Genomic DNA, 115102 nt, shown 5'->3' with positions numbered 1-115102 from the left:
CGCGAGCCCACCGAGGCGGTCGAGCGACGTGGTGCCCCCGAGCCGCTCGACGAGACCGGTGATGAGGAAGAGTGCCGTCTGGATGGTGATGTGGTGCGCCACGTAGAAGATCGCCCCGGCCGTGCCCTCTGGGGTGGCGAGGGCGATGCCGAAGATCATGTAGCCGATGTGGCTGACGAGGGTGAACGACAGGATCCTCTTGAGACCCGACTGCGACACCGCGCCGAGGATGCCGATGACCATCGTGAGCAGCGCCGCCCACATGAGAAGGCCCTGCAGGGGGGAGTCGGGGAAGAGCAGCGTCTGCACCCGGATGATCGCGTAGACGCCGACCTTGGTGAGGAGTCCGGCGAACACGGCCGTCACCGGAGCGGGAGCGGTGGGGTAGCTGTCGGGCAGCCACGCCGACATGGGGAAGATCGCCGCCTTGATCGCGAAGGCCGTGAGCAGGCAGAGCTGCAGCACGAGGGCGACGCCCGGCGCGAGGTCGCCGACGCGGATCGCCAGCTGGGCGAGGTTGACGGTGCCCGTGGCGGCGTACACGGCGGCGATGCCCACGAGGAAGAGCGCCGAGCTGAGCAGGCTGACGACGACGTACGTGGTGCCCGCGTGGATGCGGGACGCGGCTCCGCCCACCGTGATGAGCACGTAGGAGCTGAAGAGCAGGATCTCGAAGCCGACGAACAGGTTGAACAGGTCGCCGGCGAGGAACGCGTTGGAGACACCTGCCGACAGCACGAGGTAGGTCGGGTGGAAGATCGTGAGCGGCGTCTCGCTCTCGTTCTCCTCCTCGCTGTCGGCCTGCCCCTGACCGATGGCGAAGACGAGCACGAGCAGCGTGACGATGCCCGACACGAGCAGCATGAGGGCGCTGAGCCGGTCGGCGACGAGCGAGATGCCGAGTGGCTCCTGCCACGCGCCCAGCCACAGCACCTGGGGCCCGCGCACGTCGGTCTGCCGGACGAGCACGCCTGCGACCGCGACCACCGCGGCGAGCACGGCGATGCTCACGCTGCGCTGGAGCCGCGGGGAGCGCCGGAACGCGAGGGTCAGCGCCGCGCCGAGCAGCGGCAGCAGCACCGGGAGGGGCACGAGGTTCGACACCGGGAAGTCCGTCATGTCCGCTCGCCCCCGTCGGCCGTCGTCTCGCCTGCCAGCTCGTCGGAGGTGGTCGTCGACGTCTCGGACGGGTCGTAGGTCGACGACGTCTGGTCCTCGAGGGCCAGGCGCTGGATGCGGGCGTCCTCGGCGTCGTCGGGCACGTCGTCGGTGCCGGAGATCTGCCAGAGCCGGTAGGAGAGCGCGAGGAGGAAGCCGATCGTGGCCAGCGAGATGACGATCGCGGTGAGCACCATCGCCTGGGGGAGCGGGTCGCTGATCGCCGCGGGGTCCTCGTCGACGAACGGGGCGCGGCCGGCGCGCCCGCTGATGACGAGATAGAGCACGGCGACGCCGTTGCCGATGAGCACCATGCCGAGCAGCACGCGCACGAGGCTGCGGTCGAGCGCCAGTGCGGTGCCGGCGGCGACGAGGAAGACGGTGACGAGCACCAGCGTGAGGTTGGGCTGGAGGGTCGACTCGATGAGGGCCGGGGCGATGGTCGGAGTCATGCCCTGGCCACCTCGGACTCGCGCTCGGACTCCTCGTCGGCGATCTGCCGGTCGATGCCGGTGCCGAGGCTGCGCACGATGTCGAGCATCATCCCGACGACGATGAGGTAGACACCGATGTCGAAGAAGAGCGAGGTGACGAGGTGCACCTCGCCCCACGGGGGCAGCGTGAAGTCGACCGCGGTCGTCTCGAGGATCGTGCCGCCGAAGGCGAGCGGCGCGAGGGCCGAGCCGACGACGACGAGCAGGCCGAGACCGACGAGGAGGCCGGCGTCGAAGGGTGCCGCCTCGTCGAGCTCGTAGCGGCCCCCCGCGAGGTAGCGCACCACGAGCGCGAGCCCGGCGACGAGGCCGCCGGCGAAACCGCCGCCCGGCTGGTTGTGGCCGGCGAAGAGCAGGTAGAGCGACGCGGCCAGCATGACGTGGAAGACGAGGCGGGTGACGACCTCGAAGATGACCGAGCGCTTCTCCTTGCGCATGGTGCGTCCGCCGTGCAGCCAGGTGCCGCGCGACGGGTTGCTCGAGGGCAGCGCCTTGGCCGTCACCCGCGAGAGCCGCGTGTTGCGGGTGCGCACGAAGATGAGGCTCGCGATGCCGGTCGCCGCGGCGACGAGGACCGACACCTCGCCGAGGGTGTCCCAGGCGCGGATGTCGACGAGCGTCACGTTGACGATGTTCTTGCCGTGGCCGAACGCGTACGCCTCCCTCGGGAAGTCGACCGACACCGGGTCGACCGTGCGGCCGCCCGACGCGACGAGCGCGATGAGGCCGACCGAGGCGCCCACGGCGATGCCCAGGGCGATGCGCCAGGTGCGCGACGGTGAGTGCGGGTGACGGGTGAACTTCGTCGGAAGGCGGCGAAGGGCCAGCACGAAGACGACGAGCGACACGGTCTCGACGAGCATCTGCGTGATCGCGAGGTCGGGGGCGCCGTGGAGGATGAAGAGGAGCGAGACGCCGTAGCCGGTGGCGCCGACGAGCATGACCGCGGTGAGGCGGCGACGCGTGACGAGGACGAGAAGCGCCGCGACGACCATGAAGGCCCCGACGACGACCTGGCCAGCGTTGTCCCACAAGCGGATCGGCGGCAGCGACCCGCGGGTCGCCGCGGCGCCCCCGGGCAGCGCGACGAAGACGATGAGGATCGCCGCCAGGTAGATGGGCAGGGAGCCGCGCTGGGTGACCGCCGTGGTCTCGACGGCGCCGCGGTCGACCCATCGCAGCGTGTGCGCGAAACCCCGCTCGCCGTCGACCAGGGCGGGCACCCTGGCCTGCGCCCGCCCGACGACGTCGCGACGGGCGAAGAGCAGCAGGCCGGTCGCGACCGAGACGACGGACAGCACGAGCGGCACGGTGATGCCGTGCCAGAGCGCGAGCGTCGGCGGGGCATCGCCGAGGGGGAACGACACGGCGTACGGCAGCAGCCACGGGGACTCGAGCGGGGAGAGCAGGCCGAGCAGCAGGCATCCGACGCCGAGCAGCAGGGGGGAGAGGACGAAGCCCGGGTGGGCCGCCTTGACCGCGGTGGGCTCGAGGCCGGGCTTCGTCGCGAAGGCGCCCCAGAGGAAGCGCGCCGTGTAGGCGACGGTGAGCGCAGAGCCCGCGACGACGCCGGCGATCGAGAGCCAGCTCCACGGGGCGGGCAGGGGGGTCGACGTCTGGACGTCCTGCCACAGCGCCTCGAGTGCGCTCTCCTTCGACACGAAGCCCGCGAGCGGGACGATGCCCGCCATCGACAGCGCCGCGAGGGTGGCGGGGACCGAGACCGGCAGCAGCCGCCGGCCGACGCCCGACAGCTCGCGCAGGTCACGGGTGCCCGTGAGCTTGTCGACGACGCCCACGGTGAGGAAGAGAGTCGACTTGAAGAGGCCGTGCGCGATGACGAGGGCGAGGGCCGACAGCGCTGACGTCTTCGTCCCGAGGCCCGCGATGGCCACGATGAAGCCGAGCTGGCTCACGGTGCCGTAGGCGAGGAGCAGCTTGATGTCGTGCTGTCGCAGCGCTCGCCAGCCGCCGACGAGCATCGTGAAGACGCCCAGCCCTACGGTCAGCGCGTGCCAGGCGGGCGCCCCGGCGAAGCCCGGTGCGAGCAGCGCGACGAGGTAGATGCCGGCCTTGACCATCGCGGCCGCATGGAGGTAGGCGCTCACGGGGGTCGGCGCCGCCATGGCGCCCGGCAGCCAGAAGTGGAACGGCACCAGTGCCGACTTCGACAGGGCGCCGACGAGGAGCAGCACGAGCGCCGTCACGGTGACGGCGTCGAGCGCCGGAGGATGGGCGAGCAGCTCGCTGATGGAGTACGTGTGGTGCACGCCCACGGCGATGATGCCGATGAGCATCGCCAGTCCGCCGAAGGTGGTGACGACGAGAGCCTGCATCGCGGCGCGACGGTTCGTCGAGCTGGCCGGGTTGTGGCCGATGAGCAGGTAGGAGAAGACGGTCGTCAGCTCCCAGAAGACGTAGAGCAGGAGCAGGTTGTCGGTGAGGACGAGCCCGAGCATCGCCCCGGCGAAGGCGGTGAACACCGACGTGAAGCGCCACAGGGTCGGGTCGCGGTCGGCGAAGTACCAGGTGCAGTAGAGCAGCACGAGGGCCCCGACGCCGGTGACGAGCAGGGCGAGCACCCAGGAGAGGGTGGTGAGGCGGAAGTCGAGGTCGATGCCGAGGCCGGGAACCCACGAGATGCGTTGTGTCGGAAGGTTGCCCGCGCGAACGTCACCAGAGACGGAGACGAGCCAGGCGAACGAGACTGCCGGTGTGACGGCGAGGACGGGAAAGGCCTTGGTGCGGAGCACCTTCGCCAGCCACGGCGCGACGACGGCGGCAAGCAGGTGCAGGAGCAACAGTTGCGCCACGGCGGCCCCTCGGTCGTCGGGTGTGCGGATCGGTCCACGTCAGGTCGTGGTCCCAATCCTAGGTGCACCGAGTCGGCCCGCTGACCGCGGGCCGACCCGGTCAGAACGTGACGAAGGTGCCGCGGGCGAGGAAGAAGCCGCGGCGGGACGAGCTGTCGACGCACGTGACCCCCGACTCCTCGCTGACGCACGCGACAGGGTCGAGGGCGGCGGTGCGTGAGCCGTAGGAGAGCTTCGGCTCTCCACCGTCGCGGATCGTGTCGGCGTTGCACACGGGTCGCGCGCCCGACGCCCGGAGCTCGACGCGACCGATGTCCGTGGGTCCGCCGGGCGGGCAGATCGACGTCGTGGGCAGGCCGACGCGCCCCGACCTGACCTCGCAGGCGGCGAGGCCCCGCGCACCCCCGAGGTGGCAGACGATGTTGCCGCTCGGGCTCTGGAAGGTGCTGGTCACCGGCGAGGCGGGCGAGGCGGACTCTATGCGCGCCCGCGCCTCGGCGTACGAGTGCGGTGCGTTGCGCTGACGCCCGACCGCGAGGGCGGTCGGCACGGCCGCGGTGGTCGGCTGGGCGGCGACCGTGGGCACGGACGTCCTGGCAGGAGCGGGCGTGGTGGCCGCGGCCTTCGCCGGCGGGTCGACGAAGACCGTCACGGTCGGCCGGCTCGAGGGGGTGTCCGTTCCGCACGCCGCGACGAGCGCGGCGGCGGCGAGCAGGACCGCGGGCGCGACGACGACCGCGCGGGACGGCATACGGCCCGGGCGGGCACGGAACGTGGGCATGGCGCAGCAGTCTGGCACGGACGGCCGGCCCGGGGCAGGTCGGCGCCAGGGAGGTGACCTACCCTTGGGGCGTGTTCCGGCAGCTGCTCACCCCTCGCTGGGTCGGCATGCTCGCGGCCCTCCTGGTGGTCGTCGCCGCCTGCACCTGGCTCGGCCTGTGGCAGCTCGGCGTCGCCCGTGACTCGGGCCGCCAGGACGTTGTCGCCGCCGCGTCGACACTCGAGCGGGCCCCGCTCCAGCAGGTCACCGCCCCCCACAGCGACTTCCGCGCCGAGCTGTCCAACCGCCCCGTCACCGTCACGGGCAGGTATGCCGCCGAGCGCAGTCTGCTCGTCGTCGACCGTCGTCTGGGTGGCCGCGTCGGCTCGTGGGTGGTCACGCCCCTCGAGACCGACGGCGGCACCGTGCCCGTGCTGCGCGGCTTCGTCGACGGCACGCCCGTCAGGGCGCCCGCGCCGCCGACGGGGGTCGTCACCGTGAGCGGGACCCTCGGGCCCGGCGAGTCGCCACGCCCCGGCGACCCGCTGCCGCCGCCGCGAGTGCGCTCCATCGACCTCGCGACCCTCGTCAACGAGTGGCCCGGCGACCTCTACAACGCGGTCGTCCTCGCCTCCGCGGAGACGTCAGGCCCGTCGGCGGGCGCCGACGTGCTGCCGTCCGGCCTCACCCGGGTGCCACCGCCACCGCTCGACGCGCCCCTGAACCTGCGCAACGCGGCCTACGCCGTCCAGTGGTGGGTCTTCGGGATCTTCGCGATCTGGATGTGGTGGAAGATGTTCCGAGCAGAACAGCAGGCGGAGGACCCCGTCGCTGCACCGACAGACGCACCGAGAGAAGGCGCGACGACGTGAGCACGTACCCCCACACCCTGGCCAAGCCGCAGCAGATCCGGTCGGCCCTGTCGATCTACCGCGTCCTCGCGACCGTGGCCGGCATCGCGCTGTTCGTGCTGATCCTCGAGATGGTCATGAAGTACGTCTTCAAGCAGACCAACGTGCTCACCGAGTACTGGAGCCCGATCCACGGCGTCATCTACATGGCGTATGCCGCGTCGGTCGCGAACCTGGGCCTCAAGTCCGCGTGGGGCGTGGTGCGCATCGTGAAGAACCTGCTCGCGGGGTTCGTCCCCGTCGTGCCGTGGATCGCCGAACGGCGCAACACGGTCGCCACCGAGGCGCTGCTCTCGCGGGCCTACGCCGTGGGCGGCCCCGACCGCGCCTGAGGGGTGGCGCCGGGCTGAGCCGAGCCCCCGAACGGCTCCCGGACGGCTCCCGAACGGCTCCCGAACCGGGCTCCCTGCCCACGTCGGCCATGTCGCGATCTGCCGAGCTTCCCTTCCTGGGTCCGGCGACGCGGGGGAGGCCCGCGCCGAGGCGCTGCGTCTCGACCGGCGTGCCCGCGACGTCTCGAAGGACCACCGGGCGACCGGCCCGCACGGGTGGTCCGCTGACGGGGCGGACGCCGTCCGGGGGTCGCCCTCCGGGCCGATAGGCTGGCGCCCGTGACCGAAGCGCACGCGACCGACCTGCAGAGCCACCCCGTCCTCGTCGTCGACTTCGGCGCGCAGTACGCCCAGCTGATCGCCCGGCGGGTGCGCGAGGCCCAGGTCTACAGCGAGGTCGTCCCGCACTCGATGAGCGTCGGCGACATGCTCGCCAAGGAGCCCGCGGCGATCATCCTCTCCGGAGGGCCGAGCTCGGTCTACGAGGACGGTGCTCCCCGCCTCGACCCGGCGCTGCTCGAGGCAGGCGTGCCCGTTTTCGGCATGTGCTACGGCTTCCAGTCCATGGCCCAGGCCCTCGGTGGCACCGTCGCCCGCACGGGTGCCCGCGAGTACGGCAAGACGGACGCGGCCATCAGCGACGTCGAGTCCACGCTCTTCGCCGGCCAGCCCCCGAGCCAGACCGTGTGGATGTCGCACGGCGACTCCGTGAGCGCAGCGCCCGACGGCTTCGCCGTCACCGCGACCACGGCAGGTACGCCGGTGGCCGCGTTCGAGGACGACGAGCGCCGCCTCTACGGCGTGCAGTGGCACCCCGAGGTGCTGCACTCCGAGCAGGGCCAGCGCGTGCTCGAGAACTTCCTCTGGAAGGGCGCGCGCATCACGCCCGACTGGACTCCCGGACACGTCGTCGACGAGCTCGTCGTGGCGATCCGCGAGCAGGTCGGCGAGGACCGCGTGCTCTGCGCGCTGTCCGGCGGGGTCGACTCCTCCGTCGCGGCAGCCTTGGTGCAGAAGGCCGTCGGTGACCAGCTGACCTGCGTCTTCGTCGACCACGGCCTGCTCCGCGAGGGAGAGGCCGAGCAGGTCGAGAAGGACTTCGTCGAGGCCACGGGCGTCGACCTCGTCGTCGTCGACGCGCGCGAGCGCTTCCTCGACGCACTGGCCGGCGTCACCGACCCCGAGACCAAGCGCAAGATCATCGGCGAGCACTTCATCCGCGTCTTCGAGCAGGCCGCCCGCGACGTCGTCCACGACCGCGGCGACGAGGAGCATCCCGTCAAGTGGCTCGTCCAGGGCACGCTCTACCCCGACGTCGTCGAGTCCGGCGGCGGTGAGGGCGCGGCCAACATCAAGAGCCACCACAACGTCGGCGGGCTGCCGGACGACCTGCAGTTCTCGCTCATCGAGCCGCTGCGCACGCTCTTCAAGGACGAGGTGCGCCAGGTCGGGCTCGAGCTCGGCGTGCCCGAGGTCATCGTCTGGCGCCAGCCGTTCCCGGGGCCCGGTCTCGGCATCCGTATCATCGGCGCGGTCGACGCCGAGCGCCTCGCGGTCCTGCGCCGAGCCGACGCCATCGCCCGCGAGGAGCTGACCAGGGCCGGCCTCGACCGCGACATCTGGCAGTGCCCTGTCGTGCTGCTCGCCGACGTCCGCTCGGTCGGCGTCCAGGGCGACGGCCGCACCTACGGCCACCCGGTGGTGCTACGGCCCGTCGCCTCCGAGGACGCGATGACCGCCGACTGGGCGCGCGTCCCCTACGACGTGCTCGCGACCATCTCGACGCGCATCACCAACGAGGTGGAAGAGGTCAACCGGGTCGTGCTCGACGTCACGAGCAAGCCGCCGGGCACCATCGAGTGGGAGTGACGGCCGCCACGTGTGGCCGCCGAAGCCGCGGCTGCCGCACCCGCTGACCGACCCTGACCAACCCTGACGAGGCGATGGATTCGTCCGCTTTGTCAACGGAGTAACACGTCGCGGGTGGCGCCCGAGGCGAAACAGGCACCCAATTTTCGGCGCGCTGCGGCACCGATGCTGGCGCGTGCCCGCCTGCCGGACCGCTCCCATCATGGACTCACGTCCTTGAGGGGGGATCGTGATGAGGCGACCTGATGAACGTCTGACCATCAGGCTCTGTGGGGGTCTGACGCTGAGCGGCGGAGGGGCCGCGCTCGGCCCGCGACAGCTGGGTGGCGCGAAGGTGCGCCAGGTGCTGCTCGCGCTGTGTCTGCACCATGAGACCGGGGTCTCGAAGGCTCGGCTCGTCGAGCTGCTGTGGGGGGTCGCTCCTCCGCACGGCGCCATGGCGACGCTCGAGTCGTACGTGAGTCTCCTGCGCCGGCGCCTGGAGGTCCTGGTCGGCGGCACGGCGGGCCCGGTGCTGACGATGCCCGGCGGCTACCGGCTCGACGTCGACCGGGTGGACCTCGACATCCGACGGTTCCGGCGCCTGCGGGTCGCCGCCCGCGACGGCGGGGCGACCTCGGCCGGGGCCCTGCGCCGCTACGCCTCGGCCCTAGCCGCCGTCCAGGCCGCGCTGCTGCCCGAGGAGGACTCGGTGTGGATCAGCGAGGCGCGGCGCGACCACGACGACGAGGTCCTGCAGGCCACGCTGGACGCGGCCGAGCTGGCCCTCGCGGCGGGCGCCCACGGGCAGGCAGAGCGCTGGGCCGCGCAGGCCCTCCAGCGCGACCAGTTCTCCGAGTCGGCGTGGCTCGTGCTCCTCAGGTCGTTCGAGCTGCGCGGCCAGCACGCCGACGGGCTGCGCGCGTACGAGTCCTGTCGGTCGCTCTTCGCGGCCGAGCTCGGCTGCCAGCCGGGAGCCCGGGTGCGTGAGGTGTTCCGCGGTTGCTCGGGGTGAACGAGAGCCACGACGACGACGCGCTCGACGAGCTGGTCGAGGCCGTCTTCCGGCTCCACCTCGCCCTCGTCGCGGACCCCGCGCGCAACGGCGTGGGTATGCCGCGTGGCCCCGGCGGCACCGGATCCCTAAGGCGGGCGTTCGAGGACGACTCCACGCGCCTCAGGCACCTGCTCGAGGACGTGACGAGGCACCACCCGGGCACCCCCGCGTCGGCGTGACCGACACGCCCACCGACATACCGACAGATCCACCGACACCCAGAAGCACCAACGCAGAAGAAAGCAAGGAGGAGGACGGCCATGTCCAGTCAACTGGGAGGTGCGCTCATGAGGCGCACCGCCGGCGGACCCCGTGAGGGGGTTGGCTCGCCCCGTCGACGCCGACTCCTCTCGGCGGTGGCCGCCATCGCTCTCGCCGGCAGCCTGGCACCGGTGGCGAACAACGCCGCCAACGGTGCCGTGGCCCCACTGGTCGCGCCGGCGATCAACCCCGTGGTGGCCTCGAGCACGCAGTTCGACATCACCGGGTTCATCCAGACCGCCACGGTGGACACACCCGGCGACCCGCACTCCGGCGGCGTGCTGACCGTCAACGGGCACACCATCGTGATCCCCAAGGAGACGGTGGTCATCCTGCCGGCGAGCGCGCTCACGTGGCAGGAGCTGTTCACGCACGCACCGGCGCCCTATGCGGGGTCGACCCCGCCGCAGACGGGCATGGCGCTGGCCGACACGCCCAAGCCGCTGACGACGTACGAGGTGCACGTCGTCGGCAACCGGGTCATCAACGCGAGCGGTGACCGCTACATCGCGGGCCTGGTCCACATCGCCCAGCAGGACCTCAACAACGGCGCCGGCTACGTGAACTTCATCGACTACACCACCGGCGAGCTCGAGGTCGGCGGCAAGTCCGGCGTCGCCGGCACCGGCACCCGGGTCCGGATCAACGACCCCGCCATCGCGGGTTCGACGACCTCCGGCCGCTACGGCCGCGCCGCGACGCCCGACGACCGCTTCCAGGTCGACCAGGACAACCCGACCATCCTCGCCGAGACCGGCTTCCCGATGTGCATCCCGCGCTCGGCGCCGACCACGACGAACGACGACGCGCTGTGCCCGCAGTCGAACCGTCCCGTCTACACGGGCACGGACACCTCGGGCATCACCCCGCAGCCCGCGCTGCCGGCGCTCGGTGCGGCATACACGATGTTCCGGATGGACTCGCCGGCCGACGTCGACGCCAACCCGAGCACGTGCCCGCGCGGCACCTGCGCCGACCCGCGCAAGCAGGCACCGTTCGAGATCGGTGACTACGTCACGTTCGCCGGCAACCTCATCCAGGACGGCGGCGCCAACGGCGGGCAGTACATCTCGGCCCACACGATCGTGGCGAGCCTCGGCATCTACACCCAGCCGGGCGTCGACCCCGCCTACGTGTCGGTCGACGTGTCGCTCATCGGCACCGGGGGCCTCACGGTCTTCGGCGCAGGAGAGGCAGCGGTCCGCACCCGCTTCGAGGGCATGAGCACCGACGAGACCCGCCTGGTGCGCCTCTACGGCATCGACATCAACCCGATCACCGGCGCCACCAGCGACCGCGAGTGGGGCACGGTCATGCCCGACCCCGGTCCTCCCGGCGGTGCGGTGCGCGGACGCTGGCGGTTCCGTCCGCCGTGCACCGCGACGGTCGCGACCCAGAAGGCATGCACGCCACCCCCGGCCGGACAGTTCATCCCACCCACGCGTGAGGTGCGGGCAGTGGTCGACGGTGACTCGCAGTTCAAGCCGGGCACGATCGAGGCCAACCCGAACAGCCAGGTCCCCGGCACACCGGGCGCCAGGACTGCGGCCAACGGCATCTACTACGGCCAGTACCACGCCCCCATCGGCGAGTACATCTTCCCGGAGAACGTGCCCGGAACCCCGGTCCCCGAGAACAACTTCAACACGATCGGGTTCCTCGCGTACGGCGGCTACCAGTCGCTGACCGGAACGCCGGCCGGCGTGCTCGACCCGTGGCCGAGCGACGTCGCCCCGCCAGCGGTGGTGTGCGCGACCCCGACGCTCAACGGCGCACCGTTCTCGGTCGCCAACGGCGGCACCGTGAAGCTCTCGGGCAGCATCCCTGCCGGCTCCTCTGCGCCGGTCACGCTCCAGTGGACCGCGGGGACGAGCGTCGGTGGCACCAACCTCAACGGTGCCCTCACCGGGGCCAGCACGACGACGCCGACGTTCAACGCCTCGACGGTTGCGCCGGGTACGTACAACGTGCGGTTCGCCGCGTCGAACCCCTGCGGTGTCGCCACCGTCGACACGACGATCCAGGTGACAGCCACGCCCGCGCCGACCATCGCGCCGATCCAGAACCAGACGGTGACGGCCGGCAACCTGGTGACCATCTCGGCCACGAGCAACGCTCTGCCCGCGCCGACGTGGGCCTGGGCGAAGGTGTCCGGGCCGGCCAGCCCGGCCCTGTCGCAGACGCCGGCAGCGGCGACCCCGAGCGCCACCTCGCAGCTGAAGTTCACGCCCACCGTCGCAGGGACGTACGTCTACAGCGTGGCTGCGACGAACTCCAACGGCACGTCGTCGACCACCAACATGACCGTCACCGTCACGGCCGCGGTGCCGACGAACATCACCCTGACGCCGGTCGAGTACCGCACCAGCAAGCAGCGGCTCGTCATCACCGCGACGTCCACGGACGCCACCGTCAGCTCGATGCGGCTCCTGCCGTACCTGACGGAGTCCGGCACGACGTTCGACCCGGCAACGCTGGGGGCGGCGAACCTCACGGTCTCGCTGGTGGCACCCGGTTCGTTCACCGTCACCGCGGTCGGCGCCCCGCCGCCGGCCTGCAACCTCGGTGGCACCTACGCGACGCCGTGTGCGCAGTCGCCGATCACGGTCAAGGCGCTCAACGCCGCCGGCACGGTGATCGGGACGAGCCCGCCGTCGAAGCTCGACAAGATCAGGCAGTGACCCAGGCCTGACCGACGGTGGCTGCTGGGGCCGAAGGGCTCTGGCAGCCACCCGAGCGCTCGCCGTCGGCGCGGCAGACCGCCCGGCGGCCACCAGGACGTTGTCGTCGGGTCACGACCCCGGGCCCCGACGGCAACCCCCAGACCACCCGCCCGCACCGTCCCGGGCGGGGCCCAGTCCGTGAGGAGGTCCTGCGATGTCCGTTGCCACCCCGACACGGCGCACCTGGTGCGCCGCGGCGGCGGCCGTCGTGACCGCGGTCCTCCTCACGGCCTGCGGGGTCGACACCGCCCCACCGACCGAGGCGCCGATCGGGGCACAGACTTCCGCACAGACCTCCGCGTCGACCACGGCACCCCCTGCGCCGGCTGCGGTGGCGAGCGGACCGACGGGTGCGGCCGACCGCGCACAGGGCGTCCCACCCGCCGCCCGGGCTGGCGCAGACCGCGTCGAGGTCGACAAGTGCTGGACCAACGCGACCGCAACCACCGGCGGGCAGCTGCTGGTGCGCGCTCGCAGCTCCGACCGGGGGGCGCGCCTGGTCGCGTACCGGGCTGACGGCAAGCTCATCGGCGAGGTCCACAACGGTGGCGGCCAGCGCTATGGCGGCACCGTGTTTCCCTGGCAGGCAACGGATCCCGTGACCGTGACCGTTCGTAGCAGCTCGGGCGGGAGCGTCACCGTACCGACGACGCCCTTCCGGCCCGAGAGCTGAGTACGTCGGTCACCGCACGCAGACGTACGTATGCCGCCCGGGGGGCCGGGCGGCATACGCAGTCTTCTCGACGGGCCCGGTCAGAGGCCGGTGGCGGCGATGTAGGCGCCGGCGTTGCCGTTCGGGTTCACCAGGACCATGGGCATGTCGCACATCTTCGGCAGCCACACCATGCCGTCGAGCCGGGCGTCACCCTCCATGTCGAGCGGAGCCGTCATGGTCGTGCCGACGACCATGCCGTTGCAGACGACCGAGGCGCTGATCGACGTCACCGGTCCTGGGGTGCCGCGATCGGGGATGACGAGGCCCTCCACGCGTACCCGGACCCGGCCGTCCGAGCGGACGCGGGCCGTGCCTTCGTCGACTACCCACGGAAGCTGACCCGGCTTGACCATGGCGATGGTCGGTCCGTCCGGCATGCTGCCCGTGAGGTCGGCGCGCAGGATCGTGTGGCCCGAGCGGTGATGGCCCGAAGAGCCGTCGCTCGCAGAGGCCGCGGGGGCCACGAGGGTGGTGAGGCCGAGGACGGCGCCTGCGACGAGGGCTGCGGTGCGGGTCGGTCTGTGCATGACGTGCTCCTTCTCCGTTGAGGGATGCTCCCCAATGAACGACGCTCACCAGAGGTGGTCCGGTTCACGCCCCCGGAAGGTTTCGTGCGACCGCGCGGACCGCGGCGCGCGGCGGGGGTGGGTCTGGGCTGGTCCGCCCCCGTCTAGGGTTGACCCCATGTGCGGAATCGCCGGACACCTGGGTGTCCACGCCGACGAGGCCCTGCTCGACCGACTGCTCGCGACGCATCCGGGCGCGGGCCCGGCGTCGACCGCGCGTGACGAGGACGCGGGCCTGGCCGCCCGCCCGTCGCACGACGACACGGGCCTCGACCGGCTGGCCACGAGCCGGGGAGGTCGCTTCACGCTCGCGCTCGACGGCGAGCTCCACAACCGCGCCGAGCTGCGCGGCGACCTCGAGACGCTCGGTCACGACTTCGGCGTCGGGAGTGACGCCGAGGTCGTGCTCACTGCGTTCACGGAGTGGGGCACGGACGGTCTCGACCGTCTCGACGGCGCCTTCGCGCTCGCCGTGTGGGACCGCGACACCCGCACCATGACCCTGGCGCGCGACCACTTCGGGGTGCGGCCGCTCTACGTCGCCGCTTCGGGCTCCGGCTGGCTCTTCGCGAGCGAGATCCGCGGCATCCTCGACAGCGGCCTCCACGAGCGCCGCCCCGACGACCGCACCATCTACCGCTACCTGCGTTTCCGCGTCCACGACGACGGCCCGGCGACGTTCTTCGCCGGCATCGAGCACGTCGGAGCCGGCGAGGTCGTGACACTCGGCCCGCAGGGCCTCGAGCGCCGCCGCTACACCCGCCTGCGCGAGGAGCTCGCCGCGCTCGCCCGGTCACCACGCCCCTACACGCCCGAGGCCGCGGCGGAGTTCCGTTCCCTGCTGACCGCGTCCGTACGCCGTCGGTCGGCTTCCCCGGGCCGCGTCGGCACCGCCCTGTCGGGCGGCATCGACTCCGCGGCCATCGCGTCGCTGCTCGAGACCGTCGAGCACGGGACCGGAGGCGCAGGCGCGTCAGATGTGGCCGGCGGTTCGGGCGTGCAGCGCACGTGGTCGGCGGTCTACCCCGGCTCACCCATCGACGAGCAGGCCCAGGTCGACGCCGTCACGGCCGGCCTCGGCGCCCGCGTCGAGGCCCACCGCGTCGAGCCGACCCCGTCCGAGTTCAAGAAGGACATGCGCGACCTCGTGCGCACCCAGGAGGAGCCCCTCGGGTCGACCGGCCCGTACACGCAGTACCGGGTGCTGCAGGAGGCCGCCCAGCGTGACGCTGTCGTGCTCGACGGCCACGGCGGGGACGAGCTGCTCGGCGGGTTCGGGGCCCACCACCTGATCCACCTGCGTCGGCTGCGGGGCCGCAGCGCGGCGCTCGCCGCCTCCGAGCTCGGCCGCTCGCTCGACGTGCTCGTGCGTCGCGGCCGCCCGCGGGTCGGCGACCGGCTGCGCGGGCGCAAGGCGGTCGCCGTCACCTCGCTGCTCGGGGCCGAGTTCGCGCGGGCCCACGCGGCCGAGACCCACGACGTCGAGAGCTCCGACCTGCGCAAGCGCCTCGTCGACGACCTCTTCGTCGACTCGCTGCCGTCGCAGCTGCGCTCGACCGACAAGAACGCCCGACGCTTCGGCGTCTCCGTGCGGCTGCCCTTCGTCGACCGCGACCTCGCGCGCTTCGTGTTCGGTCTCGACGACGACGCCCTCATCAAGGACGGCCTCGGCAAGCGCGTGCTGCGCGACGCGATGCGTGGCCTGCTTCCCGACTCGGTCGTCGACCGCCGCGACAAGGTCGGTTCGACCACCCCGCAGGCCGACTGGTTCATGCGACTGAAGAACCACATCTACGGTGAGTTCCTCTCCGAGTCGTTCGCGAACCGGCCCTACTTCGACCAGACGGCGGTGCTGCACGCGTTCGAGGGCTGGATCAAGGGCACCAACGCCGTCGACTCGTCGACGATCTGGCGCATCCTCAACGTGGAGCTGTGGCTGCAGGAGTTCTTCGACGAGCGTGAGCCCGAGGCCGCGGACGTCGTCGAGGCGGTCAAGACCGACTACGAGCCCAACGCCCGCAAGCAGCTCGACCTCGTCACGGCCGACGGCACGTCGGTGCGTCGCTACCCGCTGCGCACCGACCTCTACGCGCGCGAGGACGACCTCGAGGCGAAGACCATGGGCTACATCGACCGGTTCTTCTCGGGTCTGCTCGAGGCCGGCGACGAGCACGTCGCGGCGACGACCGGCCGCTGGTACTTCTTCATCTCCGAGAAGATCGTCGCCATCACCCAGGGTCGCTCCTACTTCATCTGGGACATCAAGGTCGGTCGTCCGGCCCGGCTGCTGAGCCGTTACGTGACCCGCACCCCGGCCGGCATCGGGCTCGGCTCGCCCTTCACGATGCAGCTGGCGATCGAGGAGGCCGGGCTGCCGCGGGTGCTCTTCGCGTCAGCGGGCGGCGCCATCGGCAAGGTGCTCGGCAAGCGAGGCCTGTTCTACGACCTCGTCGGCGGCGACATCCGCGCCATCGACGGCCCCACCGAGTACTCCGTCTACCCGGCCAACGTCTCGGCCAAGCTCGGCCCCAAGGACCCCGACGACGTCGCGGCACGCCTGTCGGCGGCCATCCGCGAGAGGGTCCCCGCGGCGTACCGCGACACGTTCGGCGGCACCGTCGTCATGGACGCCAACGACATCGGCCGCAACGTGCTCGGCAAGGACGCGCCGGGCTCGAAGGAGCACTACGAGCTGATGTTCGCCGACAACCCGCTGGGCCAGGGCTCGGAGCAGACCCCCATGGCCATCGTCTTCGAGCAGCCCGCCACCGCCTGACCCGGCCCGGCCTGCCGCACTCCCGCCGCCCTGCCCTCTCGACGGGTCAGGGGAGGTCGGCGAAGACGTCGCGGCGGATCGCCGACCCTGCGGGCAGGGACCGGTCGACGAACCACTCGCGACCGAAGACCACGTCGTAGAGGGGGCGGGGGATCCGCAGGAAGGCGGCGAGGGTGCGGTCCGCGCCACCGTCGGCGCTCGCCTGCGAGGTGTGCGCCCGCATCGAGGCCCGCTTGGCCGCGATGTGGCGCCGCACACCGATGCGGTGGGTGATCTCGCTGCGCGCCGAGAAGGCCCGGTCGAAGCTCGAACGGTCGAACTCGGGCGGGAATCGGTAGACCTTCGCGGCGAGGTCGATGGCGCGACAGATCGTGTCTCGCGGCGCCGTGGCCTCGAGGACCCGCGGGGTGCCGGCGAGCTCGGCGGCCAGGGCGCCGACGACGTGCACCTGCTTGTGGTCGGGATGGCCGTAGCCGCCGTTGGGCTCGTAGCTGAGCAGGACGTCGACCTGCTCCTCGCGGAGGATGTCGGCGAGCCGGGTCGCGGCCTCGTCGACGTCGGCCCGCACGAACCGGGTGGTGCCGGGCGGGTCGGGCGCGACCTCCGGCCCGAGACCGCTGTCGGCGTAGCCCAGGTGCTCGACGCGTGCGACACCCAGCGCCCGCGCGCTCGCCCGCAGCTCGTCCATGCGGGTCGCGGCGAGGGCGCCGTCGCCGGTGTACTCGCTCGCAGCGAGACCGAGCTCACCGTCCGTGGCCACCACCACGACCACCCGGTGCCCCTCGGCAGCGGCGCGGGCCATCGTGCCCGACGTCAGCAGCGCCTCGTCGTCGGGATGCGCGTGGAAGGCGAGCAGGGTGTGGGGCACAGTCACCCATCCTGACGCATGACACAGTGTTCCCCGTGAAGGTGGCCCTCCTGTCCGACTGCTACCTGCCCCGACTGGGCGGGATCGAGGTGCAGACCCACGACCTCGCCCGGCACCTGCAGGCCGCCGGCCACGAGGTGGAGGTCTTCACCGCGACCCGTGGCGCCGAGGGCGAGATGCGCGGCGCCGTCACGGTCGTCGACGGCGTTCCCGTCCACCGCCTCGCCGCCCGGATGCCGTGGGAGCTGCCGGTCAACCCGTGGGCGCCGCCCGAGCTGCGGCGGCGGTTGGTCGGCGGAGGGTTCGACGTGGCGCACGTGCAGACCGGCGTGGTCTCGCCGTTCGCGTGGGACTGCACCCGGGTCACCGTCGGTCTCGGGCTGCCGACGGCGATGACGTGGCACTGCATGCTGGCCGGGGTGGCGCCCGTGTTCGACCTCGCCCGCTTCGTGCGCCGGTGGGCCTCGCAGGGCGTGGCCATGTCAGCGGTGTCCGAGGTGGCCGCGCAGCCGCTGCGCCGGCTCGTCGGCCCGGGCCGCTCCGTCGGTGTGCTCCCGAACGGCATCGACGTCGCCCGGTGGGTCACCACCCCGGCCGAGCGCGAGCCGGGGCCGCTGCGACTCGTGACGGCGATGCGGCTCGCAGCCCGCAAGCGGCCGGCTGCGCTCGTCGGGCTCGTCGCGGAGGCAGAGCGCCTCGCCGGCTCGGGCTCCGTGTCGCTGACCGTGCTGGGCGAGGGACCTGACCGCCGCAAGGTCGAGTCGCTCGTGCGCGAGCAGGCCCTCGACTGGGTCACGCTGCCCGGCCGGGTCTCCCGCGACGAGCTGCGCGAGAGGTATGCCGCCTCCGACGTCTACCTGTCGCCCGCCCGTCTCGAGTCCTTCGGGATCGCCGCTCTGGAGGCGCGCACGGTCGGCCTGCCGGTGATCGGCCGATCTGGCTCCGGCGTGGGCGAGTTCGTCGACCATGGCGTGAACGGGCTTGTGGTGTCGAGCGACTCGCAGATGGCCGAGGCGATTGCGCGTCTGGCCAAGGCTCCTGATGAAGTTGCACGGATGCGGGCCTGGAACATCGCGAACCCGCCGGCGCAGGACTGGTCGCACGTCGCCGCCCTGGCCGTCGCTGAGTACGAGCGGGCCGTCGGCCTGGTCCGCCGATGAGGACGAACCAGCCGGGGGGCATCCGAGTGGTCGCGGTCGGCGACGACGACACGCGGCTCGGCGAGGCGAGGCTCGGTCACGGCGAGCACCCCGAGGTGGTCCTGGGCGACCTGGGCTGGGCGCTCGGTCCGCCGTCGTGGGCCACCGTGCACGTCGACGGCGCCCTGGAGCTCGCCTTTCGCGTGAGCCCGCTGGACGGCATACGCCCTCGGCCGGTGGCGGCGGTGCCGCGCGACGCCGGTGTGGGCGCCGACGAGGTGGGGGAGCCGTACCAGCGAGTGGCGGCCTATGCCGTCGTGACGAGCGCGCGTGGCGTGCTGCTCACGCAGTTCAACAGCCAGACCCACGTCGCCGGGGACTGGGGCCTGCCCGGCGGCGGCCTCGACGACGGCGAGTCGCCCGTCGACGGCGTGCACCGCGAGGTGTGGGAGGAGACGGGGCAGCTGATCGAGCTGGGCGACCTCGTCGCCGTGCAGTCGGACCACTGGGTCGGGCGTGCGCCCGGGGGTCGTCTCGAGGACTTTCACGCAGTCCGGATCGTCTATGCCGCAACGTGTCCCGAACCGACCGAGGTCGTGATCCACGACGTCGGCGGCACGACGTCCGACGCCCGGTGGGTGTCGCTGGACGAGCTGGACGACTACCCGCTGAGCTCGTCGTGGCGCCGGCTCGCCGCGCTCGCCGACCTGTCTGTGCCCCGTGCGGCCGGCGAGTACGACGCTCCGTAGGATGACGGCCATGGACTTCGTCTACAACCTCCTCGTCGCCCTGCACCTGCTCGGCATGGCGGCTGTCGTCGGCGGCTGGATCGCCGTGCGCTCGGGTCGCACGGTCACCGCACCGATCGTGTGGGGAGCCCGCGCCCAGATCATCACCGGTCTGGTGCTCGTCGGCATCGCGTCGGCCATCAAGGACGACAGCCACGAGGTGAACAACGCGAAGATCGCCGTCAAGCTCGTCATCGCCCTCGGGGTCGTGGCGGCGGCCGAGATCGGTGCGGCGCGGGCGCGCAAGGGCCGCGACACCGGACCGCTGCTCGACGTCGCCGGCGGTGGGGCTGTCGCCAACGTGCTCGTCGCAGCACTCTGGTGATGGTCCCTCCAGGCCACGGGGGTCATTGAGATGCGCTGGAACGCAGGCGTTCTCGCCGGTCTCCTCATCGGCCTGGTGTGGCTTGCCATCGGCGTGGTGCTCGTCGTGGTCGGCCGGCGCCGCGCGCGCGCATCCCGCGCCGAGGGCGCCGGCAACGTCGCGGTCATCGGCTGGTTCCTGCTCGCCGTGGGCGGGCTGACCTGGTTCGCCACGCTCCTTCTCGCCGTCGTGCCCGGTGGGCCCTGACTCGTCCCCCTGCCCTCGCGACCGCTAGCTCACCGTGAACCGCGCGCCCAGGGCGATGAGCGGCGGCACCGAGTCCGAGGTGAGGAACTGCGAGACCCGGTGGACGACGCCGGTCTCGACGTCCCACGCCATGATCCACGTGCCGCTGGGGGCTGCCGAGAGGTAGAGGAGCTCACCGCGGACGGTCCAGCCCAGCACCGAGCAGCAGTCGGTGGACCGCGGCTGCTCCTCGCCGAAGACGAGCATGCGGTCGCGTCCCAGGCCGTTGGTCGCCACGATGACCTGACGAGGACCCACGGCGTCGATGTCTCGGGAGTCACCCGCCAGGCGGAAGACGGACGCGTACTGCCGTGCGTTCGAGACGGTGTCACCGACCGGGTGCGTGCGTGGCCAGACGACGGCGAGCGGGCGCGTGGAGGCGTCGGGGGCGTGCTCGTCGAGGACGGTGCGGCCCGCCTCGACGCGGAACTCGCGTGCCCCCGGTCGTCGGGGCGGCTCCGGGCGGGGCCAGGTCGCCGACAGCCCCGGCGACCACAGCCCCTCCGCCGATCCCGCCAGCAGGTGGTTGCCGCGCCAGGCCGCCCAGTCGAGCGTGCGTGACGGAATCGCGACGCTGCTCACCCGTCGCGTCTCCATGTCGAAGAGGACGACCTTGCCCGGCTGGGCGAAGGCCAGCACGGTCTTGTCGCCGGAGAAGGCCCACAGCCCCAGGGGTGGTCGAGGCGGCCCCGATGCGGGACGGACGTCCGTCAGCTCGACCGTGTCGAGCGTGAGCAGCTCCCCGTCGCCGTAGAGGAGCACGGGCACCCAGCGCCCCGGTGCCCGGCGCTCGAGGTAGACGGCGTCGCCGAAGGCGCCGTGGCCGTCCGGGGACGGCCGGCTGGCCAGCTCGTGCTCACGCTGGGGGTCGATGACCGCGGGCAGGCCGAGCGACAGGACCGGCTGCTCGGCCTCGGTGCCGGCGGTGGGCGCGACGACGTACCTCAGACCGCCGGCCGTGGCGTGCCACGTCGCCTCCTCGAGCAGGGGCACCTGCGTCAGGCCCGCCGGCGACGGCGGGGGCGGGCTCCTCGTGACCACGGGGTCGCGGCCGGCGAGTGTCGCGCCCCCGACGACGAGAGCGGCGGCGGCGACGGCCGAGGCCGCCCGGCGGCGCGTGGTCGTCCGGTGCAGAAGGGCGTCGTGCCAGGCACGGTCGGCCAGGTCGACCTCGCGGATGCTCGCGCCAGCGGCCTCGAGTGCGGCGGTGACCTCGTCGTCCGTCATCGGCCGAGCAGAGTCCGCCGCGAAGCTGTCGCGCGCGCGACGCTCCTCCCGGCGCACCTTCTCGGGCGAGACGCCGATGAGCTCGGCCGTGTCGTCGACGGACCGGCCGACGTACCGGCGCAGCACGAGCACGGCGCGCTGCCGGGGCGTGAGGGTGCGCAGCCGGAGCGGCAGCTCGCGGGCCACCACCCCCTCGTGCACGTCGCCCTCGGCGGTCGCCAGGGCGGCGTGGTGCACGCGGGCGCGGACGTACGCGTCGGGGTCGCCGCCTCGCACGTGGTGCCAGTGCAGGGCCAGACGCGTCAGGGCCGAGAGGGCGATCCGCTCCGCGCGTTTGTGGTCGCCGTCGACGAGCCAGGTGGCACGGAGCAGTCGCAGCTGCCGGGCCCGTGCCCAGGCGGCGAAGTCGGCGTCGATCTCGCGCATGCGCCCTCCTCTCCCAAGGATGGACGCAACGCGACCACGGCGACAGACCCGGTGTCAGCGGTGCAGGTGATGCATCGCGACCCGGCGCGACGGCATACCTCGACCCGGCCGCGGCCGGTCAGCTCCGGTCGTGCGCGAGGGCGCCGCCGACCCACGTCTGCAGCACCACGGTGTCGCGGATCGCAGCCGGCGCCGACTCCTCGAGCGCCCAGACGTCGCGGTCGACCGCGACCAGGTCGGCGAGCTGACCGGGCACCAGCCGACCGACGTCGGTGCGCCCCACGGACTCGTGCGCCACCACCGTGTGAGCGTGGACGGCCTCGGCCAGCGTGATGCGCTCGTCGGGACGCCAGCCGCCGGCGGGGTGTCCGTCGGCCCGCTGCCGGGTGACCGCCGCGTGCAGCCCGTAGAAGGGGTTCGGGTCCTCGACGGGGGCGTCGGAGCCGAAGGCGATCCGCACCCCGGCGTCGAGAAAGCTCCGCCAGGCGTACGAGGCGAGGCGTCGCGGACCGATGATCTCGTCGGCGAGCTCGAGGTCGGCGGTGCAGTGGCTGGGCTGCATCGAGGCCACGACGTCGAGTGCGCGGAAGCGGGGGATGTCGACGGGTAGCACGTGCTGGGCGTGCTCGATGCGTAGCAACCTCTCGAGCGCCTCCGCCCGAACCGCCTCGAAGGAGTCGAGCACGAGGCGGTTCGCCTCGTCGCCGATGGCGTGCGTGATGACGTCGAGACCCGACCGGGCGGCGAGCAGGGTGCGCTGGAGCAGCACCTCGTAGGGCATGGCCGCGATGCCGCAGCCCTCGTGCCCGACGAACGGCTCGGTCATGTGCGCCGTGTGCGAGCCGAGGGCCCCGTCGCTGAAGAACTTGACCGGGCCCACGCGGAAGACGTCGTCGCCCTGCCCGGAGCGTCGCCCCTCGGAGATCGCGAGCTCGAGGTCGGGGTCGCGTGTGCACTTGGTGACGCGCATCCGCAGCGCACCGTCGGCGTGGAGCTCGGCGTATGCCGCCCGGGCGTCCTCGCCGTCGATGTCGGTGATGCTCGTGAGGCCGACGGAGAGCAGCCACTCCTGGCAGCCCTCGAGCCACGGGCGCAGCGGCGTCTGCACACGCGGGATCGTGTCGAGCAGCTCCTGTGCCGACTCCCGCAGGATGCCGGTGGGCTCGCCCGAGGCGTCGCGCACGATCTCGCCGCCGACCGGGTCGGGGGTGTCGCGGGTGATGCCGGCCCGTTGCAGCGCAAGGGAGTTCGCCCAGATCGTGTGCCCGTCGACACTCGCGAGCGCGGCCACCCGGTCGCCCGTCACGGTGTCGAGCGCGTGGCGGTCGGGCTGCACCGGGAGGGCCCACCGGTTGTGGTTCCAGCGGCCACTGTGCAGCCACTCACCGTCGGGCAGCCCGGCGGCATGCGCTCGCACGAGCTCGAGCGTCTCGTCGAGCGAGCGCGCCTCGCGCAGGTCGACCGACGACAGGTCGCGCGAGAGCCACTCGGTGTGGATGTGGGCGTCGTGCAGGCCCGGCATCACGACGGCGCCGGGGAGGTCGACGGTCGACGTGCCGTTCGCGGCTACGCCGTCGCGGGCGTCGGCACCCACCGCGACGACCCGCCCGTCCTCGACGAGCAGCGCGTCGGTCCACGGGGCCTTGTCGTGACCCGTCCAGATGCGGTCGTGTCGGAACAGCGTGCGGCTCATGCCCCGGGCACCAGGACGAGCTTGCCCGTGGTCTTCCTGCCCTCGAGGGCCTCGTATGCCGCAGCCGCCTCGGTGAGCGGGTAGCGGCCGCCGATGGCGATCTCGAGCGAGCCGTCTGCGACCGCGCCCAGCACCTCGTCGGCCCGCCACTCGTACTCCTCACGCTCGGCGATGTAGTGCGCGAGCGTCGGCCGGGTGAGGAAGAGCGAACCGCCCCTGTTGAGGCGCTGGATGTCGAAGGGCGGCACCTGGCCGCTCGCCCCGCCGAAGAGAACCATCATGCCGCGCGGCCGTAGCGAGGCCAGCGAGGCGTCGAAGGTCGCCTTGCCGACCCCGTCGTACGCGACGTCGACGCCCCGCCCGGCAGCCTCCCGGACGGCGCCGGCGAGGTCGTCGACGGTCTCGTAGTTGATGAGGTGCTGGGCGCCGCGCTCCCTCGCGAGCTCGAGCTTCTCGTCCGAGCCGGCCGTCGCGACGACCGTCGCGCCGCGGGCCGTGACCATCTGGACGAGCAGCTGCCCCACCCCGCCGGCAGCGGCGTGCACGAGGGCGATGTCGCCTTCCCTGACGGCATACGTGCTCGTGACGAGGTAGTGCGCGGTGAGCCCCTGGAGCATGGCGGCCGCGGCGACCTCGAGGTCGACTCCGTCGGGAACGGGAACAAGCACCTGGGCCGGCTTGTTGACCACGGTCGATGCGCTGCCGCTCGACTGGCACCAGGCGACGCGTTCGCCGACGGCGAAGTCCGAGACGCCCGGACCGACGGCGGTCACGGTGCCGGCGCCTTCCTCGCCGAGCACGAACGGCGTGGGCACGGGGTAGACGCCCTGGCGCTTGTAGACGTCGATGAAGTTGACGCCGGCAGCCGCGACCTCGACCTGAACCTCGCCCGGGCCGGGGTCGGGCACGTCGTGGGTGCGCACCTGCAGGACGCTGCGGTCGCCGGGCTCGGAGACGAAGACGCTGGTCGCTCGGGTCATGCTCGCCACCATACGACCGCTCGATCAGCCCCGGGCGAGCCGGTCCAGGGCCTCGCCGTCGAGGCGGAAGGTCGTCCAGTCGTCGAGCGGGCGGGCGCCACGTGCCCGGTAGAACTCGATCGACGGGGTGTTCCAGTCGAGCACCGCCCACTCGAGCCGGGTCCAGCCGCGCTCGACGCACAGTGCGGCGAGCCGGCCGAGCAGCGCCTGCCCGAGGCCGCTGCCGCGCCGGTCGGGCTGGACGAAGAGGTCCTCGAGCCAGATGCCGGCCTCGCCCGTCCAGGTGGAGAAGCTGCGGAACCACAGCGCCATGCCGACCACCGCGCCACCGGCCACGCCGACGAAGGCGTATGCCGTCGGGTCGCCGTGCTCGGGAAACAGCGCGGCCTCGAACTGGGCCGGGGTCGCGGTCGCCGCCTCGGGCTCCTTCTCGTAGTCGGCGAGCGCCCGCACGAGGCGGAGCAGGTCGGGCACGTCGTCGGCCGTCGCCGGGCGGATCTCGAAATCGCTCACCTCGCCCATCCTGCCCGGTCCCGCAGGTCCCGCGGCGGGTGCGTCCACGACGCCGCGCCGGGGTGGTGGCGCCGGTGAGGTGGTCCGGTGGTGTGGGTGGTCCGACGTAGGCTTGGGCCATCATGAGCACGCTCTTCGACGACCTCCCCATCCCCGGTTTCGAGCACGGTCAGGGCGCGCCCTCCGGCGGGTCCGCGCGCCCGCGGCGCGGTGGTGACGTCACCGAGCAGGGCGTGCCGACCTGGGCCGAGGCCGCTGCGCGTGGTGGCGTCGAGGTGGCGCCCCAGGCTCCGGCCGACCTCGACCCCGCGGTGCTGCTCGCGGGGCTCAACCCGCAGCAGCGCGAGGCCGTGGTCCACGAGGGCACCCCGCTGCTCATCGTCGCCGGCGCGGGCTCGGGCAAGACCCGCGTCCTGACGCACCGCATCGCGTGGCTCCTCGGCGAGCGGCACGCCCAGCCGGGCCAGATCCTCGCCATCACGTTCACCAACAAGGCCGCCGCCGAGATGCGTGAGCGCGTCGAAGCCCTCGTCGGGCCCCGCGCGCGGGCCATGTGGGTCATGACGTTCCACTCGGCGTGCGTGCGCATCCTGCGCCGCGAGGCCGCCAAGGTCGGCATGAAGTCGACGTTCTCGATCTACGACGCCGCCGACAGCCAGCGGCTCATGAGCCTCGTGCTGCGCGACCTCGACCTCGACCCCAAGCGCTACCCACCGCGCGGCTTCTCGGCGCAGGTCAGCAACCTCAAGAACGAGCTCATCGACGAGGAGACCTACGCGAGCCAGGTCACCGAGGGCAACCACTACGAGCGCACCGTCTCCGACGCCTACACGCAGTACCAACGCCGCCTGCGCCAGGCCAACGCCCTCGACTTCGACGACATCATCATGATGACCGTCAACATCCTGCAGGCCTTTCCCGACGTCGCGGAGTACTACCGCCGCCGGTTCCGCCATGTCCTCGTCGACGAGTACCAGGACACCAACCAGGCCCAGTACCAGCTCATCAAGGAGCTCGTCGGCGAGGTCAAGGGCCCCGAGGGGGATGGAGCCGGCGCTCAGCGCCGGAATGCCGTCCCGCCGGCCGAGCTGTGCGTGGTCGGCGACTCCGACCAGTCGATCTACGCCTTCCGTGGCGCCACCATCCGCAACATCCTCGAGTTCGAGCAGGACTACCCCGACGCCCGCACGATCCTGCTCGAGCAGAACTACCGCTCGACGCAGCGCATCCTGCGCGCCGCCAACTCCGTCATCGCCCGCAACGAGGGGCGCCGGGCGAAGAACCTCTGGACCGACTCGGGTGACGGCGCGATGATCGTCGGCTACGTCGCCGACAACGAGCACGACGAGGCCGCCTTCGTCGCCAAGCAGATCGACGACCTCGCGGCCGAGGGCGACGTCAAGCCCGGCGACGTCGCCGTCTTCTACCGCACCAACGCGCAGAGCCGTGCCATCGAGGAGGTGCTGGTGCGGGTCGGCCTGCCCTACAAGGTGGTCGGGGGCACGCGCTTCTACGAGCGGCGCGAGATCAAGGACGCCCTCGCGTACCTCCGCGTCATCTCCAACCCCACCGACACCGTCAACCTGCGCCGCATCCTCAACGTGCCCAAGCGCGGCATCGGTGACCGCGCCGAGGCCTGTGTCGCGGCGCTCGCCGAGCGCGAGCGCATCCCGTTCGTCGCGGCGCTGGGCCGCGCCGAGGACGCCCCCGGCATCGCCACCCGGTCCGTGGCGGCGATCAAGGGCTTCACCGAGATGCTCGAGGCGCTGCGGGTGGTGCGTGAGGGCGGCGGCGGCATCGCGATCCTGCTCGAGGCGGTGCTCGAGCAGAGCGGCTACCTCGCCGAGCTGCGCGCGAGCCACGACCCGCAGGACGAGACGCGCGTCGAGAACCTCGCCGAGCTCGTCGCGGTCGCCCAGGAGTTCGACGACCGCAAGGCCCAGGAGACTGCCGACATCGAGGCCGGCGTCGTGCCCGCGAGCCAGGAGCCGGAGGACGTCGCCCCGGCGACCGACCTCGAGGAGTTCCTCGAGCAGGTCTCGCTCGTCGCCGACGCCGACGAGATCCCCGACGAGCCCGAGGCCAAGGCGCAGGGCGTCGTCACCCTCATGACGCTGCACACCGCCAAGGGCCTGGAGTTCCCCGTGGTCTTCCTCACCGGCATGGAGGACGGCACGTTCCCGCACATGCGCGCGCTCGGCGACCCGAAGGAGCTCGAGGAGGAGCGGCGTCTCGCGTACGTCGGCATCACCCGCGCCCGCGAGCGGCTCTACCTCTCACGGGCAGCGGTGCGGTCGGCCTGGGGCGCGCCGCAGTACAACCCGCCGTCGCGCTTCCTCGACGAGATCCCGGGCGACCTGCTCGACTGGCAGCGGCTGGGGCCGTCGTTCAGCGGCGCCCGTGGCGCCGGGCAGCCGGCCGTGGCGACGCTCGCCGCCCGCCCCGGCGTGCGCAGCGCGGGCAAGCGCCCCGTCATCGCCCTGCAGTCCGGTGACCGCGTCAGCCACGACGCGTTCGGGCTCGGCACGGTCGTGCGCGTCGAGGGCGACGGCGACAAGTCGATGGCCCACGTCGACTTCGGGGCCGACACCGGCACCAAGCGGCTGCTCCTGCGCTACGCCCCGCTCGTCAAGCTCTGACCCCGACCCAGCCGGCGACCATCCGCTCCGAGTGACGGCGCCCGGCGGTCCCGGTCGCAGGAGGCGGACAAGCGACGAGGCCCGCCCCCGAGAGGGGGACGGGCCTCGTGGTGCGCGCCGGGCCGTGGGTCAGAGGTTGACTCCGTGGTCGGCGAGCCAGGTGCGGGGGGCGACGGCCGCGCCGTCGTCGGGGTGGATCTCGAGGTGCACGTGCGGCCCGGTCGAGTTGCCGGTGCTGCCGCTGTAGGCGACCAGCTGGCCCGGTGCGACCTCTTCGCCCACCGAGACGAGCAGGCGGCTGTTGTGCGCCATCCACGAGACGGTGCCGTCCCAGTGGCGGATCTTGACGAAGTTGCCGTAGCCCTCGTTGGACCAGCCGGCGAAGATGACCGTGCCGCTCGAGAGGGCGCGGACGGACGTGCCCACGGGGCAGGCGAGGTCCTGGGCGGGGTGCATCTTGCCCCAGCGCCAGCCGAACCCGGAGGTCAGCGTGTAGCCGGAGACGGGGGAGACCCAGCGGTGTGCCCGGGCGAGTGCGCGCTCGGCGGCCTCGCGCTTGGCCTTGGCCGCTGCCTCGGCCTTCGCCTTGACGGCCGCGGCCTGGGCGGCGGCCGCCTTGTCGGCCGCGGCCTGCGCCTGCGCGGCGGCGCTCGAGGCCGACGCGGTCGCGTCGACGATGAGGTTCTTGGCGTCGCGGGCCATGTCGCGCGACGAGCGGGCGCCCGCGCGGTTGGCGGTGGCGGCGGCGAGCGCGTCGGGGTCGGCGGTGAGGCCGAGTCCGGCAACCGAGTTGGAGACGTTCTTCATGGCCGCTGCCTCGGGGCTCAGCTCGCTGGCGCCGGCGTCACGGATGACGAGGCCGGCGGTCACGGTGGAGCTGAGCAGAGCAACGGGGACGACGAACCGTCGACCCCGTGATGGCTTGGCGGCCGGCCGATGACGGCCGACGTAACTGGCGTTGGGCACGAAAGACTTACCTATCGGTCACAGATTGCGAGCCGCCAGACTAACGTGACCGTTTCGTTACGCGAAATCGAGTCTCGTCACAGGGGGACGTCTCACCGCCGCGGTGGAGGGTCGCGACTGGGCTCGACACTAGGGCATCCGGCCGGGGCGCCAACAGGTTTTGCACAGACCGATCTGTCCACATTTGTCGGGCGGAACCCTCGGCAGCGAAAGATTCAGCGCGGCACGACGACACGAGCGGGATGACCGCCGCCGGTGACGGTGCCTGTGCTGGTGCGTCGGCTCTGGAGGGAGCTCACGCCGGGGGTGACCGTGGCGCCCGTCGTGTCGAGGTGCGCCAGCGCCGTCGAGATGCCGTGCACGACGCTGCTCGTGATGGGCAGGCTCATGTGGCCGACACCGTGCAGGCCGACGTTGTGCACGTTGAGGTCGTCGTGGTGCAGCGCGGCGTTGCGCTGGGGGACGACGACCTGGTCGAGGTCGGACCAGTACACGAGGAAGCGTGTCTGGCAGTCCCTGACCGGGCCCGCGAGCTCCTTCATCAGCGCACTACCGGGCCGCAGCTGGCGGGTCAGCCCGTTGTTCCAGGTGAAGGCGAGGTAGCTGCCCTGGTGGGGCGTGCCGAGGGTGACCAACGTGTGCACGTGCTCGTCACCACCGAGCCGGGTCACGTAGTAGCGCGCGATCAGCCCACCCATCGAGTGGCCGATGACGTGGATGCGCTCGTAGCCGGTCTCCTCGACGATGCGCTCGACCTCGGCGCCGAGCTCGGCGGCGGCCGCGCGGATGTCGCCGGTGAAGATGGAGTAGTTGATGGTCTCGATGCGACCGAACCCGCGCCGCACCAGGCCACGACGCAGCACGGTGAAGATCGACCGGTTGTCGACCATGCCGTGCACGAGCAGGATCGGCGTCTCGGCGGCCTCGACGTTCTGGATGGCGAGCCCGCGCTGGCTCGGTGGCAGGTGCCCGAGGCGGTAGCCCTGGCGCCGGTCGCTCGCGCGCGACCCCAGCAGGCCGAGGGGGTAGAGCCCGAGGTGCAGCCCCATCCATGTCGCCTCGAGGGCCGCGCCCGCGAGACCGGTGGGCGTCAGGAGCGCGCCGGCCACCTCCCCGACGGCCGCGAGGAAGCCCTTGGGTCCGCTCGCGCGCTGCTTCGGGGTGCTGCTCTGGCGGGGCGTCGTCGCCGCGCGTGCTGCCACTGCCACGATGCGACCGTACCCCGACGGGTGGGCGTTGCATCACTATTGCGCGCCGCGTCCGGCGGGGCTGGCTAGAGTGCCCGCCATGAGCGAGACCCCCGGCGCCGAGGCCGTTCCCGTGACCGACGCACAGTCCGCAGACGAGACGGCCGGTGAGGTCATCCGCGTGGTCGTGGCCAAGCCGGGGCTCGACGGCCACGACCGTGGCGCCAAGGTGGTGGCCCGCGCGCTGCGCGACGCCGGCATGGAGGTCATCTACACCGGACTGCACCAGACTCCGGAGCAGATCGTCGAGGCAGCCATCCAGGAGGACGCCGACGTCGTCGGGCTCTCCGTGCTCTCCGGGGCGCACATGACCCTCTTCGCCCGGGTCGTCGAGCTGCTGGCCGAGCGTGACGCCAGCGACATCGTCGTCTTCGGCGGCGGCATCATCCCCGACGACGACATCCCCGAGCTCGAGCGCCTCGGTGTCGCGAAGGTCTTCACCCCGGGCGCCACGACGACCGACATCGTCGGCTGGGTGCGCGAGAACGTCCACCCCGGCTGACGCTGCGGACACCGTGCGCGCTGGCGGTCGGTGAGCGCCCGGGTCCCGGCGCCGCCGTGCCGCGAGCGCGCACGGCGGCCGCGTCCACACCCCTCGGCCGTCCGAACCCGGCCGTCCACAGGTACCCGGCGCAGCCTTCCGCGCGGCCCCCACCGGGCTGCACGGTCGGGCGGTGAACCTCCGTCTCCTCGGCGCCGACGGCGTCTTCTCCGCGGCCGCCGCCGTGCGTCACGGGATCGACTCGCACGAGCTCGATCGGCTCGTCCGCGCCGGACGCTGCGAACGGGTCTCCCGCGGCTGGTACGCCGTCCGCGACGACCCGAGCCAGCCGCTCGGTGCCGAGCATCGCCACACCAGGACCGCGATCGCCCTCGGGCGCCAGTTCGCCGCAAGGGCGGCCGTCAGCCACCACTCGCTGCTGCTCCTGCACGACCTGCCGACGTGGCGGGCCGACCTCGGCACCGTGCACCTGACGTCGACTCGTCCGGCTTCCGCCACCGACGTCGGCATCGCCTCCCGGCGCGAGGGACTCGTCATCCACCGCCACGTGCCCGGGCTCGTCGTACCGACCTCGTCCCAGCCCACCTCCGAGAGCACGCTGCCGTATGCCGTCCCCCTCGGTCATGCGGTCGTGCAGGCGGGTCTGCTCGCCGGCCCGGAGGCGGCGCTGGTCCCGGCGGATGCAGCGCTCGCGCGTCGCCTCGTCACCCGCGAGCAGCTGTCGGCGGCCGTCGCAGCCCTCGCGGGTCGCCGCGGCATCGGCGTGGTCCGCGCCGCGGTCGAGCACGCGGACGCTCGCCACGAGTCCCCCGGAGAGAGCCGGACGGCATACCTGCTGCGTGCTCTCGGCCACGAGGCCGACCCCCAGATCGAGGTGGCGGCGGAGGGGCGTCGCTACCGTGCCGACTTCCGCATCCGCGGCACCCGGGTCCTCGTCGAGTTCGACGGTCAGGTCAAGTACACCGACCGCGCAGCCCTCTTCGACGAGAAGCGGCGTGAGGACGCGCTGCGCCGCACCGGCTGGGTCGTGGTGCGCCTCGTCTGGTCGGACCTCGCGCAGCCCGACCTGGTGCGGCGCCGCCTGCGCGACGCGCTCCGGGCTGCGGTCGCCTGAGGGGCCCTCGTCCGATCGTGCGCGCTGCCGGTCAGCGCCGCCTCGCGTGCCGGCGCACGCCGCCCCGACGCGCGCACGGTGGCCGCGAGCACGCACGGCGGGCCTACCGAGCGGTACGTGAGACGCGGGTGTGATCTTCGTCCGGTCCGCCGCCACCCGCTGGCGTCGCCACAGGTCAGAGCCACTAGAGTCCGAGGGACAGCCTGATTCGGTTGCGCCTCGGCGCAGGGCCCCTCTCCGCGCGTCAGCGTGAGCACAGCGGGCCCGAGGACGCCGCAGTGGCGCAGTCGACGACGATACGAATCGACGACGAGGACGGACCCCCCGTGGATCTCTTCGAGTACCAAGCCCGCGACATGTTCGAGAAGCACGGGGTGCCCGTGCTGGCCGGCGCCATCGCCACCACCCCCGAGGAGGCTCGCGCGGCCGCCGAGCAGATCGGGCCGAAGTCGGGCGGTGTCACCGTCGTCAAGGCGCAGGTGAAGACCGGCGGCCGCGGCAAGGCCGGCGGTGTCAAGGTCACCAAGAGCCCCGACGAGGCGCAGGCCGCCGCCGAGGCGATCCTCGGCATGGACATCAAGGGTCACACCGTCGGCACCGTGATGGTGGCCCAGGGCGCCCGCATCGCCGAGGAGTACTACTTCTCGATCCTGCTCGACCGTGCCAACCGCACGTACCTCGCCATGTGCTCCAAGGAGGGCGGCATGGAGATCGAGCAGCTCGCCGTCGAGCGTCCCGACGCCCTCGCCCGCATCGCGGTCGACCCCAACACGGGCATCGACGAGGCGAAGGCGAAGGAGATCGTCGACGCGGCCGGCTTCGACGAGGCCGACAAGCCCGCCATCGCCGACGTCGTCCAGAAGCTGTGGACCGTCTACCGCGACGAGGACGCGACACTCGTCGAGGTGAACCCGCTCGTCAAGACCGAGGACGGCGACATCGTGGCCCTCGACGGCAAGGTCAGCCTCGACACCAACGCGGACTTCCGCCACCCCGACCACGCGGCGCTCGAGGACAAGGCCGCCGCCGACCCGCTCGAGGCCGCCGCCAAGGAGAAGGACCTCAACTACGTCAAGCTCGACGGCTCGGTCGGCATCATCGGCAACGGCGCCGGGCTCGTCATGAGCACGCTCGACGTCGTGGCGTACGCCGGTGAGGAGTTCGGTGGCCAGAAGCCGGCGAACTTCCTCGACATCGGCGGTGGCGCGAGCGCCGAGGTGATGGCGAACGGCCTGCACATCATCCTGTCCGACCCGCAGGTCAAGAGCGTGTTCGTCAACGTCTTCGGCGGCATCACCTCCTGCGACGCGGTCGCGAACGGCATCGTGGGTGCCCTCGACGCGCTCGGCGACGAGGAGAACCGCCCGCTGGTCGTGCGCCTCGACGGCAACAACGTCGAGGAGGGCCGCCGCATCCTCCAGGAGCGCAACCACCCGCTGGTGACGATCGAGCCGACGATGGACGGCGCCGCGCGCCGTGCCGCCGAGCTGGCCTCGCAGGCCTGAACCCAGAGTCCGAGAGAGAGAACGATCAACCATGGCAATCTTCCTCAACGCTGACTCCAAGGTCATCGTCCAGGGCATGACCGGCTCCGAGGGCATGAAGCACACGCAGCGCATGCTCAAGTCCGGCACCGACATCGTCGGCGGCGTCAACCCGCGCAAGGCCGGCACGACGGTCGACTTCGAGGGCGGCGTCTCCGTGCCCGTCTACGGCTCGGTCAAGGAGGCCATCGAGGCCACCGGCGCCAACGTGTCGGTCATCTTCGTGCCCGCCCAGTTCACGAAGGCCGCTGCCGTCGAGGCGATCGACGCCGAGATCCCGCTCGCCGTCGTCATCACCGAGGGCGTCGCGGTCAAGGACACCGCCGAGTTCTACAACTACGCGAAGGAGAAGGGCACGACGCGCCTCGTCGGCCCGAACTGCCCCGGCCTCATCACGCCGGGCGTCTCCAACGCGGGCATCATCCCGGCCGACATCTCCGGCGCGGGCCGCATCGGCCTGGTCTCCAAGTCGGGCACGCTCACCTACCAGATGATGTACGAGCTGCGTGACTTCGGCTTCAGCTCGGCCGTCGGCATCGGTGGCGACCCGATCATCGGCACGACGCACATCGACTGCCTCGAGGCGTTCCAGAACGACCCCGACACCGACGCGATCGTCATGATCGGCGAGATCGGCGGCGACGCCGAGGAGCGGGCCGCGGCCTACATCAAGGAGAACGTGACGAAGCCGGTCGTCGGCTACGTCGCCGGCTTCACCGCTCCCGAGGGCAAGACGATGGGCCACGCCGGCGCCATCGTGTCCGGCTCGTCGGGCACGGCGCAGGCCAAGAAGGAGGCCCTCGAGGCCGCCGGTGTCAAGGTCGGCAAGACGCCGTCCGAGACGGCCGAGCTCATGCGCGAGATCATGCAGGGCATCGCGAAGTAGTCTCTGCCACAACCGATCCCGTATGCCGCCGAGTCGGCTGGGTGCCCACGTAGGCGCCCGGCGCGGCTCGGCGGCATACGTCGTTCGGGGCGCTTTGCGTGAGTGTCAGCAGGCCATCAGGCCGAGGACGAATCCGCGGGCCCGTAGCTGCGGGACGAGCAGGTCGAGCGCCGCGACGGTCTGCGACCGGTCGCCGCCGCCGTCGTGGAGCAGGACCCGGGCGCCGTCGCGTACTCCCGCCAGCACGCGGTTGACGATCGTCGTCGTGCCGGGACGGGACCAGTCGCGCGGGTCCACCGTCCAGAGGATGTGGCGCTGGCTGCGGGCGGCGATGATCGCCTGGATCCGGCTGTTCGTCGCGCCGTACGGCGGGCGCACGCAACGTGGCCGGTAGCCCAGCGCCGACTCCATCCGGTTCAGCTCGGTCGTCACCGACGCGCTCGAGAGCAGCGTCAGGTCGGGGTGGCTCCATGTGTGGTTGCCGATGAGCATCCCGGAGCTGCGCAGGCTCCGGGTCACGGCCGGCGCGGCCGCGACGTTCCGGCCGATCTCGAAGAACACGGCCCTGACGGCGTACTTGCGCAGGATCGCCAGCACCTTCGGCGTCCACGTCGCGTGCGGCCCGTCGTCGAAGGTGAGGTAGACGGTGCCGGCGAACGCCACCGGCTGCGCGAGCACCACCCCGGGCCGCGTGGGCGGCGCCTGTCCCCGGTCGCTCCGGGCCTGCGAGCCCACGCCCAGCAGGGCTACGGTCGCCACGGCCACGATGGCGGCCAGCGCGGTCAGCAGCTGTCGACGGATCTTCTTCATGTCGGGACCCCCCAGTCCCTCGGTCCAACACCCTCAAGGACCACCCCTACTTCAAGTGTGCGTCAACTATCGGTCCACGACCGAGTTATTGCGCTGTGAAGAACGGCAGCGTCGGCGTGGGTGCTCGCGCCCGCGGCGGCTGCGCGTGACCATGGACGGAGAGTCACGGCATCCGGGTCGCTCAGGCCGGGGTCGACGAGCACCGACTGCACCAGGAGTGAGACCACTGCCCCGCGAGACAGCAGCCACGAGCCCCTCGAGCGCCTTCCCGTCGGCCCTGCGCGCAGGTGCGCTCGCGGCGGTCGGAACGTGGACGGTCGTCGTGCTGCCCGCCCTGGTCGGCTGGGTCGCGGCTCCGGAGAGCTCGGTCGGCTGGTTCTCGGCGGTGTCGCTGGCCAGCGCCATCTGGTTCGTCGGCCACGGACAGTCGGTCGGGGCCGGGGGAGTCGCGATCTCGATGACCCCGCTGCTGCTCCTTGCCGTCTTCGTCCACATCGCGTTCCGGTGGGCCCGGCGCCTCGCCGAGACCGAGCGGCTGCGAGTGGGTGCCGACGACTGGAGCCGCGTGGCCAAGTGGGGCGTCGTGCCCGGCTTCGTCGTCGGCTACGGCGTCTCCTCTGCCGTCTTCGCGCTCTTCACCCTCGGCGGCCCCGCGACACCGGGCGCCGCCGCGGTGCTCGGGTCGCTGCTCGTCCCGTTGGCCGCGCTCGGGTTCGTCATGGTGCGGCCCGACGACGGCTCGTCCCCGGCCTTCGTGCGCACGTGGTTCCGGCGCGGGCCGACGTGGCTGCCGTCCGTCTGGCGCATCGGCTGGCGTGGCGCGGCGGCGCTGTTCGGGCTGGGCCTGGCCCTCGTACTGGTCAGGGTGGTGGTGTCGTGGCCGGAGGTCGCCGACATCCAGGGCCAGTACGGCGCGAACCTCGGGGCGCTCGCCGTCACCGTGCTCGCGCAGGTGGCCCTCCTCGGCAACGCTGCGACATGGGCCCTGTCGTTCCTCGCGGGTCCGGGCTTCCAGATCGCGCTCGGCTCGACGGTCTCACCGGCCGCTGCGCAGCCGGGGCTGCTGCCGCTCGTCCCCTTGTTCGGGGCGCTGCCCGGGGCCACGGAGTTTCCCCCGACGATGTATGCCGTCCTGCTCGCTCCCGTGGTCCTCGGCGCCTGGCTGGGCAGCCGGGTCGATGCAGCCCTCGAGTTCTTCGGCAACGTGCGGTCGCGGCTCGCGGCCACCGTGACGGCGGCGTTGCTCGCCGTCCTGGTCGTCGTCGGGCTGACGGCGCTCGGCAACGGTGCTGTCGGTGTCGACCGTCTGGCCGCGGTCGGACCCCACCTCTGGACCTTCGCGGCCGCGTTGCTGGCCGAGGTCGTCGGAGGTGCCCTGCTCTGGCTCGGCGTGCTGCTGCTGCGTGAGCGGCTGGCTTCCGGCGGCGGCGGCGGCTCAACGGCCGAGGAGTTGGGAGACTCTGCGACCGACGACGCCGACGAAGGGGCCTCGACGTCGGTCTGAGAGGCGTCCTCAGCGGACGACGAGGCCGAGCATCCCGGCGTTCTTGAGCTGCTCGCAGCTTGCCGTGGCCTGCTGGGTCTGGGCCCCCGAGAGGCAGCTCTCGTAGGCGCTCCACGAGTCGTAGAAGGCGACCTGCAGCACCAGGGTCGAGAGCAGCATGCCGACGATGACGAGGGTGAAGGCGGGCCAGATCTTCTCGCGGCCGGCCCGCATCGACAGGAAGCGCAGCAGGCGGATCGTCAGCACGACGGCGATGAGCAACGGCAGGAACGCGATGAACCGCTTCGGGAGCGGCAGGTACATCGCGATGAGGGCGAGCAGCACGAGCAGGGCGAGCGGCAGGGTGCGCTTGGCCTTCTCCCGCGCGAACGCGATCTCCTGCTCCAGCTCCGGCTCCGTCATGCGCCCCATCCTCTCCCATGGGTCGGCCGTGGATCGACCCGGTCGGCACCGGGCCGCGGCGCTACACTCCGGCGCGTGACGACCGACGCCCCCGCCAGCCCTGCCGGAGCGACCGAGGGACCGGTGCCGGTCGTCGTCCTCGTCTCGGGCTCGGGCACGCTGCTGCAGGCGCTGATCGACGCCGCCGTCGACCCGGCCTACGGGGTGCACATCGCAGCAGTCGGCGCCGACCGGCCGTGCACGGGGCTCGAGCGCGCCGAGCGGGCCGGCATACCGACGTTCGTCTGCCGGGTGTCCGACTTCGCCGACCGCGCCGCGTGGGACGTCGGGCTCGCCGCCCAGCTCGCTGCCCTCGCCCCGCGCTTCGTCGTGACGGCCGGGTTCATGCGCATCCTCGGGCCGCTCGCGCTCGGTGCGCAGCCCGTCGTCAACACCCACCCCGCGCTGTTGCCGAGCTTCCCCGGCGCCCATGGCGTACGCGATGCGCTGGCCTACGGGGTCAAGGTGACCGGCACCACCTGCCACATCGTCGACTCGGGCGTCGACACCGGCCCGATCATCGAGCAGCGGGTCGTCGCCGTCGACGACGACGACACCGAGGAGAGCCTGCACGAGCGGATCAAGGTGCAGGAGCGCGACCTGCTCGTCGACGTCGTCGGCCGGATGGCCCGTGACGGCTTCGCCGTCGACGGCCGCCGCGTCCGCCTCGGCTGACTCGTGCGGCCCCGGTCGAGGATTCGGCCGGTGAGGCCTTGGCCGCTACGCTGGCTGCACACGACTGGCGCAGGTGGGGAACCACCAGGGAGTGAACGGTCGGAGCATCGCCCGCCTGGGTGTTCCGGAGTCATCCACACCGCTACCCACCGCCAGGAGTTCTGATGTCCGACGGCCGCCGTCCGATCAAGCGCGCGCTCATCTCCGTCTACGACAAGACCGGCCTCGAGGACCTCGCCCGCGGGCTCGACGGCGCCGGAGTCCGCATCGTGTCGACCGGCTCGACGGCCAGGACGATCGCCGCGCTCGGTATCGAGGTGACCCCCGTCGAGCAGCTCACCGGCTTCCCCGAGTGCCTCGAGGGCCGGGTCAAGACCCTGCACCCGAAGGTGCACGCGGGCATTCTCGCCGACACGCGCAAGCCCGACCACGTGCAGCAGCTGGCCGACCTCGAGGTCGAGCCGTTCGAGCTCGTCGTCGTCAACCTCTACCCCTTCCGCGAGACCGTCGCATCGGGCGCGACCCCTGACGAGTGCATCGAGCAGATCGACATCGGTGGCCCCTCGATGGTGCGCGCCGCGGCCAAGAACCACCCCAGCGTCGCGATCGTGACCAGCCCGGCGGCATACGGCGAGGTCGTCGACGCGCTCGGCACCGGCGGTTTCACGCTGGCCCAGCGTCAGCGGCTCGCAGCGGAGGCGTTCGTGCACACGGCGTCCTACGACGTCGCGGTGGCGAGCTGGATGGGCAACGCGTACGCCGACACGACCGACGGCACCGGCTTCCCCGCCTGGACGGGCGCGACCTTCGACCGTGCTGCGGCGCTGCGCTACGGCGAGAACCCGCACCAGCAGGCGGCGCTCTACCGTCACTGGCGCCCGGGGGTGGCCTCCGCCGAGCAGCTGCACGGCAAGGAGATGTCGTACAACAACTACGTCGACACCGACGCCGCGGTGCGCGCCGCGCACGACCACGGCGACCAGCCGACGGTGGCGATCATCAAGCACGCCAACCCGTGCGGCATCGCCGTGGGCGGGACGATCGAGGAGGCCTACGAGCGGGCGCACGCGACCGACCCGGTGAGCGCGTACGGCGGCATCATCGCCGCGAACCGCACGGTGACCGCCGCGATGGCCCGCGCGGCCAAGCCGGTCTTCACCGAGGTCATCATCGCGCCGGACTACGAGCCCGAGGCGCTCGAGATCCTCACGGCCAAGAAGAACCTCCGCGTGCTGCGCCTGCCGGCGGGCATGGCCGAGGCCGCCGACCCGATCGAGACGCGACCCATCAGCGGCGGCCTGCTCGTGCAGTCGGTCGACCGGGTGGATGCCGTCGTCCATGGCGACGGTGACTCGGTGACCGGCGGCGACGACGCCGCGAACTGGCGGCTCGTCGCGGGTGAGTCGGCCGACGACGCGACGCTCGCAGACCTGCAGTTCGCCTGGCGCGCGATCCGGGCCGTGAAGTCGAACGCGATCCTGCTCGCCAAGGACGGCGCTGCGGTCGGTGTCGGCATGGGCCAGGTCAACCGCGTCGACTCCTGCTACCTGGCGGCGCGTCGTGCCGGTGAGGAGCGCGCCCAGGGTGCGGTCGCTGCGTCCGACGCGTTCTTCCCCTTCGCCGACGGGCTGCAGATCCTGCTCGAGGCCGGGGTCCGCGCGGTCGTCGCGCCCGGTGGGTCGATCCGTGACGACGAGGTCATCGAGGCGGCGAAGGCGGCCGGCGTGACCATGTACTTCACCGGCACCCGCCACTTCGCCCACTGACCCACCCTCTCTCGCCACCGAAAGAGCACTCCGTCACGAGTTTCGATCCTCTGGGGTGACGGAGTGCTCTCTCGGCTGGTCGGTCAGCGGGTCCAGCGGTAGCCGGTGGGCTCTCCCTCGCCGAGGTCGACGATCGCGGCGACGGGACCGCCGCCGTCGGGGCCCTGGTGCGCGGCCGACACCGACACGAACACGGCCGGGTCGCCGGTCACCGACGCTGTGACGCCGCCCACGCACGACTTGATCTGGCGGTGCCAGTGCACGTCGGAGTCGTCGAGCATCGCGTTGCGCCGGCCGTGGACCTGGCCGTCCTGGCTCACCTCGCACTTGAGGAAGACGTTGACGAGCCGGCCCTGGATGTCGCTGGTGTGCGGGCGCTCAGGCAGGTCGAGGCCGGCGTCCTTGATGGCGGACCAGATGCCGTCGGCGTCGAGGGCGTCCTGCATGACCGAGTGGCCGATGCGGTAGCGGCCACCCACGCCGCGGGCGTTGCCCACGACGACGACCTGCGCCTGGTCGAGCTCGACGCCCGAGCTGCACGAGGCGACGGACGAGAAGAGCGAGCGGTTGTGCATGACGTCGGCATCGGTCGGCATCTCGATCTCACCGAGGGCGACGGCGATACCGAGGCCGGTGGTGCCGTTGGAGAGGTCCATCGACTCGTGGGTGTGCTCGGTCCAGACCTCGTGGCCGCGGGACTTCGCGTCACGGATCGTGTGGATCGTCAGCAGCGGCGTCTTGGTCTGGACGTAGTGCACGTCGGCAGGGTCGGTGATGCCGGCCCGCTCCATCGCGACCTTCACGGCGTCCGCGACCTTCTGCACCATGGCGACGTAGCCGATCTCCTCGGGCTTGATCGGCTCGCTCATCGCGAAACCGACCGTCAGCCGGAGGTCGTCGGACGGCTCGGCCTTGTCGGCCGGCACGGTGGCGAAGATCGTCGCGTGCGGGCTGATGACGCCGTCGGTGCCGCCGGACCACACGATCGGGACCTGCTTGACCTGGTCGGCCGGGGCGCCCTTCTCGACGAGCACCTCACGGAAGGCGCGGTCGGCGATGATGCGCGTGTAGTCGTTGACGCCGCCGTTGCCCTCGGTCTTGCCGATGATGGCGATGACGCGGCTCGCCTCCATGACACCGTCGTCGATGAGCTTCGCGAGCTCTGACGCGTCGGCGACCGAGTGGATGGGAACCTTGCGCACCTCAATGGCTTCGGGCACGTGAATCACCTTTCTCTTTCAGGGTTTTCGATGACGGTCCCGATCTGGCCGTCGATGGCGGTTGCGAGCTGGTCCAGTGCCGTCACGATGGAGCGGCGGCCGCCGGCGCGCACGAAACGCATGGCGGCCTCGACCTTCGGGCCCATGGAACCCGACGCGAAGTGGCCGGCGGCGGCATACGCCTCCATCTCGGCGAGGGTGACGCGCCCGATGTCGTGCGCGTCGGGCGTGCCCCAACCGGCGACGGCGTGGGCGACGTCGGTGGCGATGACGAGCACGTCGGCGCCGACCTGGCGGGCGAGCAGCGCCGCCGTGAGGTCCTTGTCGATGACGGCCTCGACGCCGTGCACCATGCCGCTCGCAGTGCGCACGACGGGGATGCCGCCACCGCCGGCCGCGACGACGACGTAGCCCGCGCCGAGGAGCGTGAGGAGCGTGTGCGTCTCGAGGACCTCGATGGGCTCTGGGGAGGCGACGACTCGTCGCCAGCCCTTCTCGCCCCGGTCCTCCCAGCGCTCGCCGTGGTCGATGAGCGTCTGCGCCTGCTCGCGGGGGAGGAAACGGCCGATCGGCTTGGTCGGGTGGGTGAAGCCGGGGTCGTCGGCGGCCACGAGCGTACGCGTGACGAGCGCGGCGACGGGACGCTCGACCCCCCGAGCGGCGAGGGACGCCTCGAGCGTGTCGAGCAGGGTGAAGCCGATGGTGCCCTGCGTCTGTGCGCCGCACCAGTCGAGCGGCACGGGAGGCACGACGTGCGCGGCGAGCTCGTTCTTGACGAGGAGGTTGCCGACCTGTGGTCCGTTGCCGTGGGTCACGACCACCTCGTGGCCGGCCGCGACGAGGTCGGCGAGGTGCTGGCTGGCGACCGTGATGGCGGCGCGCTGGGCCTTCGGGGTCGCGCTGCCGTCGGGGCCGGTCATGGCGTTGCCGCCCAGCGCCACGAGCACCCTCATGGGGTGTCCTTGCTTGTAGGGGCCGTCGTCATGGCGTGAGCCTAGGGAGCGTGCGCGAGCGTGCGCGTTGTCACCTCCTGCCCAACGCCGGCCTCGACATTGGCAGATGTATGCCGTCGGGCCCGGGCGACGGGCGCCGCTCCGGACGCACGGGCGGGTAGGGGAAGATAATGTCGAGAGGCGCGGCCGCTGAGGCGGTCGGCCTCGCCGGTCCAAACCAGGAGGTGGAGGCACTGTGGGTGTCGGAGTCCTGCTCGCCGTCGTCGGCGCGATCCTGACCTTCGCGGTCCGGGCCAACACGTCGGTCATCAGCCTGCCGATCGTCGGCATCATCCTCATGGTCGCCGGGGGCCTGCTCATCTGGCACGGCCGCAAGGGCACCCAGCGCAAGCGCGTCGTCACCCGCGAGGAGCGCCCGAGCGGCGCGACGACGCCGACGAACACGGTTCGTCAGACCATCGAGGAACGCGACATCGACTGACGCCCGGGCACAACGGACCGCGGGTTGAGCCGATGTTGCTCCGGCTCACGCGCGTGCGACGCCGGCACCCAGGGCGCGGTAGCGGGCGAGCCGGGCAGCGAGGCGCTCAGCCGGGTGCTCACGGGCGAGAACCGCCAGCTCGTGCTGGATCGTCTGGCTCATCCGGCGACAGAACTCCTCCGGCTCGTCGGCTGCGTCGGGATGCTCGGCGACGATGCGGTCGACGATGCCGTCGGCGAGCAGGTCGACGGAGCGGACCCGCTGCGCCTGTGCCAGCTCGGGTGCGTGCTCGGTGTCGCGGTGCAGGATGGCCGACGCTCCCTCGGGCGGCAGCGGCGACAGCCACGAGTGCTGCGCGCAGATGACCCGGTCCGCGGGCATGACGGCGAGTGCGCCGCCGCCCGTGCCCTGACCGAGAAGCACGCACAACGTGGGCGCATCGAGCGTCACGAGGTCGGCAAGGCACCGCGCGATCTCACCGGCCATGCCGCCCTCCTCGGCCTCCTTGGACAGGGCCGCTCCCGCCGTGTCGATGATGCTGACGAGCGGGAGGCTCAGCTCGCGGGCGAGGGCCATCCCGCGCCGGGCCACGCGAAGTCCCTTGGGCGACAGTGGAGTGTCCAACGTCTGACCCCGACGGTCCTGACCGAGCACGATGCACGGCGCGCCACCGAACCGGGCCAGGGCCATCAGCAGGCCGGGGTCGTACTCGCCCTGGCCTGTGCCGTGCAGGGGCAGCACGTCGGTCGCCCCGAGCTTGAGCAGCGCTCGCACGCCGGGCCGGTCGCTGCGCCGGGAGCGGACGATCGAGTCCCACGCCGGGATGTCGTCGAGCGGCTCCCGGACGAGCTCAGGGACGTCGGGGACGTCCTCGCGTGGGCCCATCAGCACGTTGAGGGCACGGTCGGCGGTCTCGGCGAGGGCCTCGACGGGCAGGATCGCGTCGATGAGGCCGTGCTCGAAGAGGTTCTCGGCGGTCTGGACACCCTCCGGGAAAGGCTGGCCGTAGAGCGCCTCGTAGACACGAGCACCGAGGAAGCCGATCATCGCGCCGGGCTCGGCGACGGTGACCTGGCCCAGCGAGCCCCACGACGCGAAGACGCCTCCGGTCGTGGGGTGACGCAGGTAGACGAGGTAGGGCAGGCCGGCCGCCTTGAGCTGGGCGCAGGCGGCACTGATCTTGACCATGCCGACGAACGCGGGTGTGCCCTCCTGCATCCGCGTGCCGCCGGAGCTCGGGGCCGCGAAGACCGGCAGCTCCTCGCGCACGGCCCGCTCGAAGGCCAGGACGATCCGCTCAGCGGCCACGGCACCGATGGACCCGGCGAGGAACGTGAACTCGCCGGCGATGACCGCCACGCGCCGCCCCCGGATGCGTCCTTCTCCGGTGATGATCGACTCGTCGCAGCCACTGCGCTCGGCGGCGGCAGCGAGCTCGGCGGCATACGCGCTGTTCGGCTCGGCGGGCTCGGACGGCGCCTCGTCCCAACCCTGCCAGCTGTCGTCGTCGAGGACGGCGGCCAGCAGCTCCCGGACGCCGAGCCGTCGTGGCCTGCTCATGCCAGTCCCCTTGTCATCGTGCATCGTTCGGCCTTGCCTCAGTGCGAGGTTCGGCTCTCGCGGTCGTAGTTGCGTCCGAGGAAGGCCGGGATGCGTGCGAAGCGCAGCGCGAACATCATGACGAGCAGGGTCGCGACGTAGGGCAGCATCGAGATGAACTGGTGTGGCACGTCGAGCCCACCGACCTGCACGCGCAGCGCCAGGACCTCCATGCCCGCGAAGAACGCCGCGCCGGCGAGGATGTACAGCGGCCGCCAGCCCCCGAAGAAGGCGAGCGCGATGGCGAGCCACCCGCGACCCGCGACCATGCCCTCGGTGTAGGTGCCCGTGTAGGTCATCGGCAGGTAGGCACCGGCGAGCGCCATGAGGGCTGCACCCGCCGCGCTGCACCAGATGCGCGTGCGAGCGACGTTGACGCCGAGGCTGTCTGCGGCCTTGGGGTTCTCGCCGACGGACCGCAGCTTCAGGCCGTGGTTCGTGCGGTAGAGGAGCCAGTAGAGCAGCCCCGAGACGACGAAGGCGAGGTAGACCATGCCCGACTGCTGGAAGAGCACGGGACCGAGCACCGGGATCGACGACAGCACAGGGATGCTCACGTCGTCGAGGGTCGGGATGAGCGGCGGCTGGAGCGTCACGCCGATGACCACCTTGTAGAGCAACGACGCGATGCCGGTGGCGGCGAAGAAGAGCGCGAGCCCGATGACGAACTGGTCGAGCCGGAACCGCGTCGTGACCCAGCCGAGGAACCAGCCGAAGAAGCCGCCGACTAGCGCGGCCGCGACCAGCCCGACGAGATTGCCGCCGAACTTCAGCGAGACGAGGAACCCGATGCTGGCACCGAGCATCATCAGGCCCTCCTGGGCCACGTTGAAGACCCCGGCGCGCCCGGCCAGCATGGTGCCCTGGGCGGCGAGGATGAACGGCACCATGGCGGTGACGACGAGCTGCAGGAACGAGGTGACCTCGGTCATCGCGACGACCTCCCCAGACGGGCCCCGACGACGTCGGAGAAGAGCAGGAACAACAGGATCAGGGCCTCGACGATGAGCACCATCTCGCTCGGCACGCCGGCAGTGCGCTGCATCGCGCTGGAGCCGACCTCGAGGACTGCGATACCGAGGGCGACGAACGGCACGGCGAGGGCGTTGCCGCGGGCGATGAGCCCGATGATGATGCCGAGCAGCAGGTAGTTCGACTGCATGCCCTCGATGAGCTTTCCGTGCACACCCGCGACCTCGATGGCTCCGGCGAGGCCCGCAAGTGCGCCGCCGACGACGAGCGATCCGACGGCCACCCGGCCGATGCGGATGCCGTGGACCTGGGCGGCACGGGAGTTGGCGCCGACGGCGCGCAGCTCGTAGCCCGGCACGCTGCGCCGCATGACGACGACGACCGCGACCGTGACGAGCACGGCGAGCAGCACCCCGAGGTGCATGGCGGGGCGACCGACCTGGGGGAGCAGGCCGCCCTGGCCGATGGGGATGGTCGTCGGGTGCCCCGCGGCCGGGTCGCTCCACACCTCGGACGCGACGTAGTCGACGATCCCGAAGCTGACGAAGTTGAGGAGCACCGTGCTGAGGATCTCGTTGATGCCGAACCGGTCCATCAGCCAGGCCGCGACCCACGCGAAGACCGCTCCGGCGAGCACGCCGCAGACGAGGACCAGAGGCAGCAGGACGGGCAGGGGCAGGTCGGCGAGGAGTATGCCGGCCGCCGTGCTCGCGGTGGCACCGACGAGCAGCTGCCCCTCGCCGCCGATGTTGTACTTCCCGGCCGCGAGCGGGATCGTGAACGCGAGTGCCAGCAGCACCAGCGGTACCCACTTGTGCACTGTCTCGACGAGCCCGAAGCCGGACTTGAACGACGTGGTGACGATGGCGCGGTAGGCGCTCAGCGGGTTGTGCCCGAGCACCGCGATCACGATGCCGGCGACGACGAACGCCAGGAACACTGCCACGACGTAGGAGACGACCTGCCGGGCCACGGCGGGGCCGCGGCCCGGGGCGGCCCCGGTCTGCGGAGGGGTCTGGACGGGGGCTGTGGTCGTCGTCATGCCGACTCCTCGAGTCCGGCCATCATATGGCCCATTTCGTACTGGTCGTACTCGCCCCGGCGCCGCTCGCCGACGATGCGGCCGGAGTAGACGACGAGGATGCGGTCGCACAGGTTGGTCAGCTCGTCGAGGTCCTCGGAGATGAGAAGCACGGCCGTGCCGTGCGTGGCGGCCTCGCGGGTGCGGTCGTACACGAACTGGGTCGACGGGATGTCGAGCCCGCGCGTCGGGTTGTGCAGGATGAGGAACCCGGGCTCGTGGGAGAAGGCGCGCGCCAGGATGATCCGCTGGATGTTGCCGCCCGACAGCTGCGCGGCCGGAGTGGAGGCAGACGGTGCCTTGATCGAGAAGGTAGTGATGGAGTCCTCGGCGTGCTGCCGGGCCCGGCGCCAGTCGAGGAGCGGCCCCGTGCGGAACCGGCGACCGCGCTGTGCGCCGAGCACGAGGTTCTCGACGATGCTCTCCGAGGGCAGGATGCCGTCGCGGTGCCGGTCCTCCGGCACGTACGCGACACCCCGGTCCAGCCAGGCAGCCGTCGGGGCCCCCGCGAGGTCGTGGTCGTCGAGCGAGACCGAGCCGGCGACCATGGGGCGCACGCCCGACAGTGCCTCGGCGAGCTCGACCTGGCCGTTGCCGGCGACGCCCGCGATCCCGACGACCTCACCGCCGCGGACCGACAGGCTGACGTCGTGCGTCGCCGGCACACCCTGGTCGTTGTGCGCCACCACCCCCGAGACGACGACCCGCTCGGGACCGTGGCTGACGGCATACGTGCTTGGTCCGCTGCTGCCCGAGACGGGGGCGGCCATGCCGGCCGTCACCACCTCGGTGACCCGGCTGACCATCGCGTCGTCGCCGACCATGAGCCCGGCCAGCTCGGTGGGCGAGGTCTCGCGACGGGCGACGGTGCCGACCCGGTGGCCGTCGCGCATCACGGTCAACGTGTCGCAGACCGCCATCGTCTCGCGGATCTTGTGGGTGATGAAGACGACACTCATCCCCTCGTCCACGATCGCGCGCAGCGAGCCGAAGAGCGAGTCCACCTCCTGCGGCGTGAGATTCGTCGTCGGTTCGTCGAGGACGAGCACCTTGGCGCCGCGGTAGAGCGCCTTGAGGATCTCGACCCGCTGGCGCAGGCCGACCGAGAGGTCGGCGACCGTCGCGCCCGGGTCGACGGTGAGGCCGAAACGCGTCGAGAGCTCCGCGATGCGCTCGGCCTCGCCGCGCAGGTTCATCGACGGCCACGACGGCAGGTGGGTGCCCAGGACGATGTTCTCAGTGACGCTGTAGGTGTCGACCTGGAGGAAGTTCTGGTGGACCATGCCGATGCCGTGGGCGATCGCGGCCCTCGGGTCGCGGATGACGACGTCGGCCCCGTCGAGGGTGACGGTGCCGGCGTCAGGGCGGTAGAGCCCGTAGAGGACGTTCATGAGGGTCGTCTTGCCGGCGCCGTTGCCGCCGAGCAGCCCGTGCACCTCGCTCTGCCCGACCGTGAGGTCGACGCCGTCGAGGGCCACGACCGGCCCGAACGTCTTGCGTATGCCGTCCATGTGCAGGAGCGGTCTGGGGCTCTGCGGCCCCCGTGCGGTGTCGTCGGTCATGTGCGCGTCACTTGATCGGCGTGAGGTTCTTCTCGACCATGACCTTGCCCGACGTGATGTCGGTGACGGCCTGCTCGACCTTCGCGGCGACGGCCGGGTCGATGTTCTTCGGGGTCTGGATCGAGACGCCCGTCTTGAAGCCGAGGGGGTAGTAGCCGTTGCGCTCGCCGGCCTCGATCTTCGTCAGCATGTCGCCGAGGGGCTTGGTGAAGTCGTAGATCGCGGAGGTCGCGTAGTGCTGCGGGTCGAACTGCGACTTGTCCGTGTACTTCGCGGTGACGACGACGTTGTCGGCCTTCCCCTTGAGGGCCTGGAAGGCGCCGACCATACCGAGGTTGAGCGAGCCGATGATGACGTCGTTGCCCTGGCCGACGAGCTGGGAGGTGATCTGCTGCGCCTTGGTCGGGTCGTTGAAGTCGCCGGTCCAGACGGGCGTGACGGTGGCGCTCGAGCCGTTGTCCTTGAGCGCCTGGTTGATCGCGTGGACCTCGGAGTAGGAGAACGGGAGCGACAGGCCGCCGACGTAGCCGATCTTGCCGGACTTGGTCTGCGCGGCCGCGAGGACGCCGAGGGGGTAGAAGGCAGTGTGGAAGTTGCGGTCGAGCACCCACAGGTTGGGGATCGACTCCTTCGGCTTGTCGTCGAACTCGCCGATGAAGGTGACGTCGGGGTTCTGCTTGGCGAGCTTGCTCGTCGCCTCGAAGTACTGGCTGCCATGGCTCCAGATCACGGTGTAGCCGTCGGCGAGGTACTCCTTCATGACGCGCTCGGCGTCGGGCACCGGAACGCTCTCGGAGTGGGCGGTCTCGGCGCCCTGGGACTTCTCGGCGGCCTGAAGGGCGAGCAGGCCGAGTGCGTTGTAGTCGGCGTCGGTGGCGGATCCGGAGAAGATCGCGGCGATGCGCGGGGCGTCCCCGCCTGCACGGCCGGTCGTGCTGGTGCCGGGCTCGCTCGAGCCGCACGCTGCGGCGAGCAGCGCGACACCGAGGGCGGGGACAACGATCCGGAAGACGGAGTGACGTGCCATGGGACCTCCAAGGGGTGCTCCGGCGTCGCTGAGGAGCCGGTGTGTGAGTGCGGCCCTGTGCCGTTGCGGAGGACTGTGCCAGCCGTGAAGAACGTCACTCTTCGGCAACATGTGACAGCCGGAGAGCGGTTTGGTTGTGTCTGTACTGCGGCGTGCCGGCGCGCCGAGGCAGCACGGGTCGGTCTCGGCGGGCCAGGGGCGCGGGTCGAATCGACCTGTCGCGGCGTCTGTTTCGGGCGAGGAACGTGCGAGGCGGTCAGGGCCGGCGGTCAGGGGGGCCGGGGCCAAGGCGGGTCGGGGAGGCGGGTCAGGGCGCGGCGGCTCGCAGGAGGTCCGCCCAGGTGCGTGGCTCGCGGCCGAGAAGCCGGTGCAGGGTGTCGCCTTCGCCGACGAGGCCGTGCCGGTCGTATGCCGTGAACATCGCGAGCAGGTGGGCGCGGGCCTGCTCTGGCAGGTTCGAGCCCGGGCCGGTGGCCCAGGACTCGAGGGACACGTGCTCCGCGGTCACGCGGTGCCCGAGGACATCGGTGGCGACCACTGCCTGGTCGCGGACGCTGAGCGCCTCGGGACCGGCCAGCTCGTAGGTGACGCCCTCGTGCCCGTGACGGGTCAGGACGAGCGCAGCGACCTCTGCGACGTCGTCGAGGTCGACGTTGGTGAAGGGGGAGTCGAGCGAGTAGGGCACGGCGAGCCGCCCGGAGCGGGCGGCGTCGACGAGGTTCTGGTGGTAGGCGGCCGGGCGCAGCACCGTCGCTCCCGGCAGTGCGGCCCGCACCTGCCGCTCGGCCTCGGCCTTGCGAAGATGGTGCGGCATCGAGGCGTCGTCGGGGTGCAGCACGGAGTGGAACACGAAGCGGCGCACCCCGGCCGAGGCAGCAGCGGTGGCGACGCGGTCGGCGATCGCAGCCTCGTCAGGGTGCACGTTCGGGGCGACGTGGTAGACGCCGTCGACCCCGTCGACGCCCTCGGCCAACCCGGCCCCGCTCTCGAGGTCAACGACCGAGATCGACTGGGCCCCAGCGGCATACGCCGTGTTCTGTCGGTCGGCGGACCGCACGGCAGCGCGGACGGCGATGCCGTGCGAGGCCAGGGCACGCGTGACGGCGCGCCCGGTCTTGCCGGTCGCGCCGATCACGAGGACGATCATCGCTCACACCCAGTCGACGTCCGCTGCGTGCTGGCCCGCGGCGAGCGTGGCGTAGCCGGGCCCCCGGTCGAAGAAGGGCTGCTCGACCGCGCGCTCGGCCCGCAGCTCGGCGCGCAGTGCGTCGGAGGCCGCGGTGTCGATGCTCGGCTCGTCCTTCGAGCCGTCGGCGACGACGCCGTAGTCGCGGCGTGCTCCCTCGAACGACACCTTGCCCCAGCGCAGGTCGCGCTCGACCTCGTCGTAGGGACGCTCGAGCGGGTCGCCCCAGCCGCCACCGCCGGTCGTGCGGATGCGGATCACCTGGCCGGCCTTGACGACCTCGGCGTCGGCGAGGGCGTCGACGGTGCGCTCGTCGGGGCCGCCCACGTCGACCGTCACCTCGAAGGGACGACCGGCCTTGCCGCCCTTGACTCCCCAGCACGCGAGGATCGACCGGTCGGCGATCGACATGAAGTTCGCGTCCTTGAGCATCCGGATGTGCTTCTCGTAGCCGAGGCCACCCCGGTGGCGTCCGGCTCCGCCCGAGTCGACGGCGAGCCCGAGGCGCTCGACGATGAAGGGGAAGCGGCTCTCGGTGAACTCGGTCGGCAGGTTGCGGCTGTCGGGCACGACGTGGATCGTGTCCTCGCCGTCGGCGTAGTAGCGCCCGCCCGAGCCGCCGCCGAGCACCTCGCGCATGAGGTAGTCGTTGCCGTCGCGGTCCTTGCCGTAGACGCCGGTGTAGCGGATCGTCTCCTGGTCGGCGGGCATCTTGCCGTCGACGGCCTTGGCGACGACGCCGGCGAGCACGCCAAGCAGGCGCAGGATGACGAAGGTGCGGGCGTTGGTCGGGGCCGGGTAGATCGGCGTGAGCAGCGTGCCCTTCTCTGGGAACTTCATCTCGATGAGCGGCACGATGCCCTCGTTGACGTCGAGCTCCGCCATCCGCTCCGGGGTGTCGGCGAGGTTGCGCAGGATCGGCGCGAGCCACTTCTTGAGGAAGTTGCCGCCGACGTAGTCGCCGCAGTGGTTGATCGGACCCTTTGCCTGCGGAGCCGTGCCGGTGAAGTCGATGACCAGCTTGGGGCCGCCGTCTCCCGGGCCGGGTCCGCCGGTGGACTGCTTCGTCAGCGTGATGCGCTGGGTGTGCAGCTTCGGCTCGTCGACGCCGTCGTGCTCGGCGTAGTCCTCCCAGACGTAGGTGCCGTCGGGGATCTTGCTGAGGATCTCACGGCGGTACGTCTCCGTCGTCTTGTCGAGGATCGCGTCGAAGGCGGCCTCGATGGTGCCGCGGCCGTAGCGCTCGAAGAGCTCGCCGAGCCGCCGCGCGCCCATGAGGCAGGCGGAGCACTCGGCGTCGAGGTCGGCGGCGAGGCTGTCGGGCATGCGGCTGTTGCGCGTCATGATGCGCAGCGCTGCCTGGTTGGGAACTCCCTTGTCCCACAGCTTGATCGGTGGGACCGAGAGGCCCTCCTCGAAGACGGTCTGCGCGTTGCTCGGCATCGAGCCCGGCACGGCCCCGCCGATGTCGTCGTGGTGGCCGAACGCCTGGACGAACGCGACGACCTCTCCGCCGGAGAAGACCGGCACGGTGACGCAGAGGTCGGGCAGGTGGCCGATGCCGCCCTCGGACTCGTAGACGTCGTTGTGGAAGAAGACGTCGCCCTCGCTCATCTCCGAGAGCGGGAAGTCGCGCGCGATGGGGTGCACGAGCGCGCTGTAGGAGCGGCCGGTCAGCTTGCGCAGCTGGCGGTCGTGGATGCCGGCGCGGAAGTCGTGCGCGTCACGGATCATGGGGGAGCGCGACGTGCGGGCGATCGCCGTCTCGACCTCCATCTCGACGCTCGCGAGGGTGCCCTCGACGATCTCGACGAGGATCGGGTCGACCGTGGTGCCCTCGGGGGTGAGGCGGTTGCCGTGCTCGTACGCCGTGGGGAGTCCCGCGGGGTTCGGCGCGGGAGCGTCGTGGCCGGGTGTGCCGACGGCGGACCCGTGGGAGCCGGTGGCGGCGTCGACGGGTGCGAGGCGGGTGGCGGCGGTCTGGCAGGAGAAGCACATCTCAGGCCTCCTTGGTGATGACGAGGTTGCCGAGCGTGTCGACGCGGACGACGAAGCCGGGGTGGACGGGGACCGTCGAGCCGAACTCCTCGACGATGGCAGGGCCGTGCACGCTGTCGCCGGCGAGAAGGTCGGGGCGCCACCACACGTCGGTGTCTACGTAGCCGGCGTCGGCGTCGAAGCAGACGGGTCGCACGCTGCGGTGCGCGCGCTCGCGGACGTCGGCGACGCCCGCCTCGTCGGCGCTCGCAAGGTCGCGCAGCTCCGGGCGGGTGATGGGGCCGACGCCGGTGACACGGAGGTTGACCCACTCGACCTGCTGCGTGGGGTCGTTGCGGAAGTCGTAGCCGTACAGCGCGCGGTGCTCGTCATGGAAGCGCGAGGCCACGTCGGCGGCATACGCCTCGTCGACGTCTCCTTCAGGGGCGGCGACGCGGACCTCGTAGGCCTGGCCGAAGTAGCGCAGGTCGACGGTGCGCGTGTAGCGGTGCTCCCCGGCCGGGAAGCCCTCTGCGTCAAGGGCGCTCGCAGCCTTGGCGGTGAGGTCGTCGAAGGTCTTCTGCACGGCGGCGTGGTCGAGCGACGAGTGACGCGCGACGGCGGTCTGGACGTAGTCGTTCTTGACGTCGACGGTGAGCAGGCCGAACGCCGAGACGTTGCCCGGGTTCTGCGGGACGACGACCCCGGCGAGGCCGAGGATGTCGACGAGGCGGCAGGCGAGGAGCGAGCCGGAGCCGCCGAACGTGGCGAGCATGAAGTCGCGCACGTCGAGGCCGCGCTTGACGCTCACCTGGCGCAGGGCGTTGGCCTGGTTCCACGCCGAGATCTCGAGGATGCCGGTCGCGCAGCGCTCGAAGTCGAGCCCGAGACGCGTGGCCAGGGCCTCGATGCCGGCCCGGGCCGCATCGACGTCGAGCGGGATCTCGCCGCCGAGCAGGTGCGGGGGGATGCGGCCGAGCGTCACGTGGGCGTCGGTGATCGTCGGCTCCGTGCCGCCCTTGCCGTAGCAGAGCGGGCCGGGGTCGGCGCCGGCGGACTGCGGGCCCACCTTGAGCGAGCCCTCGGGGGAGACCCAGGCGATGGAGCCGCCGCCGGCACCGACCGTGACGACGTCGATCATCGGGATCTTGCTCGGGTAGGCACCGACGCTGCCCTCGGTCGTGAGGGTGGGCTCGCCGCCGAGGACGACCGAGACGTCGGTGGACGTGCCGCCGCCGTCGCAGGTGAGCACCTTGTCGAAGCCGGCGCGGCTGGCGATGAGTCCGGCACCGAGCGCGCCGGCGGCGGGGCCGGAGAGCACCGTCGTGATCGGCTGGTGCACGACCTCGTCGGCCGAGAGCACGCCCCCGTTGGACTTCATGATGTAGAAGGGCAGCTTCTCGCTGCTGCTCACGAAGTCGTCGAGCCGCTGGTGGATGTTCGCGACGTACCGCGACACGTTGGGCTTGACGGCCGCGTCGACGAGGGTCGTCATGGAGCGCTCGTACTCGCGGTACTCGCGCAGCACCTCCGAGCTGATCGAGACGATCGCGTCGGGGTGCTCGCGGCGAAGGACCTCGCGCATGGCGAGCTCGTGGCTGTCGTCGGCGTAGGAGTGCAGCAGGCAGACGCCGATCGTGGTGATGCCGCGGTCCTTGAACCACCGGGCGACGGCCACGGCGCCGTCCTCGTCGAACGGGCGGATCTCGTTGCCCTCGAAGTCCATCCGGCCGCCGACCGTCTTGACGTAGTCAGCGGGGACGATGCGGGGCGGCTTGACCCAGAAGTAGGAGTTGCCGTAGCCGTCGGGCACCGCCTGACGGGCGATCTCGAGGATGAACTCGTAGCCCTCGGTGGTGATGAACCCGAGCGCCTCGACCTTGCCCTCGAGCAGCTTGTTCGTCGCGACGGTCGTGCCGTGCGAGACCGCCGAGATGTCGTCGCCGCTCGCGCCCATGAGGTCGAGGACCTTGCGGACGCCGGCGAGGAAGCCGTCGGCGGGGTTGCTCGGGGTCGACGGCGTCTTCGTCGTGACGAGCTCGCCGGAGTCCTCGTCGAGCGCGACGACGTCGGTGAACGTGCCGCCGGTGTCGATCCCGATGCGGATGCGTCGGCCGGGGGAGATGCTCGCTGTCATGGTGAGGATTCAACCGAGGATCGGGGGTCGCGGCGTTGGCACATGCTGCCAACAGCACGGGGTCCCCGCCCCAACCCTCGCCAGTCGCGCGCCGGCCGGTCGAGAGAGCACTACGTCACGCGGGGAGGCTGACGGAGTGCTCCCAGGATCGGTGTGCGGTTGAGTGAGAGAGTGCTCTTGACTGGCGACTACTCTGCGATACAGAGTAGTCGTGGGCGGCGCACAGGGGCGCCCCATCTCAGGAGGCAGGGCATGGACACTTCGGGCAACACCGCTTCACCGGTTCCGTCCGCCGGGCTCGACCCGACAGAGGCTCGCCGCCTCCTCGAGGGCACCGAGGGCGTGCGCCGAGCGGCGAGGGCCGACGCCCAGGGCCTCGCCATCCCGCTGCTCGTCCTGGGCGTCCTCACGATCGGGTACGCCGCTGTGTCGTATGTGCAGCAGAACGTCCTCTACTCCGACCTCGGTCCGGGCCAGTCCAGGGACAGCACCGAGGCGGAGCTGTGGTTCCAGCAGCTCGTGGACGACTACTGGGCGTCGGTCGGCGCCGTCGGACTGGTGGTCATCGGCGTCTGGTTCGCGATCCGCAGCCGGCGGCTCGGGGCAGGGGCCGGCGCAGGCGCCTGGGTCGCCGCGGGTGTGGGCCTGTTCGTCCTGGCGACGTTCGGGCTGCCGTTCTCGCCGTTCGGTTTCGTCGGCATGTTCGGCATCATCGGGTTCATGGCGCCGACGGCCTTCATCGGGATCGCCCTGCTGCTCATCGCCGGACGCCGCCGCGACCCCCGGCTCGCCCTCTGGGTCGTCGTCTTCGGCGTGGTGGTGACGCTCGCGCACCTCGGCTTCTTCACCAACCGCTTCGGCGACCTCGTCCGGCTTGTCGGCCTGTCGGACTCCCTGTCGGTCGACGCCATCGTCCGGGCCGACCTCGTCGTCATGGCAGCACTGGGCCTCGTGCTCGTCGGCGTGGCGCTGCGCAGCTGGCGACCCATGGGTGCAGGCAGGGTTGCCGGCCGCCCGGTGACGTCGTGAGCCCTCACGATGCCCCTCCCTCCGCGACGTCCGGCGACGCGCCCGCCGACGCGCCAGTCGACGAGGCGCCGCACCCCACGAGCGGGCTCAACGACGTCGTGCACCAGAAGGCACGCCTGGGCATCCTGGCCGTGCTCGCCGAGACCGAGCGCGCCGACTTCACCTACCTCAAGTCGATGCTCGACCTCACCGACGGCAACCTCGGACGGCACATCGAGGTGCTCGCCGGCAGCGGGCTCGTGCACGTCGAGAAAGGGTATGCCGGCAAGCGCCCCCGGACGTGGGTGACCATCACGCGCGCCGGGAGGCATGCCCTCGCTGAGGAGATGGCAGCCATCCGTGAGCTGCTGCGCCGCTTCGAGGGCAGCGAACCACCCCCTCCCTGACGCGAGCTCGCGCACGCCGAGCACACGGCATACCTGATGAGGGATGCCGTGTGGCTACGTCGCAGGGTCAGCCGGCCTCGCCGCGGTGGATCGGCGCGTGCGGGAACGGGGTCTCGGCGGCGCCCTCGAGCTCGGCCCGGTGGTTGCGGATGAGGTCGAGGTTGCGGTCGCGCAGGTGGTCGAACGCCTGGCCGACGCTCGAGCCCGGGGTCAGCGAGGCCAGGGCCTCGGCGGGGTCGAGGCGGGCCGTGACCCAGCCGGGATGCGTCGCCGCCTTGGCGACGATGTGGCCCACCGGGGTGACGATGTGCGAGTTGCCGAAGTAGAGCACGCCGGCGGGGTCCTGCCCGACCGCGTTGGCGCCGATGACGTAGACGTGGTTGTCGTAGGCGCGGGCCCGCGAGGTGAGGTCCCAGATGTCGGCCGATCGCAGCAGCGCCGACGGACGGCAGATGACCTCGGCGCCCTGCACGGCCTGGATGCGCGAGAGCTCGGGGTAGTCGCCGTCGAAGCAGATGATCATGCCGATGCGGCCGAGGTCTGTGTCGCACACGGTGACGGTGTCGCCCGGGGTGACCCAGCCGCCGCCGCTGACGATCTCGGAGCAGAACGGGTGGGTCTTGCGGTAGACGCCGAGCACCTCGCCCGCCGGGTCGATGAGCACCGACGAGTTGTAGACGATGCCGCGCTCGGGCCCCCGCTCGTAGGTGCCGACGCAGAGGTGCACGCCCAGCTCGCGCGCGGCCGCCTGGAACGGCTCGGTCATGGCGCCGGGCAGCTCGGTGACGAGGTCCCAGAGCTCCTCCTTGGAGCAGCCGGGTGTGAAGCCGGTCGTCGCGGTCTCGGGGAGCACGACGAGCTCGGCACCGGTGGCCTCGACGCAGCGGCGCGTCATCTCGACGCAGGCGTCGATGTTGGCCTGGATCGTCTCGTGCGAGAGCTTCTCGGGCACGGGGGCCACCTGGACGGCGGCGGCAGTGAAGGCACGCATCGTCAGCCCCTCCCGATCGCCCAGCCGACGAGCACGCCGACGACCGCGACCACGCCACCGGTGACGACCCCGAGGGCGTAGTCGCGAACTCTGGACCCTTCGGCGGCGGCGGGCCGGCCGGCATACACGGTTGCCGTGCCGCCGGGCTGCGTGACCGCGCCACCGGGTGTGCCGGGTGCTGCCGCGGGTGCCGCGGCTCCGGTCCCGTGCGACGCAGCTGCCGCCGGGCGGGCGCCGGCGATGTCGGCGTCGACGGCCGAGAAGAACTGTCCTGCCATCTTCTTCGTGACGCCGGCGAGCATCCGCTGGCCGACGCCACCGATGACGCCACCGACAGCCGCGTCGGCGTCGTAGGTGAGGTCGGTGCCGCCTGACGCGCCCGGGGCGAGGCGCACGACGACGTCGGCGTCGACCGTGCCGGGTGCGCCGGCGCCGGATGCCTTCATCGTGAAGGAGCCGGGGTGCTGCGGGTCGCGCAGCGAGACCTCTCCGTCGTAGGTGCCCTTGATCGCGGCCACGCCGGCCGTCACGGTCATCGCGTAGTGGTCGGGCCCGATCTGGGTGAGGCGCTCGCACCCGGGTAGGCAACGGGCGAGGACGGCCGGGTCGTGGAAGGCGTCCCAGACCTGCTGGGGTTCGGACGCGAGGGTCGCGGATCCGGAGATCTTCATGACGTCGGCTCCTTCGGTGACGTGCTGGGCGTGCGGGACGCGCTCTGGCTGCTCGGGGTGCTCGGGGTGCTCGGACTGCGGTGGAGCGACGGGATCTCGCCGGCCGCGTGTCGGCGGCGCAGGTCCCACAGCTCGTTGGGCGAGATGGGCATGCGGGTGATGGGGAAGCCCTCGGCGTCCTCGATCGCGGACGCGATGACGGCCGTCACCGGGATGCACCCGGCCTCACCGGCGCCCTTGATGCCCAAGGGGTTCAGTGGCGACGGGGTCTCGAGGTGGTCGGCCTCGATGGTCGGCACCTCGGAGGCGTAGGGCATGAGGAAGTCCATGAACGACGCGTTGAGCAGCTGCCCGGACTCGTCGTAGGCCATCCGCTCGTAGAGGGCACCGCCGACGCCCTGGGCGACACCGCCGTGCACCTGGCCCTCGACGATCATCGGGTTGATCATCGTGCCGCAGTCGTGGATGACGCAGTAGCGCAGGATCTTGATCTCGGCCGTGACCGGGTCGGTCTCGACGATCGCCGCGTGCATGCCGTTCGCGAAGGTCGCCTGCGTGGGGGAGTAGAAGCCCTTGCCCTCGAGCCCCGGTTCCTCGCCCTCGGCGACCGGCGGCTTGTCGGGGTCGAACGTCCCGGCGAACTGCGTTGCGGCGCGGGCGGCCTCGTCGAAGGCGTAGCGCAGCGGGTTGGACAGGACCGACACGGTGCCGAGGCTCATCGACGTGGTCGGGGCACCCTTGACGCGCACGGTGCCCTCGACGATCTCGAGGTCGTCGGGCGAGACCTCGAGGGCGTCGGCGGCGATGCGCAGGGCCTTCTCGCGGACCTTGCGGGTGGCCAGGGCGATGGCGCTGCCGCTCATGACGGCGGCGCGCGACGCGAACGTGCCCACGGCGTACGCCATCCGGCGGGTGTCGCCGGTCGTGACGTGGACGTCCTCGAGGCGTACGCCGAGCTCCTCGGCGACGATCTGCGCGAAGACGGTCTCGTGGCCCTGGCCCTGCGACGTGAGGCCGGTGGACACGTTGACGCGGCCGCTCGTCTCCACCTGGATGTGGCCGCCCTCGTAGGGGCCGACGCCGGTTCCCTCGACGTAGCAACCGATTCCGAGCCCGACCTTGCGTCCCTCGGCCTCGGCCTGCCGGCGGTGCTCGGCGAAGTCGTCCCAGCCGACGAGCTCCTTGAGCTTGGCGAGGCTCGCGGGGAAGTCGCCGGAGTCGTACTTGAGCGGACGGCCGTCCTGGAAGAGCAGTCCGTGGTCGTAGGGCATCTCGCTCGGGAGGATGAAGTTGCGCGAGCGCACCTCGGCCCGGTCGAGACCGAGCGCGTCGGCGATGGCATCCATCGTGCGCTCCATCGCGAAGCAGCCCTGTGGGCGGCCGGCGCCCCGATAGGGCGTCACGAGAACGGTGTTTGTGTAGAGGGACCAGAACTCGCAGCGGTACGCGCCCGGCTTGTAGGGCCCGAGCAGCTGGGTCGACGTGATGATCGGGACGATGATGCCGTACGGGGTGTAGGCGCCGTTGTCGTGCCAGAACCGGACGTCGAGCCCGAGCACGCGGCCCTCGTCGTCGAAGCCGACGGTCACCTGCTGCAGCTGGCCCCGCTCGTGCGCCGAGCTGATGAAGTGCTCGCGACGGTCCTCGGTCCACTTGACCGGCTGGCCGAGCAGCTTCGCCGCCCACGGGACGAGCACCTCCTCGGGCCAGGGGTGCATGATCTTGACGCCGAAGCCGCCGCCCACGTCGGGCGCGATGCACTCGACCTTGGCGAGCGGCAGGTCGAGCTTGGCCGCGACCGCGGCGCGCACGCCGGTCGAGGTCTGCGTCGAGGAGTACATCCGCAGCTCGCCGCGCTCGCGGTCCCAGCGCGCGTAGACGCCCTTGCCCTCCATCGGCATGCAGGCGCTGCGCTCGATGTCGAGCTCGAGGGTCAGGGTGTGGGGTGCGGAGGCGAGCGCCGCCTCGACGTCGCCGACCTCCTGGAGCATGTGGGCCGCGACGTTGCCGGGCACGTCGTCGTGGACGAGCCGCTCGCCGTCGCGGGCAGCCTCGATGCCGACGACCACGGGCAGCTGCTCGTAGGTGACGCGGATGCGCTGGCAGGCGTCCTCGGCGACGTAGCGGTCGGTCGCCACGACCATCGCGAGGGGCTCGCCGACGTGGTTGACCTCGTCGCGGGCCAGGGCGTAGCCGGTGCGGCCGTGGGTCAGGGTCGGGTGGGGGATGAGCAGCGGCAGCGGTTCGCCGACGCGACCCGGAAGGTCCTCGTGCACGTAGATGCCGACGACACCCTCGATGTCGATCGCGTCGGAGGCGTCGATGTCGACGATGCGGGCGTGGGCGTGCGGGCTGCGCACGAAGGCGGCGGCGAGCGCGTCGTTGCCGAGGTCGTCGAGGTAGCGGCCGCCGCCGGTGACGAGCCGCGGGTCCTCCTTGCGCTTGACCGGCGCGCCGAACATCTGCGTCGTCATGCCCGCTCCTCGCCGGCCTGCTCGCCGGCCTGCTCGTCAGCCCGCTCGTCAGCCCGCTCGGCCCTGATCTCGGCCGCGCGCAGCACGCTCTTGACGATGTTCTGGTAGCCGGTGCACCGGCAGAGGTTGCCCGAGATCGCTTCTCGCGCCTGCTCGCTCGTCGGCGAGGGGTTCTCGTCGAGGTACGCGGTGACGGTGGTGAGGAAGCCGGGGGTGCAGAAGCCGCACTGCAGCCCGTGGCACTCGGCGAACGCCTGCTGGACGGGGTTCATCGACTCGCCGGTCGGGGCGACGCGCGCGTCGGGTGCCGTGCAGAGCCCCTCGACGGTCGTGATCGCGTGGCCTTGGGCGGTCACCGCGAACATGAGGCACGAGCGCATCGGGGCGCCGTCGACGAGCACGGTGCAGGCGCCGCACACACCGTGCTCGCAGCCGACGTGCGTGCCGGTGAGCTCGAGGTCGTGGCGGAGGAAGTCGGAGAGCAGGCGGCGCGCCGGCACCCGGGCAGACCGGCGTATGCCGTTGACCGTGACCGTCACGTCGTGGAGCGTCTCGCTGGCGGTGTGCGTCACGTCGGTCATGCTGCGGCTCCTGCGCGGTGGGCGGCCTGGGGGAGGACCCGGCGGGTCAGCTCGGTCACGAGCATGCGGCGGTACTCGGCGGTGGCGTGGATGTCGCCCTCGGGGTCGACGTGCCCGTGCACGGCCTCCGCCGCCGCGTCGACGGCAGACTCCCAGGCACTCCCGGACGGCTCGACCCCCACGAGGGCCGGTCCGAGGTCGAGGACGGACGGCACGTCGGTCACCGAGACGAACGAGACTCGGGCACCGGACACGACGCCGTCGGTCACGGTGACGGCCACGCCGACCCCGGCCATCGCGTAGTCGCCGTGCCGGCGGGCGGCCTCGACGAAGGCGGTGCCGGTGCCGACCGCGAAACGACGGAAGCGCACCGCGACAGCGAGCTCCTCGGCCGCGAGCGAGGTCTCGAGCGCACCGAGGAAGAAGTCGCCCCACGGGATCTCGCGCGAGCCGGAGGGGCCGGCGACCTCGACGACGCCCTCGGTGAGGGCGAGGATCGCGGGCATCTCACCGGCTGCGTCGGCGTGCGCGATGGAGCCGACGGTGGTGCCGCGGTTGCGGATGGCGGGGTGGGCGACGTTGACGAGCGCCTGGCGCAGCAGGGGCAAGGCGGCGTACGCCTCCTCGGACCGCTCGAGGCCGGCGTGGCGCACGAGGGCTCCCACGCGTACGGCCCCGTTCGTGACCTCGATGCCGTCGAGGCCCGCGACGCGGTTGATGTCGACGAGGTGGGCCGGCGAGGCCAGGCGCATGTTGAGCATCGGGATCAGGCTCTGCCCGCCCGCGAGGACCTTGCCGTCGTGACCGACCTCAGTCAGGACGGCGACGGCTTCCTCGACGCTGAGGGGAGCGTGGTGCTCGAAGGGGGCGGGCTTCACCGAACTGATCCTGCCTTCCGATCCGGCTTCGTACTAGTGATGGTTGTGCATCGCTGACCGTGTGGTTTTGGCAACTCTTGCCCTGAACGGCCGTGGGCCCCCGACTGGGAGTCGAGGGCCCACGGCGACGTGCCGTGCGTCGTGCCGGGAGGCGGTCAGCGGCGGCGCAGGTCGGGCCCGTTCGGCCCGTCCTGGTAGAGGTCGTCGATGCCGTCGCTGTCGCCGTACTCGGCCTTGCCGAGCGCGATCATCGTGCCTCCCGCCGCATCCGCTCGTAGTCGCAGCTCCTCCGGGGCGACCGTGCGGGCCAGGTGGTAGGCGCCGACGGCGACGATCGTGCCGAGGGCGATGCCGCCGAGGGTGAAGCTGTCGGTGAACTTCAGCTCGACGTTGCCGATGCCGATGATGATGCCGGCGGCGACGGGCACGAGGTTGATCGGGTTGCCGAAGTCGACCCCGTTCTCCTTCCAGATCTTCGCGCCGAGCAGGCCGATCATGCCGTAGAGCACTACGGTGATGCCGCCGAGCACGCCGCCGGGCACCGACGAGACGAGGGCTCCGAACTTCGGCGAGAGACCGAAGAGGATCGCGACCGCGGCTGCCACGAAGTACGCGGCGGTCGAGTAGACGCGGGTCGCGGCCATGACGCCGATGTTCTCGGCGTAGGTCGTGGTCGGCGAGCCACCGACGGACGTGGCGATCATCGTGCCGACACCGTCGGCGGCGATCGCGCGGCCCATGTAGGGGTCGAGGTCGGTCTTGGTCATCTCGGCGACGGCCTTGACGTGACCGGTGTTCTCGGCGATGAGGGCGATGACGGCCGGCAGCACGAGCAGGATCGCAGCGACCGAGAACGACGGGAGGTGCACGCCGACGAGCGCCTTGCCGTCGGGGCCGATGTCGCCGGTCGAGGGCGGGAAGCCGAACCAGGGCGAGGCGGCGATGTTGTCGAAGTTGGTGCGGAAGTGCGTCGTGACCTTGCCGGCGCCGGCGTCGAAGCTCGTGATCTGGCCGAAGGCCTTGTCGAAGACCCACGAGATGATGAAGCCGAAGATGAGCGCGAGGAAGACCGCGATGCGCGACACGAAGCCCTTGAAGGCGACGGCGCACACGATGGTGAACACCATGACGAGGATCGCGACCCACTGGTCCTGGGGCCAGTAGATGCCGGCGACGACCGGTGCGAGGTTGAAGCCGATCAGCATGACGACGGCGCCGGTGACGACCGGCGGCAGCACCTTGTGCAGGACCGACGACCCGAGGAAGTGGATCGCGACTCCCACGAGTGCGAGCACGAGGCCCGAGACGAGGATCGCGCCCGTCACCTCCTGGGACGTGCCGCCCTGCGCGCGGATCGCGGCGACACCGCCGACGAAGCTGGCCGACGTGCCGAGGTAGCTCGGCACCTTGCCCTTGACGATGAGCAGGAAGCAGATCGTCGCGATGCCGCTCATCAGGATCGCGAGCTGCGGGTTGAGACCCATGACGAGCGGGAAGACGAAGGTCGCCCCGAACATCGCCACGACGTGCTGGGCGCCGAGGCCCACCGTCTTGCCCCAGGACAGCCGCTCGTCAGGCGCGACGACGTCGTCGGGGCCCATCGTCCTGCCGTCGCCGTGAAGTTTCCAGCCCAAAGCCATTCCGACTCCTATGGTTGCCGCACCTGGTGATGCGGGTCACGTCCCACTCCGGGATGGGCGAAAACTACTCCCACAGCACGGGATTGCGTTCGTCAAACGTTGATACACGCCGACGGCGTGCCTATGGCAGGTGATGACGTATGCCGTCTGCCCCCTTCGCGGCGAGAAGAGCAGTTCGTCCGCATCCCCTTCCGATCGAAAGAGCGCTACGTCACCTTTTGCGACCTCGAGGGCGCAGGGCGAGGACGCGCTGCCTCGACTGGTGGGGCACGACGGAGCGCTCTTTCGATCGGTCGGGTGCCGCGTCAGATGCCGCGCATCTGGTGGATCTTGAGTGCGAGGGCGAGGGTCAGGCGCAGGTCGGGGTCGGTGGTGAAGGGGCCGAGGATCTTCTCGAGCTTGCCGATGCGGTAGCGCAGCGTGTTGTAGTGGAAGAAGAGCAGCCGGGCCGTCTCGGCGACGTTGAGGTTGGTGTCGAGCAGCACGCCGAGGGTCTCGCGCAGGCCGGCATACTCCGGTGACTCGTCGGTGGCCAGCTCGCGCAGCGACTCGGAGACGAAGCGCCGCAGGTCGGTGCCGTCGGGGATGAGGGCGAGCAGGCGGTAGATGCCGAGGCCGTCGACGTGGGTGAGGGCCCCGTCGCCGTGCATCTGGCGCCCGACCGTGACCGCCGACAGGGCCTCGTCGTACGCCTGGGGCAGGGCCGCGACGGAGGCGAACGGCCGCGAGACGCCCGCCGAGAAGCTGCGCCGGCCCCCGCCGCCGTCGCCCCGGACCACGCGGACGTACTCGCCGACGACGCGCATGACCTGGTCGGTGTCGGCCTGCGGGGGCACGCCGATGAGGGCCACGACCTCGCGGCTGAACCCCATGACGGGGGAGCGGGCGTCGCGCACCGCGACGGCGTGGGTCCACGCGCGGGCGAAACGCTGCTGGAGGAAGCGCACCTCGTCGGAGTCGCGTGTCGAGCGGTCGTCGTCCTCGTCGGTCTCGGCGACCACGACGACCATCGGCCGGTTGATGTCCCAGCCGAGCGAGCTCGCGTGGGCGACCGCGTCGGCGGGCGACCCGGCGCGGCCGGCCAGGGCATCACGCAGGAACTCGGCGCGGTACTTGCTCTCGACCGCCGAGACGGCCTGGTCCTTGGTGATGGCGAGCGCTGCCACGGTGGCGGCCCGCTCGAGCAGGCGCACGTCGTCGACGGTGAGCCGACGGTGGCTGCAGAACGCGATGAGCACGCCGTGGTCGAGGTGCCCGGCCACGATGCGCACCGCGGCCCGGTTGGCGGTGGGACCGTCGGGCCGCGGCCCCATCGGCTCGTTCTCGGTGAGCAGGCGCCCGGTGCGGTCGAAGGTCTCGAGGCTCGCGGCGTGCTCGAGCTCGCGGGCCGACCCGGCGCGGGCGATGACCCGGCCGTCGGTGGTCGTCACCATCACCGCGCCGTCGAGGAAGCCGACGACCTGCTCGCACAGGTCGTCGAGCGACCCGCCCGCGAGCACGATCTGCACGAGGGCGCGGTCGGCGTCCTCGAGCCGGCGCAGGACGGCGGTCTGGTGCTCGAGGATCGCGGTCAGCACCTCGGTCGTGAAGGTCGCGATGTGGTCGAGCGGCACGTCGATGAGCGGGAGACCGGTCGACTCGGCGGCCTTGGCCACCGAGGCCGCGGCGCGCCCGGTGAGTCCCGAGACGACGACCCCTGCGGCCGAGGCCCCTTCGAGCGCGGTGAAGACGTCGTGGACCCCGCGGCCGTGGTCGGCGAGGGCGGTGGCGTCGGCGAGGACGAGCCGATGGGTGAGCCGGGTGCCGGCCGAGGCGTCGCGCAGGGCGGTGCGTAGCGGCGCCGTGCTGTCGACCGTTACGTCGAGGCGTCCGGGGTCGGCGCGCACCAGACCCTGGGCGGTCGCCGCGAGCCCCGCGATGAGGCGCAGCGAGATGCCGGACATCTCGGCCTCGCCGTCGGTGCCGACGGCAGCACCTCGTGCAGCCTCGGTCGGTGGCCCGCCCTCGAGCCCCGTGCGGCCCTCCGCACCCTGGACGTCGGCGCCCGCGCGAACCGCCACGGGCACGTCGTCTCCGAATGCCGTCGCTGGCAAGTCACCCTCGGCAGGGACCCGATCGTTGGCAACTTTCACCATGAGCGCACCCTACGCCGCGTGGATAGCGTCACGTCAGCGGGCCGCGCCGGGCGGCCGCCGACACAGTGCGGGGAACGGCGGGAGGTGCGCACGGTCATGGACAACGGGCTCGACGTCACCCTGCTGCCCGCCTCCGTGTCGCCGCTCGTGGCCGCAGAGGTCGCCGGTGCGCCCCGGCGTCGCCGCGTCGTGGCCGCGTTCCCCACCTGCCTCTACGTCGAGCTCGGCGCCCACGAGCGCGTGCTGGCGGTGCTCGCCTCGGACGCTCTGGCGCTACCGATCGGACTGCGCCTCGCGCTGCCGTCCACCCGGGTGAGCTGGGGTCTCGAGGCCGGAGCGCACGTCGTCGTCGGGCAGGGGCGCGTACGCCTGCCGGGGGCCGACGTCGTCGCCGCGCGCCTGCAGCACCCGTCGCGGGTGCGGCCTGCCCCTCGCCGGCCGGGACCACCGACGGGCCTTCGCGAACCCGGAGTGCTGGGTGACCTGGCCCGTGAGATGGCAGCGGCGGCGCTCGCCGGCCGCTCCGTCGACTCCGGCGTTCGAGGACTGCTCGGAGCGGGTCGCGGCCTCACGCCCAGCGGCGACGACGCCGTCTGCGGCGTGCTGCTCACCCTCGGTGCCGTCGACGTGCCCCGGGCACGCCGGGCGCACGCGGCCATCGCCGCGGAGGTGCGTGCGGGCCTCGGCCGGACGACGAGCCTGTCCGCCGCGCTCCTCGTCGCCGCGGCATCGGGGTATGCCGTCCCCGACGTCGTGCGCCTCGTGACCGGTCTCGTCTCGGGAACGGTCTCGGCCGACCTCGTCGACCGGGTGCTCGGGATCGGGCACTCGTCCGGCCGTGACCTGCTGTCCGGCGTCACGGGCACCCTGCGTGCCCTCGACGCCTCCCTCGAAACCACCCCCCAGAAAGGAGCCTGCCGTGGCTGACCACGTCGAGCTGAGAACCGGTGCCTACTTCGACTCGGTGACCCTGATGCAGGTCTCGCGTACCGTCGCGTCGGCGCCCGGCGTGGACGCCGCGCAGGTCGCCATGGCGACCGAGCTCAACCTCGAGGTCATCCGCGGCATGGGCTTCGACGTGCCAGAGTCCGCCCCGAACGACCTCGTCGTCGCGATCCGCGGCGACGACGACGGCGTCGCCGCCGGGCTGTCGGCACTGGAGGGAGCGCTCACCCAGAAGCGCTCTGCTGCAACCGGACCCGGTTTCGGTGACGCGCCACAGCCCCGAGCGCTGGGCGGTGCGATCCGGCTCTCCGGCGCCGACCTCGCGCTCGTCTCGGTTCCGGGCGAGCACGCCGTCACGGAGGCCCTCGACGCCGTGCGCGCAGGCGTCTCCGTCCTGGTCTTCTCCGACAACGTGCCGGTCGAGGGCGAGGTGCGTCTCAAGGACGCAGCAGCCCGCGCCGGTGTGCTCGTCATGGGTCCCGACTGCGGCACCGCCGTCGTCGGCGGGGTCGCCCTCGGCTTCGCCAACGTCGTGCGCCAGGGGTCCGTGGGTCTCGTCGCGGCGTCGGGCACCGGGGCCCAGCAGGTCATGTGCCTGCTCGACGCGGCCGGTGTCGGCATCAGCCACTGCCTCGGCGTCGGCGGACGTGACCTCTCGTCCGCCGTGGCGGCGCGCTCGACCAAGCAGGCGCTCTCCGCTCTCGCGGCCGACCCAGCGACCGAGTCGATCGTCATCGTGTCCAAGCCGCCGGCCGCCGAGGTCCTCGCCGACCTCGAGGCGTATGCCGCCGGGCTGGGCAAGCCGGTCCACTGGGCGACGCTCGGGGCCGGGCGCCCCGACCTCACGACCGCTGTCGAGTCTGCGCTCCGCGCCGGCGGTCACGACGTGCCTGAGCGGTGGCCGTCGTGGAGCCCCGACGAGAGCGACGCGTCGTCCGACCTCGGTCCAGCATCGGGGAAGGCTGTGTCGCAAGGCAGCTCGCTGCGCGGCCTCTTCTGCGGCGGCACGCTCGCCGACGAGGCCATGCTCGTGGCGGGTGAGGTCGTCGGCGACATCCGTTCGAACATCCCGCTGCGCCCGGACCTCGCGCTCGGTCACGACCTGCGCGACGCCGGCCACGTCGTCATCGACTTCGGCGACGACTCCATGACCCAGGGCCGGGCCCACCCGATGATCGACCCGTCGCTGCGGCTCGAGCGCATCGCCGTCGAGGCCGCCGACCCGACCTGCGGCGTGCTGCTGCTCGACCTCGTGCTCGGCCACGGCGCGCACGCCGACCCGGCACCCGAGCTGGCCGAGGCGATCGCGGGAGCCCTCGCGACCGCGACCGCGGACGGCAGGCACCTGGACGTCGTCGTCTCGCTGACCGGCGCCGAGGGTGACCCGCAGGGTCTGCACTCGAGCGCCACCCGCCTCGTCGCCGCCGGCGCCGTCGTGCGCCTCTCGAACGCCGAGGCGACGCGCGAGGCCCTGCGCCGACTCGGGCACGACGTGACGGCACCGACGAGCACGGCGACGGAGCCGGCATACGCGAGCGGTGGCGTGGCTGACGCCAACGGCGCCGAGGCCCTGGGCGGGCTGCTCGTCCGGGACGTGTCGGTGGCGGCCGTCGGGGTCTCGCTCTTCGCGGACGCCCTTCGCGCCCAGGCTGTTCCGGTCACCGAGGCTGCGTGGCAGCCGCCGCTGGCCGGGACGTCCGACCACCTCGCGCGGGTGCTCGCCGACCCGAGACGTGACGCAGCGAACGCCGAGGCACTGCGCCGGATGGTTGCTGCCGGCGCCGACCTCGTCGACGTGCGGCCCGCCAAGGATGCGCTCGGTCTGGAGCGTGGCACGTTCCTGCACGCCGGCCCGCCGATCGAGTTCGCCCGTGCATCAGGCCCCCTCAAGGGCGCGCTCATCGGCGCGATGCTCTTCGAGGGGCTCGCCGACACGGCCGAGGAGGCCGAGGCGAAGCTCGAGAAGGGCGACGGCATCACGCTCGAGCCGTGCCACCACCGCGACGCCGTCGGACCCATGGCGGGCGTCATCAGCCCGTCGATGTGGGTCTACGAGCTGCGCGACGAGGTGCACGACAACACGTCGTGGTGCTCGCTCAACGAGGGACTCGGCAAGGTGCTGCGCTACGGCGCCTACGGACCCGAGGTCATCGACCGCCTGCGCTGGATGAACACCGTGCTGGGCCCGATCCTCCGGCAGGCCGTGCGCACCCGCGTGGAGCGCGAGGGCGGCATCGACATCAAGGCGGTCATCGCCCAGATGCTCCAGATGGGCGACGAGGGCCACAACCGCAACCGTGCCGGGTCGCTCATGCTGCTGCGCGAGCTGCTGCCGACGATGATCACGGCCGACGCGAGCTCGACCGACATCGCCGAGGCGGTGCGTTTCTCGGGTGCCAACGAGCACTTCTTCCTCAACCTCGGCATGCCGGCGTGCAAGCTGAGCACCCTTGCCGCCCACGGCATCCCGGGGTCCAGCGTGGTCACCACGATGGCCCGCAACGGCACCGACTTCGGCATCCGCGTCTCGGGCACCGGTGACGCGTGGTTCACCGGTCCGGCCAACACGCCGGAGGGACTGTTCCTCGGCTCCTACGGCCCCGACGACGCCAACCCCGACATCGGCGACTCCGCGATCACCGAGACGGCGGGCATCGGCGGCTTCGCCATGGCGGCGGCCCCGGCGATCGTCAAGTTCGTCGGCGGCGACGTGCCGTTCGCGCTGCGCGCGACCCAGACGATGTACGAGATCACGACGGGGGAGCACACGGCCTACCAGGTGCCGATCCTCGAGTTCCGTGGCACGCCGACCGGCATCGACGTCACGTCCGTGGCGCGCACCGGCATCCTGCCCCAGATCAACACCGGCATGGCCGGACGCGTCGCGGGCACGGGGCAGGTCGGCGCAGGCCTCGTCACGCCGCCCGAGCAGTGCTTCACACAGGCCCTCGCCGCTCTGGCGGAGGCCGCTCAGACCGCGCAGGCCGTGCAGGCCTGACACCGAGTTCCCAGCCCGGGCGTCCTGTCGTCGACGTCCGGGCGGGAGCACTCTGGGAGGTCGCCGGCGCGGGCGCCGACGCAGTGCGCCCGTCCGTCCGTCACCTTCGGCAACAGCGACCTCCGCTCGGGCGCGGTGCCCGACCCGACTCCATGAACCCGACCGACACCGACCCACCGCGCAAAAACCGGTGGGTCGGTGTCGGCAGCCCGGCCTAGGGTGAACGGGCCATGCGAGACTTCCCGCCCCAGACCAGGGCCTACACCGACCCCGTCGCCGACGTTCCCGACACCCGCACGCCCCGAGCCTTCCTCTGGTGGATGGTGCGGCAGAACGGCGGCCTCTTCGTCGCCGGCCTCGCCGTCGCCCTGATCTGGATGGTGCCGCAGACGGTCGGCCCCTGGATGGTGGGTCGCGCCATCGACACCGGCATCGTCGCGGGCGACTCCGCGGTGACCACGCGCTGGGTGCTCGCGCTCGCCGCCGTCACCCTCTTCGGCGCCTGCAGCGGCATCGCCTTCCACACCGTCATCGTGCGCGAGTGGCTCATCGCCCTCTACGGCACGACGAAGCTCGTCACGCGCAAGGCGCTCCAGCTCGGCCACGTGCTGACCCGGCGCACCCCGACGGGCGAGGTGCTGTCGGTGTCGGGCAGCGACGGCGACCAGTTCGGTGCGCTCATGGAGATCACGACGCGCGCCATCTCGCAGCTCGTCGCCTACCTCGTCGTCGCCGGCATCGTGCTCACCACGTCCGTCCGCATGGGTGTCCTCGTGCTCGTCTCCGCGCCACTGCTCGTCGTGCTCGGCATGCCGCTGCTCCGCCCCATGCAGCGCTGGCAGGGTGTCGAGCGCTCGCGCAACTCCGAGCTCACCTCGATGTCAACCGACATCGTCGGCGGCCTGCGCATCCTGCGTGGCATCGGCGGCGAGGACACCTTCGGCGGCAACTACGCCGGGCAGTCCCAGCGCGTACGCCTCTCGGGTGTCGCGGCCGGCCGCTGGCTCGCGGCGGTCGAGTCCGTCGGCGTGCTCCTCTCCGGCGGCTTCGTCGTCGCCCTCATGTGGCTCGGCACCCGCGAGGTCGCGCAGAGCCGCCTCACCGTCGGCGAGCTCGTCAGCTTCCTCGGCTACGGCCTCTTCCTCATCCAGCCGATGCGCACCTTCGTCGAGTTCGCCCAGAAGTGGACCCGCTCGGTCGTGTCGGCGCGCAAGGCCGTCGCGGTCCTGAGCCAGCGCCCCCCGTGGGTGCACCCCGACGATCCGGCCCCGCTGCGCACCGACGGCGACATCGTCGACGAGGCGTCCGGCGCGACGGTCCGCCCCGGCATCCTCACGATGATCGTGTCGGCCGTGCCCGACGACTCCGCGGCGCTCGCCGACCGGCTCGGGCGATACCTGCCCAGCGACGAGGGTGCGCTCGTCAGCGACGAGATCCCCGAGGAGCTCAAGGGCCGGGCGGCCCGGCGCGAGCGGTCGGCGCGGGCCCGGGCCCGCGAGGAGCAGGCCCGCCGCGACGAGCAGCGCGCGCGTCAGCCGTGGGGCGTCAGCGTCGACGGCGTCGACCTGTCGCAGATCCCGCTCGACGACGTACGCCGCCACATCCTCGTGAGCGACACCTCGCCCCAGGTCTTCGCCGGCACGCTGCGCTCGGCGGTCGACCCGCTCGACCGGCTGAGCCTCGAGCAGGCCGAGCGTGCCCTGCACACCGCGGCCGCCGACGACGTGTTCGACGCGCTGCCGGGCGGCTGGCAGGGCGAGCTCGAGGAGCGCGGCCGCGGCCTGTCCGGCGGGCAGCGCCAGCGACTCGTCCTCATGCGCGCCCTCGCCGCCGATCCCGACGTGCTCGTGCTCGTCGAGCCCACGTCGGCCGTCGACGCCCACACCGAGGCGCGCATCGCGGCCCGGCTGGGTCGGCACCGCGAGGGCCGCACGACGGTCGTCATGACCGCGTCGCCCCTGCTGCTCCACCACGCCGACGAGATCATCCTGCTCGAGGGTGGCGTCGCCACGGCCCGCGGACGCCACGCCGACCTGCTCGCCCACTCGCCGGCATACCGCTCCGTCGTCGTGCGCGGCGAGGGTGACGTGTCGGTGCTCGCCCACCCTTCCGAGGAGTCCTGATGAGCCGCCCCGACGGCACGGCCACGAGCACGTATGCCGCGTCGCCAGACGCGGCGCTCACGCACGTCTCGCTCCTGCCGCCCGAGCTCGCGGCCGAGTCGGCGCGCACGTGGGAGGGCCCCGTGCACGTGCCCGCGGTGCCAGACGAGCTGCGCCCGCCCGCGTCGGACGAGTCGGTCGGTGTCGGCGAGCGGCTCTCGGCGTTGCGCCGCCGGCACCTGCTGCGCGAGCGGAGGGCCCAGGAGTTCGTCGCCGACACGATGAACGCGCGCAAGGGCCTGCCGATCGCCGACAGCCGCAGCGTCGTGCGCTTCATCGGCCGGCTGCTCGGGCAGGAGCGGTTCCTCGTCGTCGCCGTCGTCGTCGCCAACGCGCTGGCCGCGACCGCGGGCCTGCTCGTGCCGCGCCTGCTCGGCGAGCTCGTCGACTCGACGGTCACCGACGTGCAGGCCGGCCGGGTCGACTCGGCGCTCGCCGGCGCGAACACCGCGGCCGTCGTCGTCGCCGGGCTCGTCGTCGTGCAGGGGCTGTTCACCCTCGCGGCCAAGACGTCCTCGGCCGTGCTCGGCCAGAGCGTCCTCGCCGCCGCACGCGAGTACGTCGTGCGCGCGATCCTGCGCCTGCCGCTGTCGAGGGTCGAGAGCGCGAGCTCCGGCGACCTCGTGACCCGCGTGACCCGCGACGTCGGCACGATGAGCGAGAGCGTGCGCTGGGCCCTGCCCGAGTCGATCGTCGCCACCATCACCGTGGTGCTCACCCTCGTCGCCATGGTGAGCAACTCGGTGGTGCTGTCGCTGCCGTCGATCATCCTCATGTCCCTCGCCCTCATCCAGGTGCGTCGCTACCTGCGGCGCGCCCCGAAGGGCTACCTCACCGAGAGCGGCACCTACTCCCGCATCAACACGACCCTCACCGAGACCGTCGAGGGCGCCCGCACCGTCGAGGCCCTGGGCCTGGCCGGTCACCGGCTGCGTCGCGGCGACGACGACATCGAGGTGTCGGGGCAGGCCGAGCGCTACACGATGACGCTGCGCAACCTGCTCTTCGCCGTCATGGACGTCGCGTTCAGCCTGCCGCGCGTGCTCGTGCTGTTCTTCGGCGCCCTCGGCTACGCGCAGGGCTGGGCCACGCTCGGCCAGATCACGACCGCTGTCCTCTACACCGAGGCGCTGTGGGGTCCGTTCGACATGCTCGTGCACACGGTCGACCGGGTGCAGGTCGGTGTCGCCTCCACGACCCGCCTCCTCGGCATCGCCACGGTGCCACCCGACCGCGAGGCCGGCGACGAGCAGCCGTCCGGGCCAGAGCTCGTCGGCTCCGACCTGCGCTACGCCTACCGCGCCGACCACGACGTGCTGCACGGCATCGACCTGTCGCTGTCGACGGGTGAGCGTCTCGCGATCGTCGGGCCGAGCGGTTCTGGCAAGTCGACCCTCGGCCGGCTGCTCTCCGGCATCCACGGCCCGCGCACCGGCTCCGTGACCGTGGGCGGCGTCGAGCTCACCTCGCTGCGGCTCGACCAGCTGCGCACCGAGGTCGCCCTCGTGACGCAGGAGCACCACCTCTTCATCGGCTCGGTCCGCGACAATGTCGTGCTCGCACGGGAGGGGTCCACCGACGACCAGGTGCGCGAGGCGCTGCGCGCCGTCGACGCGCTCGGCTGGGTCGAGCGCCTGCCCGAGGGGCTCGACACGAAGCTCGGCTCCGGCCACCAGGCGCTGACCCCCGGCCAGGCACAGCAGGTCGCCCTCGCCCGGCTCATCCTCGCCGACCCCCACACCATCGTGCTCGACGAGGCGACCTCGCTCATCGACCCGCGCACGGCCCGTCACCTCGAGGGTTCGATGAACGCGCTGCTCACCGGCCGCACCGTCGTCGCCATCGCCCACCGGCTGCACACGGCCCACGACGCCGACCGCATCGCGGTCGTCATCGACGGTCGGGTCGCCGAGCTGGGCAGCCACGACGAGCTGGTCGCGCGCGACGGGGAGTACGCCGCCCTCTGGCGCGCCTGGACCTCCTGACCTCGCGTCTGCCCAATTGCTCGACGGCGCGCGGTCGGCATGTGAAGGTGTGGACATGACGACTGACACGTCCGGAGAGCAGGAGCGCACGGCATACGTCCTCGTCGGCGGCGGACTGGCCGCGGCGAAGGCCATCGAGGGAATCCGCGAGAGCGACAAGCAGGGCAGCATCGCCCTCGTCGCCGAGGAGGACCGGCTCCCCTACGAGCGACCACCGCTGTCGAAGGGGGTCCTCAAGGGCGACGACGAGCCCGACACTGCCTTCACCCACGACAAGGACTGGTACGACGACAACGGCGTCGAGCTGCGGCTCGGCACCGCCGCGACGTCGCTCGACGCCGCGGCCCACACGCTCACGCTCGACGGGGGCGAGACCCTCGCCTACGAGAAGCTGCTGCTCGCGACCGGCTCGTCGCCGCGCGCGCTCGACGTGCCCGGGGCCGACCTCGGTGGCGTGCTCTACCTGCGCGAGCTGCAGGAGTCTCAGGAGCTGAAGAAGCACCTGACCAAGGACGCCCGGGTCGTCATCGTCGGCGCCGGGTGGATCGGGCTCGAGGTCGCCGCCGCGGCCTCGGAGGCCGGTGCGAGCGTCACGGTGATCGAGCCGCAGGCGGCGCCGCTGCTTGGCGTCATGGGCGAGCAGATCGGCGGCTGGTTCGCCGACCTGCACCGCGGCCACGGCGTCGAGTTCCGCTTCGGCGAGGGCGTCGAGCGCATCGAGGGTGACACCGCCGCGTCGGGTGTCGTCACGAAGTCGGGCGACACGGTTCCGGCCGACGTGGTCGTCGTCGGTGTCGGCATCACGCCCAACACCGGGCTCGCCGACGCGGCGGGCATCAAGACCGACAACGGCATCGTCACCGACCCCGGGCTGCGCACCTCGGCCGACGGCGTGTGGGCGGCCGGCGACGTCGCGAACTGGCGCAGCACCACGCTCGACACCAACGTGCGCGTCGAGCACTGGGCCAACGCGCACGACGGCGGTCTTGCTGCCGGCCGGTCGATGGCCGGCCAGGACGTCACCTACGACCCGATCCCGTTCTTCTACTCCGACCAGTACGACATCGGGCTCGAGTACGCCGGCTACGTGCCGCGCGGCAGCGGCGCCGAGGTCGTGCTGCGGGGCGACCCCAAGGGCAACGAGTTCATGGCGTTCTGGGTGCTGCCCGAGGGCGACGGGGTGCGGGTGCTCGCGGGCATGCACGTCAACGTCTGGGACACCATCGACGACGTGCAGCGCCTGGTCCGCGACCGCACCGTCGTCGACCGCGACCGCCTCGCCGACCCCGAGGTGCCGTTGAGCGACCTGACCTGAGCCCTGCTTGTCCGTTCTGCGCCCGCGGTGCCCCGACGTCTCCTACCCTCGGAGCGTGGCTGGGGCGCCGCGCTCCTCGAGGCGCGGCGGGACACGGGACGGAGGGCGATGGAGTTCGCGAGGCAGGGGGAGGCCGCCGCACGCGCGACGGTGCCCGTCGTCACGCCCATCGCGCAGCTCGCCTACGTGTTCTCGGAGTACTCCGTCGGCACCGGCAACGCCATGGCGACGAAGATCCATGCGCAGGCCCGGGCGCACGAGGCGATGGGCGGCCGCACCTACGTGGTCGTCAGCGACCGCCGCGAGCACGACTACGCCGAGGGCACGCTCGTGCGCTACGCCTCCAGCCGCCCGGCCACACGCGAGTGGTTCACCGACCTCGAGCGCCGCCTCGACGCAGCGTGCGGCCTCACGCTCGGGCGGCGGCCCCTCGTGGCGCGCTTCCACCGCGAGGCGCTCGACGCGGTGCCCGCCGACGCGAAGGCCCTCGTCGTCTACAACTACGCCGGCGCGATCACCGACCGGCTCACCCGCGACTTCGACGGCAAGATCGTGCTGCACCTCGGCAACGACGTCTTCCGCTCGTGGCGCCCTGCCGAGGTGCGCAGGGTCATCGCGCGCACCCACGTCACCGTGGCCGTGAGCGACTACCTCGCCGGCACCGTCGTCGAGCGGCTCGGCTCCAGACCCGACAACCTCCACGTCCTGCGCAACGGCGTCGACACCGCGGGCTTCCGCCCCGGCCGAAGGGCATCCCGAGAAGGTATGCCGCCCACCATCCTCTTCGTCGGAAACGTCGTCCCGCACAAGGGCGCCCACAACCTCGTCGCGGCAGCACGCGTACTGGCGCACACCACGCGGAACTTCCGTGTGCGCATCGTCGGGTCGTCGGGACTGCGGCCCTCCGAGGGCCTGTCCGACTACGAGCGCGAGCTGCGGCGCGCCGCCGCGCCGCTCGGAGACCTGGTCGAGTTCACGCCGTTCGTCGACCGGCACGCGCTGCCGGCCGTGTATGCCGGTGCCGACGTCTTCTGCATGCCCGTGGACTGGCAGGAGCCCGCCGGGCAGGTCGTCACCGAGGCCATGGCGTCGGGACTGCCGGTGGTCTCGGCCCGCAGCGGCGGCATACCTGAGTACCTCGGACACGAGGGCGTCTACGTCGACCCGCGCGACGCCAACCGGCTCGCCGAGGCGTTGCACGACCTCGTCACCGACCCCGGGGAGCGCGCCCGGCGCGGCCGCGCCCTGCGCCGCCGCGCCGAGTCGATGACCTGGGACCGCAACGTGCAGGAGCTCATGCGGCTCATCGGCGACTGAGCACGCCCGCCCGAGGGCGTGGGACCGGCCAGGGGCCGGGGTGGCAGGATGTGCACCGTGACGGCACAGATCCTCGACGGCAAGGCCACCCTCAAGGCGATCAAGGTCGAGCTGACCCAGCGGGTCGCTCGGCTGCGCGAGCAGGGCCTCGTCCCGGGGCTCGGCACCGTGCTGGTCGGCGACGACCCCGGCAGCCACTGGTACGTCAACGCCAAGCACAGGGACTGCGCCGAGATCGGCATCACGAGCATCCGCCGCGACCTGCCCGCCACGGCCACGCAGGCCGAGGTCGAGGCCGTCATCGACGAGCTCAACGCCGACCCCGACTGCACCGGCTTCCTCGTGCAGCAGCCCACGGGCCTCGACGAGATGGCGCTGCTCTCACGGGTCGACCCGAGCAAGGACGTCGACGGCCTGCACCCGACGAACCTCGGCTGGCTCGCCCTCGGCAAGCCGGCCCCGCTGCCGTGCACGCCGATGGGCTGCATCGAGCTGCTCCGCCGCCACGACGTGCCGATCGCGGGGGCCAAGGTCGTCGTCATCGGTCGCGGGCTCACCGTCGGCCGTCCTCTCGGCCTCATCCTCACCCGCAAGAGCGAGAACGCCACGGTCACGCTGTGCCACACCGGCACCAAGGACCTCGCGAGCGAGGTGCGCCAGGCCGACATCGTCATCGCCGCGGCCGGGGTGCCGAGCATCGTCACCAAGGAGATGGTCAAGCCCGGTGCCGCCGTGCTCGACGTCGGCGTCAGCCGGGTCGACGGCAAGATCGCCGGCGACGTCGCGCTCGACGTGGCCGAGGTCGCCGGCTGGGTCAGCCCCAACCCGGGCGGGGTCGGGCCCATGACCCGCGCCCTGCTGCTCACCAACATCGTCGAGGCCGCCGAGGCCTCGAGCGGTGCCGGCGCCTGAGGGCCTGACCGCCTGTGCAGTGGCGAGGTAGCGGGTTCGTCGTCCTCAGCTGGTGGTACCTCGTGGCGGGCCTCGCCGCCGCGGGGGTGCTCATCATCGCGTTCCTCGACGTGCGCTGGGGTGGCCGGCTCGTGGCCGCAGCCTTCTTCGTCGGGGCGCTGATCCGGCTCGTCGCGCGGCCCTCCCGCAAGGCCGGTGGCCTCACCGTGCGCTCGCGCCCGCTCGACGTGCTCATCCTCGTGGCGCTCGGCGTCGGGGTGCTCATCGCCTCGGCGACGGTCAACCTCGGCGCGAACGTGCCCTCGCGGACCTCGGTGACCCGCAGCGCCAACTGACCGTGGCGCCCGGCCGCCTGACCCGGCGTTCTTTCCACCGGGGGAGAGGGGCCTCTGGCGTACGCGGAAGGGCGCCGGTCACCTCGGGGTGACCGACGCCCTTCGACGTGTGAGGGGTGCGCTCAGCCGAGGCGCCTCAGATGAGGCCGAGACCCTTGACGGCGTCGCGCTCCTCGGCGAGCTCGGCCACGGACGCGTCGATCTTGCCGCGGGAGAAGTCATCGATGTCGAGGCCCTGGACGACGCTCCACGCGCCGTCCTTGACCGTGACGGGGAACGAGGAGATGAGACCCTCCTCGACGCCGTAGGAGCCGTCGGAGCGCACGGCCATCGAGACCCAGTCGCCGTCGGCGGTGCCCTCGACCCACGTGCGGGCGTGGTCGATGGTGGCCGAGGCGGCGGAGGCGGCCGACGAGGCGCCCCGGGCCTCGATGATCGCCGCGCCGCGCTTGGCGACGGTCGGGATGAAGGTGCCGGCGAGCCAGTCCTGGTCGCCCACGGTCTCGGCGGCGTTCTTGCCGGAGACCTCGGCGTGGAAGAGGTCGGGGTACTGCGTCGCGGAGTGGTTGCCCCAGATCGTCATCTTCTTGATCTCGGTGACCGGCACGCCGAGCTTGGCGGCGAGCTGGCTGATCGCGCGGTTGTGGTCGAGGCGGGTGAGGGCCGAGAAGCGCTCGGTCGGGATGTCGGGGGCGTTGCTCATCGCGATGAGCGCGTTGGTGTTGGCCGGGTTGCCGGTGACCGTGATGCGGATGTCGTCGGCCGCGACGTCGTTGAGGGCCTTGCCCTGGGGGGCGAAGATGCCGCCGTTGGCCTCGAGCAGGTCGCCGCGCTCCATGCCGGGACCGCGCGGGCGGGCGCCGACGAGCAGGGCGTGGTTGACGCCGTCGAAGACCTTGTTGGCGTCGTCGCCGATCTCGACCTTGGCGAGCGTCGGGAAGGCGCAGTCGTCGAGCTCCATGACGACGCCCTCGAGCGCCTTGAGCGCCGGGGTGATCTCGAGGAGGCGCAGCTCCACGGGGGTGTCGGGCCCGAGCAGGGCACCGCTCGCGATGCGGAACAGGAGGCTGTAGCCGATCTGGCCGGCTGCGCCGGTGACGGCGACCTTGACGGGGGTAGTGCTCACGGGATGGACCCTTCACATCGGTGTGGCGCTGGACGCTCCGACGCTACCAGCGTGCGTGTGCCGTCCCCGCCCCGCCCGGGTGCGTGATCGGTCACCCGGGCGGGCGCTCGCAGCTCGCGTCAGCTGATGGCTGCGGTCGCTGCCGACGTCCTGGCCACGCTCGTGTATGCCGTCTTGCTCCCCGTGACGGTCACCGTGATGCGGGCGCCGCGCATCGAGGTCCCCAGCAGGTAGGTCGAACCCGTGGCTCCGGTGATCGCGACGCCGTTGCGGCGCCACTGGTACTTCAGGGTGACCGGTGCGGGTGACCAGGTGCCGGCGGTCACGGTAAGGCGGGAACCGACCCGCGTCGTTCCGGTGATCCTGGGCACCGGTGCGGCAGTGAGGGTTCCGTAGGCGACGGCGAGCGTCGCCGCGGATGTCCTCACGGCCGTGGTGTAGCCGGTCTTGCTGCCCGTGACGGTGACGGTGATCCTCGCGGTGCGGTCGCTCGCGGCCAGCAGGTAGGTCGACGCGGTGGCCCCGGTGATGGCAACGCCGTTGCGGCGCCACTGGTACTTCAGCGTGACCGGTGCCGGCGACCAGGTGCCTGCGGTGGCGGTGAGGCGAACGCCGACCTTGGCGGTGCCGGTGATGGTCGGCACCGGTGCGGCCGTGAGGCTTCCGGTGGCGACGGCAGCCGTTGCGGCCGAGGTCCTCGCGACGCTGATGTAGCCGCTCTTGGTCCCGGTGACGGTGACGGTGATCCTTGTCGTGCGGTCGCTCGCCGTGAGCACGTAGCTCGAGGACGCGGCACCCGGGATGGCCGTGCCGTTGCGTCGCCACTGGTACGCCAGCGTGACCGGGGACGGGCCCCAGGCGCCCGGTGCCGCCGTGAGGCGCAGGCCCACCGTTGCGGTCCCCGTGATCGTGGGCGTCGGAGCGGCGGTGAACCTGAGCAGCGTGGACAGCTCGACGTCGATACCGGTCAGGCTGGCGGCGTCGGCCACCGTGACGGCCTGTGCGGTCGCGGCGTCGTTCGCCGGCCACCACCTGGTGACGCACAGCGGGCCTGCGACGGCGGAAGCGTTGGTGAGGCAGTCCTGCACCTGCACCCGGTAGCTCCCGGCCGGCAGGTCCGTGACGGCGTAGTGGCCCGCGGCGTCGGTGGTGGCCGATGCGGCCGCCACGCCGTCGGTCGTGCGCACGAGCGTGATCTTCGCCCGTGCTGCCGGGTTCCCTTGTGCCGTAACCGTTCCCGCGACCGACGCCGTTCCGGTGGGCGGGGGAGACAGGGTGGCGTCGACGTCCGCGACCGTCTGGCCGGCGGCCACCGTCACGTCCGACGGCGAGCTGGCCCCGGGTCCCGACCACAGCTTCGGGACGAGCCCCGCCGCGGAGAAGCGCACCCGCACGGTGCCGGGGAGCAGGCCGCCGAGCTGGTAGCCGTGGGTGCCGACGACGCTGGCGCTGCCGACGACGCGGTCGGCGGCGTCGAGCGCCTCGACGGTGACCTCGGTGCCCTGGGCGCCGGCCGGCACGGTGACGGTGCCCGCGATCGTGCCGCCGAGGGGCACGGTCGTGTCGGGGACCGGCGTCGTCTGGCCCAGCGTGAGGGTGAAGAGGGTGCCGCTGCCCGCGGTCTGGCTGCCGCCGACCCAGGTGGCCGCATACGGGCTCGTCGGCGTGACGTGGAGGCGCACCTGCCCGGCAGACAGGCCGCCGAGGCGGAAGGTCCCGTCGGCGCCGGAGAGCGTGGAGGCCACGACGCCGGAACCGTCCCAGGCGGTGACGTCGACGTCGGCCAGCGGCTTGCCCGCGTCGTTGAGCAGCGTGCCGGCGACGGAGGCGCCGACGACCGGCTGCACCTCGAGCACCGTGGTGGTCGGTGCCGTGAGGGTCTGGGGCGCGAGGACGAGCTGCTCGCTGAAGTCGCGCAGGTGCAGGGTCAGCGACCCGCTGGGCACGTCGAGGATCTCGAAGGTGCCGTCGGGGTTGATGCTGAAGGCGGAGTACGGGTTGCCGGCGGCGTCCTCGAGCCAGATGCTCAGGCTGTCGAGGCCGCTCGTGGCGTCCGCGGGCAGGGTGACGTGTCCGGAGACGACGCTCGTCGGGCCCGGGGCCGGCCCCGCGGCGGGCAGGGTGATGTCGACACCGGTGCGTGCTGTCGCGCCGGAGATCACGACGAACGTCGAGTCGGCCCACGTCGTCGTGTTGCCGAACCAGCGGGTGGCGCCGGTGGACCCGGTGGCCATGACGGCATACGTGCCCGACGGCACGCCGGTCACGGTCCAGGTGCTGCCGGCGGAGAGGTCGGCGGTGCCGAGCTGGGCGCCGGTGCGCACGTCGATGACCGAGACCTGGCCGGCCGTGGCCGTGGTCGTCCCTTCAGTCACCCGGCCCGAGATCGAGGCGCCGGCGGCGAGCCGGATCGACAGGCCGCTGACGGTGGCGCCGGCGGCGAGGGTGACCGGTGACGCGGCGGCGCTGTTCGTCGGCGAGCTGGTGGCCGAGCCCCACCAGGTAACGAGCGTGTTGCTGTCGACGGCCGAGAGCAGGTAGCTGCCGGGGCCGAGCCCGCTCACGGTGAAGGTGCCGTCAGGGTTGATGGGGTAGAGGTCGCGGAACGCTGGGTCGGAGGCCGGCGACACCATGAGGCTGGCGGTGCCGGGGTCGGCGGTGCCGTTGGGCAGGAGCACCCGCCCGGAGATCGACCCGCCGGGCACGAGGGAGAAGTCGGCACGGCCCGCGACGCCGTCGACGACGACGAAGCCCGTGGCCGTCACCGGGGAGAAGGCGTTGTCGTAGAACGCGGTGGCGAGGCCGGTGGCGGCAGGCGGAGTCACGCGCACGACGTAGCTGCCTCCCGGCAGGCCCATGGTGTCGAAGTTGCCGCCGATGTCGGTCGTGGCCAGGGCGGTGTCGGTGACGTTGGGGTCGGTCGACCATACGTCGACGGTGGCGTCGGCCACGGGGGCGCCGGTGTTGTCGGTCACCGTGCCGATGATCGAGCCGGCCTGCGCCATGGTGACGTCGCGACCGGTGACGGCAGCGCCGGCGGCGACGATGACGGGCGTCGCCGCGTCGCTGGTCGGCACGCCGGTCGTCGAGGAGCCGGACCACCAGGTGGTCTGGTAGCCGAGGGACTGGCCGTCGAACTGCACGTCGTACGCACCGGGTGCGAGCCCGGCGAGCGTGTAGTTGCCGTCGACGTCCGTGCTCACCGACGACCACGTGTCGGTGCCGACGGGCGCGGCCTGCACGACGACGTCGGCTATGCCGGCCGTCCCTCCCGCGTTGGCCTGACCGGAGATCGAGCCGGCCCTCACGAGGGTCGCGTCCATGCCGGCGCTCGAGCTGCCGGCCGTCAGGACAACGTATGCCGCGTGGGAGCGTGCCTGCGCACCGTCCCACCACCCTTCGATGAAGGCGCTCGCGACCGGCGGGATGACGTGGATGGTGTAGACGTCGGCGGGCAGACCCGCGAGCGACCAGGCGCCGGAGTCGTCGGTGGTGGCGTTCAGGGTCCCGGTGGAGAGCGGGTCGGAGTCGGCGGCGACGGCCACGACGAGCGCGCCGACCATGGGGGTCGTGGTCGAGCCGGCATACACGTGGCCGCTCATGGCGGCGGTCGTGTCGGCGACGGCGAGGAGGCTGCGGCTGGTGGGCGCGGTGCCGGCCGGCAGCACCATCGCGCGGCCGGTGACGGCGGCGCCCTCGGCCACCGGGAAGTAGGTGGGGGCGTCGGTGTCGGCCTTCATGCCGTAGGACCAGGCGACGCGGCCGGCTGCCCGGAAGGTCAGCGTGTAGGTGCCGGCGGCCAGGCTGCGCACGGTGAAGGTGCCGTCGGCGGCGGTCGCCACGGCGCTGCCGGTGACGTCGCCGGCCGTGCGCTCGCGCGGGGTGACGAGTACGTCGGGCAGCGACTTGCCGGCCTCGTCGACGACGCGACCAGAGACGGTGGCGCCGCGGGTCAGGGAGGCGTTGAGGCCGGGCAGCGTGCCGCCCGCGGCGGCGCTGATGATGCTCGCATCGGCTCGGCTTGTGGCCGACGACCACCACTGCGAGAGGTAGGCCGTGTCGGACGCGTCGAACTGCAGGTCGTAGTCGCCGGGCGGCAGGTCGGTCATCGACCACGCGCCGGTGGAGCCTGTGGTCGCCGTCGCCGCAGGGGTGAAGCCGGCCGCGCCGTGGGGGAGTGCCTTGACGACGACGCCTGCGACGGGTCCGCTGCCGTCCGCGGCGGTGACCTGGCCCGAGGCGGCGGCGCCCGTGGTGGGCGCGCCGGCGGCGGGTACGGTCATCGTCGGAGCGCCGGTGGTGGCCGCGAGGGCTTGCGCCGAGCTGACCATCCCCTGCCCGGCGAGCAGTGCGATGACAGCGAACAGAACCAGAATGCGGTGCCGGACCGGTGAGCGGTCAGACGGCAGCGCGCGCAGCGACATGGTCACTGGAATCCCCCCAGGCGTGACGGTTGTACTGCATTGAAGGTAGCCAGCAGGGGTGGCGTGCACGTGCGGAACACCGAATTCTCAGGAAGGGTGCGCAGCCGTACGCGTGATGCCCCGATCGCGGGTCAGAGGCCTGTCACGAACCCGTCATCAACTCGTCACGCCGGGGTGCGTCGGAGAGTGAGGGCCGGGCGTCAGGCTGTCAGCGCCAGGGAGCCGAGGGCGATGAGCCAGCTGACGAAGCTGCCGACGAGGAAGTACTCGGTGACGTCGTCGATGCCGGCCGGCCCGCCCGAGTAGGAGGCGTTGCTCGGGTCGTTGGCGTTGCCGGGAGCGCTGCGGGCGGCGGCCTGGATCTCGGGGAAGCGCAGCAGGCCCTTGGCGGCGATGACCAGCCCGGCGGCTCCGAACTCGCCGGCGAGGCCGAGGCCGAGGATGACGAGGCGCTCCATCGGCCCGAGCAGGCGCCCACCCTTGAGCCGGTCGGCGGGCTGGCCCGTGGTCGCGGGAGCGGGCTGGCCGGTCAGCGAGGCAGCGGCTGCGGCGGCAGCGTTCGCATTCGTGACGTCGGAGGGCCGCAGGGCCCCGATGGCCAGCAGCACGAGGCGCACGATCGTGTTGGCGGTCGCGACGTTGAACAGCGCGAGCCCCACGAGCAGCAGCACACGCCCGGGCCCCAGGGATCCGTTGCCCGGTAGGTCGGCCCAGTGCAGCCAGGTGGCGAGCGGGCCGCCCGCCGTGGTCGCCGCCCCGGAGAAGGCCAGCAGCCCGACGACGATGCCGGCGAAGGCGGCGAGTCCGGCGAGCGCTCGCCCTCCGGTCATCTGGGTGTGGCGGGAGAGCTCGGCCCACCCGGCACCCGCCGCAGCCGCGAGCGCCAGCGCGAGCCAGTCGGCCCACGTGCGCATCCCGGCGAGCAGGCCGACGACCACGATGACGAACGGCGCGACCACGTGGGCGACGACCCGACCCGGTCGCCACGACGTCGACCGGATGACGTCGCCGACCCCGATGCCGACGAGGGCGATCGACAGCCACGTCATGGCAGGTCGCCCAGCGTGGTCATCGCCTCGAGCGCGACCCCGATGCCGTCGCGGCGCACCCGCTGCGACACCGCCGACGGGCTGATGCCGACGGCGGCTGCGAGGTCGTGCTGGGCCCGGCCGTGCATGAGTCCTCCGAGGATCTGGCGAGAGGTTGTCGAGAGCGAGCCAACCATGAAGTCCAGACAGTCGAGCGCAGCCTGCACCGCCGCCACCAGGGCGGGTGGCTCGTCAGGGGCCAGGTATGCCGTCCGCGACGTGCGCGTCTGCGCGCGGCCTGCCTTCTCCTCGGCCAGCACGATCGCGTCGCGGGCCGCCCAGTAGGCCGGGCCGTCGTGGATGCCGCGCACGGGGTCGAGCGTCGAGACCACGCCGCGTCCCGCGCCGAAGCGCACGTCGGCGGTGCCGTGCAGCTCGGCCCGGATGAGGAAGCTCGCCCGGAGCGCGGCGCCGAGGGTGGGGTAGACACCCTGGAACTCGTCGCCGAGGGTGATGACGGCCGGGTCGTCGACGGGGACGTCGGCGTTGGCGCGGGCCAGCGCCACCTCGACGGCGTCGTGCAGCGCCTGCCGGTCGCGGTGGGTGCGCGACTCGACGATGTCGCCGATGAGCGCGACTGGCGACGCGGTGACCTTCTTTTCAGCCATATGAAGATAATATCTTCAAACCATCAAGATGGAGCCATCTGCTTCACAGTGCAGATCTGAAGGGAGCTCTAGTCACTCCATCTCCGGATGCTTCACGTCGGGAATGACCCAAATGTCCGAAAACCGAGTCAGGGCTCGGTGCCCTCCGTACCGTCGTGCAGCATGAACCCCCACTCAGCCGCCACGCCGGTTCGGCGCCGCGTGCTCACGGGGCTCGGTGGCGGCACCGCCCTGGCACTGGCTCCTGCCGGTGCCAGTGCCGCGTCAGCCAGCCGCACCGCCTCCGCCGCGCAGGCCACCGCCCTCGCCACCGCCACGGCCACCACCGACCCCGCCCTGCACCTGCTGCGCCGCGCGACGTTCGGCCCCACTCCGGCCCTGCTCGCCGAGGTGCGGGCCGCCGGCACGACGGGCTGGCTCGACGCCCAGCTCGCCCCGCTCACCCAAGTGTCCGACACGGCGATGGAGGCCGTGCTCGCGCGCTGGCCCAGTCTCGGCTGGAAGACCTGGCAGGTGCGCGAGCGCCTCCCGCAGTTCGGCTCGTGGGACGTCATGTTCGACCTGCTCGAGTCGCACCTCGCCCGGGCCCTCTTCTCCCGCCGCCAGCTCTTCGAGACGGCCGTCGACTTGTGGACGAACCACCTCGTCGTGCCGGTGCCGAGCAGCGAGGTCTGGGACAACGCCCATCTCTTCCAGCGCGACGTCATCCGCAAGCACGCCCTCGGCAGGTACTCCGACATGCTCAACGCCGCGGCCCGGCACCCGGCAATGCTCAAGGTGCTCGACAACGCCGACAGCCACAAGAAGGCGCCGAACGAGAACTACGGCCGCGAGCTGCTCGAGCTGCACACCGTCGGCGTCGGCGGCTACACCGAGGTCGACGTCAAGATGTCGGCCCTGGCGCTCACCGGCCTCGGCGTCGACTCCGAGTCGGGCCTCTACTCCTACAAGCCGCAGCGCCGCTTCGTCGGTGCGGTGAAGGTCATGGGCTGGAGCCACGCCAACACCTCCGCGGAGGGCGGCGACGCCGTCGTCACCTCCTACCTCAACTACCTCGCCACGCACCCCGCCACGGCGAACCGCATCGCCACCAAGCTCGCCGTCCGTTACGTGTCCGACACGCCCCCGTCCACCCTCGTGACGAAGCTCGCGCAGGCGTACCTCGCCAACGGCACCGCGATTGCGCCGGTGCTTCGAGTCCTGTTCCTCTCGCCGGAGTTCGCCGCCTCGGCGGGCCAGAAGGTCAGGACGCCCTACGAGGACGCGCTGGCCAGCATCCGCATCCTCGGGCTGCGCCCGGAGCCGGCGCCGGCGCCCGGGGAGAGCGACCTGCGCGACCTGCTCTGGTACACCGGCACGTTCGGGCAGGCGCCGATGGGCTGGCCGGCACCGAACGGCTACCCGGACGTCGCGACCGCGTGGGGCGGGGCGTCCGGCACCGTCAACCGCTGGAACTTCCACCTCGGCCTGGCCGGCAACTGGACGCTCAAGGCGATGACGCGCCCTGATGTCACGTCGCTCGTGCCGTCGCCCCTCCCGACGACGTATGCCGCCCTCGTCGACGCGCTCGCCGCGACGCTGCTGCTCACCCTGACCACGGCACAGCGCGACGCCATCTGCCGTTTCGTCGACCACGCGCCGACCGATGTGCTCAAGGCGGGCTCGGCCGCGGTGACGTGGCGGCTGCCGTCGATCGTCGCCCTGCTGCTCGACTCCCCGAACTTCGCGACCCGTTGAGGACTCCCATGACCAGCGACTTGACCCCCGGCGGGGCCCAGACCCTCCCACCCGGGTGCGCCTGCGCCCAGGGGCAGGCGGCGACCTCGCAGGTCTCGCGTCGGACGCTGCTGGCCGGGGCGGGCGCGCTCGGGGCGCTCGGCGCAGTCGTCGGCGTCGCCGGACCGAGCGACGCGGCGACGCAGCTCGCCTTCGCCGGCGCCGCCTACACCGGCGACACCATCGTCGTGCTCAGCCTCCGAGGCGGCTTCGACGGGCTGTCCGCAGTGGCCCCCATCGGCGATCCCGCGTACTTCGCTGCCCGGCCGTCCATCGCCGTGCCCGCCTCCCGGGCGATCAAGCTCGACACACTCTTCGGGCTGCACCCGGCCCTGGCACCGCTGAAGCCGATCTGGGACACCGGTGGCCTCGCGGCCGTCCACGCCGTCGGCCAGGTCAACCCGACCCGTTCGCACTTCGAGGCGATGGCCACGATGGAGAACGCCGCGCCCGGGTCGACGATCCGCACCGGCTGGCTCGACCGCATGATCGGCCTCAGCGGGCCGGTGTCGACGTTCGCCTCCGCGGCCGTCGGGGCCGCGACCACGCCGCCCTCGATGATCGGCCCGAGCCCCGAGCTCGCCGTCCAGAGCGTCGACGGCTTCACCCTGGCCGGCGCCGACACCGCCGCCGAGCAGACCCGCTGGGCGACCGCGCTGGGCGCCCTGTACGCCGGTGCCCCGGCCACGCTGGCGGCACCCGCCACTGCGGCACTGGGCGCCGTCTCGACGATGGCCGGGCTCAAGGCTGCGGGCTACACCCCGGCCAACGGCGCCGTCTACCCGAAGGGCTCGCTCGGCGATGCGCTGCGCGACCTGGCGCGCCTGATCAAGGCCGGCATCGGGCTACGGGCAGCCACGGTCGACGTCGGCAACTGGGACATGCACTCGGGGCTCGGCGCGAGCGACTCCGGCTGGATGTTCCGCCAGCTCACCGAGCTCGGTCAGGCGCTGGCCGCATTCCACCGCGACCTGGGCCCGAAGATGGCCGACGTGACCCTCGTGACCCTCAGCGAGTTCGGGCGCCGCGTCGCCGAGAACGGCTCGGGAGGCCTCGACCACGGCCATGGGAACGTGTCGCTCGTGATGGGCGGCGGGGTGCGTGGCGGCAAGGTCTACGGCCGCTGGCCCGGCCTCGCGGCGGCGAGCCTAGACTCCGGTGACCTAGCGGGCACGACCGACTACCGCACGGTGCTGGCCGAGGCGCTCGAGCAGCGCGCGAAGATCGCGTCGACGACGGTCTTCCCGGGGCTGGGCACCGACCGTCTTGGCCTGTTCGCCGCCCGGGCCTGAGAGCGGTTCAGTGGGGCCGGCTCAGTCGTCGAGGATCGGGCGACCCTGCTCGTCGAGCGCGGCGTTGGAGACCGTGTCGGTCGAGCCGCTGATGTCGAGGTGCTCGCGCTGTTCGCCCGTGATCCACGCGTAGGTCGTGCCGGCGATGAGCGCACCGACCACCGGCGCGACCCAGAACGCCCACAGCTGCCCAGCCGCGCCGTTGCCGTTGAAGAAGGCGACCGCCGTGGAGCGCGCGGGGTTGATCGAGGCGTTGCTGATCGGAATGGCCACGAGGTGTGCCAGCATAAGGCCGAAGCCGATCGCGAGCGGCGCAAAGCCCTTCGGGGCGTCGTCCTTGGTGGCGCCCAGGATGATGTAGACGAAGAAGGCCGTCACGAGCGCCTCGGTGATGAGCACCCCGCCGAGGGCGAAGCCGCCCGGCGAGTGCGTGCCGAAGCCGTTGGCCGCGAGGTTGCCGGTCGTGGGCAGACCCTTCGACGAGACCAGCCCGGCGAGCGCACCGCCCGCGAGCAGGCCGCCGACGAGCTGGGCTCCGACGTAAGCCGGCACCTCCCGCCAGTGGAAGCGCTTTGCGACCGCGATGCCGATGGTGACTGCTGGGTTGAAGTGGGCCCCAGAGACGTGCCCGACGGCATACGCCATGGTCGTGACGGCGAGACCGAATGCGATCGCGACGCCGAGGTGCCCGATGCCGAGCTGCACCGGCTGCCCGTCCAGGGCTTGCACGGCGAACTTGGCGTTGAAGATGGCCGAGCCGCAGCCGATGAAGACCAGCCAGAAGGTGCCGAGTGCCTCGACCGCCAGTCGTGAGCTCAGCTTGGGGGTGTACATCGGGCTCCTCACCAGGACGTCGACGCCGTGCCTCCCGGGAGTTCCCCGGTGCTCGCAGCGTAGTGCCCACGCATCGCCCCCGGGCTCAGGGCGCGTTCACCCACGGCCTGGTAAAGAATCTGTCCAGTGCCCGAAAGGTTGGTATTGGCCGAGTCATATCGGTTGTAACCTTTGAGGCGTTACTCCCTCCACCGGCAACATCAGCCTCATACGCAACTTTTGTCTCAGGAGCCCAACTTGTCGCCGTCGGTGCAGCGCAGAGCCCTCATCATGCGCACCCTGTGGTGCGTGGTCGACGCCATCATCTGGGTCATTGCCCTGTATCTCGCCGTCTGGCTCCGCCTCGACTTCGATCTGAGCCCGGAGTTCGCCAGCGGCACGGCCAAGTTCGCCCTCGCTGCAGCTGTCGGTCAGACCGTCGTGGGTCACCTGCTCGGGCCGTACGCCGTCGGACACATCCGCGGATCGTTCGAAGAGGTCATCGACCTCGGGATAACCGTCTCGATCGTGACAGCCGGATTGTTTGTCTGGGCGCTGGTCAGCAGCCCGACGATCGTCCCGCGCGGGGTGCCGTTGACCGCTGCGGCAGTCAGCCTGATCCTGATGTATGCCGTCCGCTTCGTCGTGCGCACGGCGCGGGCCCACGCCGCGAAAGCGGGCGAGGGCACGCGTCGCGTGGTGATCTTCGGGGCTGGAGAAGCCGGGCACCGGCTCCTGCGCGCCATGCGCCGTGACGCCGACAGCGGGTTCGAGCCCGTGGCGTTGCTGGACGACGACCGGTCGAAGGCTCGCCTACGGATGGAGGGTGTCCGCGTCCGCGGCGCCCGAGACGACATCGCGGCCGTGGCGGAGAAGTACCAGGCGGACACTCTGGTGCTCGCGGTCCCGAACGCGGAGGCAGGACTGCTCCGCGAGCTCGCGGCACGCGCAGCAGATGCCGGCATCGACGTGCTGAGCCTCCCGCCTCTCAAGGAGATCATGGGTGGCCGGCCCACGACCGCCGACCTGCGAGACCTTGACGTCGCCGACCTTCTGGGTCGTCGTCCGGTCCGGCTCGACACGACCGTCATCGCCGAGCAGATCTCCGGCAGGACCGTCCTGGTCACCGGTGCCGGCGGCTCAATCGGTTCTGAGCTGTGCCGGCAGATCGTGCGATTCGGTCCGGCCAAGCTCTACCTCCTCGACCGCGATGAGTCCGGACTTCAGGCCACGCAGATGAGCCTGACCGGCACCGGACTGCTCGACAGCGACGAGATCGTGCTGGCCGACATCCGGGACCTCGAGACGATGCGTACCGTTTTCGGGTCAACGCGTCCGGACCTCGTCTTCCACGCAGCGGCCCTCAAGCACCTGCCACTCCTCGAGGCCTATCCGCTCGAGGCCTGGAAGAGCAACGTCCAGGGCACCCTCAACGTCCTGACGGCGGCCGCGGAGGTCGGCGTGGGCACCTTCGTCAACATATCGACCGACAAGGCGGCAAACCCGACCTGCGTTCTCGGCTACAGCAAGCGCATGGCAGAGCGTCTCACGGCGGACTTCGCCCACAAGCAGCCCGGGCGGTACGTCTCGGTCCGCTTCGGCAACGTGCTGGGTTCACGCGGCTCCGTGGTGCATGCCTTCACAGCGCAGATCGAACGTGGCGGTCCGGTGACTGTCACCCACCCCGACGTCGAGCGCTACTTCATGCTCATCCCGGAGGCCTGCCAACTGGTCCTCGAGGCCGCCGCCATCGGGACGGATGGCGAGGTCATGGTGCTGGACATGGGCGAGCAGGTGAAGATCGTCGAGGTCGCGGAAACGATGATCCGGATGAGTGGTCGGCGTGACGTCGACATCGTCTACACCGGCCTGCGTCCCGGCGAAAAACTGGCTGAAGAGCTCTTCTCGAGCCATGAGGGCCGGCGCCACACGTCCCACCCGCTCGTGGACAGCGTCGACGTGCCGCACATCGAGTGCGAGGACGTACGCAACACCTACTTCAACGACCACTCCGCCGCCGCATCCTGGATGCGGGAGGGTGCCTTGGTCGGTCAGGACTCTGGATCCGCCACGCAGACGGGACTTGTCAACCGATGAGCCGCATCCACCTGTCAAAAGCAGACGTCACAGAGGTCGAGGAGGCTTATGTCCTCGACGCACTGCGGTCCGGATGGATCGCACCGCTCGGTCCCCATGTGGAGGCCTTCGAAGGCGCCATCGCTGAACGAGTCGGAGTGTCCGGGGCATTGGCCCTTTCGTCCGGCACCGCGGCACTGCACCTTGCGCTTCTTGACGCGGGTGCGGGGCCCGGGACGTATGTTCCGGTGTCGACCCTCACCTTCGCCGCCACGGTCAACGCCATCCTCTATACGGGTGCGGAGCCGGTCCTGGTGGACTCACAGTCAGGCGATGGCAATGTCGACGTGGACCTGCTCGTCGAAGCCGTCGATGTGCTCCGCGGGGAGGGAAAGACTGTCCCGGCCGTCGTGCCTGTGGACCTCTTCGGCCGGTGCGTCGACTACACCACCCTGGAGCCGGCCCTAGGCGAGCGAGAGGTCCTGATCGTCGAAGACGCCGCAGAGGCTCTGGGGGCATCGCACGCCGGCCGTGGTGCAGGGTCGTTCGGCCGTTCGGCTGCCCTGTCCTTCAACGGAAACAAGATCATGACCACTTCGGGTGGTGGGATGCTCCTTAGCGACGACGAGGAGCTCATCGCCCGCGCTCGTTACCTTGCCACTCAAGCCCGTCAACCGGTGCCTTGGTACGAGCACCTCGAAGTTGGCTACAACTACCGGATGTCCAACATCCTGGCGGCCCTCGGGCGCGGGCAGCTCGAGCGGCTTGACGAAATGATCGCGCGGCGGCGTGCAATCCGCGACCTGTACGAGAAGCACCTCTCCGGAGTCGCCGGTGTCCGCGTGCTCGGACGCACTGGCTCTGACCGAGACGACGACGACAACTGCTGGCTCACCACCATCGTCGTCGAGGGCTTCGAGCCGGGGCCGACCGCGAACGGCACGGTCTCCGACGGGGTGGTCGCCGCCCTCAACACGGCCGACATCGAGGCCAGGCATGTTTGGAAGCCGATGCATCTGCAGCCGGTCCACGGCGAGCAGCGAGCCTTCCTCACGGGCGCGTCCGAGCGACTTTTCGAGCGGGGAGTCACCCTTCCGTCCGGCGCCGGTTTGAGTGACGACGACGTCCTGCGCGTCATCGACGCCCTGTTGGCGCACCTGGAGGACCGGTGAGGCATCGCCTCCTGAAGCGCACCTTCGACCTGGTTGTCGCGGTCCCGGTACTTCTCCTCTCATTGCCAGTCCAGGCCATCGTCGCCCTCCTCGTTCGGCGTCGACTCGGCTCGCCCGTGCTGTTCCGTCAGGAGCGATCCGGACTAAACGGAACCCCGTTCACGTTGATCAAGTTCCGGACGATGCACGCCATCGACCCAAGCCTCAAGCTTGTCGATGACGCCGACCGCCTAACCGACTTCGGCAGGCGCCTCCGTGCGACGAGCCTGGATGAACTGCCGACCCTGTGGAACGTCCTCCGTGGCGACATGTCGGTCGTCGGCCCAAGGCCCCTCCTGACGCAGTATCTGCCGGTCTATAGTTTGGAACACACCAGAAGACACGAAGTTCGCCCCGGTCTAACCGGCCTAGCGCAGGTTTCTGGCCGAAACTCAATCGAATGGAGCCAGAGACTGGATTTGGACGTGTCGTATGTTCGGTCAATGTCCTTCCGAACTGACCTTAAGATTTTGTTGAAGACCGTAAAACTCGTCCTCTCGCGCACCGGCATCGAGCATGCCGGGTCGGCCACCTATCCGCGCCTCCAGCACGGCTATTCATCGACACCGCCTGATTCGCACGGCACTACAACCAGTGCCTGACAGCGAAACGCCCATGAAGTTATACGCAAAGCGGGGCACAACGCTCCTTGCACGCAGCGTCGCCCTGAAGACGCCAGCTCTCTTGGTGTTGAGCCGGTTCGCCGTCATCGGCGCGAACCTACTCACCGGCGTCTTTCTAGCGCGAGGGTTGGCGGTCGAGGCGCGAGGGGTGCTCGCGACCGTCGTTGCGATGCCGGGTCTCGCCGCCATGGCGATGACGGCGGGCCTTGACTCGGCCACATTGCGACTTTCAGGTAAGGAAGCTCAGAGACGGGCAGCTATCCGCGCGGCCTATCGAAGGGGAGTGCTGGCACTTGCCCTCGCTGTGATCGTATGCCCAGTCTGGCTCGTTGTGGCGCCACAACCGCTGTCGTTGGAGGTCCGGTTCGCTTGGGCTGTTTCCATCTTGCTAATTCCGGTGCTTGTTCTGAATCAGCTACTAGGAAACTGCGCAATCGGCGCCAAAAAGACGGCCTTGTGGACAACAGCGACCGCAGTCAATTCACTCGTGTACCTCACACTGTCCGCGACCCTCTTCTTCGCTGACCTGACATCTCTTATCGCTTTCCTGTCTTGCTATGCGGCCTCCAATCTCCTCAGCCTGTCGGTGCTGCTGTCCTGGTCTAGGAAATTCCAAGCCAGTCACGACAATGACGATCCGTCGGCAGCTTTGGTTATGAGGAGTACCGCCATAGGAACTGCGATCCCAACGGTTGCGCAACTGGCGATGCTTCGAGTTCCGCTACCACTTATGTCAATTACCGCAGGGGTTCGGGACGTTGGAGTATTAGCTGTAGCCCTGCCCTTCGCTGAGTCTTTGCTTATCATCCCTGTCATGGTCACATCGTATCTATTGCCGCGTTATCATGCCAACGGCGCCACCTTGATTGAAGTGAGAAGACACGCAAAATGGGTCCTGTTCTGCACGACCGCCCTAGGCGTGGTTATTGCCGCGCTTGCGCCTGTGCTGATCGAAAGGGTCTACGGAGGTGACTACGCCTCGGCAGTTCCCGTAATCGAAGTCCTGTTGCCAGGAGTGGCCATATTTAGTTACGGACGCTCCATGCAAGCGTATCTGTTCTCACGGGGCCGCTATGCGAGTGTGACAGTCGCCGCGATACTGGGCTTGGCGGTCAGCGTCGTCGTTCAAGTCGCAACTGCGGCCGAGATCGGCTCTCTAGGTGGGGCTCTAGGCATCCTTTCAGGGTACGCGGTCTCCACCGGAATCGTCATAGCGGGATTAAGGTATTTTCCGCCCAGCGGTGCGACATGACTACCGTTGACATGATGGGCGACAATAGCGGTGTAGCTGAATCCGCCAAAGCGAGAAGTTTCGGTATCACCGCGGTCGTCGTTTCAATGTTGATTGCCCTGCAGGTCAACCAATCTTTCCCCTTGGGGACGTCTGTGGTGTTTCTTGGCGTGCTCGCCACATTCGGCATCACGCGATCTCTCGAGCAGGCCCTTCTCGTTGCAGTCGTGGCGCAAGTGGTTTTCCCTAACGTGGTTTTGGGTGCGGCCACCTATGCCTTTGGGGTGCCGGCTCTTCTATTCTGGATCCGGGGCAGGGGAAAATCGCGTGTTCCGCGTCCGATTCGATCCCCACTCGCTTTGGGGGTGGTGGCCTCGGTCGCGGTCACACTTCTGACGGCCATCACGTCGTTTGCGCCGGATATGGGTGTGATGTGGAGGTTGTTTGCTCTTGTCGCGCTGACGGCGGTCTTATACTTCAGGCTGCGTTCGAGGGGTGACGCCTCTGAGCTGGCCAAGGCCGCAGTGTTTGCACTGGGCGGAGTCGCAGTGGTGTACCTAGTGCAACGGGGTGCGGTTCTAGGCGCTTCCGGTAGTAATTCATGGGCGTTGGCGGCGCCCGTGGACGAATGGCTTAGTAGAAATTCATTAGTGGTTCTCTTCATTATCGGGTTAATTGACAGGCTGGATGCGGTGCTCTCTTCGCCCAGGAGTATTGCTAATGTTGGCATGTGCCTCATATTTGGCCTTTCCATGCTCGTAACATTTAGCCGCAGCGGCTATGTCGCGGGGGCCCTGGCAGTCATCGCACTGCTTGCCCTTCACGGGCGTAGACGCTTTTTCCTTGCAATGCCGCTAGCTGCTTGGTTTATTCCGTGGCCCGAGTCGGTCATGCAGCGCATCGAATATACGAGTTCGTCTGGCGGGCTTGATCCCTCGTCCGCCGCACGCGTGGAACTTTGGAATGCGGCATGGTCTATTGCTATTGACAACCCGCTTCTCGGTGTGGGCGTCCACTCGCTATCAACAGCCTTTGGGCAGTATGGTGTCGCTGGGGACTTCCTTTATGCGCACAATTCGTACCTGACGCTGGCAGCATCGCTAGGTTTGGCGCTACCCTTGATATTAGCAGTCGGCGCGGTTGTGTTCTTGTGGCGGCGAAGGGCGAGTATTCCACCGAGAGTGGCCTCATTCTTAGTCGCTATAGCCGCCGTCTCTTGGTTCGGTGAACCACTGCTCGCTGCCCCTGTCTTGGTTTTGGTCCTAGTTGTTTGTGTGACGTCCAAATCTTCAGAGGGAGAGTGTTTGTGACGAGGGTGCTTCAGATATGCGGGACCGCTGAAGGCGGCTCGTGGTTCACTTCTCAGGTGAAAGAGCTAGTCAAGCGGGGCTACGTAATCGAGGCGGTGGTTCCTGGCGAGGGGCCCGTGGCGGAGGCCATGCGTGCGCTTGATGTGCCAGTTCACGTCATTCCCTTTCGGGGGTATCGCCCTAGGGACTTCCGCCGGCACGTGAACGCTTATCGCGCGATGCGTGCGCTGGTGAGGTCCGGGCGTTTCGACGTGGTGCACGCACACCTTCTGAAGTCCTACTTCCTCGCGCGCTTGATCACACATCGCAGCAAAAGGATGCCAGGTCTGGTTTCTCAGGTTCCCGGAAATGCGCATCTCGAAATGCCTGCACTGCGAGCTGTCGAGCGCCTCACGGTTCCATTGGACGGAATTACTGCGGTTTCCTGTTCAGCATTTGTTAACGACTTTCAGGATCTTGGTGCGCGCGTAGTGGAAGTTGTGCGTTATGGTCTGGATACCGACGCGGTCGATTTCAATCCCGATGAGCAATCTTGTCGGGCGGCCCTTGGGCTTGCTCCGGGGGAGATTGCGATCGGCATGGTGGCGCACATGTATCCCACCCGAGCGAAGTCGTTCAGGGAGGTGGGAGTCAAGGGCCATGAGACTTTTATCGATGCTGCCGCGATTGCGCACCGTGCTCGCGGAAATCTGAGATTCTTCGTGGTCGGAGACGAATTTGTTGGCACGGGTTCCTATAAGGACGCGTTGATGCGACGTGCCAAAAATCATGAGGTGAAGATCGAGTTCCTCGGACACCTGAGCTCTATGGCCGACTTTCTCCCTGCAATGGACATCCTCAGCAACCCATCCACGAGCGAGTCAGCCTCGTACACCGTGATTGAGGCTGGTCTAGCGCGGCGGCCGGTTGCCGCTACTAAGGTCGGCGGTCTGACCGACTCGGTGATAGATGGTTCCACTGGATTGCTAGTTCCTGTCAAAGACGCACATGCACTCGCAGGGGCCTTCATCGCCTTGGCGGATGATCCGGAAATGCGGGAACGCATGGGCGTGCAAGCTCGACGACACGTGATCAAGTTGTTCGATATTTCTGCCACCACGACGGATCTAGAGCGAGTTTACGAACGACTTCTATAGTCGTATCACCATTCCGATTGGACTTGATGATGTGCTTTTCGAGCAAATGAAAGCTGAATATCGGGTGCGTCTCGTCGCGCCCACGCACTCGGTTCACACCCAACTGTGGATTTCGGCCTTCCTCGAGCACGGGCACGAAGTCGAGGTTGTTTCAGTGAGTGGGCGGACACCCGTTGGGCTCTTGCGACAAGGGCTTAGAGGCGTGGGCGAACGGTTGCTCCGGCGGCGTCCGGACATCACAATCGTGCATTCACTTGGTACTCACGCGTTGGCGGGACTCTTGCTGCCGAAGGGCCGAAGGAACGTCGTCGTCCCGTGGGGGAGTGAAGTTGCAGCCGCGCGTGGGCGACGGTTCAGGAGCTGGGTGGCACAGCGGGCCATCGCACGCGCCGACTTAATGCTGGTCACCTCTGGCTCCATGGCGGAGACCATCGAAGCCCAGTGGGACGTCCGACCCGGGCACCTCGCCGTGGTTTCATGGGGTGTCAGCCCGGACCTTCTCAGCGAAGATCTGCCGCCTGGAAGCGCTGCCGTCGAGGGGGTACGGCGGCAGCTCGGGATCAGCGAATCGGAGCTCATGGTGCTGGCTCCTCGAGGGACGGGCGCCGCCTACCGCTCGGACGAGTTGCGAGATGCCTTCGACGCGGCACGAGAGCTCCGAGGGGGCCTCCGGCTCGTGGTGCTGGGGGCCGGCGAGTCGACCTCGAAGCGCTCTGAATCCGAGGTCTTGCTGCCGTACGTGTCGAAGCCGGAGCTCATCGAACTGCTCCGTGCGTCCGACGCCGTGGTCTCCGTGCCCCATTCGGACCAGCGCTCCACCACGGTGCTGGAGGCCGTGGCATGTGGATCGCGTCTTCTCCTCAGCGATATTCCGCCCTACCGGGAGCTTGCGGACCTCGGCGTCGAAGCGACCTTGATCCGAGAACCAATTCGAGCCGGGCTCATGTCGGCAATGGTGGCCCTTGAACGCATCCCTGAGGCAGCAGCGAGGAAGAACCGAAACCTGATGAAGGAATACGAGAACCAGAACCGGCAGATGGCGCAAGTCGTCGATCTCTGCACGGCGGGGGCATGATGCGAATCGGACTCGTCAACCATTACGCGGTTCCGCCGACCGCCGCGGGCGGTACCCGCCACTGGGACCTTGCCTCGGAATGGGACCTGGCAGGCCACGAGGTGGTGCTGCTTGCGAGTTCTTTCAATCATTTCGAGCAAACGTCGGAATCCAAGCTGGCTCCGCGAACCCAGATGGGACAGCGGTCGGCGCTGGTAGCCCTCGGGGGCCGGCCCTACGAGGGCAACGGCATTGGCAGGGCTTTGGGGATGCTCGAGTTCGCGTGGCGAGTTCTGCGCTCTCGTGGGTATCTGAGCGGCGTTGATGTCGTGATCGGCTCATCACCGCATCCGTTCGCGGCGGTGGCGGCCGCAATGGTTGCGCGCATTCGCCGCGTTCCGTTTGTCTACGAGGTACGCGACCTGTGGCCCCAGACGCTGGTCGACATGGGGGCCATGCCTCCGGGGTCGTTCATGACACGACTGCTGTACCTGATGGAGCGGCGGACGGTTCGGGTTGCCAGCGGCCTCGTCTACCTGCCCCCCGAGGCCGACAGGTACTTCACGGAGAAGGGGATGGAGCTAGGGCGGGCGCTTCACGCACCGAACTCTGCTCCACCCTTCGAGGGTCCGAAGGGGCAGCCGGCTGCGCGGGTCGGCGAGGTCCTCACCGAGGTCGAAAATTTCCAGCGGAGTGGGGTCCGCGTCTTTTGCTACGCCGGCACGATCGGGCGAGCCAACGGACTGGGCCCCGTTGTGGATGCCTTTCTCGACAGACGAGTTCGTGATCGGGCCGCTCTTGTGGTCTGCGGCGACGGCCCAGAACGAGCGGGTCTTGAGGCTCGACTCCCGCGAGACGGAAATGTCATCTTCGCCGGGCACGTGTCGAAGTCGGACGCCTTCCGCGTCGTCGACGGGTGCGATGTGGCCTTGTTTCATCTTCTCGATGCGCCGGTGTTCAAGTATGGGTTGAGTCCCAACAAGCTCGTGGATTACCTGAGCATCGGCAAGCCCATTCTCTATGCGGGCCCCTCGGTGCCCAACCCCACCACGGGGTCCGGGGCCACGATCGACGCGGTGCCCGGCGTCACGTCGTCGATGGTTGACGCAGTCGATACGTTCATTCAAATGGATGAGGCGCATCTCAGGGTCATGGCCGCCAAGGCACGTAGGCACGCTTCAGAGCACTACAGCACCAGCGCGGTAGCCGAAAGGTATGCCAAGTTCCTCGATGACGTGGTGTCCGGGGCACGGCGTCCAGCGGAGGCGCGACATTCCGACACGAATCGGATCATGCCGGCGAAGAAGGAGGCGGGCTCGCTGTGAAGGTCCTCAGCATCGTGGGAGCTCGACCACAGTTCGTGAAGTTGGCACCCGTTGCCAGCGCCATGGGGAAACGCGACGTCGAGCACGTCATCGTGCACACCGGACAGCACTACGACGACAACATGTCCGACGTCTTCTTTCGTGATCTCGGGATTCCGAGTCCGAACGTCCACCTCGGCGTCGGCTCGGGAAGCCACGGCGTTCAGACAGGCGCGATGCTCGGTGCGCTCGATGGTGTGCTCGAGGAGCATCGCCCCGATTGGGTGCTCGTCTATGGGGACACGAACTCCACGGTTGCCGGAGCGTTGTCTGCAGTGAAGCTGCACCTGCCGCTGGCGCACCTGGAGGCCGGCCTCAGGTCGTTCAACCGCCGAATGCCGGAGGAGCACAACCGCGTGCTAACCGATCACGCGGCGGACCTGTGTCTGGCCCCGACGGAAAGGGCGGCCGCGCACCTGCGTTCGGAAGGACTTGCCGCGCGCACCCTGGTTACCGGAGATGTCATGACCGACGTCTGCCTCGAGACCGCACGATCGGCGGAGACGTTGGCCAACCCGATGGGCGAGCACGGCCTCGAGAAGTACGCCCTGGCCACCCTGCACAGGGCTGAGAACACCGACGAGCCAGAACGTCTGCGGGCTATCGTCGGCGCTCTTGCGGAGCTGCCCTTACCAGTCGTACTGACTGCCCACCCGCGGCTCGTCGTTCGCGCGCAACAGCACGGGGTCGATCTCGGGGCGGGCTCCGTGACAGTGGTCCCCCCTCTGAACTATCTGTCGATGGTCGCAGCGGTGCGGGGAGCCGAGATGGTTATCACGGATTCTGGCGGCCTTCAGAAGGAAGCGTTCCTCCTACGGACGCCATGCACCACCATCCGCACAGAAACAGAGTGGGGCGAGACCATCGAACTCGGTTGGAATCTGTTGTGCCCCGAACCGAGTGGCATCGAACGGAGCGTCACGCGTGCTCGGCCGCAAGACACGGATGCCGCGCCCTACGGTGACGGGCACTCAGCAGACGCCGTGGTGGAGGCGCTCACTACGTGGCAGCTATGAGTCGAGCGGTGCTCAGAGCGGGAGAGCAACCTGCACGAGATCGACGCTCGATCCAGCCTGAGCGGACTCGATACAGGCCTCGGCGACCCTGACAGTCTCAAGCCCCTGACGCATCGTCACGATGTCGGCTCGGCGTCCGAGGACGGCGTCGCGGAACTGCTCGTGTTCGACCTTCAGAGGCTCGGGCTTTGCTATGGCGTAACGGACCATGTCTCCCTCCGACACGCCGCGGAACTGGGCAATGTCGTCACGCAGCACCTCGACCGAGCCGTTCGCGAAAAAGGTGAGGTCAGCTGTCAAGGTGTCGGCCACAAAGGCTCCACGCTCACCGGTGATGGTCGTCACCCGCTCCTTGAGAGGCGACAGCCAGTTCACGAGGTGGTTGGTCACCGTGCTATCTGCCAGCAAGCCGGTGGCGGCCACGAGATCCTCGTGCTCACGGCCACTGCGGAATGCCGTATTGGCACTGATGCGGGCGTAGGGCTGGCGTGTGACCCAAGCCGTGAGGTCGATGTCGTGGGTCGCGAGGTCCTTCACAACTCCGACGTCCGCGATCCGGGCGGGAAAGGGTCCTTGCCTGCGGGTGGTGACCTGGTAGACGCGTCCCAGCTCGCCAGCCTCGATGCGAGCGCGGGCACTCTGGAGTGCCGGGTTGTAGCGCTCGATGTGCCCGACGGCGCCGACCAGCCCTGCCGACTCGAATGCGTCAGCGAGGCGCTTTGCAGAGTCGACATCCGGCGCAAGCGGCTTCTCGATGAGCGCGTGCACACTTGCCGCGGCCAGGGCCAGACCGATCTCCTCGTGGTAGATCGTCGGCACGGCCACGACGCAGTAGTCGACGCCGGCGCGAATGATGTCGTCAACACCGTTCAGCAGCTCACGGTCTCCCGCAACTCCGTGCGGATCGCCCGCGGGGTCGGCCACCGCTGCGAGGTGCACGCCCTCGAGGGAGCCCAGCACCCGGGCATGGTGGCGCCCCATCATGCCCAGCCCGATGAGGCCAGCGCGCAGCACGGCCATCTCAGGCACCCGCCTTCGCGAGACCGTTCACGGCCGTCACGATGCGCTCCAGGTCGTGGTCAGAGAGCGACGGATGCACCGGCAGCGACAGGCACTCGGCGGCAGCACGCTCGGTCTCGGGCAGATCGGCACCGATCTGGAACGGCGTCAGCCGGTGGTTGGGAACGGGATAGAACATGCCCGACCCGATGTTGTGCTCCTCGCGCAGCGCAGCCGCCAGGCCGTCGCGGTCGTGCGGCACCCGCACCGTGTACTGGTGGTAGACGTGCACTGCGCCCTCGGACACTGGGGGAGTGACGACCCCCTCGAGGTTGGCGGTCAGGAAGGCCGCGTTCTCCTGGCGCTGCTTCGTCCAGGCGCCGACCTTCGTCAGCTGGACCCGTCCGATCGCAGCGTGGATGTCGGTCATGCGGTTGTTCAGGCCGACGACCTCGTTGTGGTACTGCTTCTCCATGCCCTGGTTCCTATAGAGACGCATCAGGTGCTCGATGTCCGAGTTGGCGACCGAGACCATGCCGCCTTCGCCCGACGTCATGTTCTTCGTGGGATAGAGGCTGAACATGGCGAAGCTGCCGAAGGCGCCGACCGGCGTGCCGTCGAGTGATGCTCCATGAGCCTGGGCCGCATCCTCGAACACCTGGATGCCGTGCTTGTCGGCGATCGCCATGATCTGGTCCATCTTTGCCGGGTGGCCGTAGAGGTGAACGGGCATCACGCCGACGGTGCGCTCGGTGATCGACGCCTCGATCGCGGCGGGCGAGAGGCAGAAGTCGTCGGCGTCGATGTCGGCGAAGACGGGGGTCGCCCCGGTGAGCGCCACCGAGTTGGCGGTGGCTGCGAAGGTGAACGACGGAACGATGACCTCGTCGCCGGCCTTTACACCCGACGACAGGAGCCCGAGGTGCTGGCCGGACGTGCCCGAGTTGACGGCCACGCACGCACGACCGAGGCCGAAATGCGCTGCGAACTCCTCCTCGAAGGCCTTGACCTCCGGTCCCTGCGCGAGCATTCCGGACCGCATGACCCGGTCGACCGCTTCCCGCTCCTCATCTCCGATGATGGGCTTGGCCGGCGGGATGAAGTCGTTCATTGGTGCTCCCTGTCGAAGAAACGGTGGAATTTCAGGCCCTGCCGACCGTCAACACGGTGGCGTCGGGGAAGGCGTCCGAGGTCAGCAGGTTGCGGCCGTCAACGATGACCCTGGCTGAAGGCAGGTCGGCGGCCGTCAGCTCGCGGTATTCGGCGTGGTCTGCCTGGACAATCGCCACGTCCACCGATGTGCCCAGCTCGTGCGCGGTGAAGCCGAGCTCCGCAAGCTCGGCCCGGTCGTACATGGGGTCGTGCACCGTGACGTCGGCGCCCTCGGCGATGAGCGCTTCGACTGTGGGGAACACCCCCGAGAACGCGGTCTCCTTGACGCCCCCTCGGTAGCTAGCGCCGAGCACCACTACCCTGGCCCCCTCGAGCCCGCCTAGCGCTCCCTTGGCGAGTCCGACCGTGTAGGCAGGCATCGCTGCGTTCGCCTCGCGGGCGGCACGCACGACGGTCGCGTCGGGATCGTTCCACAGGTAGAGGCGGGGATAGACCGGGATGCAGTGACCACCGACGGCAATGCCCGGACGGTGGATGTGGCTGTACGGCTGAGAGTTCGAGGCCTCGATGACCTGGAACACGTCGATACCGGCTTTCGCCGCGAAGGCGCCGAACTGGTTGGCAAGGCCGATGTTGACGTCCCGGTACGTCGTCTCGGCCAGCTTGGCCATCTCCGACGCCTCCGCGGAGCCCAGGTCCCAGACGCCGTTGCCCCGAGCGAGGTCGGGCCGGTCGTCGAACTCGAGCACGGACTCGTAGAAGTCGCGGGCCGCCTTGGCGCCGGCCTCCGAAAGTCCACCGATCAGCTTCGGGTACTTGCGGAGGTCCTCGAAGACGCGCCCGGTCAAGACCCGCTCGGGAGAGAAGACGAGGTGGAAGTCAGCGCCTTCGACGAGACCGGAACCTTCCTCGAGCATGGGCTTCCACCGCGAACGCGTCGTGCCGACAGGCAGCGTGGTCTCGTAAGCAACGAGCGTGCCCGGGCGCAGTCCGGCAGCGATGTCGCGGGTCGCCGAGTCCATCCACCCGAAGTCCGGAATCCCGTCGCCGTCGACGAAGAGCGGCACGACCACGACGACGGCATCGCTGTCGGCGACCGCGGCGCTGGTGTCCGTCGTCGCGGTAAGTCGTCCAGCCGCCACCACCTCGGCGAGCTTCTCCTGAAGGTGGGCCTCACCTGGGAAAGGCTCGCGACCGTCGTTGATCGTCGCCACCGTCGAGGCGTTGACGTCGGCGCCCAGCACGTCGTGGCCGCGAGACGCGAACTGCACTGCCAGTGGAAGGCCGATCTTGCCGAGCCCGACTACCGTGATCTTCACGTTCATCCCCTGCTGTCGTCGGTGGTGGTGCGTTGGGTGTCTTCTGCGAGCACGCCGTTGGTCTCGATGTAGTGATCGCCGGTGTGAGGACAGCGCCACCTGCCGCCTTCGGACACGAGGGGCACGCCGGCCTTGCCCACCCATCGAAGGCGACGCGCTGGCACACCGGCGACGAGCGCGAAGTCAGGCACGTCCTGCGTGACCACCGATCCGGCGGCGACGAGCGCCCAGCGCCCGATGGTGACCGGGGCGACGCAGACAGACCGAGCGCCCACGGAGGCACCCTCCCGGACGGTCACGCCAACCGGCTCCCAGTCGTGCCCTGACTTGAGCGACCCGTCGGGCAGCACGGCGCGCGGATAGTGGTCGTTCGTGAAGACCACCGCAGGGCCTACGAAGACGCCCGCCTCGAGCACCGCCGGCTCGTAGACGAGCGCATAGTTCTGGATCTTGCAGTTGTCGCCCATCGTCACGCCTGACCCGACGTACGCGCCGCGTCCGATGACGCAGTTCTCGCCGAGACGGGCGTTCTCGCGCACTTGCGCCAGGTGCCAGACGGACGAACCGTCCCCGATCTCAGCGGTGTCATCAACATCGGCGCTGGGATGAACAGGCATCAAAACCTCAGAACAGCAGGGAACGGACACGACGATTGTAAAGGCCAGCCGTGATGGGTCCGTCACTGTTCCATGAGGGCTGTAACGGACCTGCGCCAGTCGCCGATCGGAGCAACCCCCGCCGCGCGCAGGGAGTCATGGGCCAAGACACTCCACGCAGGGCGGGGCGCCGGTCGCGGATAGGCCTCGGTCGTTGTCGGACGTATCCGACCGGGGTCGAGCCCGTTCTGTTGGAAGACGGCTCGCGCGAACCCGCACCAGGTTGTCTGGCCGCCTGAGGTGCCGTGATGGATGCCGTAGGGCGCGTCGGCCTCGACGAGGCGCACGATGAGGTCAGCGAGGTCCACAGTCCATGTCGGCTGGCCCACCTGGTCGTCAACGACCGAAACGGTCTCGCGCTCGTCGGCCAGCCGCAGCATCGAGGAGACGAAGTTGGGGCCGCCCGCACCGTAGAGCCAAGCGGTGCGCACCACCCACGACGTGGGGCAGAGCGCCCGGACGGCCCACTCGCCGGCCGCCTTGGTGCGCCCATAGGCGGATCGCGGGGCGACCGGGTGGTCGACGGCATACGGCTCGGCGGCCGTGCCGTCGAAGACGTAGTCGGTCGAGATGTGCACGAGGCGGGCCCCGGCTCGGGAGCAGGCCCGTGCCACGTTGGCAGCTCCCACGGCGTTCACGGCGAAGGCCGCAGCCTCGTCGGTCTCGGCGGCGTCCACCGCGGTGTAGGCCGCCGTGTTGACGACGAGGTCATGACCCTCGGCGGCCGCGAGGCACTCAGCGGGATCGGTGACGTCGAGGTCGGGTCGCCCCAGCGCGGTGACGACCCAGCCGGCGCGGCGAAGCGTCGGCACGAGGTCGTGCGCGAGCATGCCGCTGGCCCCGGTCACGAGTGCGCGCCCGGCGCCGACGTCGCTCATCGGCCAAGGCGCGAGTAGGTGCGCTCGGTCTCGAGCTTGGCGGACGCCCACCAGTCCTCGTTGTCGCGGTACCACTCCACCGTGGCCGCCAGCCCTGCGCGGATGTCGCCGTAGTGCGGCCGCCAGTCGGTCTCGAGACGCAGCTTCGTCGCGTCGATGGCGTACCGCAGGTCGTGGCCCGGTCGGTCGCCGACGTGTTCGAACCAGTCCCCGGGCCGACCGGTCAGCTGCAGCAGCATGGCGACGATCTCGAGATTGTTGTGCTCACCGTCGGCGCCGATGAGGTAGGTCTCGCCGAGTCGGCCCTGCTCGAGGATCGCGATCACGGCGTCGTTGTGGTCGTCGACATGGATCCAGTCGCGCACGTTGAGGCCGGACCCATAGACCTTGGGCCGAACGCCGCCGAGGATGTTGGTGATCTGGCGCGGGATGAACTTCTCGACGTGCTGCCTAGGGCCGTAGTTGTTCGAGCAGTTGCTCACCGTGGCGCGGATGCCGAACGACCGGATCCAGGCGCGCACGAGCAGGTCGGCCCCCGCCTTCGTCGCGGAGTACGGGCTGGACGGGTTGACCGGGGTGGTCTCGGTGAAACGCTCGTGGTCGTCGAGCTTGAGGTCCCCGTAGACCTCGTCGGTGGAGATGTGGTGCAGCCTCTTGCCGTGACGGCGGATCGCTTCGAGCAGCGTGAAGGTGCCGACGACGTTGCTCTCGACGAAGGGCCAGGGGCTGTCAAGGCTGTTGTCGTTGTGCGACTCGGCGGCGAAGTGGACGACGACGTCATGGTCAGCCACGAGCTGGTCGACGAGGGGTGCGTCGGCGACCGAGCCCTCGACGAGCGCCACCGAGCCGTCACCGCCGAGGTCGGAGAGGACGGGGGCCAGGGACTGGCGGTTGGCGGCGTACGTCATCGCGTCGAGTGCCGTGACGCTCCAGTTTGGCCGGGTTGCACGGGCGCGCAGCACGAAGTTCGAGCCGATGAACCCGGCGGCGCCGGTGACGAGCACGCGCATGGTGCGAGGCTAACGAATGGTTCGTTGCTTGGCAGGCGGGCAGCGACACGGCCCTCGCTATGCTGCCGGGCGTGAGGATCTCAGTCATCGGTTGCGGGTATCTCGGAGCGGTGCACGCCGCTTGCATGGCTGACTTCGGCCATGAGGTCGTGGGCGTCGACGTGGACCCCGAGAAGGTGGCCAAGCTCGCGGCCGGGGTTCCGTCGTTCCACGAGCCCGGCTTGGAGCCCCTGCTCCGCAAGGGCGTCGACAGTGGAGACCTGACGTTCACGACGGACAAGGCGGCCATCGCCGAGGCTCGAGTCCACTTCATCGCCGTCGGCACCCCGCAGCGTGGCGGCAGCTATGCAGCCGACCTCAGCTACGTCTGGACGGCCGTCGACGACATCCTCACGCACGCCCGGCCCCAGTCGGATGGGCCGCTCGTGATCGTCGGCAAGTCGACGGTGCCCGTCGGCACCGCGCAGGCCATCGCAGACCGTGTCGCGGAGGCGGGCCTGGACGCCGTCGTCGTGTGGAACCCCGAGTTCCTGCGCGAGGGTTTCGCCGTGCAGGACACCCTCACGCCCGACCGGGTCGTCTACGGCCTGCCGGAGGACGGCGTCGCGAGCGGGGTCGCACGCACCGCACTGGATGAGGTCTACGCCCCCATTCTCGAGGCCGGCATCCCACGACTGCTCGTCAACTACCCGACGGCCGAGCTCGTCAAGGTGGCGGCGAACTCGTTCCTCGCGACGAAGATCTCGTTCATCAACTCGATGGCCGAGCTCTGCGACGCCGCAGGCGCCGACGTGTCACGCCTGGCGGAGGCCATCGGACACGACGACCGGATCGGCCCCAAGTTCCTGCAGGCCGGCATCGGCTTCGGTGGCGGCTGCCTGCCCAAGGACATTCGTGCCTTCATGGCCCGCGCGGGCGAGCTCGGAGTCGACCAGTCGCTCACCTTCCTCCGGGAGGTCGACTCGATCAACATGCGTCGACGCGACCACGCCGTCGAGCTGGCCAGCACCATGGCCGGCGGCCGACTGGTCGGGGTCAAGGTCGCGGTGCTCGGGCTCACCTTCAAGCCCGACAGCGACGACGTGCGGGACTCCCCGGCGCTGGACATCGCCGGGCGACTCTGGGGGCGCGGCGCGAACGTCGTGGCCACCGACCCGGCGGGCGCACACGCGGTGCGCGCGCTGCGACCGGACCTGCAGATCGTCGACTCGGCCGACGAGGCCCTCGACGGAGCGGAGCTCGTCATGCTGCTCACCGCCTGGAAGGAGTACGTCGCGATCGACCCGTCCCACGCCAAGTCGCTCGTGGCCATGCCTCGAGTCATCGACGGTCGCAACGTGCTCGACCCGCAGAGGTGGACTGACGCGGGATGGGACTACCGAGGTATGGGGCGCCGGGCCGGTCAGTCCGTGTGACCGTCTCAGGCCGACCCATCTTCACAAGGATGCTAGAACCGAGAAATTTACGATTTCTTGAAGTTTCTCGACTCCGATCGTGGATTCGCAGGAACGTCACAACTCGGGCACTTAGGATCAAGCGGTACGCCATACCGATGACCAGGGGGAATCGATGCTCGGGGACACCCCTCACCACCGAGGCATCTTGTTCGTGTGCACTGGCAACATCTGCCGGTCGCCCTACGCCGAACGCCGGTTGCGCCAGCTCCTTCCGGCAGGCGGCGTGGAGATCGCCAGCGCAGGCACCGCAGCTGTGGTCGGCTCGGACATCGAGACCGAGACCCGCGACTTCCTGCGCCAGCGCGGCGCGGATGTCACCGGCTTCAGGGCGCGCAGCGTCACCACGGAGATGCTCGGCTCTGCCGAGCTCGTTCTGACGATGACCCGCGCCCATCGGGGACAGGTCTCACGCCTGCACCCCGCCGCCATGCGCCGAGCCTTCGCCCTCGGCGACTTCGCCGACCTCTGTCGTGCCTCGGCCACCTGGCGACCGATCAACCCGGCACAGCCATGGCTGCCACAGGTCGCGGCAGAGGCGGCCGCCGCGCGAGGCACCGTGGCACCCAGGGACCTCGACGTCATCGACGTCGTCGACCCCTACGGTGCATCCACGCGGACGCACACAGACGCCTTCGAGCGCATCGAGGAGTTCCTCGGCACCATCGTGCAGGCGCTCGGCGCCGTCGCGGGCTCGGCTCGCGCGAGCCGCTGAGCCAGCCGACTCGGCGCAGCGCTCAGCCTGGCGGCTCGACCCTGCAGCTGACTCGGCGACTCAGCCGGCGCTGAGCCGGTCGAACTGAGTCGGAGCCGCCTGAGTCAGCGGCTCGGGGGTGCTGGACCGTGCACTGCTCACCGACGGGCGGGGCACGACGAGCGCAGCTTCGTCGTCGGCGGCGATGGGTCGGCGCTGGCGACGAGGACCCTTGTCCTTGGCGCGCTGGCGCTCGCTCTCGGGACGGTAGTCGTACTCGTAGGTGCCGTAGCCGCTGCCCATGTCCTTGACCTTGACACGGTTGAGGATCAGGCCGAGCAAGGAGCCGTTGACCGCCTCGAGCGACTCGAGGGCCCGCCGCACGTGCTCTCGCTGAGCCACGCCGGCACCGACGACCACCAGGGCGCCGTCGACGATCGTGCTCAGGACGGCTGCATCGGTCACGGGCAGCAGCGGGGGAGCGTCGATGAGGACGTAGTCGTAGCGCTCGGAGAGGTCGGCGACGAGCTGCTCCATGTTCGCCGAGCCGAGCAGCTCGCTCGGGTTGGGCGGGATGGGGCCGGCACCCAAGAGGCGAAGACCGGTGCGGCCGAACGGCTGCAGGACATCATCCACGTCGACCCGGCCCACCAGGACGTCGGTGAGGCCGACGGAGCCCTCGAAGCCGAGGTAGTCGAGCAGGCGCGGCCGGCGCAGGTCGCCCTCGATGACGACGACCTTCAGGCCCGTCTCGGCGAGACTGAGCGCCAGGTTGGCCGTGGTCGTGGACTTGCCCTCACCGGGCAACGAGGACGTGACGACGATCGACTTCGGCGGGTTGGCCACGTCGATGAACTGGAGGTTGGTGCGCAGCGACCGGAAGGCCTCGGCGCGCTGAGAGCGCGGGTCGACCTGGACGATGAGGGGATGGGTCGACGCATCCGTGTCGAACGCGATGCCGCCGAGGATGGTGCGGTCGGTGACGGTCTCGAGGTCGCGCTGGGACTTCACCGACTTGTCGAGCACGTCGCGCAGCAGTGCCGCGCCGAAGCCGAGCAGCAGACCGAGGACGAGACCCAGCCCCAGGTTGCGAGTGGGTCTGGGGCTCACCGGCGTCGGGTCTGCAGCAGCCTCCTTGACGAGCGTGACCTTGACGGGGCTCTCCTGCTGCCCCTTGCGCTCGAGCTCCTGGATCGTCTGGGGGAACACGTCGCCCACGACGGCCGCGATGCGCTGGGCGCTGTCGGGTGAGCCACTGGTCACGTTGACGTCGATGATCACCGTGTCGAGCGGGATCGTGGACGTCACCTGGTCGGCCAGCTTGTCAGGAGTCGTGTTGAGGCCCAGCTGCTTGATGACCGGGCCCAGCACCTTGGGCGTCTCCAGCAGCTGCGAGTAGGACTTCACCCGGGCCTGGGTGAACGTGTTGCCCTGGGCGAGCGATGAAGCCGTGTCATCGCCCGAGGTGGACACGAAGAACTGTGTCGTCGCGGCATACGTGCGCGGTGTCAGCGCGGTGTAGGCGGCTGCGAGACCGAGGGTCACGAGCGTGACCGCTGCGATGATCATCCATCGCTTCCGGATCACGTTGAGGTAGTCCTGGAGCTCCACAGTCCCCGTCTTTCATCGTCGATCGGGCCGCCGGTTGAGCATGAACTTCGGACATTTCGACACGGCCCCTCCCGCGCATCCTATGCCGAGGCACCCAGTTGCGCTGCATTCGTCCAGCCTGTCCGTAGAGTGTCGACCGTGATTCGCTGGCTGTCGGACAACTCCGCAGGGCGACTGGCCCTGGCGGGCCTGCTCGCCCTGCTCGTCGTCGACGCCTTCCTCGTGGCGTTCGCCTTCCGACCGGACACGGCCGGAGCCGCCCCTCCCACGAGCGCAGCAGCCACCTCGATCGGCACGGAGCTGCCCACGGCCGAGCCGACCAGGCGGTCAACCGCCGAACCCGTGAGCGAGGTCGTCGTGGCGGCCAGCGCGACCCGGGCGTGGCGTGCCACGCTCGGGACCTGCACAGACGGCGGTGCCTCGATCCAGATGACCACGGACGGCGGCAAGACGTGGGTGTCCCGCAAGGCACCCACCGGCGCCCTGGGCCGTGTGCAGCCCGTCGGAGAAGAAGGCCGCGGCTTCGTCGTCGCTGCTCGCACCGGCTGCGCCGTGGGGGAGTACCCGACGGATGACGACGGCGTGACCTGGCGAGGCCCCAGGGCTGTCGACGGCGGCTGGTCGCGCGCGCCCGCCGGCGCCTCGCCCCAGACGGTCATCACGCCGCAGCAGGCGGCCTCGCGTCCCTGCGGCAACGCGACCGTGGTCGACCTCGCCCGGGCGAGCGCGTCGAGCGCCTTCGCGCTGTGTGCCGGAGGCCAGGTGATGCGCTCGACCGACGGCGGCGCGCGCTGGAGCCAGGCGGCGGCGGTCGACGGTGCCCTGGCGCTCAGCGTCCGATCCGAGAAGGGCGGCGCGACCGCCTACGTGGCCCGCCTCACCGCACAGTGCAGCGGCGTCGAGCTCGCGCGCCTCGCGGGCCGCACCGCGTCGAAGGTCGCCTGCGTCGAGACCGATGCCGACGTCACCGGTGGGCGCGTCTCGGTCAGCGTCGTCGAGTCGGCGGGCTGGCTCACGGTGGCCGGGTCCACCTGGCGTGCCGATGCGGGCCTCTCCACCTGGCGCGCGACGGCCTGAGCGGTCTCGCCCGTGTCCACGCAGGCCGCCTACGCTGGCGCAGCATGAAGGGCATCGTCCTCGCTGGGGGCACAGGTAGCCGGCTGCACCCGATCACGCTCGGCATCAGCAAGCAGCTCATGCCCGTCTACGACAAGCCGATGGTGTACTACCCGCTGTCGACCCTGATGATGGCGGGCGTCCGCGAGGTCCTCGTCATCACCACCGCAGAGGACGCCGACCAGTTCCGCCGACTGCTCCGTGACGGCTCGCAGTGGGGCATGACGATCACGTATGCCGTCCAGCCGAGTCCCGACGGACTCGCCCAGGCGTTCATCCTCGGCGCCGACTTCATCGGCTCCGACAGGGTCGCGCTCGTGCTCGGCGACAACATCTTCTTCGGTCCCGGCCTCGGCACACGCCTCGCCGACCACAACGACGTCGTGGGCGGGCACATCTTCGCCTACCGCGTCGCCGACCCCACGGCATACGGCGTGGTGGAGTTCGACCGCGACGGCCACGCCGTCTCCATCGAGGAGAAGCCGGAGCGCCCGAAGTCGAGCTACGCCGTGCCGGGCCTCTACTTCTACGACAACGACGTCGTCGGCATCGCCCGAGGCCTGACGCCGAGCAAGCGCGGCGAGCTCGAGATCACCGCGGTCAACGAGGAGTACCTGCGCCGCGGCACGCTCAACGTCAGCGTGCTGCCGCGGGGGACGGCGTGGTTCGACACCGGCACCTTCGAGGGCCTCATCGAGGCGAGCCAGTTCGTCAACGTCGTCGAGGCGCGACAGGGGCAGAAGATCGGCTGCGTCGAGGAGGTGGCCTGGCGCAACGGCTGGCTCGACGACGAGGCCCTGGGACGCCATGCCGAGGCGCTCGCCAAGAGCGGCTACGGTCTCTATCTGCACGGCCTGCTGGCCGAGCGCCGGGACGAGACGTGAGACCGAGGACCGACACCTGATGGACATCCGACCGCTGCGCATCGCCGGGGCCTTCGTGGTGACGCCGCGCCAGTTCCCCGACGACCGGGGTGTCTTCCTCGAGTCGTTCCGCGGCGACCGGCTGGCCGAGGTCGTCGGCCACCCGATCGGGGTGCTCCAGACGAACGTCTCGGTGTCGTCGCGCGGCACCGTGCGCGGCATCCACTTCGCCGACGTGCCGGTCGGTCAGGCGAAGTACGTCACGGCCCTCACGGGCAGCCTCGTCGACTACGTCGTCGACCTGCGCGTCGGCTCGCCGACCTTCGGCCGGTGGGACTCGGTGGTGCTCGACGCCGTCGATCGCCGCGCCGTCTACCTCGCGGAGGGACTCGGCCACGCGTTCTGCGCGCTCGAGGACGGCACGACCGCCCACTACCTCTGCTCGACGCCCTACAACCCCGGCGCCGAGCACGGCGTCAACCCGCTCGACCCCGACATCGGGCTGCGCCTCCCCGACGGTGTCGAGCCGCTGCTCTCGCCGAAGGACACCGCCGCCCCCTCGCTCGCGGAGGCCGCCGAGGCGGGGCTGCTGCCCACGCTCGAGGCCTGCGAGGCGTTCGCCGCCGAACTCGCCCGGCTCGCCCGGAGCGGCAAGTGAGCCAGCAGGCAGACCGACCCTCCCGCCACGTCGGGACGGTTCTGGTCATCTGCACCGGCAACGTGTGCCGCTCGCCCTACATCGAACGCCGCCTGCGCCAGCTCCTCGCCGGCACCGACGCCGTGGTCGAGAGCGCCGGCACCCGCGCCCTCGTGGGGTCCGACATCGAGCCCGGGTCGAGCGCGGCACTCTCGGCCGTCGGCGCCGACGTCGCCGGCTTCGCCTCGCGGCAGCTGGCGCGGGCGATGCTCGACGATGCCGACATCGTCGTCACCGCGACCCAGCAGCACCGCGGTGACGCCGTCGCGCTGCACCCCCGCGCGCTGCGCAAGACGTTCACGATCGGCGAGCTCGCCGACCTCGTGCGTGGCGCCGACCTCGCTGCCGCGGCAGGTGAGGCACCGGCGGACGTTCCCTGGGCCGCGGTCGTCGCCGACGTCGCCCGGGGCCGTCGGGGCCTCCACCGCGCCCGCCCCGCGGATGAATCGGACATCTACGACCCATACGGGCGCGGGTCTGCGGCATATGCCCGGATGTCGCACGAAATCGAGTCGCTGGTCGGCGTGGTCGCCGAGGCGCTGCGCCCGCCCGCGATCTGACGCGAACCTCGGAGAGCCCCTTCCCACAAGGCGATTCGCCCCTAGCATGTCCCCCGGGGGAGGGGATGACCTGCCAGGAGGGGAGCTCGAGCGATGCACAGACCGGTGGCCACGGCCGGCCTCGTGGCCTTTCTCGTTGTCGACGTCGCGCTCGTCGCCATGGCGCTGCGGTCCGGCCGTGACGCGCCGGCGACGTCGCAGGTCGCCGCGTCGCTGACGACACTGACGACGCCGACGACGCTGACGACGTCGCCGGACACATCCGCACCGAGCCCGTCCGTCACGACCAGCACGGCCACGACAACAACCCCCTCCAGCACGGCAGTCGTGACGCAAGGAGGAGGCACGCCCGGGGGAGTGCCCGTGGCACGTCTCGTGTCGGCCCTCGACGCGTCGACGGCATGGCGCGCGTCGGCGGGCTCGTGCGTCGCCGGCGGATCCCGCGTCGAGGTCACCACCGACGGTGGCGCGACCTGGACCCGCCTGCCCTCGCCGGCTCGCGCCGTCGCCCGCGTGCAGCTGCTCAGCGAGAGGGGCGCCTTCGTCATCGGTGCGGGCGCCGAGTGCGAGCCCCGGCAGTACGCGACGCGTGACGCCGGCCAGAGCTGGCAGCCACCAACCCCGGTGAGCGGCGGCTGGGCGCGCCGGCTCGACGAGCCGACCCGCGTGCTGAGCCCGAAGGACCCCAAGGCGGCCCCCTGCGGCACAGCCACGGTCGTCGACCTCTCCCGCACCTCGGCCACCCAGGCCGAGGCGCTCTGCGGCGGCGGCTCGGTGGTCGTCACGAACGACGGCGGCCACACCTGGACCGACGCCGGCAGCGCCCCGGGGGCGGTCGCGCTCGGCACCCGACTCGTCGGCGGCGGCACCTTGGGCACGTATGCCGTCCGCGTCGTCGCGGCGTGTCAGGGCCTGCAGGTCGCGCGGGTCACGGCCGACCAGGGTCTCGACCCGGTCGCCTGCGTGGGCGCCGACGCGGTGGCGCCGGGCCAGGTCGGGCTGTCGGTGACGCCCACGGCCGCCTGGATCGTCGCGGGCGAGCAGACGTGGGTGGCCTCGGGCGACCTCACGGCGTGGCGCCTCGCGTGAGGCGTGCGCCCGGCCGCCCGCGTGCGGGACGGCGCCCCTAGTCCGTGTAGGAGCTGAGGGCGTCGTCGCGGATGGCCTTGCCGAGCTCGTCCATCTTCGCCTCGTCGACGATGTCGATCGACGCGCCCTGTGGGCTCGTGCCGAAGCCGGTGAAGGGGGCGGTGATGAACCGGATGTCGCTGCCGCGCAGGCCCCGCATCGCGAAGGCCTCGGAGCGCATGGTGCCGACGTCGAGCTTCTGGTCGACGGTGAGGTTGCTCGTGGCGGCCTCGGTGAAGTCCTTGAGGCGGATCGGGTTGGTGATCACGTCCTTGCTCAGCGTCTTGAGCATGAGCGCCTTGATGAAGGCGAGCTGACGCTGACCGCGCGAGATGTCGCCCTCGCTCAGCTGGTGGCGCTGGCGCACGAAGACGAGAGCCGTCTCGCCGTCCATGTGCATGACGCCCTTCGGGAACACCTTGCCGTCGCCCTCGGAGGCCTCCGCGACGTTGACGTCGACGCCGCCGACGGCGTCGGTCATCGACTTGAAGCCCTCGAAGCCGAGCATCGCCACGTGGTCGATGCGGATGCCGAGCAGGTTCTGCATGGTGGTCACGAGCAGCGGTGACCCGCCGAACGCGTACGCGGCGTTGAGCTTGTTCTTGCCCCTGCCGGGGATCGAGACGTAGAGGTCGCGTGGGAAGTGGATGAGCGTGACCTCGGAGTGGTCGTCGGGGACGTGGACGAGCACCATGACGTCGGAGCGGGCGCCCACGCGGTCGGGCCCGGCGTCGTTGCCGATGATGAGGTAGTTGGTGCCGTTGCCCACGGGCTGCGCGACCACGTCGCCGTTCTTGTCGGTGGGCAGGGCACCGCTGCCGTCGGCGGCGTCGGGGAGCAGCAGCTCCTGCTTCACGTTGTTCGTGACGATGTGGTTGAGCCAGGCGAGGTAGCCGCCGACGGCGAGCACCGGGACCACCAGGAGCACGAGCGCGACGACCAGCACCCTGCGGTTGCGCCGCTTCTCGCGGCGGTTGGGCCGGCCGTCGTCACCGCTCCCGCCGTCCCAGCCGTCGTCACCGCCCCCGCCGTCGGAGCCGTCACCGGCACCGACCTGGTCTCGTTCGAACAGGTCGGTGTCTTGTGCGCGGGTGCCCTCCACGTGCGCCAGTGTAGGTGTCGGGGCTCGGTCCGACCGACCCTTACACTGTCGGCCGTGCCTGGAGGACGAAGACGACGTATCGGCTCGGACGTCCCCCTCGTCATCGGCGCGGCACTGCTCTTCGTCGGCTGGGTGTGGCTCCTCATGAGGGCGACCGAGCCCCTCGTCACCGTCTTCGCGTTCGCCTCCGACGGCCGGCCGAAGCTGTATGCCGGCATCATCGCCGCGCTCGCCGGCCTGCCCGGGCTGCTGCTGACCCTGCCTCGCGCCCTCACTCCGCCGGCCCCCATGGTCGTGCCGTCGGCCCGCAGCCGCAGCCAGATCTCCGCGCGCCGGACCTCCTTCCTGCGCACGGACGCCCTGGGTGTGGCGACGTTCCTGCTCGCCCAGGTGCCGCTGCCGGCGCCCTGGGGACCGGTCGGCAAGGCCGCGACGATCGCCAACATCACGAAGTCGCCCGAGATCGTCGAGCTCAGCGCCCGGTTCGCCAACTACTCGCTCGGCATCTTCGCCGTGGGCGTCGTCGCAGCGGTCATCGCGAAGGTGTACTCCCACGCGGCCGCCCTGCGGGTGCTCGCGATCATCCTCGCGGTGGGCGCGCCGGTTGTGGCGTGGGTGCTCGTCGTCAACGCGATCCGCTAGCCGGGGTGCCCGGGCCCGCGCGGACGACCGTGCGCATGCTGCCCCGGACGAGGAACGGCTTCTCGATGTAGTGGTAGAAGACGGCGGCCACGACCACCGTCGCGGTGCCCGCGACCCCGAGGGCGACGAGCGTCGTCAGGCCCACGCCCCACTCGTCGACCCGGGCGATGCCCGCCGTCAGCAGCAGCACCGGCTGGTGCAGCAGGTAGAAGCTGTAGGAGATGACGCCGAGCGCCGTGAGCCAGCGCAGCGGGCCCGCCTCGAACACCCGGGCGGGCACGCGGGCCAGCAGCACGAGCAGACACACCGCGACGACCCCGAAACCCAGCGCGCTGACCGGACCCCACCCGGCGGCATACCCGGTGAGGCCCAGGACGAGCCCCACGGGGAGTGCCGCCCCGGCGCGGACGGTGTGGGCGGCACGAGGCGACCGCACGAGCGTGGCGGCCCACAGGCCGAGGGCGAACTGGAACCAGCGCGCCGGGAAGAGCTTGTCGGTGGACGGGACCAGCCCGGCGGGATGGGCCTGCCCGGCCCACCACAGCCCGAACACCGCCCACCCGAGAGCCACGCCGAGAGTCGTGACCATGACGCCGCGCAGGCCGTGTCGGCGGTGGACGAGCAGCAGCAACGGGAAGCCCAGGTAGAGAGTGGCCTCGAGCGAGATCGACCAGAGGGAGCCGTTCACCGCGCCCAGCGTGTCGCCGAAGAACGGGAAGGTCAGCGTCAGGTGCGTCAACCCGTCGAACGCGGTGAGGTCACGGCCCACCAGCCGCTCCCGCAGGGCCGGCACGAGCTCGAGGCCCATGACGAGCAGGACGGCGGCGTAGTAGGCCGGCAGCAGCCGGTAGGCGCGGCGGCGGAAGAAGCGACGCGGGTCGAGGTCCCGCACCCTTCCGTCACGGATCAGGGGCAGCGTGAGGCAGAAGCCCGAGAGCACGACGAAGATGTCGACGCCTGCGCCACCGAAGCCCATGACGCGCACCAGCACCCCGTCGCCCGAGAGCTTGGGGGGTCGCACGTTCCCGAGCCAGTAGCCGTGGACGTGCAGCAGGAAGACCCACAGGGCGGCGAATCCGCGCAGCGTGTCGACGTACGCGAGTCGGCGCGTGGCGACGGCACCGGCCGGCGCGGCCGTGACCGACGGCGCCGGAGTCGGCGCACTCCTCCCCTCCATGGTCCCCCTTCACCGCGAGGGTGGACCACGCCCCCGTGTCCACGCCCCCGCGCGTCATCGTATGAGGCGGTCGACCTCCTCGTGGATGCGTTCGTGAAAACGTCGCTCGGAGAAGTGGGCCGCGTGCGCGCGGATGGCGTCGCCGTCCCAGCGTCGCGCGCGGTCGGCGACGACGGCCGCCCGCAGCGCCTCGACCGTCGGCTCCTCGAAGAAGGTCCCGTTGACGCGCTCGTC

Annotated in this window: 96 protein-coding genes and 1 riboswitch (2 of these 97 running past the window's edge); of the genes, 50 read left to right on the top strand and 46 right to left on the bottom strand. The window is 70.8% G+C overall.

The window, feature by feature from the left end:
- The 4 genes from ACFQ2V_RS09895 to ACFQ2V_RS09880 all read right to left on the bottom strand — a co-directional run.
- Window positions 1-1119: the 5' portion of a Na+/H+ antiporter subunit D gene (locus tag ACFQ2V_RS09895; protein WP_386052521.1), read on the bottom strand. It extends 501 nt beyond the left edge of the window; the window shows 1119 of its 1620 coding nt (coding positions 1-1119); it begins with the start codon at window positions 1117-1119; its stop codon lies beyond the left edge, outside the window.
- A complete protein-coding gene (locus ACFQ2V_RS09890; RefSeq protein ID WP_386052520.1) occupies window positions 1116-1610 on the bottom strand; it encodes an NADH-quinone oxidoreductase subunit K in 495 nt (164 codons plus the stop codon). Before ACFQ2V_RS09890 ends, ACFQ2V_RS09895 begins: the two co-directional genes overlap by 4 nt.
- Window positions 1607-4465 (bottom strand): Na+/H+ antiporter subunit A, encoded by a 2859-nt coding sequence (locus ACFQ2V_RS09885; protein ID WP_386052519.1) that lies wholly within the window; start codon window positions 4463-4465, stop codon window positions 1607-1609. The genes ACFQ2V_RS09890 and ACFQ2V_RS09885 overlap by 4 nt, the downstream gene beginning before the upstream one ends.
- Window positions 4466-4565: 100 nt before the next feature.
- Window positions 4566-5246, bottom strand: a complete 681-nt coding sequence (locus ACFQ2V_RS09880) for a hypothetical protein (RefSeq protein ID WP_386052518.1) — start codon at window positions 5244-5246, stop codon at window positions 4566-4568.
- Between the two features lie 71 nt (window positions 5247-5317).
- Between ACFQ2V_RS09880 and ACFQ2V_RS09875 the strand changes: the two genes are divergently transcribed.
- The 7 genes from ACFQ2V_RS09875 (at window position 5318) to ACFQ2V_RS09845 (ending at window position 13030) form a co-directional block, all read left to right on the top strand.
- The gene (locus ACFQ2V_RS09875) at window positions 5318-6097 is read left to right on the top strand and encodes an SURF1 family protein (RefSeq protein ID WP_386052517.1); all 780 of its coding nucleotides are present in this window, start codon (window positions 5318-5320) and stop codon (window positions 6095-6097) included.
- Window positions 6094-6468 (top strand): DUF3817 domain-containing protein, encoded by a 375-nt coding sequence (locus ACFQ2V_RS09870; protein WP_386052516.1) that lies wholly within the window; start codon window positions 6094-6096, stop codon window positions 6466-6468. Before ACFQ2V_RS09875 ends, ACFQ2V_RS09870 begins: the two co-directional genes overlap by 4 nt.
- Before the next feature lie 279 nt (window positions 6469-6747).
- Window positions 6748-8337 carry a glutamine-hydrolyzing GMP synthase gene (guaA, locus tag ACFQ2V_RS09865; RefSeq protein WP_386052515.1) on the top strand — a complete coding sequence of 530 codons (1590 nt, stop codon included), beginning with the start codon at window positions 6748-6750 and terminating at the stop codon, window positions 8335-8337.
- Window positions 8338-8569: 232 nt separating this feature from the next.
- Complete coding sequence (locus tag ACFQ2V_RS09860) at window positions 8570-9331, top strand: AfsR/SARP family transcriptional regulator (protein ID WP_386052514.1); 762 nt, start codon at window positions 8570-8572, stop codon at window positions 9329-9331.
- Window positions 9328-9552, top strand: a complete 225-nt coding sequence (locus ACFQ2V_RS09855; RefSeq protein ID WP_386052513.1) for a hypothetical protein — start codon at window positions 9328-9330, stop codon at window positions 9550-9552. The genes ACFQ2V_RS09860 and ACFQ2V_RS09855 overlap by 4 nt, the downstream gene beginning before the upstream one ends.
- 81 nt (window positions 9553-9633) lie before the next feature.
- Window positions 9634-12315 (top strand): PKD domain-containing protein, encoded by a 2682-nt coding sequence (locus tag ACFQ2V_RS09850; RefSeq protein ID WP_386052512.1) that lies wholly within the window; start codon window positions 9634-9636, stop codon window positions 12313-12315.
- A gap of 196 nt (window positions 12316-12511) precedes the next feature.
- Entirely contained in the window at window positions 12512-13030 is a 519-nt protein-coding gene (locus tag ACFQ2V_RS09845) for a hypothetical protein (protein WP_386052511.1), read from the top strand.
- A gap of 80 nt (window positions 13031-13110) precedes the next feature.
- Here ACFQ2V_RS09845 and ACFQ2V_RS09840 read toward each other — a convergent pair whose 3' ends face one another.
- Complete coding sequence (locus ACFQ2V_RS09840; RefSeq protein ID WP_386052510.1) at window positions 13111-13599, bottom strand: hypothetical protein; 489 nt, start codon at window positions 13597-13599, stop codon at window positions 13111-13113.
- 157 nt (window positions 13600-13756) lie between these two features.
- On the opposite strand from ACFQ2V_RS09840, the gene ACFQ2V_RS09835 reads away from it, so the two are divergent.
- Window positions 13757-16414, top strand: a complete 2658-nt coding sequence (locus ACFQ2V_RS09835; protein ID WP_386052509.1) for an asparagine synthase-related protein — start codon at window positions 13757-13759, stop codon at window positions 16412-16414.
- 46 nt (window positions 16415-16460) lie between these two features.
- Here ACFQ2V_RS09835 and ACFQ2V_RS09830 read toward each other — a convergent pair whose 3' ends face one another.
- On the bottom strand, window positions 16461-17282 hold the full coding sequence (locus ACFQ2V_RS09830; protein ID WP_386052508.1) for a PIG-L deacetylase family protein: 822 nt from the start codon (window positions 17280-17282) through the stop codon (window positions 16461-16463).
- A gap of 35 nt (window positions 17283-17317) precedes the next feature.
- Here ACFQ2V_RS09830 and ACFQ2V_RS09825 point away from each other — a divergent pair, with 35 nt between their 5' ends.
- From ACFQ2V_RS09825 to ACFQ2V_RS09810, 4 genes are read left to right on the top strand one after another with little or no spacing between them, the layout of a single operon-like run.
- Window positions 17318-18442 carry a glycosyltransferase gene (locus tag ACFQ2V_RS09825; RefSeq protein WP_386052507.1) on the top strand — a complete coding sequence of 375 codons (1125 nt, stop codon included), beginning with the start codon at window positions 17318-17320 and terminating at the stop codon, window positions 18440-18442.
- Window positions 18439-19170 (top strand): NUDIX hydrolase, encoded by a 732-nt coding sequence (locus tag ACFQ2V_RS09820; RefSeq protein ID WP_386052506.1) that lies wholly within the window; start codon window positions 18439-18441, stop codon window positions 19168-19170. Before ACFQ2V_RS09825 ends, ACFQ2V_RS09820 begins: the two co-directional genes overlap by 4 nt.
- A gap of 10 nt (window positions 19171-19180) precedes the next feature.
- A complete protein-coding gene (locus ACFQ2V_RS09815; protein WP_386052505.1) occupies window positions 19181-19534 on the top strand; it encodes a hypothetical protein in 354 nt (117 codons plus the stop codon).
- 30 nt (window positions 19535-19564) lie between these two features.
- Complete coding sequence (locus tag ACFQ2V_RS09810) at window positions 19565-19780, top strand: hypothetical protein (RefSeq protein ID WP_386052504.1); 216 nt, start codon at window positions 19565-19567, stop codon at window positions 19778-19780.
- A 24-nt stretch (window positions 19781-19804) separates the two neighbouring features.
- Here the strand turns inward: ACFQ2V_RS09810 and ACFQ2V_RS09805 are convergent, their stop codons facing one another.
- From ACFQ2V_RS09805 to ACFQ2V_RS09790, 4 genes are all read right to left on the bottom strand, one after another.
- Window positions 19805-21472, bottom strand: coding sequence for a sigma factor-like helix-turn-helix DNA-binding protein (locus ACFQ2V_RS09805; RefSeq protein WP_386052503.1), 1668 nt, complete (start codon window positions 21470-21472; stop codon window positions 19805-19807).
- A 118-nt stretch (window positions 21473-21590) separates the two neighbouring features.
- Complete coding sequence (locus tag ACFQ2V_RS09800) at window positions 21591-23165, bottom strand: amidohydrolase (protein WP_386052502.1); 1575 nt, start codon at window positions 23163-23165, stop codon at window positions 21591-21593.
- Window positions 23162-24145, bottom strand: coding sequence for a quinone oxidoreductase family protein (locus tag ACFQ2V_RS09795; protein ID WP_386052501.1), 984 nt, complete (start codon window positions 24143-24145; stop codon window positions 23162-23164). The genes ACFQ2V_RS09800 and ACFQ2V_RS09795 overlap by 4 nt, the downstream gene beginning before the upstream one ends.
- A gap of 24 nt (window positions 24146-24169) precedes the next feature.
- Window positions 24170-24658, bottom strand: coding sequence for a GNAT family N-acetyltransferase (locus ACFQ2V_RS09790; protein WP_386052500.1), 489 nt, complete (start codon window positions 24656-24658; stop codon window positions 24170-24172).
- A 122-nt stretch (window positions 24659-24780) separates the two neighbouring features.
- Here ACFQ2V_RS09790 and pcrA point away from each other — a divergent pair, with 122 nt between their 5' ends.
- A complete protein-coding gene (pcrA, locus tag ACFQ2V_RS09785; RefSeq protein ID WP_386052499.1) occupies window positions 24781-27297 on the top strand; it encodes a DNA helicase PcrA in 2517 nt (838 codons plus the stop codon).
- Between the two features lie 129 nt (window positions 27298-27426).
- Here the strand turns inward: pcrA and ACFQ2V_RS09780 are convergent, their stop codons facing one another.
- Window positions 27427-28263, bottom strand: a complete 837-nt coding sequence (locus ACFQ2V_RS09780) for a M23 family metallopeptidase (RefSeq protein ID WP_386052498.1) — start codon at window positions 28261-28263, stop codon at window positions 27427-27429.
- A gap of 215 nt (window positions 28264-28478) precedes the next feature.
- Window positions 28479-29471, bottom strand: a complete 993-nt coding sequence (locus ACFQ2V_RS09775) for an esterase/lipase family protein (RefSeq protein WP_386052497.1) — start codon at window positions 29469-29471, stop codon at window positions 28479-28481.
- 79 nt (window positions 29472-29550) lie between these two features.
- Here ACFQ2V_RS09775 and ACFQ2V_RS09770 point away from each other — a divergent pair, with 79 nt between their 5' ends.
- The 4 genes from ACFQ2V_RS09770 to sucD all read left to right on the top strand — a co-directional run bounded on the left by ACFQ2V_RS09770 (window position 29551) and on the right by sucD (window position 33556).
- The gene (locus ACFQ2V_RS09770) at window positions 29551-30012 is read left to right on the top strand and encodes a cobalamin B12-binding domain-containing protein (RefSeq protein ID WP_386052496.1); all 462 of its coding nucleotides are present in this window, start codon (window positions 29551-29553) and stop codon (window positions 30010-30012) included.
- Window positions 30013-30184: 172 nt separating this feature from the next.
- Complete coding sequence (locus ACFQ2V_RS09765; RefSeq protein WP_386052495.1) at window positions 30185-31126, top strand: type IV toxin-antitoxin system AbiEi family antitoxin domain-containing protein; 942 nt, start codon at window positions 30185-30187, stop codon at window positions 31124-31126.
- Window positions 31127-31452: 326 nt separating this feature from the next.
- Window positions 31453-32631, top strand: coding sequence for an ADP-forming succinate--CoA ligase subunit beta (gene sucC / locus ACFQ2V_RS09760; RefSeq protein WP_386052494.1), 1179 nt, complete (start codon window positions 31453-31455; stop codon window positions 32629-32631).
- A gap of 31 nt (window positions 32632-32662) precedes the next feature.
- The gene (sucD, locus tag ACFQ2V_RS09755) at window positions 32663-33556 is read left to right on the top strand and encodes a succinate--CoA ligase subunit alpha (protein ID WP_386052493.1); all 894 of its coding nucleotides are present in this window, start codon (window positions 32663-32665) and stop codon (window positions 33554-33556) included.
- Window positions 33557-33661: 105 nt separating this feature from the next.
- Here the strand turns inward: sucD and ACFQ2V_RS09750 are convergent, their stop codons facing one another.
- Window positions 33662-34366: a polysaccharide deacetylase family protein gene (locus ACFQ2V_RS09750; RefSeq protein ID WP_386052492.1), complete on the bottom strand. Its 705-nt coding sequence runs from the start codon at window positions 34364-34366 to the stop codon at window positions 33662-33664.
- 217 nt (window positions 34367-34583) lie between these two features.
- On the opposite strand from ACFQ2V_RS09750, the gene ACFQ2V_RS09745 reads away from it, so the two are divergent.
- Window positions 34584-35870, top strand: a complete 1287-nt coding sequence (locus ACFQ2V_RS09745; protein ID WP_386052491.1) for a cell division protein PerM — start codon at window positions 34584-34586, stop codon at window positions 35868-35870.
- 9 nt (window positions 35871-35879) lie between these two features.
- Here the strand turns inward: ACFQ2V_RS09745 and ACFQ2V_RS09740 are convergent, their stop codons facing one another.
- Window positions 35880-36272 (bottom strand): hypothetical protein, encoded by a 393-nt coding sequence (locus ACFQ2V_RS09740; protein WP_386052490.1) that lies wholly within the window; start codon window positions 36270-36272, stop codon window positions 35880-35882.
- A gap of 75 nt (window positions 36273-36347) precedes the next feature.
- Between ACFQ2V_RS09740 and purN the strand changes: the two genes are divergently transcribed.
- Both purN and purH read left to right on the top strand, forming a co-directional pair.
- Window positions 36348-36986, top strand: coding sequence for a phosphoribosylglycinamide formyltransferase (gene purN, locus ACFQ2V_RS09735; RefSeq protein WP_386052489.1), 639 nt, complete (start codon window positions 36348-36350; stop codon window positions 36984-36986).
- Window positions 36987-37036: 50 nt separating this feature from the next.
- A riboswitch (ZMP/ZTP riboswitch) is annotated at window positions 37037-37114 on the top strand.
- A gap of 36 nt (window positions 37115-37150) precedes the next feature.
- The gene (purH, locus tag ACFQ2V_RS09730) at window positions 37151-38752 is read left to right on the top strand and encodes a bifunctional phosphoribosylaminoimidazolecarboxamide formyltransferase/IMP cyclohydrolase (RefSeq protein ID WP_386052488.1); all 1602 of its coding nucleotides are present in this window, start codon (window positions 37151-37153) and stop codon (window positions 38750-38752) included.
- An 83-nt stretch (window positions 38753-38835) separates the two neighbouring features.
- Here the strand turns inward: purH and ACFQ2V_RS09725 are convergent, their stop codons facing one another.
- Both ACFQ2V_RS09725 and ACFQ2V_RS09720 read right to left on the bottom strand, forming a co-directional pair.
- Window positions 38836-39972: a barbiturase gene (locus tag ACFQ2V_RS09725; protein WP_386052487.1), complete on the bottom strand. Its 1137-nt coding sequence runs from the start codon at window positions 39970-39972 to the stop codon at window positions 38836-38838.
- A gap of 5 nt (window positions 39973-39977) precedes the next feature.
- Window positions 39978-40925, bottom strand: coding sequence for a carbamate kinase (locus ACFQ2V_RS09720; RefSeq protein WP_386052486.1), 948 nt, complete (start codon window positions 40923-40925; stop codon window positions 39978-39980).
- Window positions 40926-41160: 235 nt separating this feature from the next.
- Here ACFQ2V_RS09720 and ACFQ2V_RS09715 point away from each other — a divergent pair, with 235 nt between their 5' ends.
- On the top strand, window positions 41161-41406 hold the full coding sequence (locus tag ACFQ2V_RS09715; protein ID WP_386052485.1) for a hypothetical protein: 246 nt from the start codon (window positions 41161-41163) through the stop codon (window positions 41404-41406).
- Window positions 41407-41451: 45 nt separating this feature from the next.
- Here ACFQ2V_RS09715 and ACFQ2V_RS09710 read toward each other — a convergent pair whose 3' ends face one another.
- From ACFQ2V_RS09710 to ACFQ2V_RS09675, 8 genes are all read right to left on the bottom strand, one after another.
- A complete protein-coding gene (locus ACFQ2V_RS09710; RefSeq protein WP_386052484.1) occupies window positions 41452-42966 on the bottom strand; it encodes a carboxyl transferase domain-containing protein in 1515 nt (504 codons plus the stop codon).
- Window positions 42967-43004: 38 nt separating this feature from the next.
- On the bottom strand, window positions 43005-43937 hold the full coding sequence (locus ACFQ2V_RS09705) for an ABC transporter permease (RefSeq protein ID WP_386052483.1): 933 nt from the start codon (window positions 43935-43937) through the stop codon (window positions 43005-43007).
- Window positions 43934-45019 (bottom strand): ABC transporter permease, encoded by a 1086-nt coding sequence (locus ACFQ2V_RS09700; RefSeq protein WP_386052482.1) that lies wholly within the window; start codon window positions 45017-45019, stop codon window positions 43934-43936. The genes ACFQ2V_RS09705 and ACFQ2V_RS09700 overlap by 4 nt, the downstream gene beginning before the upstream one ends.
- Window positions 45016-46620, bottom strand: coding sequence for an ABC transporter ATP-binding protein (locus ACFQ2V_RS09695; protein ID WP_386052481.1), 1605 nt, complete (start codon window positions 46618-46620; stop codon window positions 45016-45018). Before ACFQ2V_RS09695 ends, ACFQ2V_RS09700 begins: the two co-directional genes overlap by 4 nt.
- A gap of 7 nt (window positions 46621-46627) precedes the next feature.
- On the bottom strand, window positions 46628-47647 hold the full coding sequence (locus tag ACFQ2V_RS09690) for a BMP family protein (RefSeq protein ID WP_386052480.1): 1020 nt from the start codon (window positions 47645-47647) through the stop codon (window positions 46628-46630).
- Between the two features lie 307 nt (window positions 47648-47954).
- A complete protein-coding gene (locus ACFQ2V_RS09685) occupies window positions 47955-48794 on the bottom strand; it encodes an NmrA family NAD(P)-binding protein (protein ID WP_386052478.1) in 840 nt (279 codons plus the stop codon).
- A gap of 3 nt (window positions 48795-48797) precedes the next feature.
- Window positions 48798-50831, bottom strand: a complete 2034-nt coding sequence (locus tag ACFQ2V_RS09680; RefSeq protein ID WP_386052476.1) for a hydantoinase B/oxoprolinase family protein — start codon at window positions 50829-50831, stop codon at window positions 48798-48800.
- A gap of 1 nt (window position 50832) precedes the next feature.
- Entirely contained in the window at window positions 50833-52947 is a 2115-nt protein-coding gene (locus ACFQ2V_RS09675; RefSeq protein WP_386052475.1) for a hydantoinase/oxoprolinase family protein, read from the bottom strand.
- Between the two features lie 252 nt (window positions 52948-53199).
- Between ACFQ2V_RS09675 and ACFQ2V_RS09670 the strand changes: the two genes are divergently transcribed.
- Both ACFQ2V_RS09670 and ACFQ2V_RS09665 read left to right on the top strand, forming a co-directional pair.
- Window positions 53200-53976 (top strand): hypothetical protein, encoded by a 777-nt coding sequence (locus tag ACFQ2V_RS09670; RefSeq protein ID WP_386052474.1) that lies wholly within the window; start codon window positions 53200-53202, stop codon window positions 53974-53976.
- Window positions 53973-54362: a winged helix-turn-helix domain-containing protein gene (locus ACFQ2V_RS09665; protein WP_386052473.1), complete on the top strand. Its 390-nt coding sequence runs from the start codon at window positions 53973-53975 to the stop codon at window positions 54360-54362. The genes ACFQ2V_RS09670 and ACFQ2V_RS09665 overlap by 4 nt, the downstream gene beginning before the upstream one ends.
- 67 nt (window positions 54363-54429) lie before the next feature.
- On the opposite strand, the gene ACFQ2V_RS09660 is transcribed toward ACFQ2V_RS09665, so the two are convergent.
- From ACFQ2V_RS09660 to ACFQ2V_RS09630, 7 genes are all read right to left on the bottom strand, one after another.
- Window positions 54430-55353, bottom strand: coding sequence for a carbon-nitrogen hydrolase family protein (locus ACFQ2V_RS09660; RefSeq protein WP_386052472.1), 924 nt, complete (start codon window positions 55351-55353; stop codon window positions 54430-54432).
- A gap of 2 nt (window positions 55354-55355) precedes the next feature.
- On the bottom strand, window positions 55356-56024 hold the full coding sequence (locus tag ACFQ2V_RS09655) for an SRPBCC family protein (RefSeq protein WP_386052471.1): 669 nt from the start codon (window positions 56022-56024) through the stop codon (window positions 55356-55358).
- The gene (cutA, locus tag ACFQ2V_RS09650) at window positions 56021-58498 is read right to left on the bottom strand and encodes an aerobic carbon-monoxide dehydrogenase large subunit (protein WP_386052470.1); all 2478 of its coding nucleotides are present in this window, start codon (window positions 58496-58498) and stop codon (window positions 56021-56023) included. The genes ACFQ2V_RS09655 and cutA overlap by 4 nt, the downstream gene beginning before the upstream one ends.
- The gene (locus tag ACFQ2V_RS09645) at window positions 58495-59079 is read right to left on the bottom strand and encodes a (2Fe-2S)-binding protein (protein ID WP_386052468.1); all 585 of its coding nucleotides are present in this window, start codon (window positions 59077-59079) and stop codon (window positions 58495-58497) included. The genes cutA and ACFQ2V_RS09645 overlap by 4 nt, the downstream gene beginning before the upstream one ends.
- Window positions 59076-59957, bottom strand: coding sequence for an FAD binding domain-containing protein (locus tag ACFQ2V_RS09640; RefSeq protein WP_386052467.1), 882 nt, complete (start codon window positions 59955-59957; stop codon window positions 59076-59078). Before ACFQ2V_RS09640 ends, ACFQ2V_RS09645 begins: the two co-directional genes overlap by 4 nt.
- Window positions 59958-60112: 155 nt before the next feature.
- Window positions 60113-61597: a uracil-xanthine permease family protein gene (locus ACFQ2V_RS09635; protein WP_386052466.1), complete on the bottom strand. Its 1485-nt coding sequence runs from the start codon at window positions 61595-61597 to the stop codon at window positions 60113-60115.
- Between the two features lie 305 nt (window positions 61598-61902).
- Entirely contained in the window at window positions 61903-63657 is a 1755-nt protein-coding gene (locus tag ACFQ2V_RS09630) for a helix-turn-helix domain-containing protein (protein ID WP_386052465.1), read from the bottom strand.
- Window positions 63658-63828: 171 nt separating this feature from the next.
- Here ACFQ2V_RS09630 and ACFQ2V_RS09625 point away from each other — a divergent pair, with 171 nt between their 5' ends.
- The 8 genes from ACFQ2V_RS09625 to ACFQ2V_RS09590 all read left to right on the top strand — a co-directional run bounded on the left by ACFQ2V_RS09625 (window position 63829) and on the right by ACFQ2V_RS09590 (window position 75701).
- Window positions 63829-64659 (top strand): oxamate carbamoyltransferase subunit AllH family protein, encoded by an 831-nt coding sequence (locus tag ACFQ2V_RS09625; RefSeq protein WP_386052464.1) that lies wholly within the window; start codon window positions 63829-63831, stop codon window positions 64657-64659.
- Window positions 64652-67675: a bifunctional FdrA/YlbE family protein gene (locus tag ACFQ2V_RS09620; RefSeq protein ID WP_386052463.1), complete on the top strand. Its 3024-nt coding sequence runs from the start codon at window positions 64652-64654 to the stop codon at window positions 67673-67675. Before ACFQ2V_RS09625 ends, ACFQ2V_RS09620 begins: the two co-directional genes overlap by 8 nt.
- Window positions 67676-67905: 230 nt before the next feature.
- Entirely contained in the window at window positions 67906-69798 is a 1893-nt protein-coding gene (locus ACFQ2V_RS09615) for an ABC transporter ATP-binding protein (RefSeq protein WP_386052462.1), read from the top strand.
- Window positions 69798-71822, top strand: a complete 2025-nt coding sequence (locus ACFQ2V_RS09610; protein WP_386052460.1) for an ABC transporter ATP-binding protein — start codon at window positions 69798-69800, stop codon at window positions 71820-71822. The genes ACFQ2V_RS09615 and ACFQ2V_RS09610 overlap by 1 nt, the downstream gene beginning before the upstream one ends.
- Before the next feature lie 55 nt (window positions 71823-71877).
- Complete coding sequence (locus tag ACFQ2V_RS09605; protein ID WP_386052458.1) at window positions 71878-73137, top strand: NAD(P)/FAD-dependent oxidoreductase; 1260 nt, start codon at window positions 71878-71880, stop codon at window positions 73135-73137.
- Between the two features lie 108 nt (window positions 73138-73245).
- The gene (locus tag ACFQ2V_RS09600; protein ID WP_386052457.1) at window positions 73246-74454 is read left to right on the top strand and encodes a glycosyltransferase family 4 protein; all 1209 of its coding nucleotides are present in this window, start codon (window positions 73246-73248) and stop codon (window positions 74452-74454) included.
- Window positions 74455-74511: 57 nt separating this feature from the next.
- Window positions 74512-75366 (top strand): bifunctional methylenetetrahydrofolate dehydrogenase/methenyltetrahydrofolate cyclohydrolase, encoded by an 855-nt coding sequence (locus ACFQ2V_RS09595; protein WP_386052456.1) that lies wholly within the window; start codon window positions 74512-74514, stop codon window positions 75364-75366.
- A 14-nt stretch (window positions 75367-75380) separates the two neighbouring features.
- Window positions 75381-75701 (top strand): DUF3017 domain-containing protein, encoded by a 321-nt coding sequence (locus ACFQ2V_RS09590; RefSeq protein WP_386052455.1) that lies wholly within the window; start codon window positions 75381-75383, stop codon window positions 75699-75701.
- A gap of 136 nt (window positions 75702-75837) precedes the next feature.
- On the opposite strand, the gene ACFQ2V_RS09585 is transcribed toward ACFQ2V_RS09590, so the two are convergent.
- The 4 genes from ACFQ2V_RS09585 to ACFQ2V_RS09570 all read right to left on the bottom strand — a co-directional run bounded on the left by ACFQ2V_RS09585 (window position 75838) and on the right by ACFQ2V_RS09570 (window position 82947).
- On the bottom strand, window positions 75838-76827 hold the full coding sequence (locus tag ACFQ2V_RS09585; RefSeq protein ID WP_386052454.1) for a malate dehydrogenase: 990 nt from the start codon (window positions 76825-76827) through the stop codon (window positions 75838-75840).
- A 119-nt stretch (window positions 76828-76946) separates the two neighbouring features.
- The gene (locus tag ACFQ2V_RS09580; RefSeq protein ID WP_386052453.1) at window positions 76947-81251 is read right to left on the bottom strand and encodes a beta strand repeat-containing protein; all 4305 of its coding nucleotides are present in this window, start codon (window positions 81249-81251) and stop codon (window positions 76947-76949) included.
- A gap of 200 nt (window positions 81252-81451) precedes the next feature.
- On the bottom strand, window positions 81452-82300 hold the full coding sequence (locus tag ACFQ2V_RS09575; RefSeq protein WP_386052452.1) for a hypothetical protein: 849 nt from the start codon (window positions 82298-82300) through the stop codon (window positions 81452-81454).
- Window positions 82297-82947, bottom strand: coding sequence for a SatD family protein (locus tag ACFQ2V_RS09570; protein ID WP_386052451.1), 651 nt, complete (start codon window positions 82945-82947; stop codon window positions 82297-82299). Before ACFQ2V_RS09570 ends, ACFQ2V_RS09575 begins: the two co-directional genes overlap by 4 nt.
- A 162-nt stretch (window positions 82948-83109) precedes the next feature.
- Here ACFQ2V_RS09570 and ACFQ2V_RS09565 point away from each other — a divergent pair, with 162 nt between their 5' ends.
- Entirely contained in the window at window positions 83110-84684 is a 1575-nt protein-coding gene (locus tag ACFQ2V_RS09565; protein WP_386052450.1) for a DUF1800 domain-containing protein, read from the top strand.
- An 8-nt stretch (window positions 84685-84692) separates the two neighbouring features.
- Window positions 84693-86015 (top strand): DUF1501 domain-containing protein, encoded by a 1323-nt coding sequence (locus tag ACFQ2V_RS09560; RefSeq protein WP_386052449.1) that lies wholly within the window; start codon window positions 84693-84695, stop codon window positions 86013-86015.
- A 21-nt stretch (window positions 86016-86036) separates the two neighbouring features.
- Here ACFQ2V_RS09560 and aqpZ read toward each other — a convergent pair whose 3' ends face one another.
- Window positions 86037-86849, bottom strand: a complete 813-nt coding sequence (gene aqpZ, locus ACFQ2V_RS09555) for an aquaporin Z (RefSeq protein WP_386052448.1) — start codon at window positions 86847-86849, stop codon at window positions 86037-86039.
- Between the two features lie 288 nt (window positions 86850-87137).
- Between aqpZ and ACFQ2V_RS09550 the strand changes: the two genes are divergently transcribed.
- Genes ACFQ2V_RS09550 through wecB form a run of 9 tightly spaced genes read left to right on the top strand, consistent with a single transcriptional unit; the run spans window position 87138 to window position 97849 of the window.
- Entirely contained in the window at window positions 87138-88925 is a 1788-nt protein-coding gene (locus tag ACFQ2V_RS09550; RefSeq protein ID WP_386052447.1) for a polysaccharide biosynthesis protein, read from the top strand.
- Window positions 88922-90076 carry a DegT/DnrJ/EryC1/StrS family aminotransferase gene (locus tag ACFQ2V_RS09545; protein WP_386052446.1) on the top strand — a complete coding sequence of 385 codons (1155 nt, stop codon included), beginning with the start codon at window positions 88922-88924 and terminating at the stop codon, window positions 90074-90076. Before ACFQ2V_RS09550 ends, ACFQ2V_RS09545 begins: the two co-directional genes overlap by 4 nt.
- Window positions 90073-90717, top strand: a complete 645-nt coding sequence (locus tag ACFQ2V_RS09540; RefSeq protein WP_386052445.1) for a sugar transferase — start codon at window positions 90073-90075, stop codon at window positions 90715-90717. Before ACFQ2V_RS09545 ends, ACFQ2V_RS09540 begins: the two co-directional genes overlap by 4 nt.
- A gap of 13 nt (window positions 90718-90730) precedes the next feature.
- Window positions 90731-91990, top strand: a complete 1260-nt coding sequence (locus ACFQ2V_RS09535; protein ID WP_386052444.1) for a lipopolysaccharide biosynthesis protein — start codon at window positions 90731-90733, stop codon at window positions 91988-91990.
- A 14-nt stretch (window positions 91991-92004) separates the two neighbouring features.
- A complete protein-coding gene (locus ACFQ2V_RS09530) occupies window positions 92005-93279 on the top strand; it encodes an O-antigen ligase family protein (RefSeq protein ID WP_386052443.1) in 1275 nt (424 codons plus the stop codon).
- Entirely contained in the window at window positions 93270-94415 is a 1146-nt protein-coding gene (locus ACFQ2V_RS09525) for a glycosyltransferase family 4 protein (protein WP_386052442.1), read from the top strand. Before ACFQ2V_RS09530 ends, ACFQ2V_RS09525 begins: the two co-directional genes overlap by 10 nt.
- Before the next feature lie 46 nt (window positions 94416-94461).
- Entirely contained in the window at window positions 94462-95490 is a 1029-nt protein-coding gene (locus ACFQ2V_RS09520) for a glycosyltransferase (RefSeq protein WP_386052643.1), read from the top strand.
- Window positions 95487-96794, top strand: a complete 1308-nt coding sequence (locus ACFQ2V_RS09515; protein WP_386052441.1) for a glycosyltransferase family 4 protein — start codon at window positions 95487-95489, stop codon at window positions 96792-96794. The genes ACFQ2V_RS09520 and ACFQ2V_RS09515 overlap by 4 nt, the downstream gene beginning before the upstream one ends.
- Window positions 96791-97849 carry a non-hydrolyzing UDP-N-acetylglucosamine 2-epimerase gene (wecB, locus tag ACFQ2V_RS09510; RefSeq protein ID WP_386052440.1) on the top strand — a complete coding sequence of 353 codons (1059 nt, stop codon included), beginning with the start codon at window positions 96791-96793 and terminating at the stop codon, window positions 97847-97849. The genes ACFQ2V_RS09515 and wecB overlap by 4 nt, the downstream gene beginning before the upstream one ends.
- Before the next feature lie 12 nt (window positions 97850-97861).
- Here wecB and ACFQ2V_RS09505 read toward each other — a convergent pair whose 3' ends face one another.
- The 6 genes from ACFQ2V_RS09505 to rfbB form a co-directional block, all read right to left on the bottom strand.
- Entirely contained in the window at window positions 97862-98869 is a 1008-nt protein-coding gene (locus ACFQ2V_RS09505) for a Gfo/Idh/MocA family protein (protein ID WP_386052439.1), read from the bottom strand.
- A gap of 1 nt (window position 98870) precedes the next feature.
- Complete coding sequence (locus tag ACFQ2V_RS09500) at window positions 98871-99959, bottom strand: DegT/DnrJ/EryC1/StrS family aminotransferase (RefSeq protein WP_386052438.1); 1089 nt, start codon at window positions 99957-99959, stop codon at window positions 98871-98873.
- A 31-nt stretch (window positions 99960-99990) separates the two neighbouring features.
- Window positions 99991-101280: a nucleotide sugar dehydrogenase gene (locus ACFQ2V_RS09495; protein ID WP_386052437.1), complete on the bottom strand. Its 1290-nt coding sequence runs from the start codon at window positions 101278-101280 to the stop codon at window positions 99991-99993.
- Between the two features lie 2 nt (window positions 101281-101282).
- Entirely contained in the window at window positions 101283-101897 is a 615-nt protein-coding gene (locus tag ACFQ2V_RS09490; RefSeq protein ID WP_386052642.1) for an acyltransferase, read from the bottom strand.
- 62 nt (window positions 101898-101959) lie between these two features.
- Window positions 101960-102814, bottom strand: a complete 855-nt coding sequence (rfbD, locus tag ACFQ2V_RS09485; RefSeq protein ID WP_386052436.1) for a dTDP-4-dehydrorhamnose reductase — start codon at window positions 102812-102814, stop codon at window positions 101960-101962.
- Window positions 102811-103824, bottom strand: a complete 1014-nt coding sequence (gene rfbB / locus ACFQ2V_RS09480) for a dTDP-glucose 4,6-dehydratase (protein WP_386052434.1) — start codon at window positions 103822-103824, stop codon at window positions 102811-102813. Before rfbB ends, rfbD begins: the two co-directional genes overlap by 4 nt.
- A 71-nt stretch (window positions 103825-103895) precedes the next feature.
- Between rfbB and ACFQ2V_RS09475 the strand changes: the two genes are divergently transcribed.
- Window positions 103896-105239, top strand: coding sequence for a UDP-glucose dehydrogenase family protein (locus ACFQ2V_RS09475; RefSeq protein WP_386052433.1), 1344 nt, complete (start codon window positions 103896-103898; stop codon window positions 105237-105239).
- 193 nt (window positions 105240-105432) lie between these two features.
- Window positions 105433-105993, top strand: coding sequence for an arsenate reductase/protein-tyrosine-phosphatase family protein (locus ACFQ2V_RS09470; protein WP_386052432.1), 561 nt, complete (start codon window positions 105433-105435; stop codon window positions 105991-105993).
- Between the two features lie 60 nt (window positions 105994-106053).
- Here the strand turns inward: ACFQ2V_RS09470 and ACFQ2V_RS09465 are convergent, their stop codons facing one another.
- Window positions 106054-107583, bottom strand: coding sequence for a polysaccharide biosynthesis tyrosine autokinase (locus tag ACFQ2V_RS09465; RefSeq protein ID WP_386052431.1), 1530 nt, complete (start codon window positions 107581-107583; stop codon window positions 106054-106056).
- Between the two features lie 138 nt (window positions 107584-107721).
- On the opposite strand from ACFQ2V_RS09465, the gene ACFQ2V_RS09460 reads away from it, so the two are divergent.
- The 5 genes from ACFQ2V_RS09460 to ACFQ2V_RS09440 all read left to right on the top strand — a co-directional run bounded on the left by ACFQ2V_RS09460 (window position 107722) and on the right by ACFQ2V_RS09440 (window position 111908).
- On the top strand, window positions 107722-108660 hold the full coding sequence (locus ACFQ2V_RS09460; RefSeq protein ID WP_386052430.1) for a hypothetical protein: 939 nt from the start codon (window positions 107722-107724) through the stop codon (window positions 108658-108660).
- Between the two features lie 44 nt (window positions 108661-108704).
- Window positions 108705-109583, top strand: coding sequence for a glucose-1-phosphate thymidylyltransferase RfbA (gene rfbA, locus ACFQ2V_RS09455; RefSeq protein WP_386052428.1), 879 nt, complete (start codon window positions 108705-108707; stop codon window positions 109581-109583).
- 19 nt (window positions 109584-109602) lie between these two features.
- Entirely contained in the window at window positions 109603-110220 is a 618-nt protein-coding gene (locus ACFQ2V_RS09450; RefSeq protein WP_386052427.1) for a dTDP-4-dehydrorhamnose 3,5-epimerase family protein, read from the top strand.
- Window positions 110217-110819, top strand: coding sequence for an arsenate reductase/protein-tyrosine-phosphatase family protein (locus ACFQ2V_RS09445; RefSeq protein ID WP_386052426.1), 603 nt, complete (start codon window positions 110217-110219; stop codon window positions 110817-110819). Before ACFQ2V_RS09450 ends, ACFQ2V_RS09445 begins: the two co-directional genes overlap by 4 nt.
- Before the next feature lie 123 nt (window positions 110820-110942).
- Window positions 110943-111908 carry a hypothetical protein gene (locus ACFQ2V_RS09440; protein ID WP_386052425.1) on the top strand — a complete coding sequence of 322 codons (966 nt, stop codon included), beginning with the start codon at window positions 110943-110945 and terminating at the stop codon, window positions 111906-111908.
- Window positions 111909-111945: 37 nt separating this feature from the next.
- Here ACFQ2V_RS09440 and ACFQ2V_RS09435 read toward each other — a convergent pair whose 3' ends face one another.
- Complete coding sequence (locus ACFQ2V_RS09435; protein ID WP_386052424.1) at window positions 111946-113049, bottom strand: LCP family protein; 1104 nt, start codon at window positions 113047-113049, stop codon at window positions 111946-111948.
- Window positions 113050-113103: 54 nt separating this feature from the next.
- Between ACFQ2V_RS09435 and ACFQ2V_RS09430 the strand changes: the two genes are divergently transcribed.
- Window positions 113104-113691, top strand: coding sequence for a hypothetical protein (locus ACFQ2V_RS09430; RefSeq protein ID WP_386052423.1), 588 nt, complete (start codon window positions 113104-113106; stop codon window positions 113689-113691).
- Here ACFQ2V_RS09430 and ACFQ2V_RS09425 read toward each other — a convergent pair.
- Window positions 113675-114868 (bottom strand): acyltransferase family protein, encoded by a 1194-nt coding sequence (locus ACFQ2V_RS09425; RefSeq protein WP_386052422.1) that lies wholly within the window; start codon window positions 114866-114868, stop codon window positions 113675-113677. The two genes, ACFQ2V_RS09430 and ACFQ2V_RS09425, sit on opposite strands and share 17 nt — an antisense overlap.
- A gap of 54 nt (window positions 114869-114922) precedes the next feature.
- Window positions 114923-115102, bottom strand: the 3' portion of a protein-coding gene (locus tag ACFQ2V_RS09420) for a glycosyltransferase (RefSeq protein ID WP_386052420.1). Its footprint extends 927 nt past the window's final position; 180 of the gene's 1107 nt are visible here — the last part of the coding sequence; the start codon falls outside the window, past its right edge; it ends in the stop codon at window positions 114923-114925.

Source organism: Terrabacter terrigena (assembly GCF_042676085.1).
In the GTDB taxonomy this organism is placed as follows: Bacteria; Actinomycetota; Actinomycetes; order Actinomycetales; family Dermatophilaceae; genus Terrabacter; species Terrabacter terrigena.
This window is presented reverse-complemented; position numbering and strand designations above follow the sequence as displayed.

Excerpts from the sequence above, each read along its gene's own strand:
- ACFQ2V_RS09515 (WP_386052441.1), top strand. The coding sequence starts at position 95,487 with ATGATGCGAATCGGACTCGTCAACCATTACGCGGTTCCGCCGACCGCC.
- ACFQ2V_RS09890 (WP_386052520.1), bottom strand. The coding sequence starts at position 1,610 with ATGACTCCGACCATCGCCCCGGCCCTCATCGAGTCGACCCTCCAGCCC.
- ACFQ2V_RS09690 (WP_386052480.1), bottom strand. The coding sequence starts at position 47,647 with ATGGCACGTCACTCCGTCTTCCGGATCGTTGTCCCCGCCCTCGGTGTC.
- ACFQ2V_RS09605 (WP_386052458.1), top strand. The coding sequence starts at position 71,878 with ATGACGACTGACACGTCCGGAGAGCAGGAGCGCACGGCATACGTCCTC.
- ACFQ2V_RS09880 (WP_386052518.1), bottom strand. The coding sequence starts at position 5,246 with ATGCCCACGTTCCGTGCCCGCCCGGGCCGTATGCCGTCCCGCGCGGTC.
- rfbD (WP_386052436.1), bottom strand. The coding sequence starts at position 102,814 with ATGAGCGACGTCGGCGCCGGGCGCGCACTCGTGACCGGGGCCAGCGGC.
- ACFQ2V_RS09680 (WP_386052476.1), bottom strand. The coding sequence starts at position 50,831 with ATGTGCTTCTCCTGCCAGACCGCCGCCACCCGCCTCGCACCCGTCGAC.
- ACFQ2V_RS09450 (WP_386052427.1), top strand. The coding sequence starts at position 109,603 with ATGGACATCCGACCGCTGCGCATCGCCGGGGCCTTCGTGGTGACGCCG.
- sucD (WP_386052493.1), top strand. The coding sequence starts at position 32,663 with ATGGCAATCTTCCTCAACGCTGACTCCAAGGTCATCGTCCAGGGCATG.
- ACFQ2V_RS09635 (WP_386052466.1), bottom strand. The coding sequence starts at position 61,597 with ATGGCTTTGGGCTGGAAACTTCACGGCGACGGCAGGACGATGGGCCCC.
- ACFQ2V_RS09740 (WP_386052490.1), bottom strand. The coding sequence starts at position 36,272 with ATGACGGAGCCGGAGCTGGAGCAGGAGATCGCGTTCGCGCGGGAGAAG.
- ACFQ2V_RS09560 (WP_386052449.1), top strand. The coding sequence starts at position 84,693 with ATGACCAGCGACTTGACCCCCGGCGGGGCCCAGACCCTCCCACCCGGG.
- ACFQ2V_RS09520 (WP_386052643.1), top strand. The coding sequence starts at position 94,462 with ATGAAAGCTGAATATCGGGTGCGTCTCGTCGCGCCCACGCACTCGGTT.
- ACFQ2V_RS09670 (WP_386052474.1), top strand. The coding sequence starts at position 53,200 with ATGGACACTTCGGGCAACACCGCTTCACCGGTTCCGTCCGCCGGGCTC.
- cutA (WP_386052470.1), bottom strand. The coding sequence starts at position 58,498 with ATGACGACGCAGATGTTCGGCGCGCCGGTCAAGCGCAAGGAGGACCCG.
- ACFQ2V_RS09705 (WP_386052483.1), bottom strand. The coding sequence starts at position 43,937 with ATGACCGAGGTCACCTCGTTCCTGCAGCTCGTCGTCACCGCCATGGTG.
- ACFQ2V_RS09720 (WP_386052486.1), bottom strand. The coding sequence starts at position 40,925 with ATGAGGGTGCTCGTGGCGCTGGGCGGCAACGCCATGACCGGCCCCGAC.
- ACFQ2V_RS09625 (WP_386052464.1), top strand. The coding sequence starts at position 63,829 with ATGGACAACGGGCTCGACGTCACCCTGCTGCCCGCCTCCGTGTCGCCG.
- ACFQ2V_RS09770 (WP_386052496.1), top strand. The coding sequence starts at position 29,551 with ATGAGCGAGACCCCCGGCGCCGAGGCCGTTCCCGTGACCGACGCACAG.
- ACFQ2V_RS09565 (WP_386052450.1), top strand. The coding sequence starts at position 83,110 with ATGAACCCCCACTCAGCCGCCACGCCGGTTCGGCGCCGCGTGCTCACG.
- ACFQ2V_RS09535 (WP_386052444.1), top strand. The coding sequence starts at position 90,731 with ATGAAGTTATACGCAAAGCGGGGCACAACGCTCCTTGCACGCAGCGTC.
- ACFQ2V_RS09835 (WP_386052509.1), top strand. The coding sequence starts at position 13,757 with ATGTGCGGAATCGCCGGACACCTGGGTGTCCACGCCGACGAGGCCCTG.
- ACFQ2V_RS09575 (WP_386052452.1), bottom strand. The coding sequence starts at position 82,300 with ATGACGTGGCTGTCGATCGCCCTCGTCGGCATCGGGGTCGGCGACGTC.
- ACFQ2V_RS09850 (WP_386052512.1), top strand. The coding sequence starts at position 9,634 with ATGTCCAGTCAACTGGGAGGTGCGCTCATGAGGCGCACCGCCGGCGGA.
- aqpZ (WP_386052448.1), bottom strand. The coding sequence starts at position 86,849 with ATGTACACCCCCAAGCTGAGCTCACGACTGGCGGTCGAGGCACTCGGC.
- ACFQ2V_RS09815 (WP_386052505.1), top strand. The coding sequence starts at position 19,181 with ATGGACTTCGTCTACAACCTCCTCGTCGCCCTGCACCTGCTCGGCATG.
- ACFQ2V_RS09500 (WP_386052438.1), bottom strand. The coding sequence starts at position 99,959 with ATGAACGACTTCATCCCGCCGGCCAAGCCCATCATCGGAGATGAGGAG.
- ACFQ2V_RS09580 (WP_386052453.1), bottom strand. The coding sequence starts at position 81,251 with ATGTCGCTGCGCGCGCTGCCGTCTGACCGCTCACCGGTCCGGCACCGC.
- ACFQ2V_RS09655 (WP_386052471.1), bottom strand. The coding sequence starts at position 56,024 with ATGAAGATCTCCGGATCCGCGACCCTCGCGTCCGAACCCCAGCAGGTC.
- ACFQ2V_RS09860 (WP_386052514.1), top strand. The coding sequence starts at position 8,570 with ATGAGGCGACCTGATGAACGTCTGACCATCAGGCTCTGTGGGGGTCTG.
- ACFQ2V_RS09800 (WP_386052502.1), bottom strand. The coding sequence starts at position 23,165 with ATGAGCCGCACGCTGTTCCGACACGACCGCATCTGGACGGGTCACGAC.
- ACFQ2V_RS09845 (WP_386052511.1), top strand. The coding sequence starts at position 12,512 with ATGTCCGTTGCCACCCCGACACGGCGCACCTGGTGCGCCGCGGCGGCG.
- ACFQ2V_RS09840 (WP_386052510.1), bottom strand. The coding sequence starts at position 13,599 with ATGCACAGACCGACCCGCACCGCAGCCCTCGTCGCAGGCGCCGTCCTC.
- purH (WP_386052488.1), top strand. The coding sequence starts at position 37,151 with ATGTCCGACGGCCGCCGTCCGATCAAGCGCGCGCTCATCTCCGTCTAC.
- ACFQ2V_RS09675 (WP_386052475.1), bottom strand. The coding sequence starts at position 52,947 with ATGACAGCGAGCATCTCCCCCGGCCGACGCATCCGCATCGGGATCGAC.
- ACFQ2V_RS09660 (WP_386052472.1), bottom strand. The coding sequence starts at position 55,353 with ATGCGTGCCTTCACTGCCGCCGCCGTCCAGGTGGCCCCCGTGCCCGAG.
- ACFQ2V_RS09505 (WP_386052439.1), bottom strand. The coding sequence starts at position 98,869 with ATGGCCGTGCTGCGCGCTGGCCTCATCGGGCTGGGCATGATGGGGCGC.
- pcrA (WP_386052499.1), top strand. The coding sequence starts at position 24,781 with ATGAGCACGCTCTTCGACGACCTCCCCATCCCCGGTTTCGAGCACGGT.
- ACFQ2V_RS09700 (WP_386052482.1), bottom strand. The coding sequence starts at position 45,019 with ATGACGACGACCACAGCCCCCGTCCAGACCCCTCCGCAGACCGGGGCC.
- ACFQ2V_RS09425 (WP_386052422.1), bottom strand. The coding sequence starts at position 114,868 with ATGGAGGGGAGGAGTGCGCCGACTCCGGCGCCGTCGGTCACGGCCGCG.
- ACFQ2V_RS09645 (WP_386052468.1), bottom strand. The coding sequence starts at position 59,079 with ATGACCGACGTGACGCACACCGCCAGCGAGACGCTCCACGACGTGACG.
- ACFQ2V_RS09810 (WP_386052504.1), top strand. The coding sequence starts at position 19,565 with ATGCGCTGGAACGCAGGCGTTCTCGCCGGTCTCCTCATCGGCCTGGTG.
- ACFQ2V_RS09600 (WP_386052457.1), top strand. The coding sequence starts at position 73,246 with ATGGAGTTCGCGAGGCAGGGGGAGGCCGCCGCACGCGCGACGGTGCCC.
- ACFQ2V_RS09695 (WP_386052481.1), bottom strand. The coding sequence starts at position 46,620 with ATGACCGACGACACCGCACGGGGGCCGCAGAGCCCCAGACCGCTCCTG.
- rfbA (WP_386052428.1), top strand. The coding sequence starts at position 108,705 with ATGAAGGGCATCGTCCTCGCTGGGGGCACAGGTAGCCGGCTGCACCCG.
- ACFQ2V_RS09795 (WP_386052501.1), bottom strand. The coding sequence starts at position 24,145 with ATGACCCGAGCGACCAGCGTCTTCGTCTCCGAGCCCGGCGACCGCAGC.
- ACFQ2V_RS09710 (WP_386052484.1), bottom strand. The coding sequence starts at position 42,966 with ATGAGCAGGCCACGACGGCTCGGCGTCCGGGAGCTGCTGGCCGCCGTC.
- ACFQ2V_RS09570 (WP_386052451.1), bottom strand. The coding sequence starts at position 82,947 with ATGGCTGAAAAGAAGGTCACCGCGTCGCCAGTCGCGCTCATCGGCGAC.
- ACFQ2V_RS09610 (WP_386052460.1), top strand. The coding sequence starts at position 69,798 with ATGAGCCGCCCCGACGGCACGGCCACGAGCACGTATGCCGCGTCGCCA.
- ACFQ2V_RS09545 (WP_386052446.1), top strand. The coding sequence starts at position 88,922 with ATGAGCCGCATCCACCTGTCAAAAGCAGACGTCACAGAGGTCGAGGAG.
- ACFQ2V_RS09615 (WP_386052462.1), top strand. The coding sequence starts at position 67,906 with ATGCGAGACTTCCCGCCCCAGACCAGGGCCTACACCGACCCCGTCGCC.
- ACFQ2V_RS09750 (WP_386052492.1), bottom strand. The coding sequence starts at position 34,366 with ATGAAGAAGATCCGTCGACAGCTGCTGACCGCGCTGGCCGCCATCGTG.
- ACFQ2V_RS09530 (WP_386052443.1), top strand. The coding sequence starts at position 92,005 with ATGGGCGACAATAGCGGTGTAGCTGAATCCGCCAAAGCGAGAAGTTTC.
- ACFQ2V_RS09820 (WP_386052506.1), top strand. The coding sequence starts at position 18,439 with ATGAGGACGAACCAGCCGGGGGGCATCCGAGTGGTCGCGGTCGGCGAC.
- ACFQ2V_RS09685 (WP_386052478.1), bottom strand. The coding sequence starts at position 48,794 with ATGATCGTCCTCGTGATCGGCGCGACCGGCAAGACCGGGCGCGCCGTC.
- ACFQ2V_RS09490 (WP_386052642.1), bottom strand. The coding sequence starts at position 101,897 with ATGCCTGTTCATCCCAGCGCCGATGTTGATGACACCGCTGAGATCGGG.
- ACFQ2V_RS09805 (WP_386052503.1), bottom strand. The coding sequence starts at position 21,472 with ATGCGCGAGATCGACGCCGACTTCGCCGCCTGGGCACGGGCCCGGCAG.
- rfbB (WP_386052434.1), bottom strand. The coding sequence starts at position 103,824 with ATGCGCGTGCTCGTCACCGGCGCCGCCGGGTTCATCGGCTCGAACTTC.